The sequence below is a fragment of the Marinobacter sp. NFXS9 genome (assembly GCF_040148665.1).
In the GTDB taxonomy this organism is placed as follows: domain Bacteria; phylum Pseudomonadota; class Gammaproteobacteria; order Pseudomonadales; family Oleiphilaceae; genus Marinobacter_A; species Marinobacter_A mangrovi.
Genome location: NZ_JAGDDW010000001.1, coordinates 1 through 115,343, shown reverse-complemented (window position 1 = coordinate 115,343; position 115,343 = coordinate 1). Strand labels below are relative to the sequence as shown.

The window sequence follows — 115,343 nt, the reverse complement described above, 5'->3', positions numbered from 1 at the left end:
CCATCGGTGCCTTTATGCATGCTCGCCTGATCGGGATTGACCAGCTTGAGTCGATCAATCTGGACCAACTGATCGGGCGGTCCGCCCGCCGGCACGATGGAAATGGTGCCGTCTTGGGCAATGGTGAGGCTGTCATACGGCGGCAATGCCACGGGTCCACCGTTGCCCAGCACCGGCTCCCCGGAAGCCGTGCGCAGCAGGCCATTGACGTCGACGCTCAGGCTGCCGGAGCGGGTATACACCTCTTCCCCGCTGTCTGACTGGACCGCCAACCAACCGTCGCCATTCACGGCAACGTCAAGATCCCGTCCGGTTTCCATCAGGGCGCCGGCAGACAGATCTGTGCCCGGCCTTTCGGTCATGGCGTAGGCCCGCGTCGGATAGGCTTCCCCGAAAACCGGCATACTCCGCGCCTGGGCGAAATCGCGCTTGAAACCGGTGGTGTTCACGTTCGCCAGGTTGTTGGCGTGGGCCTGCTGGCCCAGCATCGACTGCTTGGCGCCGGACATGCCGATATAGATGGATTTATCCATGGGAAAACTCCTGCCGGATTTTTGACTCTTGCCGAAGATACTGCAGAAGTCGTGCCAGAAGGAGCTAAAAGCCCGTCAGCCCTGGCCTGGAAGGCGCAGGACTGACGTCAGAGGGAGGTTTAGCGGAGGTTGATGATGGTCTGGGTGACCGCATCGGAGGTTTCAATGGTCTTGGCGTTCGCCTGATAGTTGCGCTGGGCAATGATCAGGTTCACCAATTCTTCCGACAGGTCCACGTTGGACTCCTCGACGGAACTGGCAGCAATCGACCCCAGCGTGCCGCTGCCGGGCGATCCGATAATCGGCTGACCGGATTCAAACGTTTCCACCCAGGTGGTGTCACCGACCGGCGACAGGCCTTCCGCGTTCTTGAAGGTCGCCAGTGACACCTGGCCCAGCGACTGAGATTGGCCGTTGGAGTAGCGGGCAAAGATCACCCCCGCATCCGAGACATCGAGCCCCGACAGCCGACCTGTGGTGTAGCCGTTTTGGCTCTGGTCGTTGACGGCAAACTCGCTGCCGAACTGCGTCGTATCACCCAGATCGATCACGAAGTTGGAGCTCACGGGGGGATCCGGGATCGGCGTGGTACCACCGCTGCTCACCAGACGCGGACCGTCCGCGCCGTTGGGCTGACCGTTCCCGTCCACCGGCGTCCAGTTGGAAATCAGCACCTCACCGTCGGGATCGCCATCAATACTCTGCAGATTGCCCTCTTCATCGAACACCAGATCGTACTGGGCCATGGTGGGCTCGCCGGACGAATTGGGCGGATCGCCCACGTTCTCGCCGTCGACCTGGACATACATGGTCCAGGCGTTGCCCTGACTGGCGGAGGTATTGGGCTCCTTGACGAAATATTGAGTCATCACATGCGGATTACCCAGGCTGTCGTAGATAGTGCTTGAGGTCGCGTGGTTGTAGGTACCTTGATCCGTAGGGTCGAAAGTATTACTGGTGAAAGCAGTCGGTGTAACACCGTTAAATATTGAATCCACCAGCGTCGGATTAGTGCCGTCACTTGAGACATTGGTCCCGCCTGAGAGTGATAATGAACCACTCCCCTGATACGTCAGTTTGATGGGGTCACCTGATGCAGAGCTCAGTTGTAAACCTGTCTCTCCTACAACCGATGCACTCACACCTGAGCCCAAACCGTTTATGGCATCGGCAAGAGCTTGAACCCTTTGAGCCACGTTTGCATCACTAGAGATCGTTAACGGGGTTCCATTCAGCGATAAAGCATCATTCGGCTGAATATTCGAAGCATCAAGGTCTGAACTGACTAATTGGACATCTCTATCCAGCGTGATACTGACTTGGCCGACTTGAGTAGTAGGAGCATTCCGATCGGAAGATATGTCATCCGCGGAAACTGTCGGATCATTCGTAGGGTTAAGATCATTAGAGCCATCTTCATCCGTATCTGCAAAGATCGACATCGAACCTGCTTGAGCAGCACCAGTGTCAGGATCACCACCGTAACTGAACCGCAACGTATCACCTCGGCTAGAAATCAGCCTTAGGTATCCGCCGCCGGTTATCGTCGCATTGATACTACTCAGCGAGGAGCTATTTATGTCGTCTGCCAGCTTTTGAAGCCTATCAGCGGCATCTACTCCTGATGGAATATCAAAATCCACATTTTCAAGACGAAAAACGTCTCCTTCAGCAATGCTGGAGTTGTTGCTGCCATCGAGTAGCAATTCCGTACGACCTGATGCGCTGACCCCTTCTTCCTGACTCAGAGCGTTCGCAATTTCACGTGCAGAGCTACCAGAGGGAATCTGGACGGAGCTAGTGGAACCATCAGGATAGCTCAACCTATAAGTTTGGCCCACAGTAGGCTCATTTGGAGCAAAGTAGCGCGTCTGAAGACGCGTACCGCTCGTCGCCAATACACCTTCACGAGAATCCAGATTCAACTGTGAATCAACGCTCGTAGTACGACGCGGGGCCAGATTGTCACTGTCGATCATCAGATCGCCGCGCACGCCGGACAGGTTGCCGTCGTTGTCCGCCTGAAAACCCTGCACACGCATGCCCTGGTTGTTCACGACAAATCCGTCTTTATTGATCGTGAACTGTCCGGCCCGGCTGTAGCGCACCTCGCCATCATTGTTGAGGATAAAGAAGCCATCCCCGTCAATCGCCATATCCAGCCCGTTGTCGGTAAAGCTGATGTTGCCTTGCCCGAACGTCTGGTTCACGGACTGGACCTTCACCCCGTCGCCAATCGCATTGGTCGCGCCGGACAGGAAACCGCTGGCATAGAGGTCGCCGAACTGGACCTCACTGCCCTTGAACCCGACCGTGCTGGCATTGGCAATGTTGTTGCCGGTGACATCCAGATCCACGGACGCGGCTCTCAGACCGCTAAGACCGGTGTTGAACGCCATACTTCACCCCTTGAAATACTGTTAGTTAATCTGCCGCACGTCGGACAGGCCCACAGAGCCCATGCCCGCCAGGTTCAGAGTAATGTCGCCACTGGTGCCCAGCGACACGCTGTCCACATTGGCACCGATCATGGTGCTGAGCTGCTCGGTACCGGAGGTATAGCTCGCGTTGGCCTTGAGCAGGTAAGTGCCTTCCGGCAGATCATTGCCGTCTCCGTCCTTGCCGTCCCAACTGAAGGACGACTGGCCGGCGGTTGCCGGTCCCAGATCCAGTTGCCGCACCAGCTCGCCGGAGCTGTTGAGGACATCCACACGCAGGCTGGACGTCGACGCCGGCACTTCAACCGCTCCGTTGACGTCACCGGAAGCGCCCAGGACAGCCGTCTGGGAGGGCACCATCACACTCCGGCCCACCATGGCAGAGGCCTGCAGCGCCTGGGTGGAGCGGAATTGCCCCGTGACATCCTGGACGCTGTCGGAAATCCCCTGCATCTCTTCCAGCGAGCTGAACTGAGCCAGCTGCGCCAGGAAATCACCGTTTTCCTGGGGCTTGAGCGGATTCTGGTTGTTGAGCTGGGCGATCATGAGCTCCATGAACTCGTTCTTGCCCATGTCGCTCGTCGATTTCGTACTGCTGCTGTCCTGCGTCTGCGCCCGGTATTGACTCAGTACGTCGGTTGCGGAGGTGCCATTGACCGTACTCATATTCTGCTCCTTACTGAGTCATTACTGACCGAGGGTCAGGATGCGCTGCATCATGGATTTCGCGGTATTCATGACATCCACATTCATCTCGAAGCTGCGCGATGACGACATCATGTCCGCCATTTCCTCGACCACGTTGACGTTCGGGTAGTACACGTAACCGTCTTCGTTCGCCTGCGGATTGTTCGGCTCGTAACGCATCTGCAGATCTTCGTCGCTCTCCACGACGCCCTGTACCTGTACACCGGCAGACGCGCCGCTCTCCGGCCCCCAGGTGCTGCCAAACGGGTTGTCGCCGTTCATGACGTCCTGCTGGACCGCGGCAAAGACCGGCTTGCGGGCGCGGTAGGTGCTGTCGGTGCTGGAACTTGCGGTTTCCGCGTTGGCAATGTTCGACGCCGTCGTATTCAGCCGCAGGGACTGGGCTGTCATACCGGAGCCGGCGATATCAAAAATGTTTCCTAGTGACACGACCTTTCTCCTCTACCCTGCGGTCTCGTTATTCGCCCTTGATGGCCTTGGTCAGGCCGGCAAACTTGCTGTTGAGAAACTGGAAGCTGGCCTGGTAATCCATGGCATTACGCATGAACCGGGCCTCTTCCTGCTGTGCGTCGACGGTGTTGCCATCCAGCGACGGTTGGTATGGATTGCGATACATCAGCAATGCGCGGTCGCTCATGGCCGCATTCGGATCAATATGACCCGGCTCAGTCCGGGTCATGGCCAGTTCGCCGGATTGGCCTTGCGCCTCTCCCAGAGCCGACTTGAAGTCGATGTCCCGGGCCTTGAAACCCGGGGTGTCGGCGTTGGCCAGATTGTTGGCCAGGATCTCTGCACGCTGGACACGCATGTTCAGTGCCTTTTCGTGAATCCCCAGCGCATTGTCGAAACTGATTGCCATTGAGCTTCTCCACGGCATTGCCGCAAAACGATTTTGGAAGAGTCAAAGCAACAGCAGTGCCAATTTTGAGAAGAGCCCGTAATTACTGGGCTGGCAACGAGGCAGGATGATCGGGAGGAGACGATTCAGGGGGAAAGCGGCAAGAGCTTTCCCCCTGGTCCGGACAGGTGTGGCGCGTGACCCGTCAGTCGGGCCAACGGGACACAAAACGGGCCGGCTCGGGACGTTCCAGTGCCGGTTTTTCGGCGGCAGGTGTGCCAACGTAGAGGAACCCGGTGATGGTTTCGTTCGCTTCCAGCCCCAGGCCTTCGCGGACTGCCGGATGATAGGCCACGGCGCCGGTCCGCCACATGCCGGCAAAGCCTCGTGCCTGCAACGCCAGCAGCATGTACGCCATGCCACAACCGGTCGAGATGGACTCCTCCACCTCAGGCACCTTGGGATGCGACTGGTGCCGGGTAATACCAACGATGACCATGGGCGCGCGTAATGGCATTTGACGCAGCTTATCAGCGTTCGGCATCAGCGGGTCTTCCGGATCGGCAATACGGGCAAATACCTCGCCCAGCGCCGTCAGCCCCTCGCCTTCGACGACCAGATAGCGCCACGGACGCAGCAGTGCGTGATCGGGGGCTCGCGCTGCACAGGCGAAAACGTCCTCAAGGACGTCCCGGTCCGGCGCGGGCGTCGTCAGGCGTGGCTCGGAACTGCGCCCAAGAATCGAATCGATGGTTTTGTTCATGCAAATTCCCGGTTCCATTAAGACAGGCCGTGGGTCGCCCCCTGTTAATAGTGCGTTACCTTTGTGGGCCCTTTTATGCTTCACATGGCGTCAAATCGGCGACGTTCCACGAGTAATTGTGGCAGTTCAGCAATACTGCTAATCTTTACATAACGCTTTACAAAGCAGAGGTCGCCGTGAGCGACCCACGACGACACCCTGACCACAACGGACCGAAGTGCAGGTCCGGGGGCCAATCTGGCTCCAAACACTATAACAACAAGCAGCCGGCGGAAAGCGATGACAGAACACAGTCGTTTTAACAGTTTTGCGGAGTTCTACCCGTATTACCTGGAAGAACACAGCGACGTGACATGCCGTCGCCTGCACTACCTGGGTAGTGTCCTGGTGCTTGCGATTCTGCTGTATGCCGCTACCACGTCGCAGTGGCTCTACCTGCTGCTGCTTCCACTGGTGGGCTACGGTTTCGCCTGGCTGGGCCACTTCCTGTTCGAGAAAAACCGACCGGCCACGTTCAAATACCCGTTGTACAGTCTGATGGGCGATTGGGTCATGCTCAAGGACATGCTGACGGGTCGGATTCGGTTCTAGATGATGAATGCTCCCCTGGCCAGCGGCAAATCACTGCTGCTCGAAGCACAAAGCAAACCGGTCGTTATTCCCCCGATGCCGGATTATAACGGGCGGGTGCTGGCTTACGTCGGCGCCGCTGTTGTTATTTTTACCGGCTTGCTCAGCCACACCTTTTCGGACTGGCTCATCTGGCTGGTGCCCGGCGCCCTGCTCTGGCCGCATATTGTCCACTTCCTGACGCGCCAGACCCTGCTCAGACGTTACAGCCGCGTCCGCCACAAGATGCTATTGGTGGATTGCGCCCTCGGCGGTGCCTTCGCCGGCACCATCGGTCTGGTGGCCACGCCATCCCTGTCGATCATGATGATGCTGATGTTCAGCTGCATGCTGCTCGGCGGCCTACGCCAGTGGTTGTTCGGCATTTTCTGGTTTGCCCTGACGGCGCTCGCCGGACTGGCCCTGAATGGCATGGCCGTCTCCCTGCAGGCGCCCCTGTCGCTCAGCATCGTAGCCATTCTGGCAACGGCGGCGTTCATCTGTATCACCGCGTTCTATGCGCACCAGCAAGCACGGGCACTGATGTCTGCCAAGACCCAGATCCAGTATCAGCGCGAGCAGTCGATCGCCCTCTCCCACAAGTTGTCCAAGTACCTGTCACCGCAGGTCTGGCAGTCCATCTTTACCGGCGAGCGGGACGTGCGCCTGGAAACCCAGCGCAAGAAGCTGTCCATCTTCTTTTCCGACATCAAGGGCTTTACCGAACTGTCCGAGGAGATGGAACCGGAGGCCCTGACCGAACTGCTCAACCACTATTTCAATGAAATGTCCCAGGTGGCCCTCAAGTACGGCGGCACCATCGACAAGTTCGTGGGCGATTCGATCATGATTTTCTTCGGTGACCCTACCAGTCGTGGCCCTCGGGAAGACGCGCTGGCCTGCGTCTCCATGGCCATCGACATGCGCAAGCACATGAAGATCATGCGCCAGAAATGGCGTAGCCAGGGCATCAAGACACCGCTGGAAATCCGCATGGGGATCAGCGCCGGTTATGCCACGGTGGGCAATTTCGGCGCCGAGAACCGGATGGACTACACCATCATCGGCAAGGAAGTGAACCTGGCCAGCCGTCTTGAATCGCTGGCCGATCCCGGTGAGATCCTGGTCTCCTACGAGACATTCTCGCTGATCAAGGACAAGATCATGTGCCGGGACAAGGGCGAAATTACGGTGAAGGGCTTCGGTCGACCAGTACCCATCTATGAAGTCATCGACTTCCGCCGCGACCTGGGCACCGAGCGCAGCTTCCTCGAGCATGAGAAGGCCGGCTTTGCCATGTACCTGGACTCCGAGAAAGTCCGCGGTAACGAGCGCGAAGCGATCCTGCAGGCTCTGGAAGATGCCGCAGAACGCCTGCGCCAGGGCGACGAATAGTCACCCGTCGGCAAGGGCTTCGTGCGTCGGTTATTGACGGATCAGACGCACCATCGCCGGAGCGCTCGCCTCGGTGCTGCGCCAGGGGTTGATGTCCAGACCACCACGCCGGGTGTAATGGGCACTGACCGTCAGTGACTCCGGCTTGCAATAAGCCATCAGGTCCGTAAACACCGTTTCCACACAGTGTTCGTGGAAATCCTGCTTCTGCCGGAATCCCACCACATAGTGCAGCAAGGACGCCCGATCGATTTTCGGCCCGGTGTAGTGAATCAGCAGCGTCCCCCAGTCCGGCTGCCCGGTGACCGGGCAATTGCTCTTGAGCAGGTGCGAACACAGGGATTCAGTCACGACCTCCCCTTCCGCGATGAGCTTCCCGGGACAGGGCTCGTAGCCCACCACCTCAATCGGCTCGTCGTCGATCAGCTCGTAGCCGGACGGTCGTGGCGCAATGTGAGCCGTCTCGTCCACGGAATAGAGCTCGCAGGTCACGGCGGCACCCGAGGCGCTGGACAGATCCCGCTCGACAAGCTCGATCACTTGCGACGGATCGGAGAAGGTGGCCTGGTTCAGGGAGTTCAGGTACAGCTTGAATGACTTGGATTCAATGAGGAACGGCGAGGCCGCGGGAATCCGGAAAATACCCCAGGCCACTGCCGGAACGCCATTGGGACGCAACCAGGACAGCTCCCAGGCCTGCCAGACATCCCCGCCGAACCAGGGCCAGCGCCCGTCTTCCAGACCGATACGCTGACGGTTATCCAGCCGGGGCACCGGGAACAGCAGTTCCGGCGCATAGTGCTGGGGGTATTCACTGGATTTGCCCAGCGGTGCGTTCTGCAGAGCCATATTCGGTTTCCGTCAGTGGCGGATGCCGCGACCGCGCGCAAGCATTCGCAGACAAAGTACGACCAGTATGATGATGAACAACACGATCATGGACAGCGAGACGCCCACGTTGACGTCCGAAATTCCCAGGATGCCGTAGCGGAAGGCGTTGACCATATACAGAATCGGATTGGCCATCGACACGGCCCGCCAGAAATCCGGCAACAGCTGGATAGAGTAGAACACGCCGCCGAGATACGTCAGCGGCGTGAGCACAAACGTCGGGACGATGGAAATATCATCAAATTTGGTGGCCAGCATCGCGTTGATGAAGCCCCCCAGCGAGAACAGCATCGACGTCAGCGCAACCGTAAGCACCGTGGCCGCCGGGTGATGCAGACTGAGGTTCGTAAAGCCCAGGGACAACACGGTCACAATCAGGCCCACGCCCAACCCACGTGCCATACCGCCGGCGACGTAGCCGGCCAGGATGATGTAATTCGGCACCGGCGAAACCAGCAGTTCCTCGATGCTGCGCTGGAATTTCATGCTGAAGAACGACGACACCACGTTGGCGTAGGAGCTGGTGATGACGGACATCATGATCAGACCCGGCACGATGAAGGCCATGTAGTCGTGCCCGTCCATCTGCCCGATACGGGAGCCGATCAGGTTGCCGAAGATCACGAAATAGAGTGTCATGGTGACCGCCGGCGGCAGCAGCGTCTGCGGCCAGATCCGGGTGAATCGGCGCACTTCCCGGACGACGATCGTCGAAAGCGCGGTCAGTTTGGCGTCCGGACTCATGCCTTGTCTCCTTTCCGGCTGTTCTCCTGAACCATGCGGAGGAACAGCTCCTCCAGTCGGTTGGCCTTGGTACGCATGCTCACCACGCGCAGACCCTTGGCGTCCAGCTGGCTGAACGCGGCATTAAGGTTCTGCCCCTGACGCACATCGATTTCCAGCTGCCCTTCGTTGACCAGGCGCGTGTCGAAATCGGGCAGCTCGGGTGCCTCACTGACCGGCTCCGAAAGATCCAGCAGGAAGGTCTCCACACTCAACTGCTTGAGCAGGTCCCGCGTGCTGGTGTTCTGCAGAATGCTGCCGTGGTCGATGATGGCGATGTTGCGGCAAAGCGCTTCCGCCTCTTCCAGGTAATGGGTGGTCAGGATGATCGTCGTGCCCCGCCGATTCATTTCCTGCAGGAAGGTCCACATGGAGCGACGCAGCTCGATATCGACACCGGCTGTGGGCTCGTCAAGGATCAGCAGTTTGGGTTCATGCACCAGGGCCCGGGCGATCATCAGCCGCCGCTTCATGCCCCCGGACAGCATCCGGGCCGGCTCGTTGCGTTTGTCCCAGAGCCCCAACTCTTTCAGGTAATACTCTGCCGACACCCGGGCCCTTTTGGCCGGAATGCCGTAGTAGCCGGCTTGGGTGACGACGATATCGATCACCTTTTCGAACTGGTTGAAGTTCATCTCCTGGGGCACCACGCCCAGGTTCATCTTCGCACCGGACAAGTCACGATCGATATCATGACCGAACACGGATACCTTGCCGGAGGTCTTGTTGACCAGCGAACACACAATGCCCAGGGTCGTGGACTTGCCCGCGCCGTTGGGTCCGAGCAGCGCGAAGAAATCACCTTCCCTGACCGTCAGATCGATCCCTTTCAGTGCCTCGAAGCCCGAATCGTAGGTTTTGCGGAGATTTTCAATCTTCAGTGCATCCGTCATGGGTGCCCAGCCTGCCTGTTCTGATGAGGGGTTGCGCGTTGAGATCGTGTGTAAATTGTGCCGGGGCCTGAAATTTCAACCCCTTCGGTTGCATCAGGCCAGTTGGCGCCCGCCGCTTCATGACTTTGGCAAACTGCGACAGGTGTCCAACATGCCCGTCGCCCTCGCTCCTATAATCAGGCCCATAACAACGAAACCCGGTATCAACCGGTCTTCCATGGAAAGATAGACGAGCCTATGAACCTCAAGCCCTTTCTGCTGCTCACCCCGCTGCTCCTGTTACAAGGCTGTGGTGGCGGTGATGGCGGCGACGACACGGCCACCGGACAGCTCACCCTCAGCGGCATGCAGGGGCTGTCCTACCAGACCCAGAGTCAGACGGGAAAAACCGACGCTCAAGGCCATTTCCAATACTATGCCGGTGAAACCCTGACCCTGAGTGTCGGCGACCTGCAACTGGTGTCGGGCGTTCCCGCCGATAACGTGGTAACGCCCCTGGAGTTCCTGTCGGATACGCGCGCCTTGCTGGATAATGCCACCGTCGACGAGCTGGGCCTGCTCAGCCATCGGCCGGCTGAACAACAGGCCATCGAGAACACCACGCTGCGTAACCTAACGCGCTTCCTGCTGGCACTGGACGAAGACGGCTCCACATCCGACAGCAACCGACTGGTGTTCACCGACCGGGTCATTAGCCAACTGAACGCTGCCTTACCCACGCTGGACAAGCCCATCGACTTCACCGTGCCGGAAAGCCAGTTCATTAATGAAGTGACCGAAGATGGTGAAACCACTGACGATGCGGATCTGACGCCGGCCAACCGATTGCTGAAAGCCATCTGCTTCTACCCGGAAGACGACGAACTCTGTGAGGACCCACCCACCCAGGCGGAAATCGACGCGGCTCCGGAGCCGCCCGAAAATGGCACGGCGCGGGATCCGGATGTGGTTTACAGCGACGAACTGGAGAGCAAGCGCAACCGTATCCTCAATGCGATCCGCAACGTCGAAGACATCGATTCCGACGACATCGACGAGTACCTCACCAGCGAGCTGGACAGCATCACCACCGACATCGCCAACGAATACTATCTCAGCCAGGTGACCCAGGAGCTGCCCGCGTCGGACACCTCTATCCATGAGGTGGTTGTACGCCGGGTGGGCAAGACGGTATCACTGGCGAAGATCGAAGCCATCAGCACCAACGACAACGCCCTGGTGGTGCACAGCTACAGCGCCCAGACTCATTCCGTGGAGTATTTCATTGATGGCGAAACGGGGAACGACGGGGAACTGATCGTTAACTTCAAGCCGGATGACGATTACCGCTGGCTACGCAAGCCCCTGCGGGTGATCATCCAGTAGTGGACCGCCTGCCGATCCGAACGGGCCGGCAGGTGGTTCAACCCAACAGGTGCTTCAGGCTCCAGCGCGATGCGGCGCCGGTGACTTCGAAGTGGCGCGGGTCCAGCCCCTTTGCCCCAAATGGCAGGCATCCGTTGACCGAAACCACCTTGTCCGGCTGACGCCCCTCATTAACCTCCGCCAGGTTCACGATCCTGGCGGCTTTCAACGGTCGACGCTCCGGATCCGTCATCACCATCACCCGCGGCCAAAGACGACGCCCCGGCGTGTGCGATACCACCGCACCCCGCTCTCCGGAGCTCAGCTCCACCAGCGTGCCGGTCGGATAGATGCCGATGGACTGAATGAAACGCTCCACCAGATCCTCCTGGAACTCGATGTTGCGCATTTCATACAGATGGGCGACCGCCTGCGCCGGTGTCATCGGCGTCTGGTCTTCCCGGGTTTCCACGAGGGATTCGTAATAATCCACCAGACCGGCGATCTTGGCCAACAGCGGGATGCGATCACCCCGGATGCGCGCCGGGAAGCCCGAGCCATTATGCCGCTCGCGGTGATATTGGACGATGCTGATTACCGCCCGCGACATACCGGCCGCCTGCAAACGGTTGACGCCTTTTTCCACATAGGTCCGGAACAGGGCGAAATCCTCGGCATCGAGCCGGTTTTCATTACGCAGCAGCGACGGAGGTAACTCCAGCTTACCGACGTGACACAGGAGCGTGCCCATCGCCAGGTTCTCCAGCGCGGCAGGCTCCAGCCCCATGTGGCGACCACAGACCAGCGCCCAGATGGCGGTATTCAGGGCGTGCCGGTAAGTCATGTTGTCATGCTGGCGCAAGCGGGCAACCCAGAGCATCGCGTCCGGATGCCGGACGACGCTGCCGGCCATGCCGCGTGCGACGCGATACACACTGTTGAATTCCGGCTCCTCGCCGGCGCGAATTCGGCGTTCAATGTCGCTCAGCGCCTTGTCCACATCCATCAGCAGCCGATTGCCCTGGCGGACTTCGCGCTTCAGGGTTGACGACACGGGATAGTCTTGCGGGTTGCGCACCTGGATCGGCGGCAGCTGGATGACTTCCTGGTTCGTACGCTTGGCGTTGCGGCGGGCGAAGATCGGGGCGTTGGACGCTTCATACTCGGACGTGTCACGCGCTTCGGCCACGTCGATCATCACCCACTTGCAGTAGGACGTGAGGGTCTGGATGTCTTCCTGGCGGCGAATATAGAACCCCTGGATGGGGAAAGGCGTTTCGTGCCACGGACGATCGAGGTCAGACACGAACGCGCCCAACGACAAATCATGCACCGCTACTTTCTTCTGGCGGACACCCACGGCAGACCTCTACTCCTGAAAACGACGTCGATGATTCCATTCTGACGCGATCGCGGCGAGCGACAATAACATTTGTGTACCGGACAGTAACCTTTCACCGACACAAGGTTACTGTTCGTTATCAGTCGGCAACAAAAGGTAGCAACGAGATGTGAATAACAGTCATAGCGAGACACGCGTCACAAAACCAGGGACACATCAATCGTCGCAAACATGGTCATCCAGCTCCGGCGGCCGGGCTGAAAGGCTGTTGCGCGGCGCCTCCCGGACGCGAATGCTGTAGGGAACCACCGAGGCCCGCAGGTAATCCCGGTTTTCCGTTTCACCGTTCACCTCAACGGTCGTCCGACCTGGACGACAGGACACCACCAACTCCAGTTGCCGATCCAGGTCGACAATGCGATGGGCGTTGCGCACTTCCAGGCAAGTGGAGGCCGGCTCAGCGGGCTGCCCGGATCGCGCCAGGACATCGTCTTCCGGCGAGCCACAAGCCTTGATACCGGCTCCGCACGCCTGCTCCCCACCCGTCTGGGCGGCGTCTCTCAGGATCCAGGTTCGAGTACTGCACTGGGTTTCCAGGCGGATGGGCGATGCCTGATCGTTCGCGAACCACCAACCGGGATAGTCCACCGTCTCCCAGGTCACACGGAACTGGCGCTCATCGCCGCTGGCATTGGACGCACTGAAAACACCGTAATGACTTTGATAAGAGGCGCAGCCGGACAAAGCCGACAACAAAAGCGCGCAGACGGGAAGTCGAATCATGTCGGACCTGGTTAACGGATAACGTGGTATGGCGAACGATAGCGTCGATGCGGCAATGTCCCACATCGCGGCAGGGGGGAACAGTTACTCGTTCACAAACTGGAGCCCGAAACCATCAACCGTCATGCGCACCACTTCCATATCCAGAATCGGCGCGGGCACTGGCAGGCCTTGGACCTGCACCTGGACGCGATCCCCGATATTCGGGCGCTCCCCGTCCTCGGACACGACAAAAACGCCGCCGTCAGAGATGTCCCGAGTATTGTAGACGCGCTCACCGAGAGTGGGATGGGTCACGCGGACTTTGGCGTTCAATGCGGTTCTTAAATAGGCGCGTCGATCACTGGACATCGCTGGGCTCGGTTACTGCTCTGTTGTCATGATACTGCCGGCCTGAGCAGAGGAGCGATTCAGGGGCCCCAACGCCAGACTTCCCTTTCTGATGATGAAGCATAGCACTAAATGTGGGGTGCAAGTGAATGCAGGTTCGACAGTTTTCCGTTTTTCTATTCCTAGAAATAATTCTTTTTCGCAACCATTCTAAAATTCAGGTTTAATACCGATTATCATTCCGATTACTCCGGATTTTCCTCCGGCGAACAAACCAGGACACAGTGAACGCCATGCGCCAACGTTTTTCCACCATCGCCCTGCTGGCGACCCTAATGCTGACGCCACTCGCCGCAACCGCCGCCGGGGAAGTCAACATCTATTCCTACCGCCAGCCCTATCTGCTCGAACCCTTGCTTGACGCGTTCACTCGCAAAACAGGCATCGAAGCCAATGTGGTCTTCGCCCGCAATGGCCTTGCCGAGCGCCTGCAGCGCGAGGGTCGCAACAGTCCCGCTGACCTGGTCATGACGGTCGATATCGCCCGCCTCAATGAACTGGTTGAGCGTGACCTCACCGAAGCCGTCACCACGGCGACCCTGGAACAGGATATCCCCGCCCACCTGCGCCACCCGGAGGGCAAGTGGTATGGCCTTACCAGCCGGGCTCGTCTGATTTTCACCGCCAAAGACCGTGTCGGACCCGGCGAGATCACCACGTACGAGGAACTGGCGGATCCCAAATGGCAGGGGCGGATCTGCACCCGCAGCGGCAAGCACCCTTATAACGTTGCCCTGTTTGCCTCGATGATTGCCCACCACGGCGAAGCCAAGGCCGAGCAATGGCTGCAGGGCCTGAAGGACAATCTGGCACGCCGTCCCCAGGGTGGCGACCGCGACCAGATCATGGCGATTGCCGAAGGCGTTTGCGACGTCGCACTCGGCAACAGCTATTACTACGGCAAGATGCTGGAAGACGAAAACCAGCGTGACGCGGCCCAGTCCGTGAACCTGGTGTTCCCCAATGCCGAGGGTCGCGGAACCCACATCAACATCAGTGGCATGGCCTTGACCCACAGCGCCCCCAACCGGGACAACGCCATCAAACTGATGGAGTACCTGACAACAGCGGAAGCCCAGACGATCTACGCTACCGTCAACTACGAATATCCCGCCAATCCGGCGGTGCCGCCGTCAGACGTGGTGGCCAGCTGGGGCACACTGCACCCGGACGATCTCGCCCTGAACACGATTGCGGCCCATCGCGAAGCCGCCGTGAAGATGGTCGACCGGGTCAATTACGACAACTGAGTCGCGCCGATTCATTCCAGGCAGGCTGCCCGCACTTTTCCCGGGCAGCGCTTACCGCCCCAAGGACAACCATGAGCCAGTCCGTCGACGCGCCATCGCCCCCGATTGAACAACAGCCCCTGAAGTCCGGCACCTCCCGGCGCTGGCTGCTTGCCGCGACTGTCACCACGCTGTTGGTGGCGCTTCCTGTCGGCGCCGTACTGGTGCTGGCGCTGTTTCCGGACGACAACATCTGGCCTCACCTGGTGGAGACAACGCTTCCCATCTACCTGTCGAATACTGTCCAGTTAATGCTCGGCGTGTCCGTGCTGACGCTGGTCATCGGCGTCGGTACCGCCTGGCTGGTCACCATGTGCCAGTTCCCCGGCCGGCGCTTTTTCGAGTGGGCCCTGCTACTGCCGTTTGCGGTGCCGGCTTATGTCATCGCCTACGTCTACACCGACCTGCTCGACTACGCCGGACCGGTTCAGGCGGCCCTGCGGAAGATGTTCGACTGGCAGGATGCCGGCGACTACTGGTTCCCGGCCATCCGCAGCCTGCCCGGCGCCATCCTGATGATCGGACTGGTGCTGTATCCCTACATATACCTGCTGGCCAGGGCTGCTTTCCTGGAACAGTCCCCTTCGCTGTTTGCGGTCAGCCGAAGCCTCGGCCAGTCCGCCCTGGGCACATTCTTTCGGGTGGTCCTGCCGATAGCCCGGCCCGCCATTGCGGTGGGCCTGTCACTGGTTCTGATGGAGACCCTGAACGATTTCGGCACCGTCGACTTCTTTGCCGTCAACACGCTGACCGCCGGCCTGTTCGACACCTGGATGAATCTGGGCAACCTGGGTGGCGCGGCCCAGATAGCAAGCATCATGCTCGCCTTCGTTCTCATCCTGGTGACCCTGGAGCGCTACTCTCGTCGCCGCCAGCAACAATACGCCGCCCGGGACATGCGCGATCCCCTGCATCGTTTCACCCTGTCCCGGAGTCGCCAGGCGGCCTGCATGATCGCCTGCGGATTGCCGTTATTGCTGGGTTTTATGGTGCCGGCAGCGGTTCTGGGCTACTACGCGGTGGAGTACTTTGCCGAGAGCTGGACGGACGATTTCCTGGAAAACGCCCTGAACAGCCTGTTCCTGTCCGGCGCGGCGGCCCTGACGACCCTGCTGATCGGCCTTTTACTGGCTTACAGTCGCCGACTGCACGACACGCCGGGCATGCGCGTGCTGATGCGACTTGCCAGTCTCGGATATGCGATGCTGGGAGCGGTACTGGCGGTCGGCGTGATTGTGCCGCTGGCCGCGTTCGATAACTGGCTCGACCTGCGCATGGAGCAGTGGCTGGGCTGGAATACCGGCCTGCTGTTGAGCGGCACCGCGTTCGCCATCATCTTTGCCTACACCGTGCGTTTTCTGGCGGTGTCGGCCGGCAGCCTGGAGAGCGCCCTACAAAAAATCACGCCCAGTATGGACATGGCCGCCCGATCCATGGGGGTGCCAGCCGGCAAGACCCTGCTTCGCGTGCACCTGCCGATGCTGAAAGGAACGCTGCTGACCGCAGCCCTCGTCGTGTTCGTGGATTGCATGAAGGAATTGCCGGCCACGCTGATCCTGCGGCCATTCAATTTCGAGACGCTGGCGACCTACGTGTACCAATACGCCTCGGATGAAATGCTGCGCCAGAGCGGATTACCGGCGCTGGTTATTGTGGCTGCGGGGATTATCCCGATCTTGCTGATGAGCCGCTCGATAGCCGCATCCCGGGAATTTCACTGACCGAAGCGCTTTACGCCCGGGTCACCACAAAGCGACCGCTGAACGTCGCGGCCGGAAAAGCCGTACCACCCTCCTCGACGAACACCGTTACCTCAAGCACCACCCGCCCCTTGCCTCGTCGCTCGATGCTGCGCTCAAACCGCTCCATGTCTTCGGCGGAGGGCAACCTACAGCGGGCGAAGAAGTCGCTGTTGACGGGCAAGCCGTAGTCGATGGCGCCGGACTGGATGACCACGTTCCCTTTCAACTGGCGGTCTTCCAGCCAGAGCTCCAGCAAAGACCAGGCCCCGACGACGGCCACGGCATAGACGCTGCCGCCAAACCCCGTGCCCTGGTGATTGTGATTGAGCGCCAGCGGCGCTTTCACGGTGATCTGATCGCCAGTGTAGTCGGCCACCGTCACGCCCAGTGCGCGCGTGAGGGGAATATGTTCGTTAATGCGGGCCTGCAGCCGGTCCAGCTGGGTCATAAGGCGCCTCCTTATACCGGCAGTCTATGCCGGACCAGCGCAAAGACCCAATTCGACCAAAGGATGCACAGGACGAGATTCAGGCAGGGATGCATTGTCGGGGCCCCGCCCGCGCGATGACACGCCGGGCGGGCCCACGCCAGCTATTGCCAGATAATGGGTTGCTTCTCGTTGTACCAGGTGTCCGCCATGTCCTTGTAGGCGTCCTCAACCACATTGCGTTTGAGCTTCAGTGTCGGGGTCAGGAAGTCGTTCTCAATACTCCACTCGTCCCGCACCACCGCCATGAACTTCAGTTGCTCATGGGGATCGACAGCCCCGTTGACCTCGGTCAGCAGCGTCTTGAAGCTCTGCTCCAGCTCCTTGCGGAAAGCATCATCCGCCGTCTTCCGCTGAGCGTCCTCGGACAGCATCACCAGGCAGTGCGGCTGCGGATGATTGGCCCCGGACACACAGACCATCTCGATATCGGGATGGCTCATGAGTCGGTTCTCGATGGGCGCCGGGGCGACGTATTTGCCCTTGCTGGTCTTGAAGATTTCCTTGATGCGGCCGGTCAGACGCAGGCGCCCGAGCACATCGACCTCGCCCTTGTCGCCGGTGCGCAGGTAGCCGTCTTCGGTGAAGGTTTCCCGGGTTTTCTCCTCGTCCCGGTAATACCCCATCATGGTGGCCGGGCTCTTGATCTGCACCTCCCCCTCGTCGCTGATCCGCACGTCGACACCCGGCAGTGGCTCACCGACGTAACCGGTCCGCGCCCGTCCCGGCTTGGTCATGTGAGAATAGGCAAAATTCTCGGACATACCGTAGCCTTCCAGCAGCTCGAGGCCCAGCCCCCGGTACCAATCCAGAATATCGTGGGAAAGGGGCGCCGAACCGCTACCGGCGAACTTCACGTGGTGGAGCCCCAGGTTGGTAAGCACCTTCCGCTTGATCAGGCGATTGAGCAGCGGAATCCGCAGCAGACGCGCCAGTTTCTCCTGGGGCATCTTCTGGAAAACGCCGTGCTGGAATTTGGTCCAGATCCGGGGCACCGCCAGGAAGAGCGTCGGCTGGGCCCGTTTGAGATCTTCGACGAAGGTATCCAGGGACTCGGCGAAATACAGATGGAACCCGCGGTACATCGACCCCAGCTCCACGACAAAACGCTCGAACACGTGCGACAGCGGTAAATAGGACAACATCCGCTCATTCGCCGTCACATCGAGCGCTTCCATTCCGCCCACCGAGGCGTAGCCCAGGTTCTCAAAGCTCAGCATGACCCCTTTGGGCCGTCCGGTGCTGCCGGAGGTGTAGACGATGGTCGCCAGCTCATGCGGATCGCGCTGGACATTTTCCTTCATGGGCGGGTACTTCGCGACAATATCGTCCCAGGTCTTGAAATCGTTGGGCGGGCTCAGCGGATAAGAGAGGCAGTGGACACTGTCCGGCACGCCGGACTTCATACTGTCCCAGTCGTCCAGCTTACCGACAAACAACACCTCACAGCCGCTATGCTCCAACACGTAGCGAACGGTGTCGGCGTTCAGGGTCGGATACAGCGGGACCGAAATATGGCCCGCCATCCAGATGGCCCAATCGGATAGAATCCAGTGGGCGCAGTTCTTGGAAAGGATACCGATGCGGCTATTCTCGGGCAGGTTGAGCGACTTGAGATACGACGCCATCCTCCGCGCCTCACCCACCGCACGACGCCAGGTGAAGTCGATGACAGTGCCACCGCCCATCGGCTGGGACATGTACACGTCTCCGGCACGCGCCGTTTCCCAGTGGTAGACCATATCAAGAGGAAGTTTATTCTTGGTGTCCATGGAGGTCCTTGTCTGCTGTCTGTTGTTATTGATCTTTGCGCAACCCCGCCAACACGGCTAGGATGCGCTGAAACCGGTTTAGCGGAGCACCACGTTGTGCCCGCCCACACCGCTGGCCTTCGGTGGCCGAATCCTGTTACAGGCTATTTCAGCACAGCGCTTTTCGCCAGAATGTGACAGGTATTCAACTAAATGACGATAGCCATACTGACCGCAAGGCTCAAGAGGCGAACGACGACACTGCGCCGTAAAACGTGACCCAGACCCGGCAACCCCCTGACAACTTGCTCATAATGCGATGACGACGAGAAACAGGAAGGACATCATGTACGTCTGCATTGACTGCCGAAAGGGGTTGATGGATCCGGTTTCGCGAATCGACGAGCCGGATGCCGCCGACCGTTACCAGTGCAGCTACTGCGGTCATCGGGCGACCATTCCGCCACTCATGATCAGCCTGACGCAGATCCTCTCCTGCGTGCTGGGGCTCGGCTTTACGCTGTTTCTGCTTTTCCGGCATATCGGCAATGCGCTGAAGGCGTTCCAGTTGGGCCTGCACGGCGACATGACCGCCGACATCCTGCTGACCGGCCTGGCGCTGCTCTTCGCCGCGGGCTTTACCTATACCATTCTGCGGGCCAGCCATAACCTGCGTATCCAGTTCCTGTACCGACACGTCCGCCCATCGGCCTGATACCGGCCACTGCGGCTACCCCGTAGAGAGTATCCCTTACGTTCTATGGTAGAATCCGCCACTTTTCGCGGCCCAGCATTTTTCCCGGGCAATGACATAATGAAGAGCCGCTGAACCGGCAGACGCCGTTCGATCGGTCGGCTGGCATGGGTGGGAACACCCGCTCAGACGGCTCACCAACCACCAGAGGATCGGGAGTATCACCGCATGAATCGTTCCACCCTGAGAGTTGTCTTTGCAGCGCTCGCACTGCTTGTGGCTGGCGTTCTCCAGGCCGACCCACGTGTCGTCGCCGTGACGCAGATCGTTGAACACCCGGCCCTCGACGCCGTCTACCAGGGCGTCAAGGATGAACTGACCGCTGAAGGCTATGCCGAGGGCACCGATGTCACCTACGAGCATGAGAGCGCCCAGGCGAATACCGCGGTTGCCGCCCAGATCGCCCGCAAGTTCGTGGGAGACCAGCCGGACGTGATCGTCGCCATTGCCACGCCGTCCGCCCAGACCGTTGCTGCTGCGGCCCGCGACATTCCCGTCGTCTTCTCGGCGGTGACCGATCCGGTGGGTGCAAAGCTGGTCAAAAGCCTGGAGCATCCCGGCAGCAACATCACCGGTGTCAGCGATATGCTGCCGCTGGACAAACATCTGGACATGGTCCAGCGCGTGGTGCCCGACGCCAAGACCATCGGTACCGTCTACAACCCGGGCGAAGCCAATGCGGTGGCCCTGGTCAATGATCTGGATGAGCGTCTGAAAGCCCGCGGTCTGAAACTGGTCAAGGCAGCAGCCACCAAGACGTCCGAAGTGCTCGGCGCTGCCCGCTCCCTGGTCGGCAAAGTCGACGCCATTTACCTGACCACCGACAACACCGTGATCTCCGCCGCCGAAGCCGTGATCTCCGTCGGTGAACGCGCCAAGATTCCCGTCTTCGCCGCCGATACCGCGACCGTCTCCCGCGGCGCCGTCGCCGCCCTGGGCTTCGACTACTACGACGTTGGCCGTCAGACCGGCAAACTTGTGGGACGCGTGCTCAAGGGTGAAAACCCCGGCGACATCCCGGTTGGCGGGGTGGAAACACTCTCCCTGTACGTGAACCCGGGCGCTGCCAAGCGCATGGGCATTGAGCTGAAACCGGACGTCATCGAGGACGCCGAAAAAGTCATCGAAAACTGATCCATCTTGCAGTAGGACCACCATGCTGAGCGAAATCGCCCTGTACGGGGCCTTTGAAACCGGGCTGATCTACGGCCTGGTTGCCTTCGGGATTTACCTGTCATTCCGGGTACTCGACTTTCCCGACCTGACAGTCGACGGCAGTTTCCCATTGGGCGCTGCCGTTTCAGCCGTCATGATCATCAACGGCTGGAATCCCTGGCTGGCTACCGGCGCGGCGATTCTGGCCGGCATGGCGGCCGGCGCCGTCACGGCAACGCTGAACGTACGCCTGAAGATCCTCAATCTGCTGGCGTCGATCCTGACCATGATCGCGCTCTATTCCGTCAACCTGCGCATCATGGGGCGCCCCAACATCGCCCTGCTCTCGGAAGACACCGTGCTGACCCCCTGGTACGACCTGGGGCTGGCCTTCCATCAGGTGCCGGTCGTGCTGTTCTTTATCGTCGCCGTGGTGGTGCTGATCCTGCTGTGGCGCTTTATGGAATCCGAAACCGGCCTGGCGATGCGGGCCACCGGCGCCAATCCCCGCATGGCGCGAGCCCAAGGCATTGCCACCGGCTGGATGATCATTCTCGGTGTGGCGCTGTCCAATGGTCTGGTGGCGCTGGCAGGTTCCCTGTTTGCCCAGAGCCAGGGGGCGGCGGACGTGACCATGGGTGTTGGCGTGATCGTCGTCGGCCTGGCCTCCCTGATCGGTGGTGAAGCCGTCCTGGCGCCGCGCAGCGTGATTCGGGCCCTGCTCGCGTGCATTATCGGGGCGATCCTCTATCGTCTGGCGATCGCCCTGGCACTGAACGCAGACTTCATCGGCCTGAAAACCCAGGACCTCAACCTGATCACCGCCGTTCTGGTCACTCTCGCCATTGTCCTGCCGAATGCACGGCATTCGGTGAAAGCCCTGTTTTCCCGGAGCTGAGCCATGATTACCGTAAAAGACCTCAGACTCACTTTCGGCAAGGGCACGCCCCTGGAAAATCCGGCACTGCGGGGCCTCAGCCTGACCGTGAATCAGGGCGAATTCGTCACGGTGATCGGCAGTAACGGCGCCGGCAAATCCACGCTCCTCAACGCCCTGTCCGGCGAGGTGCTGGTGGACAGCGGCCGCATCGAAGTGGATGGCGTGGATGTCACCCGCCTGTCCACCCACAAACGGGCCGGTCGCGTTTCCCGGGTGTTCCAGGATCCACTGGCCGGAACCTGCGAGAATCTCACCATCGAGGAAAACATGTCGCTGGCCATCAAGCGTGGTATGCGACGAGGCCTCGGTTCAGCGGTCAAGACCTGCTACCGGGATCGCTTCCGGGAAGGTCTGGCCACGTTGAACCTGGGGCTGGAGAACCGCCTGGGGGATAAGATGGGGCTGCTGTCCGGCGGCCAGCGCCAGGCGGTCAGTCTGCTGATGGCCAGCCTCAACCCTTCCAGCATCCTGCTGCTGGATGAGCACACTGCGGCCCTGGACCCCCGCACGGCGGAGTTCGTGCTGGATCTCACCAAGCGCATCATCCACGACCAGAAGAAGACAGCCCTGATGGTCACCCACAGCATGAAGCAGGCGCTGGAAGTGGGCGAACGTACCGTGATGCTGCACCAGGGCCAGGTGGTCTTCGATATTGCCGGCCAGGAACGCGAGGGGCTGACTGTCAGCGACCTGCTGAAACTGTTCGAGAAGCAGCGTGGCATCGAAGTCAGTGATGACAGTCTGCTGCTTGGCTGAACAGGCCTCAGCAGCAAGCTGTCTCAGGTTTATGTCGCCGAAACTGGCATTTCCTCTCCTTTGCGGTTAGTTTTCAGTGAGGACCGGTGTCGATAGCAAGCTATGGGCACCGGCCTCGAGACCGCATCCCCTCATCGACGTGAAAGGCAGGAATGGCATCGTGCTTCGCATGACCTCGGTTATGCTGTCCTGGTTCGGTCGGTTTTCGACCGCGGCCCTGGCACTGGCTTCCTCATTTTGCATCCAGCCCCTCCGGGCAGACGATGCCATTAGCCAACTCCAGTATGTCAGCGAGGATTTTCCACCCTACAACTTCCGGGACTCGTCCAGCCCGGACGGCCGCGAGATCGCCCGGGGCATCTTCATTGATGTCCTCGAAGCGCTGGATAAACCACTGGGCCTGAATTTCGATCCTGCCAATGTCCGCTTCTTTCCCTGGGCCCGAGCCTATGCCGACGCCCTGAACGGCACTCGTCAGGTGCTGTTCGCGACGGCACGCGTCCCATCCCGGGAAAAGCGGTTCAAGTGGGCGGGTCCGGTCATGCCCATCCAGATCGGATTGATTGCCCGCAGGGACGACGCGACGCCGGTCGACCCCACCTCCGCCATTGTCGGCGTCATTCGCAACGACATTGGCGAGGAACTCGCCCTGAAATCCGGCTTCTCCCGCGATCATCTCTATCGACAGAGCAACGGCAACAGCCTGGCCCTGATGCTGGCAGCAGGCCGCATTGACCTCTGGGCCTACAACGAGGCGGCGGCCCTCTGGTACATCAATCGGAACGATCTGAACACCGCCCGTTACGGCATGGTCAGGGAACTCCTGAAAACCCAGGCTTATTTCGCTTTCAGCCCGGATGTTCCGGATCACGTGGTGAAGGCGTTTCAGGAGGGCATTGACGCGTTGAAGCAAACGGTGGAGAAAAACGGCCGGACGAGGATGGAAAACATTATCCAGCGTTATTATCAGTAGTTTTCAGCAAGCCTGAAAGAAGAAAGATCGCGGCAATCCGCCGCGATCTTTCCGGCACCGCCTCAGTGCCCGTAGACCCGCAGGGACGTGTTGTTGATGGACAGATTGTCCAGGGCAATCGAGCCTATCGATGTACCCCCCACCAACACCCCGCCGATGGTGACATCGGAGCGGAATTCCTGGAGGTCAATCGCCAGTGCGCTTTGACCATCGGCCCGGGTACCGTGGTAGACATCCATCTCGACGTCGGCGAACAGATCCAGCGGCTGCGGCGCAACAGGGTCGTATTCGTCGCCGGTCAGACGCAGGTCCCTGACCCCCAGCGCCAGGAACGGCGCATCGAAGTCCATGTCATCGATGGCAATGTCCGTCTTGAAATTCAGGATATCGGTTGCCGTATCTACCCGAATGGTGGCTGAGCCGATCAGCGCATCCATATGGAAGTTGTCCAGGATGGTCGTACTGTCGGTGGCGCCACGCAGCTCCCACTGCCCTGTACTCATACGGAAGTCCACTGCACCGAATGTATTCGGCAGGATGTTGACCACCGCATCGCCGTCGCCCAGAACATCGATGTTGATCCTGATGTTATCCAGCAGATCGCTGGCTGGCTGACTGGTCAGGTTGGAACCGATTTCGGAAAACAGGTTGGTGCGGTTGGTACCGCCGATTTCAATATCGCTGATGGCCAGGGTTCCCTCATCGGTGTAACGGAACTCGTCGATATTGACCTTGGTTTCCAGCTCGATGGACACACCGGACTGGCCGGTCACATTACCCATTTCACTCTCGTCGAGCGCTTGAATCTCCGCGAAGCTGGTCACTGGCGCAAAAGCCAGGCACAGCGCTAACGGACTCAGTTTCAGGCCTTGCATTTTTATAGTCCCTTATTGCTTTTATTGGAGTTATGAAGCGATACAGCCTGTGGCCCTCAGGCGACTCACAGATTCCCTCCATGATCCCACTTTAGCGACACGTCTTTTTACTCGACGTGCAAGCCGTCACAATTCCAGCGTGACCGTCGCAAAAAGTGATCAAAAAACGCCCACGACGGACACTACATGTTGTGGCAGGGCTTCTGACCGCACCGACGCGCCGGATTCCCGTTCATCGCGATTTTGCAAGACCGCCAAGATTGAAAATTACCGACCATTCTTCAGCTATCGATAGTTTCCGCTTCCTTCACAGACCACAATATCCTGTTATACTTTTCGAAAATTGACCGATATATTGGGTTTATTTCATACAACCCAACCAACGACGACGGTTGATGCAGTGTATCCATCCACGGCCGGCAAGCCGCGACAATAGGCGGTAGCAGGCCGTTTTCGGTGTTTCAGCGTAACGCTCGCTTAAACACCAGATGTAGTGTTTCTTATTGAGTCGGGCCACAGGGTGCCTGGCATTGGGGTCGGGCTTGCAGGAGCCTGAATCTAGGAATCATCGGAGCTTTGAGGGCGGCAATGAACGCGAAAGTACAGGAACTCATGACAACCATTCCCATGCAGGATGCCTCGCTGGATATCTGGAACAGCAAATACCAGCTGAAAACCAAGAGCGGTGAGCCTGTTGACCAGACCATCGAGGACACCTACTCGCGCGTTGCCCGTGCCCTCGCCCAGGTGGAAACCAGCAAGGCGAAGCGTGAGAAGTACTTCAAGGAATTCGTCTGGGCCCTGCAGAACGGCGCCATCCCGGCTGGCCGGATCACGTCCAACGCCGGCGCTGAAGCGCACAAGCCAGCGACGTCGACCATCAACTGCACCGTCTCCGGCAGCATCAATGACTCCATGAACGATATTCTGGAGAAGAACCACGAAGCCGGCCTGACCCTCAAGGCCGGTTGCGGTATCGGCTACGAATTCTCCACGCTCCGCCCGAAAGGTGCCTACGTCGCCGGCGCCGGCGCTACTACATCCGGTCCGCTGTCCTTTATGGATATCTTCGATCGCATGTGCTTCACCGTGTCCTCCGCCGGTGGCCGTCGCGGCGCCCAGATGGCCACGTTCGACGTGCATCATCCGGATGTGATCGATTTCATCCAGGCCAAGCGTGAGGACGGTCGTCTGCGTCAGTTCAACCTGTCGCTGCTGATCACCGAGGATTTCATTGAAGCGGTGAAGAACGGTGAGGACTGGCATCTGTCTTTCCCGGTCACCGAACAGGAAGCCGAATCCGAAGGACTGGACCTGACCGACGCGGCCAGCTTCGTCTACCGCGACTTCCCGATCCAGGAAGGCTACGTCTGCAACGACGAAGGCAAGGTCGCCTGCCGCATCTACAAGACCGTGAAAGCCCAGTTCATCTGGGACAGCATCATGACGTCCACCTACGACTACGCCGAGCCGGGATTCATCCTGATCGACAAGGTCAACCAGATGAACAACAACTGGTTCTGCGAGGACATCCGCGCGACCAACCCCTGCGGCGAGCAACCCCTGCCGCCTTATGGCAGCTGCCTGCTGGGCTCGGTCAACCTGACCAAGTTCGTGGACTACCCGTTCACCGAGAAGGCCAGCTTCAACTACGAGAAGTACCGCCAGGTTGTGGGCGTATTCACCCGCATGCTGGACAACGTGGTGGAAATCAACGGCCTGCCGCTGGAAGAGCAGCGCCACGAGATCCGCTACAAGCGCCGCCACGGCATGGGCATCCTGGGCCTGGGCTCCACGCTGGCGATGCTGCGCATGCCGTATGGTTCTGAGGAATCCGTTGCCTTTACCGAAAACGTCGTGCGCGAGATGGCCGTCGAGGGCTGGCGCCAGTCCCTGTCCCTGGCCGAGGAAAAGGGCCCGGCCCCGATCATGAACGACGAATTCGAAGTCACCGGCAAGATGCTGGCCAAGTGCCCGCAGCTGCGGGAAGACGGCATCAAGGAAGGCGACAAGGTGCCTGGCCGTATCCTGCATGCCAAGTACAGTCGCTACATGCAGCGTATTGGCGAGGTCGAGCCGGAGCTGATTGCCAAGCTGGCCGAGAAAGGCGGTCGCTTCACGCACCACACCTCCATCGCGCCGACCGGAACCATCAGCCTGTCGCTGGCCAACAACGCCAGTAACGGCATCGAGCCGAGCTTCTCGCATCATTACGCGCGGAACGTGATCCGCGAAGGCCGCAAGACCAAAGAGAAAGTAGACGTCTTCTCTTACGAATTGCTGGCCTATCGCCATCTGGTCAACGCGAAGGCCATGCCTTTCTCTGACGAAGCCGAGGCGAAGCTGCCGGACTACTTCACCACCTCCGACGATGTAACACCGACGCAGCACGTGGATATCCAGGGTGCCGCCCAAAAGTGGGTTGACTCGTCCATCTCCAAGACGGCGAACGTTCCGACCGATTTCCCGTATCCGGACTTCAAGGACATCTACATGTACGCCTACGAGAAAGGACTCAAGGGTTGCACCACGTTCCGCTTCAACCCGGAGGCCTTCCAGGGCGTCCTGGTCAAACAGAAGGACCTGGAGAATACGCTGTATGAATTTACCCTGGACGACGGTTCCAAGGTGAGCCTCAAGGGCCATGAAGAGATTGAGTACGACGGCGAGATCCACACCGCCGCGAACCTCTTCGACGCCCTGAAAGAAGGCACCTACGGCAAGTACTGAACCGTCACCACAGCACACAGGACATAGAAAGATGACCGTCAAGATCGACAAGAAAATCGTTGGCTACCGGGTCACCAAAGCTGACGACGCGCCCAAAACCGACGTGCCGGAGAACAAGGAACCGGCACCGATCAAGATGAACGAAAACATCGAACGGCCGGATTTCCTGCTGGGAACCACCTACAAGATCAAGCCGCCGATCGCCGAGCATGCGATGTACATCACCATCAATGACATCCTGCTCAACGAAGGCACGGATCATGAGAGCCGTCAGCCCTATGAAGTGTTCATCAACTCCAAGTCGATGGAGCATTTCCAGTGGGTCATCGCCCTCACCCGCGTTATCTCCGCGGTCTTCCGTAAGGGGGGCGACGTGACGTTCCTGGTCGAAGAACTGCGTTCGGTGTATGACCCGAACGGTGGCTACTTCAAGAAAGGCGGCGTGTTCATGCCGTCACTGGTCGCCGAGATCGGTGCCGTCATTGAGCGTCACATGAAGGCCATCGGCCTGATTGAAAACGAAGAGATGGGCGAAGTTGCCAAGCGCGTCCTGGCCGAAAAGCGGGCCGAGTTCGAGTCTCGCCAGACCGAGTCCACGAATGACGAGGCCAGCAACGACTACCCGGCCAACGCCACGCTGTGCGGCAAGTGCAACACCAAGGCCGTGATCGTGATGGATGGCTGCGCCACCTGCCTGTCCTGCGGCGACAGCAAATGCGGCTGATCTGACCAGATCAGGCTCATGAAACGAAAAAGCCACCCGATCGGGTGGCTTTTTTGTGAGTGCCGGATTGATCCGGCCGGCCAGTCGAGCGCCTAACCGAAGTGAAACTCCTCACGCAGGGCGACCGGAAAGACACGCGGCTCCACTTCCAGGGCGACGCCAAAACGGTTCATCACATCGTCACGGATCCTGGCAGCGAGCGACAGCAATTCGGCGCCCCGTCCGTTACCATGATGGACCAGCACGAGCGCCTGATGGTTATGCACGCCCACGTGGGATTCCCGATACCCCTTCCAGCCGCATGTGTCGATCAGCCAGCCAGCCGCCAGCTTGGCGCTGTCCGCACCCACATAAGCCACCAGTTCCGGGAACCGCGCCTTCAGTGATTCATACTGGCTCAGCGGCACCACCGGGTTCTTGAAGAAACTGCCGGCATTGGGCAGAAAATCCGGGTCCGGCAGCTTCCGGCAACGTACCTTGATGACGGCGCGCGCCACATCGTCGGCGGTCAGCTCGGCGACTTCCTCATCGGCAAAATAGTCCTGGAGATCGCGATAACCCAGGTTGAGAGGCGCGGTCCGGGACAGCCGGAGGCGAATGCGCAGGATGACGTAGCGCTCAGGATGACGCTTGAAGACGCTGTCCCGGTAGTCAAATTCACAGGCCTCAGCCGACAAACGGCGCACCTCGCCCGCATCGCGGTCCCAGACTTCCACGTCGAGCAACGTTGCCGACAGCTCTACGCCATAGGCACCAATGTTCTGGATGGGCGCCGCTCCCACGGTGCCGGGGATCAGCGCCAGGTTTTCCAGTCCACGATAACCCGCCCTGACGGTATACATCACCGTTTCGTGCCAGTTTTCGCCGGCGCCCACCTCGAGTTCTGCGGTGTCACCGTTGGCATCGCTCCAGCAACGGCCGGTGATACCGACACGAATGACCAGCCCATCGAAGTCGCCGGCCAGGATGACGTTGCTACCGCCGCCGAGAACCAATACCGACAAACCTCGTTGATCCGCCCAGTCCAGCGCCGCCCGCAGGGAATCAACGTCCGTTACCCGGACAAACCAGGCCGCGCGAGCCGGAAGCCGCAGCGTGTTGAGTCCCTGCAGCGATACATCGGCAGTCGGCTCGACCCCCCGGGCGTTCAAAGCCGGTGCTCCCGGATATGCTCCAGCAGACCGTCGCAAGCCGATTCAATCAGGTCCAGGACCTGCTCGAAGCGATCACCGTCGCCATAATAGGGATCCGGCACCTCGTCCACCGGACTGTCCGACGCGTAGGTCAGGAACAACTCCGGCTGTGTCCGGCCATCCGGATTCAGCTCGGACGATCGCGCCAGATTGTCCCGGTCCATCACCAGCACGTAGTCAAAGGCATCCATGTCGCCGGGCCGGATAAGCCGGGCCCGCAACGGAGACAGATCATAACCTCGACGGGCACCCGCCTCGGTGGCCCGCGGGTCCGGCGGATCGCCAATGTGCCAGCCGCCGGTACCACAGGAATCGACGACAATGCGATCGCCCAGCCCCGCTTCCTCGATCCGCTTCAGGAAAATGGCATGGGCCGTCGGTGACCGACAGATATTACCCATGCACACAAACAGCACACGAACCGGCTCAGGCATCCTGCTCAACCTCCAGCAGGCCGTCAGCAAATACCTTGCGCATGCGCTCCAGATCTTCCGGCGTATCGACACCGCCGGCCGGCCGCTCACTGGCAATATCCACGTGGATACGCGCGCCGTTTTCAAGGGCCCGCAACTGCTCCAGGGACTCCGCCTGTTCCAGCGGCGAGGCCGGCCAGCTGACGAAATCGTGCAGCAGCTTCACCCGATAGCCATAGATGCCGATGTGCCGCAGGTATTGAATGCCCTCGGGCACCCCTTCACCCGCGACTGAAGACAGATGTTGCCAGGCCTCACGGGCCCAGGGAATGGGCGCCCGGCTGAAATAGAGTGCAAAACGGTCATGCCCACGGACGACCTTCACCACGTTCGGGTTCAGTACCTGCTCGGTTCTCTCAATGGGTTCGCACAAGGTGGCTATGGAGGCATCGGGATGGCTGTCCAGGTTGGCGGCTACCTGATTGATCAGGGCCGGCGGGATCAGGGGTTCGTCGCCCTGGACGTTGACCACGCGCTCTTCGGGCCCAAGCCCCAGTTTACGCGCCACCTCTTCGAGGCGGTCGGTTCCGGAAGCGTGATCGGCGGCGGTCATCGCTACCTCCGCGCCGAACGTTTCAGCAGCGGAAGCGATTCGTTCGTCGTCCGTCGCCACGATGACGCGAGCCGCCCCGCTTTCGCAAGCGCGGTTATAGACGTGTTCGATCATGGTCTGCCCGCCGATTTCCAGGAGCGGCTTGCCCGGCAGACGGGTGGATGCATAGCGTGCGGGAATCACTACGGTGAATGACATGGTCGTACCTGACTCTTCGCTGTATCCGGAATGGCATGCCGGGCGCCCGGCCCGACGGAAATTCAGACGACGATCAGCGCTTGTCCAGCCGCTCGTCGGTTGTCAGGGTGCGCGCCTCGCTGGCCAACATAACGGGTATGCCTTCGCGCACCGGAAACGCCATACCGTCGGGACGGCAGATTAATTCGTCCCGGGCCTCGTTGAGCGCCAGCTCACCCTTGCAAACGGGGCATGCCAGCATGGCAATCAGCTTCTTGTCCATGGCTTTATCTCTCAAGGTTTCAGACTGGCTTCCTGGTGAGTTCAGCCAGCCGCCTGTCCAGCATAGTCCAGAATGTCTCTGGCAGACTGGCACGAATCTCCAATGCCCAGCAATTATCGTCCACCAGGGATCGGCATTTCACCGCATCCTTGGCCGTCATGATCAGGGGGCAACCGACCGGGCGCTCCAGATCACCCTGCCGGATCTCGTGATGATCAGGCAAGGCCCGGCCCGACACGTCGGCACCCAGTCGCCGCAGCGCGCGGAAGAACCGCTCGGGATTGCCGATGCCGGCGATGGCGGTGACAGTGCGCCCGGAAAGCCAGGCAGCCGGCTGCCGCTCTCCGGAAGCGACATTGACCAACCCGACGGGCTCCAGTTGCATGACCGCTGAGTGCGGATGCTCGATGTTCGCAACACCCTGACCGTTGAAGATCACGGCGTCGACATCGCTCACTCGAGCAACTTCCTCGCGCAAAGGCCCCACCGGAATCGGGGCCCCGTTACCAAGCCCACGCTCTCCGTCAAAGACCGCAAGCTCGATATCCCGGCCCAGGGCGTAATGCTGAAGGCCATCGTCACACACGAGCACATCGGCCAGACCCTCATCGTACGCCCACACGGCGCCCCTGGCACGCACCGGATCGACAATTACGGGCACCTGCCCCTGATCGGCCAGCATGCGGGGTTCATCGCCGCAGGCTGAAGCCGGGGTATCGGATTGAACCAGCAAGGGATGACGATCCGCCTTGCCACCGTAGCCGCGACTGACGATAGCCGGGCACCAGCCGTTTGCCTTGAGATGCTCGACGATGGCCAGGGTTAATGGGGACTTACCGGTGCCACCGGCTGTGATGTTGCCCACCACGATGACGGGCACCGGCGGCCGTGTGGCCGTGCGCCGGCCACGCCGATAGGCTTCGCGACGCCGGCGTGTGATCCACCGGAACAGCCACGCCAACGGCCACAATGGCCATAATGGCCGGCCGGAACCGTACCAGAGGCGATCCACCATTCCGATTAACCCGCTTCGCTGAAGTTGGTCTGGTGCAACTGGGCGTAGATACCGCCCTGCCCCAACAACTCCTCGTGGCGGCCAGCTTCGACGATCTGGCCGCCGTCCATCACGAGGATGCGATCAGCCTTCTCGATGGTCGACAGGCGGTGGGCGATCACCAGCGTGGTACGGCCTTTCATGACCAGATCCAACGCTTCCTGGATGTGCCGCTCGGACTCGGTATCCAGCGCCGAGGTAGCCTCATCCAGGATCAGGATGGGTGCGTCCTTGAGCAGCGCCCGGGCAATGGCCAAGCGCTGCCGCTGGCCACCCGAGAGCATCACCCCGTTGTCGCCAATCAGGGTGTCCATGCCTTCCGGCATTCGGTCGATGAACTCAAGAGCATGCGCCTTGGCGGCCGCCTCGCGAATATCCTCGCGGGAATAGTCACGCAACGCACCGTAAGCGATATTGGCGGCGATCGTGTCGTTAAAGAGCACAACGTTCTGGGTCACCAGCGCTATCTGCCGACGCAGCGCAGCCAGGGTGTATTCCGGCAAGGCCACGCCATCGATCTGCACTTCGCCGTCGGTGTAGTCGTAGAAGCGGGGTAACAGGCTGACCAGCGTCGACTTGCCACTACCGGAGCGTCCCACCAGCGCCACGCTCTGACCCTGAGGAATGTCCAGATCAATACCCTTCAGAACATCATCCAGTTGATCACGGTAATGGAAACGCACCTGCTTGAAGCTGATGTCGCCCTTTACTCGCTCCGGAGCAAACGTACCGGAATCTTCTTCCGGTGTTTCATCAATAGTTTCAAAGACATCGTGGGCCGCCGCAACCCCTTTCTGGATCTTGGCATGGACCGACGTCACTTGGCGGATAGGCTTGGCCATGGTGGTCGCTGCAGTGATAAACGCCACCAGCTGTCCGGTGGTCATGCCGCCCCGGATTTCCGGTGCCAGCATCACCCAGACCAGCGCCGCGATGGAAAAGGCCACCAGAATCTGGATCACCGGCACGCTGATCGCCTGGGTGGACGCCATTTTCAGGCTCTGATTCAGGTTGCGCCCGCTGACCGAATGAAAACGATCACGCTCATATTCCTCGCCACCGAAGATGCGCACCACCCGATAGCCACTGATCGTTTCCGACGAGACATGGGTGATGTCGCCCATGGAACCCTGGATGCGGCGACTGAGCTTGCGGAAACGCTTGCTGGCGTAGCTCACCACAAAACCGATCACCGGCCCGAGGGCCACGAAAATCAGGGTGAGCTTCCAGTTGGTGTAGAGCATGAAGCCCATCAGACCGACGATCGTGAGCCCTTCGCGCAGGGTGATGGTCACTGCGTTGGTAGTGGCATCGGCCACCTGCTCCACGTTGAAGGTCAGCTTGGAAACCAGATGACCGCTAGAGTGATCGTCGTAGAAGCGTGATGGCAGGCGCAAGAGCCGGTCAAACACCTGGTTACGCAGGGCGTTGACCACGTGGCGTCCGACATAGTTGATGAAATACTGGCCGAGGAACGTACCCAGCCCCCGCAGGGCAAACACGCCGACAATCATGCCGGTGAGCATCAACCGGTTCTCGTCGGTGGGGTTTTCGATCGCCTTGATGACGTATTCCATCGCGGCCGCCATGCCCGTGGACGCACCGGCATAGATGACGTTGCCCAGCACGGCCAACAGGAAAGCCGCCCAGAAGGGTTTAACGTAAGACAGCAGACGCTTGTAGGTCTGCCAGTTGGTTGCGGACTCCGCACTCATAATTCCGTTCCGGTCGATAGTCGGTCGGTTACTGCGTCGGCCCCGGGCCAGCCGGGGCCGCAGCGGTCAGTCACCCTCAGACTCGCTCTGGGTGGTGATGCTGAGCTTGACGAAACCCAGCCGGCCGGCAACATCCATCGCCCGAACCACATATTCGTGCGGTGTCTGCGCATCCGCGGTAATGATGAACGGCAACTGGGTGTCACCACCGGACACATCCTGCACGGCTTTCTGCAGCGTCTTCCGCTGATTATTGACCAACGGCCGGTCGTTTACCGCATACTGACCTTCCGCGGTAATCACCACGTCGACCTGCTTTGCCTGGGCTTCGGACACTTCGCCGTTGGCTTCCGGCAGATCCACCTTCAGATGGCTTTCCCGGGTGAACGTGGTCGATACCATGAAGAAAATCAACAGCAGGAAAACCACATCGATCAGTGGGGTCAGATCGACACCGACTTCCTGACTTCTCTGGCGCTTGAACTTCACGGCGCTCAAGCTCCCTCTACGTCGATTTCACGGTCGCCGTGAACCACTTCGACGAGCTTGATGGCTTCCTGCTCCATGTTGACGACGAGCTCGTCCACACGGCGGATGAAATAGCGGTGACAGATCAGCGCGGGGATCGCGACGCTCAGGCCGGCAGCCGTGGTCATAAGAGCCTCGGAGATACCGCCCGCCAGATTACCGGCATCGCCGACACCGGCCAGCTGGATTTCGGCAAAGACCTTGATCATGCCGATCACGGTACCTAACAGCCCAAGCAGCGGCGTGATGGTGGCCACTGTTCCCAGCGGATTCAGGAAGCGCTCGAGCTCATGGATGACCTGACTGGCCTCCTGCTCAATGCTTTCCTTCATGATTTCGCGGCCATGCTTGGCGTTCATCAGGCCACCGGCCAACACCCGTCCCAACGGCGAGGACGTTTGCAGAGCCTTGATCTTGCGGGCGTTCAGTTCCTTCTTTTTGATCCAGCGCCACAGCTCATTGATGGTGCTTTCCGGTGCCACTCGCGAGACGCGCAGTGACCAGAAACGTTCGAGAATGATAGCCAGGGCGAGAATCGAACACGCAATGATCGGCACCATGATGATGCCACCCGCCTTTAGAAGCTCTAACACGCTTTGTCTCCCTGATAATGAACAGCCGCGCGCTACTTTAGCACAGCCGGCCCTGCTCGCCACACCCTGCAACCGGCCCCAGGACATTGATCCGGCGGCGGTTCGATCCAGAATGGCGCATCGGCCCGCTCGACATGGACGCTCGGAGCGTCATTTTCCAGACGTATACGGATCGCACCAGACGTCGCCGTATTGACAGTCCGGGCACCGCCGGCCCGATAACGTTGCCGAATTTCCGGAGCAGGATGACCGTAGGGATGCCGATAGCCGGCCGAGAATACAACCAACTCCGGCGCCAATTGCTGAACCCATTCCAGGCTGGACGACGTCTTGCTGCCGTGGTGCGGAGCCACCACGATTCGATCGCGCCCGGGCCTCGGGGGATGGCCCTGCAACCAGTCCTGTTCCTGCTCGGCGGTGATGTCTCCGGGGAGGATGATCGAATAGCCGTCCCGTGTAATCCGCACTACACAGGATGCCGCATTGCCGGACACTTCGCCGCCATCCTGCCAGACATCAATGCGAGACCGTCCCACCCGGCCGCCTTTCAGGCAGCCCTCAAAGGTACCAGCCGCACCCGGCCCCGCCCGCTTTTCCACCCGGGCCGGCTCGCCGCTGGATCGTCGATCCACCCGGATGTGACCGAACAGGTCATCCAGACCGCTGGCGTGATCAGCATCCCCGTGACTGACCATCAGCCAATTCAAATCACGGATTCCGGCATGCCGAAATCCGGGCAGCAGTGCATCCTTAACCGCGGTAAAGCCGGCCGGTGACCCCGGCCCGGTGTCATACTGCAGAACCTGATTGCCATCGCGATACGTCACCGCCAAACCCTGACCAACATCCCAGACCCAGAGTTCCGGCACTGCGACGGATTCGTTCGCCTCGATGCCCGATTCGGTGAGCGCCATCACCTGACCAGCCAGCAATCCCGACATTGCGACCAGGAGCCACCCCCGCGTGCCCCACCGCATCGGAAATAGCATGACCAGCACCAGGCTACCCACCAACCCAGCCGTCGCCGCCGGCAACACCACCCCCTCTGGAGACTGATTCGCCACATAGCTCAGACCGGACATGAAACCGCCCAACCCCATGTCCAACACCCGGCCGATCAAAGGCTGGCAAAACGGGACAATCAACCCCAGGGGCACCAGCAAAAACAGACCCGGCAACAACAGGAACGACATCAAGGGAATCGCGACCAGATTGACCAGCCAGCCACTGACGGAGAGCGGCAAACCCAGCACCATCAGGATCGGCAGAAGCCCGGCCATGACACCCAACTGGGCCACCAACAATGTGGCGATTCGCCCCGGCGGCCTGATACGCGAGGCAAACATGACAATCAGCCCGGCGACTGCGCCGAATGACAACCAAAACCCGCCATCCAGCGGTGCAAAGGGGTCCATCAACAGAACCAGGGCCATCGCAACCAGCCACGCGGTCCAGTAGCCGGACTGACGGCCGCGCAGGTAAACCAGCCCCGTGACCGCCACCATCACCAGCGCCCTTTGCGTCGGCACGGTAAAGCCGGCAAGCAAGGCGTATGTCGCACAGGCACAGAGACTGGCGCCGAATACCAGGCGACGCCGCCCGCGCGCACTCGGCTCACCGGGCCATCGTTTCAGCAAGCCGGCAACCAGACTGCCGACAAACAACCCCACCAGACCAATGTGCAGGCCGGAAATGGCAATCAGGTGGGACGTGCCGGTTTTACGGAACACCGACCAGTCCTCCGCATCCAGCAGACGCCGCTCCCCCAGCAGCAGAGCTTCGATCAGCGGATAGCTTTCCAGCCCGCCGTAGGCGTCGCCCAAGCCGCCCGCCACCCGCTCACGCCAGACATGATAGTGACAATTGATACCACAGGACACCGACTGTTCTGACCAATCCCGGACGCTGCCTGTTGCATCGAAACCATGCCGAAACAGCCAGGTCTCATAGCGGAATCCCGCCGGATTGACTGAGCCGTGAGGCACTTTGAGGCGTACTTTGAGTTGAAGCTGGCGCGGCAAGACAAGCGATGGCTCGGCGCCATACAGGGCCAGACGCAAACGCTTGGCTGCAATGGGATGATCCGGCGTTGCTTCCGGCCAGTGGGTAACACAGAACTCAAAACGAAGACTGTGGTAGGCGCCAGGCGATACCAGGCTGCAACGGTATCCTTCGACAAGATGCGTGCCCGATTCGAGGGCATGAGGCAAGCGGGTGGCGAGACGTTCACTGGACATCCAGCCGGCCCAGATCAATCCTGTAGACAGCCCGATCACCATAAACGCCACAGGCCGGAGGGCGATCGATCGAAATCGGGCGAGCAGGCAACCCATGATCAGGGCAATTACGGGTAAGGGCCACGGTGGTATTTCGCCGACACAATACAGTAAGATGACGCCGCCCGCGAACGCAGCGATCCCTGCTCGCACAGTCTAACTCCCGGGCAATCCTTGCCCCTTTATCCATAATTACGGCACAGTCGGCATTCAACGCCTTGACGCCGAACAGGACGGACAACCAAGCGGAACGCTATGCCCAAAAGGTTCATCAAGCGTCACATGCCGACACCAGAGAAAATCAGGGAAATGAAGGCCCTGCATTTCCTCGGCGACGTCCTGCATGAACCCAACCTCTGGCATATCAACCGTCATGCGGTGTGTCGGGCGTTCCTTATTGGCGTTTTCTTCTGCTTTATACCGATGCCGTTCCAGATGGTCGCCGCCGGCTTTTTTGCGATCTGGTTCAATGCCAATCTGCCCGTTTCCGTCGCCCTGGTCTGGATCAGCAATCCGCTGACCATGCCGCCGATTTTCTACTTCAACTACAAGGTCGGCGCCTGGCTGTTGGGCCGACCAGTGCTGGATTTCGAATTTCACCTGTCCTGGCATTGGCTCAGCGAACAGCTGATCGATATCGGTGTGCCACTCTACTTCGGTTCTGTGGTCGTCGGTGTGATCGGCGCCTGCATCAGCTACCTGGTGATCCAGTTTCTCTGGCGCCGCAAGGTCCGCAGTGACTGGCGCAAGCGGCGGGTCCTGCGCCACCATTCTGCATAGCTGATACGACGGGCAGAGCGGCGACATCCGCCGCCCTCTTCAAGCCAATCAGCGATCCTCGAAGAGCTGGCCTTCCTCCAGATGCATCACCCGTCCCAGACGGCGCGCCATACCCATATCGTGAGTCACCACCACAAAGGCGGTACCCAACTCGTCGCGCAACGATTCGATCAGTCCCTGCACCTCGCGCCCGGTGTGCTCATCCAGGTTGCCGGTCGGCTCGTCCATCAACACACACTCGGGCTCGTTGACCAGGGCGCGGGCGATCGCCACCCGCTGGCGCTCACCGCCGGACAATTCACCCGGCTTGTGGTTCAGGCGCTTGCCCAGGCGGACCTTGTCCAGAATCAGGCGCGACTTTTCCCTGGCCTCCGCCATCGACAGGCCGCCCAGAGCGCCGGGCATCATCACGTTTTCCAGTGCCGTGAATTCCGGCAGGAGATGATGGAACTGATAGACGAAACCCAGCTGCCGGTTGCGGAAGCGGGCACGTCCCTTTTCGTTCAGGCCGTGAATGTCCACGCCACAGATCTCGATGTGACCACTGGACGGCTTATCCAGGCCGCCGAGCAAATTAAGCAACGTCGTCTTGCCGGCCCCACTGCTGCCCACGATGGCCACGGTTTCTCCAGCGCCAACGGCCAGGGAGATATCGGAGAAAATCGTCAGTTCGGTCGGTCCCTGCTTGTAAGTGCGAGCCAGGGAGCGACAATCGATGGTCAGCGGACGATCTTCCGTACGTTGAATGTTTTCAGCTGCTTCACTCATACCGCAAGGCCTCCGCCGGATCGACACGGGACGCACGCCATGCCGGATAGATTGTTGCCAGCAGAGCCATGGCCAGGCCGGCACCACTGATGATAAACACGTCTTCCCACTGCAGTTCCGACGGCAGGTAGCTGATGAAATACACGTCCGGGCTGAGGAACTGGTGTCCGGTGACGTGTTCCAGCCAGGAAATCACGGCACTGACATTTTCTGCCCCGAGAATCCCCAGCAGCGTTCCTACCAGCACACCAATCACTCCGATGATGGCACCCTGCACGATGAAGATCCGCATGATCCGCCCGGGGGTTGCGCCCATGGTGCGCAGGATGGCGATGTCGGCCGTCTTGTCGGTGACCACCATAACCAGCGTGGACACCACGTTGAACGCCGCCACTGCGACGATGAACATCAGCAGCAGGCCAATCATGGTTTTTTCCATACGAATGGCCTGGAACAGGTTGCCGTGGGTGCGGGTCCAGTCGGACACGTAATAACGGCCACCCAGCCCGCGGGCCACCCGCTCCGCCACGCTCGGCGCCTTGAACAGATCCTTCACCAACAGCCGGACACCCTGCGCCTTGCCGTTGGTCCGCATCAGCTTGGCGGCATCGTCCATATGGATCAGCGTGTAGTTGGCGTCCAGCTCGGCGCCCACCTTGAAGATGCCCTTGACGGTAAAGCGCTTGAGCCGCGGCAATACCCCGGCCGGCGTTATCGAAGCCTCCGGCATCACCACCGTGACCTTGTCGCCCACCTGCACCCGCAGACTGGCCGCCAGCAGTCGCCCGATAATGATCCCGAACTCGCCGGACTTGAGATCGTCCAGCGAGCCCTGAACCATATGCTTGTCGATAATGGAAACTTCCCGCTCCTGATCCGGCAGGATGCCATTGAGCAGGATGCCGTGGACGTTACCCCGACCGGTCATCATGCCCTGCCCCTGAATGTAAGGCGCAGCGGCAATCACTTCCGGATCCCGAGTGGCTTGGCGATCAATGCGCTGCCAGTCGTCTATCGTGCTCTGCCCCTGAATGGTGGCATGGGGCACCATGCCCAGAATGCGCGTCTGCAGTTCCCGGTCGAACCCGTTCATGACGGACAGCACAATAATAAGCAGTGCCACACCCAGCATCAGGCCGAGCATCGACATCAACGAAATGAACGAAATAAAGTGGTTGCGTCGCTTGGCGGCGGTGTACCGCATGCCAATCGAGAAAGATAAGGGTTTGAACATGTAGAGGGCCTACCGCTTCCCTGAAGTCAGTGTCGCCGGCTGCCACACAAGGCCCGCCGAGCTGTTAAACTTGAATGGTACCGGGCAATCACCCGCACCTTTTCCTTTCATGGTGTCGCAGGCGGTGATGCCGGAACGCCGGATACCGGCGAAAACCCAGAACAACACCAACCAGGACAAGGCGCTCAGCGAGGCTATCTATGGTTCCACCTCTTGACGAGGACCGGCGTGACTATTTCAGGATCCACGATCATGTCGGTCTCGAGATAAAGCGCCTGAATTCCGGGACCGACGGGGACCCGGGCCATCCTTTCGGCGACGACGTGCTTGAACCCCTGCACGACGAACTGCGTCGTATCGACCTGGATATCCGCAATCAGCTCGCCGGACTGGCCGAAAAGGACCGCCTGTTGGCCAACCTGATGAAATCGTTTAATTCCAAGGTCGACACGTTGGCGCGCATTATGGCCTTTGAGCAAAATCCGTTGCAACCGGAGCGCTGGTCCGAGGTAACCCTCAGCGAAGGGGGCGTCGCGTTTCCCAGTGACGATCCTCACTTTACCGTGGGCGACCGCCTTGCAATCCGTCTCACCCTGCCACCGGAACTCTTCATGCCGCGGGGCGAGGGAACGATCGTCTCCTTCAGTGAAGACGACAACGGGCGCCGCTGGGTGCATGCCGAATTCACCGCGCTGGACGACGCCGACCGCCAGCAGATAGCCCGCCACGTCATGCGCTGGCAGATCCGCCAGCGCCAGCGCGATCAGGCGTAACGTCACCACGAGTCGTCACGCGTTCCGCGTAGCCACCAAAAAGTTTCTCTGGACCATAACCTGTAGTACTGTTGGACTGATAATAAATTTACGTAATTCAGGGAACTGCCGGCCATATCCGGACTGTCAATGAGGAACGACACGCCCCTTCGCCGTGGTCACAATGCCCCTCAAGACAGACCCGACACCCATCAGTTCCCGGGCGTCCTGCGCGTGATGAGGGACGGCCTTTCATGCAGTAACCATAAGGTAATCCGACCCATGAACACCGTTACTTCCCGCACCCCATGGCGCAAGCTGGCAAGCCGCACCCTGCTCGGCCTGGCGGCAGGCAGCCTGCTGATGACCGCATCCCTGACCGCCGGCGCCGAACAACTCAAGACGCCTGTCATGCAGCAGGGCTCCGATCGCAGCACCGCAAGCATGCCGCAGCACGGCCAATTGCAGGATCAGGTGCGCCAACGCTACGGGCAGCCCCAGTCCGTCAAGGGGCCGGTGGGTGATCCTCCCATCACTCAATGGGTTTATGACGACTTCATCGTCTATTTCGAATACAACCATGTCATCCATTCCGTCAGAAAGCCGGAGTCAAACTGAGGCCTTCTGTCAGTAGTATCCGAATCCGGATACGGTGCGCTGGCGTAAAGGTTCTTAGCCGTTAGAATAGCGACTTTTCAGGTGGCCCGACGCCGGGCTTCGCCCCGACCGGACAGAGTGAGTTGAATCTTGAGTATGTCCCGCCGCATGCCCGCCGAATGGGCACCCCAAAGTGCTGTCATGCTGACCTGGCCTCACGCCGGTACCGACTGGCAGGATCGACTGGATGTGGTTGAGCCGGTCTTCGAAGCCATCGCCAGAGCGGTGCTGCGCTTCGAACACCTGGTGCTGAGCTGCGAAGACCGCCCGACACTCGATCGCCTCACGGCGTCATTGGACGACTGGGCTCGCAGACAATCGCTGCCCGGCCGAGTGCTTAGCAGCGCCGCACCGGCCAACGACACCTGGGCCCGTGATCACGGGCCGATTGCGGTCACCAACGGCGACCTCAAGCTGCTGGACTTCCGCTTCAACGCCTGGGGCGACAAATTCGCCTGGGACAAGGACGACGCGCTCAACCGTGCGCTGTGCGAAGCCGGCCTGTTTGGTCAAACGCCGCTGGAACCGGTGGACTTCGTCCTGGAGGGCGGCTCGATTGAATCCGACGGCGAGGGCACCCTGCTCACGACCAGCGAATGCCTGCTGTCGACCAGCCGCAACCCGGACTACGACCGCAGCCAGATCGAGGGCCGGTTGCGCGACACCCTCGGCGCCGAACGGGTTCTGTGGCTGAATCACGGCTACCTCGCCGGCGACGATACCGACAGCCACATCGACACGCTGGCCCGCTTCGTGGCAGTCGACCACATCGCTTACGTGCGCTGTGACGACAAGCAGGATGAACACTACGCTGCACTCACCGCGATGGAAGACGAACTCAAGCAGTTCCGCACGGCGGATGGCACCCCCTACACGCTGACCGCCCTGCCCTGGCCGCAGGCCTGTTATGGCGATGAAGGCGAGCGGTTGCCGGCCACCTACGCCAACTTCCTGATTATCAACGGCGCCGTGCTGCTGCCGGTCTATGGCGTGCCGCAGGACGAAGAGGCCATCCGTGTGATGCAGGGCCTGTTTCCGGATCGGGAAATCATCGCCATCGACTGCCAGCCCCTGATCCATCAGCATGGCAGTCTGCACTGCGTCACCATGCAACTGCCCGAAGGAATCGTCAGACCATGAGTGCACAACGCCCATTAAAGGTCGCCGCCATCCAGCAGACCTGCAGCCCGGACAAAAACGTGAGCTTGGCCACTTCGGAAAAGCAGATACGCAAGGCTGCCGCTGATGGTGCTCGGTTGATAGTCCTGCAGGAACTGCACGCCACGCTCTATTTCTGCCAGAACGAGGACACAGATACCTTCAACCTGGCCGAACCCATCCCGGGCCCCACATCAGAGAGGCTGGCCGGGCTGGCCAAAGAGCTGGGTATCGTGCTGGTGGGCTCGATTTTCGAGCGGCGCATGAATGGCGTCTACCACAACACGGCCGTGGTCTTCGACACGGACGGCAGTCTGGCCGGCCTTTACCGCAAGATGCACATTCCCGACGACCCGGGATTTCACGAGAAGTTCTACTTCACGCCCGGCGATGCGACTTTCAACAGCGGCCAGAGCGGCTTTACCCCGATCCAGACGTCCGTGGGCAAACTGGGCGTTCTCGTCTGCTGGGACCAGTGGTACCCGGAGGCAGCGCGACTGATGGCCCTGGCCGGCGCCGAAATCCTGATCTATCCCACCGCCATCGGCTGGGATGTGACCGATGAACCGGCCGAGCAACAGCGACAGCTGGACGCCTGGGTAACCGTGCAACGCGGCCATGCTGTCGCCAATAACCTGCCGGTGATCGCACCCAACCGTGTCGGAACCGAGCCTCATCCCGAAGGCATCGGCGATGGCATCCGTTTCTGGGGCAACAGCTTTATTTGCGGGCCGCAGGGTGAATTCCTCGCCCGGGCCAACGACACCGACGAAAGCATCCTGCACGCCACCATCGACCGCGACCGCAGCGAATCCATTCGCCGGATCTGGCCTTACCTGCGCGATCGCCGCATCGATGCCTACGGCGAGATCTTGCAACGCGTGCGGGACTGAGGCGGTCATGAAGAAACTGATCGACGCCGCGGTTGAGCAGCTCAACGGCATCCTGCTGGGCAAGGATCATCAGGTTCGCCTGTCGGTGTGCTGCCTGCTTGCCCGCGGGCATCTGCTGATCGAGGACATTCCCGGCATGGGCAAGACGACCCTGTCCCATGCCATGGCCCGGGCGATGGACCTCAGCTACACCCGCATCCAGTTCACCAACGATCTGCTGCCGGCAGACGTGCTGGGCTTTTCCATGTACGACAAAGAGGCCGGCAGCCTCGTCTTCCATCCAGGGCCGATCTTTACGCAGGTGGTTCTTGCCGATGAGATCAACCGGGCATCACCGCGCACCCAGAGCGCCCTGCTGGAAGCCATGGAAGAACGCCAGGTCTCCATCGAGGGCGAGACGCGGCCACTGCCCGAACCGTTCTTCGTCATCGCGACCCAGAACCCTCTGGAACAGGGCGGCACGTTTCCGCTGCCGGAATCTCAGCTGGACCGCTTCCTGATGCGTCTCGAACTGGGCTATCCCGACCCCCGGGCCGAACGTGCACTGCTGGAAGGGTCGGATCGCCGGCTACTGACCGGGCAGCTTCAGCCCATTATTGGCCACGACGACCTACAGGTGCTGCAACAGGCGGTGGACCGGGTCAAAACCAGCGGCCCGCTGCTGGATTATGTCCAGCGCATCCTGCAACAGAGCCGGCAGATGCCGGGCGTACTCTATGGCCTGTCGCCGCGCGCTGGCCTGGGCCTGATTCGCGCGGCCCGGGCCTGGGCACTAATGGACGGACGTCACCACGTACTCCCGGACGACGTCCAGGCCGTCTTCCCCGCCGTGGCTCGCCACCGGCTGGAACAGGGCGACCCGGCGCAGAGCCGCCAGCGGGTGCGGCAACTGCTGGAGCAGGTGCCGGTTCTCGCTTGACGGCTTGAAATCCACACCGAGGACGTCATATCAATCAAATCAGTGACGGCATCATCATAGCCCGGTGCAATAATCCGGATTGGGGTAATCAATTCTGGCGAGCCTGGCTTTCATGCTATTCTCGCCCCCATTTACTGAACGGGACCCGGCGGACGTCGCAGGAAGAGCGCTTCGCAACCGGGCCCGAGAGACATGTTTCAAGAGAGAAGGCATCATGAGCGACGTTAAGCACTCCCGACTGATCATCCTGGGCTCGGGCCCGGCAGGCTACACCGCCGCGGTCTATGCCGCTCGCGCCAACCTGAATCCGACCCTGATCACCGGTATTGAAGTGGGTGGCCAGCTCACCACCACCACAGACGTGGACAACTGGCCGGGCGATAACGACGGGGTCCAGGGTCCGGAGCTAATGCAGCGGATGCTGAAACACGCTGAGCGCTTCGAAACCAGTGTGGTGTACGACACCATCAACGAAGCCGACCTGAACCAACGTCCTTTCCGTCTCAAGGGCGACAGTGGCGAATACACCTGCGACGCCCTGATCATTGCGACGGGTGCCTCCGCAATGTACCTGGGCCTGGACTCCGAAGAGAAGTTCAAGGGACAGGGCGTCTCGGCCTGCGCCACCTGTGACGGTTTCTTCTATCGCAAGCAGAAAGTGGCCGTCATCGGCGGTGGCAACACCGCGGTCGAGGAAGCGCTTTACCTCTCCAATATCGCCGACGAAGTCACCCTGGTCCATCGTCGTGACAAACTGCGCGCCGAAAAAATCCTGCAGGACAAGCTGTTCGAGAAAGAGAAGAACGGCAACGTTCGCATTGTCTGGGATCACACCCTGGATGAAGTTCTGGGCGATGCCACCGGCGTGACCGGCATGCGGATCCGGAACACCAAGACCGGCGACACCCAAGATATGGAACTGGCGGGCGTGTTTATCGCCATCGGCCACAAGCCCAACACCGACCTGTTCCAGGGCCAGCTGGACATGGAAAACGGTTATCTCCGCATCCGCTCCGGCCTGGAAGGCATGGCCACGCAGACGAGCGTACCAGGCGTGTTTGCCGCAGGTGATGTGGCGGATCACGTCTACCGCCAGGCGGTCACCTCCGCCGGCTTCGGCTGCATGGCAGCACTCGACGCCGAGCGTTTCCTGGATCAACTGGGCGACTGATCCCGATGGGTAATGGGGCGTACCGACCAGGTGTGCCCCGCTCTTTCCCGAGCCTGCCGTTTTACCGTGTCGCCGCAACAAGGCCATGCTACGCTTGAATCAAGGCGCCACCGGCATCCTCTGGAGCAGCTGATCTCACGATGACTTCATTGCCCTGGCTTGATCCCGACGAACTCTGGTTTCCCGCCCCGGACGATGCGCTGGACGAACCGGATGGCCTGCTTGCCATCGGTGGCGACCTCGCCCCGGAGCGGCTGGAGCTGGCCTATCGCAATGGTATTTTCCCCTGGTTCAGCGACGAGCAACCCATCCTCTGGTGGTCTCCCAACCCGCGCTGCGTCCTGTTTCCCGATGAAGTGCACATCGCCCGGCGATTGCGGCGAACCCTGAACCAGGAACGCTACCGGATCACCATCGACCGCAATTTTTCCGGGGTCATACGCAGCTGCGCCGAAGTGAGGGATGAAGGCACCTGGATTACCGAAGAGATGGAGCTGGCCTACAAGCGTTTGTTCCGCCGGGGCCTGGCACACTCCTTCGAAGCCTGGAACGATCATGGCGAACTGGTGGCCGGACTCTACGGCGTGGCCATGGGACGCTGCTTCTTCGGCGAATCCATGTTCACCCGCGAGACCGACGCGTCGAAGGTGGTGTTCGTCCATGTCGCCCGCCAGCTCGAGCAATGGGGCTACGCCATGATGGACTGTCAGGTGGAAAACAGTCACTTGATCAGCCTCGGGGCACGGTGTATCCCGCGCTCCCGATTTTTATCTATACTGGGGGAAAACATCGATCAACCGCCCGGCCATCGCCAGTGGAATCTGGAATGGCACTGGGCCCGCAACGATCGGTAGCAGGAGGTGTGATGAGCAGCCTCAAGACACTGGTATTCTTTGCAACGCCCCCCCATGACTGCAGCTACCTGGCTGACCGAGAGGCGACGACCATGTTCGTCGATCCCCGGGCGCGCGTCGACAAGCGCCTGTACAGTCAGCTGACGGCTCTCGGGTTCCGGCGTAGCGGCTCTCACTATTACCGGCCACATTGCGAGACCTGCAATGCCTGCATCCCGGTGCGCCTCAATACAAAGGCATTCGAGCCCAACCGGTCCCAGCGCCGGGTGTGGAAACGCAACGAGGACATCACGTTCCGGCTGGCTCCGGCGCGCTTCCAGGAAAACTACTATCGACTCTATGCACGCTACATAGAACAACGACACTACGATGGCGACATGTACCCGCCGTCCCGGGAGCAGTTCACCTCCTTCCTGGTTGAAGGGGCCAACCAGAGCGAATTCCTGGAAATGTGGCGCGATGAGGCCCTGATCGGTCTGGCCGTCGTGGATGCGCTCGACGATGGACTGTCGGCCATCTACACCCTGTTCGAGCCGCAGGAAGAGGACCGCAGCCTCGGCACCCTGGCCATTCTCTGGCAAGTGGAGGAGGCCCAACGCCGGCGCTTGCCTTTCCTGTATCTGGGGTACTGGATTCGCGAGTGCCGCAAGATGAATTACAAGGCTCGATTCAAACCGCTGGAAGCCCTGATTGGCGGCCACTGGCAAGAACTGATTGCCACCGGATAATCCTGCCGCCGGGCCATTCCGGCCAATCAAAGACGGGTCGACCCGTGGTCTTCCCGCAACAGGCGCGTGATCTTTGCCATACGTTCATAATTCAGGCAGAATTGCGCACATTTATTGCGAGGGGCGTCGGTGTACCCTTGATTTTTTCCGTCTCGACCCGACGTTACAGGCTCGTACCCAATACGCTAATGATCGTGAGGTTTCTACTGAATGGCAAAATCTGATGTCATTGAAATGGAAGGCGTCATCATCGACACCCTTCCCAACACCATGTTCCGTGTCGAGTTAACCAACGGCCACGTTGTGACCGCACACATTTCCGGCAAAATGCGGAAGAACTACATCCGCATCCTGACCGGCGACAAGGTCAAGGTTGAGCTGACTCCCTATGACCTGAGCAAGGGCCGCATCGTCTACCGCGCCCGCTAAGACGCTCCGACGCCGAACGCTAAAGGTCGTTCGTGCGCCAATAAAAAACCCCGTATAAGCACGGGGTTTTTTATTTCTGATTGTCAGGGTTCCTCTCACTCCCTGTCCGGCGATGAGCACTCCTGCCCACCGGGATTGGTGTAGCAGCGCACCTTCCGCAGGATCGTCATCATATCGTCGTCGTAGACCTGCGCAGCCAGCTGCCCCAATTTGCTCTGGTTATTATCCAGATCAATCCGGACCTCGCGCAGCATCTCCTGGTAGCCTTGCCTGGCCGACGCGGGGATCTCCACCCAGCGCTCCCGGGGGACCGTGTCCTCGTATTGCCGAATCATTCGCATCGCCTCACTGTATAATCGGGACACCGCCTTGCGTGAATGGGCGACGAACTCATCGTCAAATGTGCCCTTTTTCGCCACCAACTGGACGGTAACCTGGCCGACGGGAAAGCGGACGATGCCGCCGGTCTCGCCCATTCCCCGAAACATTTCCAGGACCTCGTAAGCCGCCGCCGGCGCATAGGCCATATCGACCTCACCGCTATTGAACAGCTGTGCGAAGTTACTGATTTTGGCACGAACCGGCCGCGCACCGACGTACTCCACCATATGGCGGGCGTCGTAGTGGCCCTCGAACACGGCGATTCGTTTTCCCCGCAGATCTTCCACGGTATCGATCGACCGATCGTTGACGAACAGGTAGGCGGCGCCCATCGGTGCGACGCCCAACACGGTGTGATCGCCCTGCTCCAGTTTGTCGGCCACCCGCCGGCTGGAGAGAATGTGCAGCAACACCTGCAGGTCTTCATAGCGTGGCACCGCGCCAATGGCACTGATGGAGCCGGTAAAGCGGTTGTAATGGCGCACGCCCATGTCCGTAACGGCAATCAGGTCGCAACGACCGGCGTCGAAATCCGCCCGGACCCTGTCCTCATCGGTGTAGGGCATCATGGTCAGATCCTCCCCATACTGCAGCGCCTTGCGGCGATAGTTCTTGAGAAGGTTGTAAACGTAGCCACTGGCACCGGCCACATCGAACACACAGAATCGCTTGCTGTCCCGGGCCTGCGCTGTCGTCGGCAGCGAGGCGGCTATCGCCAGGCCGGCCAGGATAAGAAACAGCCGTTTCATGGATGACTCCCATTTCTCATTATTATCGGGAGCTATATCGCCACAATCCTGCCTGGAGAGCCATGTCCGATGGCGCCGTTCTCGGGTGTGATGGGGACAAAGGATCAGGTTGGCATCAAAAGCCGCCTCATCATTCTCGATTGAAACCGCACGCAGGCATAAAAAAACCCGCTTCCGTGGAAGCGGGTTTTCAGGGTTGGGAGACCTAGACGGCTTCGGCCGGCTCGTTCTCGTACTCGAACACCAGCTCGTCGTCCTTGAGGTGAACGTGAACCTCACCGCCACTCTCGGCGAGAGCCCCGAACAGGATCTGCTCGGCCAGCGGCCGCTTGATCTTGTCCTGGATCAGGCGTGACATCGGGCGGGCGCCCATGGTCACGTCGTAGCCCTTCTCGGCAAGCCAGAGCTTGGCTTCATCGTCCACATGCAACACAACTCGCTTCTCGTCCAGTTGGGCCTGCAATTCCGTGAGGAACTTGTCGACCACGTGGGTGATCGTATCGCGCTGCAGGTCGGCGAACTGGATGATGCCGTCCAGACGGTTGCGGAATTCCGGCGTGAAGGTCTTGGTAATAACCTCCATACCGTCCGTGCTGTGATCCTGCTCGCTGAAGCCGATGGACCGACGGGTCATGGTTTCCGCACCCGCGTTGGTGGTCATCACCAGAATCACATGGCGGAAGTCCGCCTTGCGGCCGTTGTTATCGGTCAGCGTACCGTGGTCCATCACCTGCAGCAGCAGGTTGAACACTTCCGGGTGCGCCTTCTCGATTTCATCCAGCAGCAGGACACAGTGCGGCTGTTTGTTGACCGCTTCGGTCAGCAAACCGCCCTGATCGAACCCGACGTAGCCCGGAGGTGCACCGATCAGACGGGAGACCGTATGACGCTCCATGTACTCGGACATGTCGAAACGCACCAGTTCAATACCCAGGATCTTGGCCAGTTGCCGGGTCACCTCGGTCTTGCCCACACCGGTCGGACCAGCAAACAGGAAGGCCCCTTCGGGCTTCTCCGGTGCCTTCAGGCCGGCACGGGCCAGCTTGATCGCCGTGGACAGACTCTCGATCGCACGATCCTGACCAAAGACCACCATCTTGAGATCCCGCTCCAGATTGCGCAGCAGGTCCTTGTCGCTGGTGGACACGTTCTTCGGCGGAATCCGCGCAATGGTAGCTACCACATCCTCGATGGAGGACACGCCAATCACCTTGCGGCGCTTGTTGGCCGGCAGCAGGCGCTGGCGGGCACCGGCCTCGTCGATCACGTCAATCGCCTTGTCCGGCAGGTGTCGGTCGGTGATGTACCGATCGGCCAGTTCTGCGGCCACCCGCAGGGCTTTGTCGGTGTACTTGAGATCGTGGTGCTTCTCGAAGTGCGTCTTCAGGCCGCGCAGGATCTGGTAGGTATCGTCCACACTCGGCTCATTGACGTCGATTTTCTGGAAACGACGGGCCAGCGCACTGTCCTTCTCGAAAATGCCGCGGAACTCGGAGAAGGTCGTGGAACCGATGCAGCGGATCTCGCCGGAGCTCAGCAGTGGCTTGAGCAGGTTGGACGCATCCATTACGCCACCCGAGGCCGAACCCGCACCGATGATGGTGTGGATTTCATCAATAAACAGGATCGCGTGATCCTCTTTCTTGAGTTCCGCCAGCAGCCCCTTGAAGCGCTTCTCGAAGTCGCCCCGATACTTGGTGCCGGCCAGCAGCGCGCCCAGATCGAGCGAATAGACCACCGCATCGGAAATGACATCCGGCACCTGACCGTCGACGATGCGCTTGGCCAGACCTTCGGCAATGGCCGTTTTGCCGACGCCGGCCTCGCCCACCAGAAGCGGGTTGTTCTTGCGGCGACGCACGAGGATCTGCACGACACGCTCAACCTCGTGCTCGCGACCGATCAGCGGGTCGATACGGCCCATCCGGGCCTGCTCATTCAGGTTCGTGGCGTAGCTTTCCAGCGGTTTGGAAGAGCTACCGTCCTCGCCCACTTCTTCCTGGGCGTGATCGCCGCCTTCCTGATCCTCGCTGCCCTGCACGCGGGAAATGCCGTGAGAGACGTAGTTGACCACATCAATACGGGCAATGTTCTGTTTTTTCAGGACATAGACCGCCTGACTTTCCTGCTCGCTGAAGATCGCAACCAGGACGTTGGCTCCGGTCACTTCCTTCTTGCCGGAGGACTGGACATGGAAGACGGCCCGCTGCAACACACGCTGGAAGCCCAGTGTCGGCTGGGTCTCGCGCTCGCTGTCGTTGTGGGGAATCAGGGGCGTGGTTGAATCCACGAACTCCAGGAGTTCTTCCTGGAGCCGCTGAAGATCTGCGCCACAGGCCTTCAGGACACCTACGGCCGAGTCATTATCCAGCAGAGCCAACAGCAGGTGCTCTACGGTCATGAACTCATGACGCTTGTCCCGGGCATTCTTGAACGCAGTGTTCAGCGTGATTTCGAGATCTTTACTAAGCATGGGCCACCCCAAGGTCTATCAGTCCGCACGTTCAATCTCGCAAAGCAGCGGGTGTTCGCACTCCGAGGAATACTGATTCACCTGCGCTGCCTTGGTTTCCGCGATGTCACGGGTGTATACCCCACATACGGCTTTTCCCTGCGTATGGACGAGCAGCATCACCTGCGTCGCCTTCTCTTCGTTCATGGCGAAGAACTTCATCAGGACATCAACGACAAAGTCCATCGGTGTGTAATCGTCGTTGAGAAGCACCACTCGATACCGCGCGGGGCGTTTGAGGGCGGGCTTCTCAGGGGAAACCAGCAGACCGTCATCATGATCCGGGTCCTGATCACTGTCCCCCTGATTCAATATTAGTAGAGAATTTTCGATGTTCCGCATGGTTCTTTACCGGATTTTAGATACTCGGGTCTTTGCCGAGTTCCTCTCCTTCACTCAAAGTGGATGCTGACCCGCGGGTTTTCAAGACGCTCCGGCCATTCAGCCAGGTCTTTTGGAGTATCCCGCATTGAATTTGCAGTTTCCCGCATGAAATGGGGAGCGATACGCCCCGGTATCGCCGCCGCAGGAAATACAGTACCGGATTCGGTGACTGACGGATATGCGGGCTTTCGGGTGATGATTTCAACCCGGCCGCCTCTTTCCATTCGGCCACCGGCGCACTGCGCGTCGTCGCCGCGCCCTTCCGATGACGCAAAAGCGCCCCGGGTGCTCATCAGACGATTCATAGTAACGCCTCGGCGGCCCGGTCAACCAGCACTTTGCCTATTGACTCTGTGCGAATATTGGTCAACAGTAGAATTGCCATTGTAAAATTATGTAAAGCCAGGATCGACGCCTGGTCTGGAGCCGTTACCGGGACTGTATTGTTCTGGATCGGAATTTGTAAGTTAATGAATATCAATAATAAGACGAGCAGGAAAACAAGGGAGTGAATCATGCCTCAAGGCAAAGTGAAGTGGTTCAATAATGCCAAGGGTTACGGCTTTATCATAGAAGACGGGGGCAGCGAAGACCTGTTCGCTCACTTCTCAGCTGTACAAATGGATGGCTACAAAACACTGAAGGCCGGCCAAACCGTCAGCTTCGAGAAGAAACCAAGCGACAAGGGAACGCACGCCGTAAACATCGTGCCTCTGGATCGCCTCGAAAAACGGGATGAGCCACCGAAAAAGGCGGCCAATGCCGAACACGACGAGGCCGGCTCGGATTCTTCCGAAGCCACCCAGGACAACCCGCTCCGAACCGCCCACGCCTGACGGAGCGCGACATAACCACACTTACCCTGAACGTGAGGTGGTTTTAAAGATCTGTCACAAACAGATCACTGTGGCTTTTTGTGCCACGCCCCGACACACACTGGGGATCATGCAACGCTCATAATTCCATGGAAGCCGAGGTCTGGGGGCCTCGGCTTTTTTATGCCTGTCCGTTCCAGCGCCCTTCCCGGCGTCCGATCGCTGACGAATCGGTCATAGTGGTGATCGCACCGCTGCTGTAAGATTCCAGGCATGCATCGATATTCGCTCCGAGAAAGCCTTCACGCCGGGCACGATTGACATGGCCGATCTGATCCTGCTCAACAAGCCCTTTAACGTGCTTTGCCAATTCACCGACAATGAAGGTCGGTCAACGTTGGCGGACTTCGTCAGGCAATCCGGCGTGTATCCGGCCGGACGTCTGGATTACGACTCCGAAGGCCTGGTGCTTTTGACCAATGACGGCCAGCTGCAACACCGGATTGCCTCGCCGCGCCTGAAAATGCCAAAAACCTACTGGGTACAGGTCGATGGCGAGATCGACGATGCCGCCCTGGCGCAATTGGAACAGGGCGTTCAATTGAAGGACGGGCCCACACGACCGGCCAAGGCCCGACACTTGGGCGAACCGGACATCTGGCCGCGCCAGCCCCCGGTCCGCTACCGGGCCAATGTGCCGACCAGCTGGATCGAACTGACCATTACCGAGGGCCGCAACCGGCAAGTCAGACGGATGACCGCCGCTGTCGGTTTCCCGACGCTGCGGCTGATTCGCCGCGCCGTCGGCGACTGGAGCATCGACAACCTGGCCCCCGGAGAAAGTCGCTCACTCAGCATTCACTTGCCTGCCTCGGCAGCAAAAACATCTCACGGCCAGGGCAGGCCCAGAGCCAAGAAAAGGAACCGTTGAATGACCTGGAAACCGCACGCAACCGTCGCCGTCATCACCGAAAAGGATGGCCGCTTCCTGATGGTGGAAGAACGCAGCAACGGCCGAATTGTCTTCAACCAGCCTGCCGGCCACGTCGAGGAGCATGAAACCATCCTCGACGCCGCTCGCCGGGAAGCGCTGGAAGAGACCGGCTGGGCCGTGGAGCCCCGGCATTTCCTGGGGCTGTACACCTATCTCGCGCCGGCAAACGGCCGCACCTACTACCGCATGTGCTTTGTCGCCGAAGCGTTGCAGCATGAAACCGAACAACTGGACGACGATATCATTGCAGCCCACTGGCTCACCTACGACGAACTGCGCGAACGCCAGGAATCCCTGCGCAGCCCACTGGTCCTTCGCTGCGTCGAGGACTACCTGGCCGGCCGTCGATTCCCTTTGTCGGTGATCGTCGATCCAGCGGCCTGAATCCGGCATCGCCTTCCGGGATCTACGGATCACGCTGGCGCGGCAAACCTGTTAGAATGCGCGACATTAGGGGCCTGCAGGGTCCAACACATGTTTAACGAAACACGGTTTGTCAGCGCCATGACCGAGTCCACGACCAGAGACAACCAGAACACCCGCGTGATCGTCGGCATGTCCGGCGGTGTCGATTCGTCCGTTGCCGCCCTCCTGCTTCAGGAACAGGGCTACGCGGTCGAAGGCCTGTTCATGAAAAACTGGGACGAGGACGACGGCACGGAATACTGCACCGCGATGACCGATCTCGCGGATGCGCAGATGGTGGCCGATAAGATCGGCATCAAGCTTCACACGGCCAGCTTTGCGGCTGAATACTGGGACCGTGTGTTCGAGCATTTCCTGTCGGAGTACAAGGCCGGTCGTACACCGAATCCGGACATTCTGTGCAACAAGGAAGTGAAATTCCGCGCCTTTCTGGACTACGCCATCACCCTGGGCGCCGACTACATCGCCACCGGCCACTATGCCCGGCGACGGGTCGACGACAACGGCATTGCGCAACTGATCAAGGGCCTGGACGACAACAAGGACCAGAGCTACTTCCTCCACGCCGTGTCAGGTGAGCGTATTGCGCGCACCCTGTTTCCGGTCGGCGAGATTGAAAAGCCGGAGGTCCGCCGGATCGCCGAGAAGGCCGGACTGGTGACGCACGACAAGAAGGATTCCACCGGTATCTGCTTCATTGGCGAGCGCAAGTTCCGCGACTTCCTCAAGCAGTACATTCCAGCGCAACCGGGCGAAATCGAAACCCCGGACGGCGATGTCATTGGCCGTCATCAGGGATTGATGTACCACACCATCGGACAGCGCCAGGGGCTGGGTATCGGCGGCTTGAGTCACTACAGCGACGACCCCTGGTATGTGGCTGAAAAAGACCTCAGCCGTAACGTGCTGATTGCGGTACAGGGCAAACAGCATCCCCTGCTGTTCGCCCGCGGGTTGACCAGCGGCCCCATCGACTGGGTCGCAGGCCATCCGCCGGCCAGCGAATTCCGCTGCCACGCCAAGACGCGCTACCGCCAGCCCGACCAGGCCTGCACGGTCACCGTGACCGGCGACGGTTGCCGGGTCGTGTTTGATGACGCCCAGCGTGCTGTAACCCCTGGTCAGTCCGTGGTTTTCTATGACGGCGACATCTGCCTGGGTGGCGGCGTGATCGAAACCACCTGGCGGGACGACTCCCCGGCCCTGGCCCGCACGGCATCCTGACCCAGCATGACGAACCCATCCATTTGATGACGCTCCAACGTCATAACGGCCATCAGACAACGCTGTGAGGTAACCTTGAGCCGATCCCTGGAAGAACAGACACTGGCCCTGGCAGGCGTATTCCAGGCTGCCGAACTGGTGCAGCAGATTGCCCATCGTGGCCAGTGCGCGCCATCCACCTTTGAGACCTGCATTCACTCGCTGTTTGTCACTAACCCGCCAAACACATTGAGCGTCTACGGCGAATTGCGGGATTTGCGAGAAGGCCTGGCCGTACTCTGCGGCCTGCTGAAGAAACAGGACGGCCAGCAGGATGTGGAAATCCTGCGTTACGCGCTCAACCTCGTGCATCTGGAAGCCCGGCTGCGCAAACGTCCGGAGATGATGGACATCATCGGCAGCCGCATCGACCAGGCCCGCCACACGGCCGACCATTTCGGCTACAGCCACGCCAATCTGGTCAACAACCTCGCCTCCATTTATACCGACACCATCAGCACCTTCCGCCTGCGCATCCAGGTCACCGGCGACCCCAACCAGCTGCAGGTTCCCGAGAACGCCGCACGGGTTCGCGCACTGCTGCTGGCCGGCATCCGCTCTGCGGTGCTCTGGCGGCAGCTGGGCGGGCGCCGCTGGCATCTGGTGGTGTTCCGCAAACGGGTGGTGGAAGTGGCCCAGCGGCTTTCGGAGCAGGCCAACCAGGCCGTTTTCCACTGATTCCCGGCGCCGGGTGGTGTATCATAGGCGCCATTTTCCCGCGCGGCGATTTGACCAGCCCGGCACAAGCCGCAGACCGTATTTGATTGAGTTGAGAGGTTTCTGATGGAATTGACTGCCCTGACCGCTATTTCACCGGTTGACGGCCGGTATGGCGAAAAAGTCCGTGTCTTTCGCGAGATTTTCAGCGAATACGGTCTGATCAGAAACCGCGTCACCGTGGAGATCCGCTGGCTGCAGCAACTGGCAGCCCATCCGGACATCACCGAAGTCCCGGCCCTGTCTGACAACGCAAACGCCGTGCTGGACAAACTGGTCAGCGAATTCAGCCTGGCCGATGCCGAGAGCATCAAGGCCATCGAGCGCACCACGAACCACGATGTGAAAGCCGTTGAGTACTTCATCAAGGACAAGATCGCGGACACGCCGGAACTCCAGGCCATTACCGAGTTCGTGCACTTTGCCTGCACCTCCGAGGACATCAACAACCTGTCACACGGTCTGATGCTGCGCGAAGGGCTGGACCTGGGCCTGGTTCCGGTCATGCAGAAAGTGATCGACCGTCTGACCGAGTTGTCCCGTGAACACGCGGACCAGCCGATGCTGTCCCGCACCCATGGCCAGACCGCATCGCCATCCACCGTCGGCAAGGAACTGGCAAACGTGGTCTACCGCCTGCGTCGCCAACTGAAACAGGTTCAGGCCGTGGAAATACTCGGCAAGATCAATGGCGCCGTCGGCAACTACAACGCGCACCTGTCCGCTTACCCGAGTATCGACTGGGCAGCCAACGCCGAATCGTTCGTGACCTCCCTGGGCCTCAACTGGAACCCGTACACCACCCAGATCGAACCCCACGACTACATTGCCGAACTGTACGACGCGATCGCCCGTTTCAACACCATCCTGATCGATCTCGACCGGGACATCTGGGGTTACATTTCCCTGGGCTATTTCAAGCAGAAGACCGTGGCCGGCGAAGTGGGATCCTCCACCATGCCACACAAGGTCAACCCGATCGATTTCGAGAACTCCGAGGGCAACCTGGGCATCGCCAACGCGCTGTTCGGTCACCTGTCCGCCAAGCTTCCGATTTCCCGCTGGCAGCGGGACCTGACCGATTCCACCGTGCTGCGTAACCTGGGCGTCGGCTTCGCCCACAGCCTGATCGCCTATGAGGCAACACTGAAAGGCCTGGGCAAACTGGAAGTGAATCCCGGCCGCCTGGATACCGACCTCGACAACGCCTGGGAAGTGCTGGCCGAACCGATCCAGACCGTCATGCGTCGCTACAACATCGAGAAGCCGTACGAAAAGCTCAAAGAGCTGACCCGCGGCAAGGCGATGACGCCGGAACTGATCCAGGAGTTCGTGCGCAATCTCGACATCCCTGAGGTGGCGAAGGAAGAACTGCTGACCCTGACTCCGGCCAACTACATCGGCAACGCAGCCGACCAGGCCAAGGCCATCTGATGCAGATTCCCGGTGGGCTCGACGCCGACGTTTTCCTGCGCGACTACTGGCAGAAAAAGCCACTGGTGATTCGCCAGGCCTTTCCCGGCCTGGCCTCGCCCGTTTCCGCGGATGAACTGGCCGGTCTGGCCTGTGAAGAAGCCGTTGAATCGCGCATCGTGATCGAAAACGACAACGGGCGGCCCTGGCAGCTGGAAAACGGCCCGTTTGCGCCGGAGCGCTTCGAATCGCTGCCGGCCACGCACTGGACCCTGCTGGTCCAGGGGCTGGATCACTGGGTGCCGGAGCTGGCTCCCCTGCTGGACCGGTTCCGCTTCGTGCCCAACTGGCGGCTGGACGACATTATGGCCAGCTATGCGCCGGAAGGCGGCAGCGTAGGACCGCATTACGATCAGTACGACGTCTTCCTGCTGCAGGCCGAAGGCACCCGCGAATGGGAGTTCGGCGGCCACTGTGACGAAACCTCCCCCCGGGTCGACGGCACGCCACTGCGCATACTGAGCGACTGGAACGGCGAAGAGGCCGTCGTGCTGGAGCCGGGGGACATGCTCTACCTGCCGCCGGGCGTGGGCCATCACGGTGTCGCCCGGGGGGATTGCATCACCCTCTCCATCGGGTTCCGGGCCCCCAGTTACGACGACATCCTGACCGGCTTCAGCGATTTCCTGTGCAACCAGCCCGGCGCCGAGCAACTGCTGCGCGACCCGGATCTGCAAACCCAGGACAATCCGGGTGAAATCACCCCGGCCGCTGTGGACGGCGTCGGCCGCATCGTTGCGTCAGCGCTGGAGCGCCGTGATCTCCTGGCACTCTGGCTGGGCCAATACACCACAGCCCCCAAGAACACGCACATTGTCGTGCCGCCGGAAGAACCGGTGGACGCCGACAGCTTGCGCAGCGCCCTGACCGAGGGTGCATGGCTGCGCTGGAACGAAGGCTCCCGTTTTGCCTATCATGAACTCGGCGAGCAGACGGCCCTTTTCGTCGACGGCGAACGCTACATGCTGAGCGGCGATGCCCGGATCATGGCACCACTGCTCTGCGCCGGCCATCAGCCCGATCCGGAGCGCATGACGAAACTGGCCCGGGATGAGGCACTAGGCGGCCTGCTCACCACACTGATCAACCAGGGCAGTCTTTATCTCGAATGGAACTGAAGATCCGCAAATACAGCTGGCAACTGGCGCCCTCGGCGATTCGGGAGATTCGCCAGACTGTCTTCATTGACGAACAGGGCGTACCCGCAGAACTGGAATGGGACGACACGGACGAGATTTCGGACCATTACATCGGTGTGCTGCCGGACAACACACCGGTCGCCGTCGCGCGGCTGGTGCCGTCGGTCACGGACCTGGGCCGAATCGGGCGCATGGCGATTCTCAAAGAGCACCGTGGTCAGGGATTTGGTGAGCAGATGCTGCGGCATGTCATGCAGGAAGCGTCGGACCAGTTCGACCAGTTGCACCTGAGCGCGCAGGAGTACGCCGTCCCCTTCTATGAGAAGCTGGGGTTTCATGTCTGCTCCACGCCCTATGACGACGCCGGAATCCCCCACCTCGACATGCGCTGCCTGGCCACTCCGCAGATTCTGGCCGATAACCGTGCCCCGGTCTTCCCGACCGTGCTCGGCAAGGACGACACCACCTGGCATTTCAACAGCGAACAGGACAACCTCAACCTGATGGATACGGTTGCCGGCCAGGCCAGCCATCGCATCTGGCTCTATGATCGGCTGCTGGATCACGAGATCTACGACCGGGAACGACTGCGCGACATCTTCTCGGACATGGCCCGCCGTCATCGGATCTGCGAGATCCGTTTATTGGTCCACGACGACAAGCCCCTGGTCCAGCGCCGACACCAGCTCATCCAGTTGATGAAGCGTCTGCCCAGCAAAATCGAGCTTCGGCTGGTCAACCCGGACTACCCCAGCGAAGAGCAGGCTTTCCTGATCGCTGACCGGGAAGGCATTGCCTACCGGCACCGCTTCGACAGCCTCGAGGGTTGGGCCCGTTTCGCCGATCCCGGCCGGGTGAAGCTGCAGGCCGAGGCCTTCCAGCGCATGTGGGAAACGGCACGCCCGTCACTGGAACTGCGCGAGCTACCGCTCTGACTGCAAACTGGGCTTGACGACCTGATCCTCGAATGACCGGCCAAAGTCGGCAAACTCCACATCCACCTCAGCCGCCACATCGGCAATCAGCCGGCGCAGCCACTGGTGATCCGGATTGTGCTGGAGCAGCGGGCTCCACGCCATTTTCAGCTCGAACGGGGGAATGGTGAACGGCGGCACCTTGACCACCAGATTAGCATTTTCCCGCTGCAGCCAGGCCGCCCGGCTGGGCAGCGTCGCAATCAGGTCATGCTGCTCGGCGAGCAACATCGCCACCTGGTAGTGCCGGGTAAACACCGAAATTCGGCGCTTGCGCCCCATCAGGGACAGCGCCTCGTCGACCCAGCCCAGGCGCTGTACGTCCTGGGGATTGACTCCGACCCCCACACCGAAACCCGTCTTGCTCACCCAGATATGGCTGGCATCCAGATAGGTATCCAGCGTGAACGGCTCCCGCAGGATCGGATTCTGCGCGCTCATCAGACAGGCGAAGTATTCGGTCCAGAGGGTTTTCTGGTGAAACGACTGGGGCAGCTTGTCGAAACGGTTGATGGCCATGTCCAGACGTCCCTGCTCCACATCCGGGAAGCTGACGTCACTGGGCGTCAGCACATCCAGCGTCACGTTGGGCGCCTCCTGACGGATGCGACGCAGCACCCGGGGAATCAGACAAGATTCGGCGTAATCACTGGCCATGATCCGGAAAACCCGGTTACTCTGGGCCGCGTCGAATTCCGACTTGGCCTGGACCGCCCGCTCGATGTCCGCCAGCACGTTGCGCACCAACGGCTTGAGCTCGCGGGCCCGCTCGGTCGCGGTCATGCCCTCGCTGGTCCGCACCAGCAGCGGGTCACCAAACAGGTCCCGCAGGCGGCGAAGGCCGTTACTCATGGCCGGCTGGGTGATCCCGAGATGATTGGCAGCCTTGGTGACGTTCTTTTCCCGCAGCAACACGTCCAGGTAAACCAGCAGGTTGAGGTCAACGCGTGAGATATCCATGCCATGATCCGTCTGTCAGTGTGAGTCAGAGGCTACCATTCATACCAAAAATACAAAACCAGAAAACCATTTATCGAATAAATTTTATCGCTTGGACCAAGAGCCATCAGGCTTCACGCACACATAACTTAACCCATTGAAAGTGCGTATTGCGCTATACTCCAAGACGGCTTATCCGGAGCGCATCCAGAACAATGAGAGAGACGGCAGTCTGAACATGGATACAACCACCATCGTCATCTTCTTCGCGGTTATCGTTCTTCTTTCCATCGCCGTTATTGTCTTCGTGCAGATCCGGGAAAAAGCCAGGATTGAGCGGGCACGACGCGCCAAGACACTGGAAGACGCCTTTCGCCTGACACAGCGTTTGCAGGATGATTTACCCCCGCAGTACCTGACCCGGGATCTGAAATCGATCATGTTGATGCGGGCCGATGAAATCTGTCGTTCACTGGTCGACATGAAATCCGACCTGCCGGTGAAGCAGTGGGCGGACGAAGTCAAAACCCGCCGCCAAAAGATGGAAGACGGCGCCGACGAGCGATCGCCCCAACGGATCGACACCCCCGCCCGGGCCGCCGAGGTGAAGAACCTGCTGCAGTCCCTGTTTCGCCTGATTGAAGGCATGCAGAAGCGGAATCGGATCGATTCGAAAATCGCCCGCAAAAACCTGAAGCTGGTGCTTTTCCTGGTGCACAAGACCCAGGCTGACTACCACGTCTCACAAGCCCGTGAGATGATCCGGCAGAATCAGATCCGTAAAGCGATTCACGCCTACCACCTGGCCTCCACCGAACTGGGTAAGGCCAAGGATAACCCGATGGCCGTCAAAGCCATCAAGAGCTTCCGCACCCGCATCAAGGAGCTGGAAGCCATGGCCAACGCCGAAGAAGGTGGCGAGACCCGGCAACAGGAAAAACACCGGCTCGATAAGGAATGGGATTCTTTCCTGCACGAAGAGGAAGAATGGAAGAAAAAGGCAGACTACGACGATTAGCGTCTGGTTCCAGTGAAACAGGGATTGTTTAGACTGTGAGTACGCCGTTCACCAAACGCCTGTCCTTCCGGCTGACCCGTAACACGGTGCTGCTGGCCATGGCGCTGGGCATTCTGCTCAACATGGTCCAGGTGACCCTGGATTATTTCAGCGCCCGCGAAAGCATGGACGAGGAAATCCGGGCGTTGATGGACATCAGCTTCAGCCCCGCCTCACAGATCGCCTACAACATCGACACCCGACTGGCCAAGGAACTGCTCGACGGCCTGCTGCGCCACCCGGCCATCGTGGACGCCCGCATTGTCGATCCCGATGGTCGCATCCTGGCTGCGTCGACCCGGCCCTCGACGGATTCCGCCTACCGTTTCCTGAGCGACTTCCTGTTCGGCCCCAATCGGGAATACAGCGAGAACCTGCGCGTACCCCAGCTGGAGGAAATCCCGCTGGGCCAACTGGAAGTGCGCATCGACACCTACCATTACGGCACGGCGTTCCTGAGCCGGGCGGCCTACACGCTGGTAAGCGGGTTCCTGAAGAGCCTGATTCTCAGCGTTATCCTGCTGTTCATCTTCTATTTCATCCTGACCAAGCCGCTGATGCGGGTCATCCAGGCCCTGCACGAAGTGGACCCCAGGGCACCGGAAAAGATTCGCCTGCCGGTACCCCGCAATCATGAGTCCGATGAGATCGGCCAGATGGTGGGCATCATTAACCAGCATCTGGACACCATTGACAGCAGCCTCGACCAGGTTCGCCTGGCCGAAAGCAAGATGAAGCACTATTCCTCCAAGCTGGAACGGGAAGTCGAGGACCGCACCCGGGAGATTTCGGAGAAGAACGAAGCACTGCAGCGGGGCAATCGTGCCCTGATCCGAGCCAAGGAAGATGCCGTACACCGGGCCCGCAGCCGGGCCAACTTCCTGGCCAGCATGAGTCACGAGATCCGCACCCCGCTCAACGGGGTGCTGGGCATGCTCAGCCTGTCCCTGGAAAGCGAACTGTCGCCGAGCCAGCGCAATCGCCTTGAGATTGCCTATAACGCCGGCCAGAGCCTGCTCGGTCTGCTCAACGACATCCTCGATATTTCCAAAGTGGAAGCGGGCAAACTGAATCTCGAAGCCATCGAATTCAACCTGCGGGAAGTCATCGAGGAGTGCGCCACGCTGCTGAGCCAGCAGGCCCTCAGCCGGAATGTGGAAATGGTCATCGATATCGACCCGGACCTGCCCGAAACGCTCCAGGGCGATCCAACCCGGGTTCGCCAGATCATCAACAACCTGCTGGGCAACGGCATCAAGTTCACGGAATCCGGCGAAGTCCGCATCCGTGCCGTCACCCGCAATGGCGAAACCCGCATCGACGTGATCGATACCGGCATTGGCATGAACGACGAAACGCTGCGCCGGATTTTCTCTCCGTTTTCACAGGGCAAGGCCGACACGACCCGCCGCTTCGGCGGCACCGGCCTGGGCCTGACGCTCTGCCGCCAATTGGTGGAACGCATGCACGGGCACATCACCGTGGAGTCCCGGGAAAACCAGGGCACCCACTTCACGGTGATCCTGCCGTTGCCGGTTCGGGCATCGGCCAGTAAAGACGCGTTCGCCCAATCGCATCTGCGTGAGCAGGGCGTCATTCTCGATATTCCCCACGACAACCCGCACCGCCTGCCCCTCGAACGCCAACTCCAGGCCTGGCAGATTCCAGTCCGGGCAAAAGGAGACGGTCAGGCCGCGGCCTACCTGTGCGACAGCAAGACACTGACGCGCGGCTCCCTGGCCGACCGCACCCTGGACTGCCCGCTGGTGCTGATCGGTGAGCCGGAACAGGCCATCCATACGGTCTCCGGCCAGAAAGTTCGCGCCATCGCCCTGCCTCTTCGGCGGAACCAGTTGGAGCAGACGCTGCTCGAGGCCACCGGCGACACGGCCACCAGCTCTCAGGCCGAGGCCGCGGCGGAATCCCGCCCCAGCCCGGATCTCAGCATACTTTTGGTGGAAGACAATCGCGTCAACCAGATCGTGGCCAGCAGTATGCTGCGCAAACTGGGTTATCGCGTGGACCTGGCGGAGAACGGCGAGCGCGCCCTGACGGCGCTGAGCAACCAGCATTACGACATCGTGCTGATGGACTGCCAGATGCCGGTCATGGACGGCTATGCCGCCACCGAGCGCATCCGCAAACATCCGGAATGGCGCGACCTGCCCGTCATTGCCGTCACCGCCAATGTGATGCAGGGCGACAAGGACGACTGCCTCGCCGCCGGCATGAACGACTACGTCACCAAGCCTTACAACAAGGACGAACTACGCCAGGTAATCGAGCGCTGGGCCGGCCAGGCCGTCAATCAGGGCAGCTGATCCAGCAGCGATTGCAAACTGCGACGGAGATCCTGCGCCTGCTCCAGATCCAGGCCGCTGCGACAGAGCAGTTCACCCGGTACCTCCAGGGCCTGCTTGCGCAGTGCCCGCCCTTCTTCCGTCAACGCCAGGGTGACCACGCGCTCGTCTTCGGGATGGCGCCGGCGCAGCACCAGATTGCGGGCTTCCAGGCGCTTGAGCAACGGCGTCAGCGTGCCGGAGTCCAGCTTCAGACGCCGGCCCACGAACGACACGCTGACCGGCTCACCGTCCGACCCTTTCCCGACGCCGACGGCGTCCGTTTCCCAGAGCACCAGCATCACGAGATACTGCGGGTAGGTCAGCCCCACCCCCTCCAGCAACGGACGATAGAGCCCGGTGACGGCGCGATTGGCGGCATAGAGCGCAAAGCAAACCTGGTTATCCAGCGCCAGTGGATCGTGATGGTCCGCCATCAGAGCAGCTTTTCGATATCCTTGCGGATGTCTTGCGGCTTGGCCGTGGGCGGATAGCGCTTGACCACGTCACCGTTGCGGTTGACCAGGAACTTGGTGAAGTTCCACTTGATCTTCTCCGAGCCCATCAGGCCCTTGGCCTCGTGCTTGAGGAAGCGATACAGCGGATGGGTGTTGTCGCCATTAACCTCGATCTTGGCGAACATGGGGAAGTCCACGCCATAGTTCAGGCTGCAGAACTGTTCGATCTCGTTATTGTCGCCCGGATCCTGGTTCATGAACTGGTTGCAGGGAAAGCCGAGCACGTCGAAGCCTTCGCCACCCAGTTCCTGGTGCAGCGCCTGCAGGCCTTCAAACTGTGGCGTGAAGCCGCACTTGCTCGCCGTGTTTACGATCAGCAACACCTGACCGCGGTAGTCGGCCATGGACCTGGTGTTGCCCTTGATGTCCTGGACTTCAATGTCGTAAAGGCTGTCAGCTGTCATTCCGTCGTCTCCTGTGGTGCCGGCTGAGCCGGATTGTCGTTATCTATATTGCCAGCAATTAAATTGTGCACAACAAGAATACCGCAAACCGATCGCCCTGTCTGGTCCCAAGAGGTCAATCGACGGTCATTGAGAGCATTCTGCTGATGTGGGCGAACGGCCGTCCGGATTGTGCGCGCCAGGCGACGAAAGCGTCGTTGACAGCCTGCTTGTCCGCCTTGCGGGTGGGTTTGCTGTCGATGACATCGGAGGCCTGCAGCGCGGCAATCACGTCATCGGTCAACAGGAAGGTATCGCGACCTACCAGACGCAGGAAGCGCGCACCGGAATGCCCGCCCATCCGCTGGAAGCGCTTGCCCAACCAGGCCCACAGGCCAAACAGGTCCTCGTCGGGCCAGTCCGCCAGGAACCGGCCAAAACCGCCTTCCAACTGGCTCACCCGCTGCATCTCACCGGCATTGAAGGGAATGGTGCGCAGCTTGCCCCAGTGACGGATCAGGTCCGGGTTCTGCATCGCCGCTTCCAGTTGCTCTTCCGACAAGAGCATCAGTTTTTCCGGCTCGAAGCCCCAGAACCAGGTCTCGAAAGCCGGCCAGCGATCGTTGATGACGCTGTGCTTCATGCCAGCCTGAAAAATCCGACGAGTCATCGTGGACAGGTAATAGGAATCCGGTAGCGCCGCCAGCTCATTGCTCGAACGCACCGCCGGCAGACGCTCGGCAAGGGCCTCAGGGCCACCTGCCCGGGCAGTGGCCCGATCCTCTATCACCTGGAATGACAGCATGCAGAACTCCTTTCGATGGGGTTTCGAACTGTACCGGACTGACAATTCGGTACTGTGTCGATCAAAATCCGGGCCATTGTGCCACTATTCATCACAATTCAGGAGTGTTCCGGCCTTTCTACCGTCCCGGCGGTTTGGCTAGAATAAGGAACTTCCGGGCGACGGCCCCTCGCTTCTCTGGCACCCTCTCCAGACGGTCAGCACAAGGTTCATGGCGAACCGGTACTCACCAGGCGGTTTGCAGGGCCCAACTGTGGGATTGTCAGGGTCCGGAACATCTTTTGCCAACGAATAATCAGGAAACGAGCAACATGCAGAACCTCAAGAAGTCCTCGAAGCTGGATAACGTGTGTTATGAAATCCGCGGTCCGGTTCTGCGTGAAGCCCGTCGCCTCGAAGAAGAAGGCCACCGCGTCCTCAAACTGAATATCGGCAACCCGGCGGCGTTCGAGCTGGACGTGCCGGAAGAAATCCAGCAGGACGTCATCTACAACATGCATTCCGCCCAGGGATACGTAGAATCCAAAGGCCTCTTCTCGGCCCGCAAGGCGGTCATGCACTACTGCCAGCAACGCGGCATCGACAAGGTCGACATCGACGACATCTACCTGGGCAACGGTGTCAGCGAGCTGATTGTCATGTCCATGCAGGCGCTGCTCAACACCGGCGATGAAGTGCTCGTCCCGGCCCCCGATTACCCGCTGTGGACCGCGGCCGTCACCCTGTCCAGCGGCAAGCCGGTGCACTACCACTGCGACGAAGCCCAGGACTGGTTCCCGGATATTGACGACATCAAGAGCAAGATCACGTCCCGGACCCGGGCAATTGTGGTAATCAACCCGAACAACCCCACCGGCGCCGTCTACCCGCCGGAGTTGTTGGAACAGATTGTGGAGCTGGCCCGCCAGCACAACCTGATCGTGCTGTCCGACGAGATCTACGACAAGATTCTCTACGACGGCGCCACCCATGTTTCTACCGCCTCCCTGGCCGACGACGTCCTGTTCTTCACCTATAACGGCCTGTCCAAGAACTACCGTGCCGCCGGCTACCGCTCCGGCTGGATGATCATCAGCGGCGCCAAGCACAAAGCCATCGATCTGATCGAAGGCATCGAGATGCTGGCCTCCATGCGCCTGTGTTCCAACGTGCCCGCGCAGCTGGCGATCCAGACCGCCCTGGGTGGGTATCAGTCCATCAACGACCTGGTGGCTCCGGGCGGCCGGCTCTACGAGCAGCGCGAGACCGCCTGGTCCCTGCTGAACGACATTCCCGGGGTCAGCTGTGTGAAGCCCCAGGGGGCGCTCTACATGTTCCCGCGCCTGGATCCCAAGCGCTACCCGATCCATAACGACGAAAAGCTGGTGCTCGACCTGCTGCTGCAGGAGCGCATCCTGCTGGTCCAGGGATCGGCGTTCAACATCGACGACAAACAGCACCTGCGGGTCGTTTTCCTGCCTCGCGTGGATACGCTGGAAGACGCCATGAAACGTCTGGCACACTTCCTGGCGACGTATCAGCAGTAATTCACCGGCGAAGCGGAAAGCGGTCATGGCAGACATTCACATCGAGGAGTTCTATCGGGACACGGCCATCATCCTGGTGCAGCTGTACAACGCCTTCCCACGTAAGGTCAGCCTGTACGTGGAAGACATCGCCGGGCCGGATTCCCCCGATGAATTCGGCCTGCACAGCCGCCGCCATCGCGCCTGCTTCTCGACCATGCTCTGGCTGGCCGACGAGGGCCACATCCGCTATGACGACACCATTCACCAGGACGCCGTCGACCAGGTCGTGCTGACCCAACCCACTTTCACACGCCTGAACGCGGCAGTCCGAACCGACTGCCTGCCCGACTCCCTGTCGGGCACCTACCCGGAAGATACCGATGGCCTGCCGCCTGCTGTTCAGGCTGACCTGGCGACTAACATCCACCTGATTCGGGTGGCCCTCAAGAACGGCAATTCTTCGCTGATTGCCGACACCATCCAGACGGTGCTGTTTTCTGCAGGCTGATGCTTCGCTTTTCGCATCCTTAAGAAAACTATTTACGCGCCAACCGGTCAAACGGGAAAATTTGGGTCTGACCGAGTGGAGGTTAATTCTCTGTCATTCTATTGAAGGCCAGTCAGCCTGACCCGATATACTCCAAACCGGGGGCTTGTGGAGACAACCGCGCCGGCGGTGCTCTCCGGAATCCCTCGCCCCACAACACCCGGGACAGCCCGGGCTATTGATTGGGGGCAAGGAGCCTCTGATGAGCTCCTCAACACTGGAGAATGGAGAACGATGAGAATCCTCTTGTTCCTGGCCACCAACCTGGCCGTGATCTTTGTTGCCAGCATTACGCTGAAGCTGCTCGGCGTGGACTCGTACCTGGCGCAGAATGGTATCGCCTACGGCAACCTGCTGATTTTTGCGGCGGTCTTTGGCTTTGCCGGCTCCATCATTTCATTGCTGATCTCCAAGCGCATGGCGCTGTGGAGTACTCGGGCCCAGATCATCGAGCAGCCCCGCACCCCGGCAGAACGCTGGCTGGTGGACACGGTGGCCGAACTGGCCCAACAGGCCGGCATCAAGATGCCGGATGTGGCGATTTTCCCGGCCCAGCAATCCAACGCCTTTGCCACCGGCTGGAACAAGAACGACGCGCTGGTCGCGGTCAGTCAGGGGTTGCTGCAACGCTTCGACAAAGATCAGATTCGCGCGGTGCTGGGCCACGAGATCGGCCACGTTGCGAATGGCGATATGGTGACCCTGGCGCTGATTCAGGGCGTGGTGAACACCTTTGTGATCTTTGCCGCGCGAGTCATCGGGTCCATCGTTGACCGGGTCGTCCTGCGGAATGAGAACGGCCACGGCATCGGCTTCTTTGTGGTCAGCATGATCGCCGAAGTGATCCTGGGCATCCTGGCCAGCACCATTGTGTTCTGGTTCTCACGCCGCCGTGAGTTCCGGGCGGATATTGCCGGCGCCCAACTGGCCGGGACCGGCGCCATGATCAGTGCCCTCAATCATCTGCGCCGGGAAAGCGAGATGCCGGATCAGATGCCGGATTCCCTCCAGGCGTTTGGCATCAATCGCGGCGCCCGGGGTGGCCTGGCGGCCTTGTTCATGACCCACCCGCCGCTGGAAGAGCGGATTGCTGCACTGCAAAAACTCGGCTTCTGAGCACCCCTGACCCAGCCTGACATGCGGGGCATCTGCAGATGCCCCCATGCCCCACCTTCGTACTATGGCCGACCGGCCGGATCGCTGTCACACTGAATGAAAAGTGCAGGTAATGGGCACGGCATATCGGGAACAGGTTCACGCATCGACTGTCATCTTCACGACATAATCGATCGGTAGCCTGAAATCGACACGCAAGCCAGAGGGCATGGAATCGCCCGGGACTGACGCACTGTTCCCATCGGGAAACAGCAGACGTCCATAATCGCCTAACCAAAGCCAAAGAGAGAGGCCGGAATCGTGACAGAGCAGCAACCGACCGCAGAAAGCTGGATGAATGGCGCAGCAATCATTCTTTCCGATGGCCGGGAAATCCCCATCACCGACACCATGGTGCGGGATTCACTGGAAAAACTGGCTCACGATAATGAATCGGCGGAACAGAACGCCCGCGAAATGAAAAAAGCCGCCGGCTAAGGCAGCCTCAGCCTCGTCGCTCCCTGGACAACACCAGGGGTGACGAACGAACAGATTAAACCTTTAGCTTGAACTCCAGCGCTTTGAAAACCTGCTGGAGTTCTTTCGCTCCACCCTTCAGCTGTATCTTTGTACTCGAGAATTCCCGCCTTACCGGATAATCCCGCCGCATGACATCGAACGCCGCAGCGCGCTCCGCTTCCGGCAGCCTCAGCACCCGACGATAGCGAGCCGCATCACGACGGACGTCATAGCACGCGCGAACAGCCAGGTAGGCTGCTTCCAGAGCCGTGGCCGACGACGTAAACGACAGCTTGCTCAGTGCCGGATCCGCCATAAACTGCCCGGCCTGCTTGCGAGCCGGCAATCCCAGGAAATGGCACAGGGAACGATAGATCATTTCCGTCCCCCCCACTTTGCCTTCCAGACTGTATCCGGCAATGTGGGGCGTCATCAGCCAAACCGCCCGGGCCAGATCCGGGTTTACGTCCGGCTCGCCTTCCCAGACATCCAGAACCACCTGGGGCGCATCCTCGGCCTGAAGCCGTGACAACAACGCCTGTGAGTCCACCACACCGCCCCGGCTGGTGTTGATCAGCAATTGTCGACCGGTCAATGCCCGCAGTCGTTCCGTGCTCAGCAAATGATGCGTCGGATGATCGCCATCATGGGTCAATGGCGTGTGCAGTGTGACGACATCACAGGCCAGCACCTCAGCCAGATCGCTAAAGCCTTCATCGCCCTCGGCAGTCTGACGTGGCGGGTCGCTGATTTTTACGGTAAAGCCCAGCCGGGTCAGGCGGCGGGCCAGGGCCTGGCCAACATTGCCAGCCCCAATCAGACCCACAGACAGGTTGGACCAGTCGTCCTCCCCGATCTCCTCGGCATACACCGACAGGACACTGAGCACGTACTCAGCCACGCTCGCCGCATTGCAACCGGGGGCGCTGGCAAAGGCAATCCGCTGCTCCGCCAGCCAGTCGACATCCACATGATCGGTGCCGATGGTGGCCGTGCCGACGAACTTGACCCGACTGCCTTCCAGCAGCTTGCGCTCCACCCGGGTGACGGAGCGAACCAGCAGGATGTCGGCATCGGCGACGTCCTCCGGTCCCATGTCCCGGCCGGATACCCGGCGAATGGACCCGATGTCCTCGAAGAACCGGTCCAGAAGGGGGATGTTCTCATCGGCGACGATTAGCATGGTTTTTCCTTACTTCAGGCCCGACGCTGACGGCGTCCCTGGGGACGCCGCCCCCCACCGCCACCGCCGCTACGACGACGACGCGGCTGCACCGGCTGGGATAACGCAGCCATCAGGCTCTCTTCCGGGATCACGCATTCCAGTTTTTGACCAATATAGCTTTCTATGGCCGGCAGCGAGAAGGCGTCGTCCTCGCTGGCGAAGCTGACCGAAACGCCGTGTTCGCCGGCACGCCCGGTACGGCCGATACGGTGGACGTAATCCTCCGCATTTTCCGGCAGGTTGAAGTTGAACACGTGGGTGACGCCGCTGACGTGAATACCCCGGCCAGCCACATCCGTGGCCACCAGCGCCTTGATCGAGCCTTCCTTGAACTTGTCGAGGGTCCGCAGGCGCTTGTTCTGGGCGATCTCGCCGGAGAGCAGCGCCGTGCTGATGCCCTGGTGTCGCAGATCGGATTCGAGATCCCGGCACTGATCCCGGCGATTGGCAAAGATAATCGCCTTGCTGACTTCCGGTCGCTGGAGGTAGTTGGCCAGAACCTTGAGCTTGTCGTCTTCCCCGACCATGTAAACCGTCTGCTCAACCCGCTCGGCCGTTTTCTGCTCCGGCTCGATTTCCACGAACTCGGCGGACTGGGTCCACATGGACGCGAGGTTCAGGACGTCCTGGTTGAAGGTGGCACTGAACAGCAGCGTCTGACGTTCTTCCTTGGGCGTGCATTTGCGGATGATCCGCTTCACGTCCGGGATGAAGCCCATGTCCAGCATGCGGTCGGCTTCGTCGATGATCAGCATGTCCAGTTGATCGAGGAACACGTCCTGGGAGCCCAGGAAATCGATCAGACGTCCGGGCGTCGCCACCAGGATATCGACCACGTCGTTACGCAACTGATCCCGCTGCTTGTCGTAGTTCATGCCACCCAGCACCGTGACCACATTGTGGCCGGTGTGGGCGCAGAGCTCTTCGGCGTCCTTGGCGATCTGCAGGGCCAGCTCCCGGGTCGGCGCCAGCGCCAGGATCCGGGGTTCGGAGGCGTAACGCTCCTCGAACGGGATCGGCGACTGCAACAACCGCTGGATGGCCGTGATCAGGAACGCGGCGGTTTTACCGGTCCCGGTCTGGGCCTGGCCAATCAGGTCGTGGCCGGCCAGCGTCAGCGGCAGGGTTTCCGCCTGGATCGGCGTACAGTATTCGAAACCGATACCGGCGATCGCCTTTTGCAGGGTCTTGTCCAGCTCGAAATCGGTAAAGCGGGTGTTTCGCTCATCGACGGGTACTTCAGGTGTATTCAACGGGTCCTCCCGAACTATCGGATGGCCAGACGATTCACGCCGGACCGAAAATGCATTATACCGCCGACCGCTTCCGGTCCGACGTAAAAAGGTGCGCTCCAAAAACCGCTTGCCGGTTGTAGAAAGTCAGCAGCGCATCCAGGAACAGCCGGCCGCGGGGCGGCAGGCTGTCCGTTTCCAGATAACGACGGGCCTGGCGAGCCACGTTATCGCGAAACGCCGCCTCATCGCTGGCGCCACCGCCGGACAGGTTGTCGACGCTGATGTTGAACGGCGCGCCGGTTGCTTCAGAAAATAGCCATTCCAATGCCTGGGGTTTGATTTCCACCGACTCGAATGCGGCCTGCTGTTCCCCGGTGCGGCCGTCCGGACAATACCAGTAGCCATAATCATAAAGCTGACGGCGCCGCTCACCGGCGATACACCAGTGACTGATCTCATGCAGGGCGCTGGCGAAATAGCCGTGGGCAAAAACGACACGGTGGCAACCTGCTTCATCACTGGCCGGGATATACTCCGGTTCGTCGTCTCCACGCACGAGGATGGTCCGCCACCGCTCCCGGAAGAGATCGTTGAACAGCATTATCAGGTCATCTGGATGGTGTTTCATGCGTGCGCTATTGTGCGTGTTTCGTCCACTTAATACCAGCATCCCGGACGCTCCGGGCACAATGGACGCGGCCTGCCGAACTTTCTGGTAACATCCCGCTCCAAGAAAGCGTTCCGTAAGAGCCCGATCAGCCGCCTTGCCCGGCGGCATTCCGACTGCGAAGGATCACTCTTTGTCGTACCTGTTCGGCCATCGTTCATCCCTATCCATCGCCGGTGCCCTGCGTCGCCTGGGGCTAACGCTCGCCTTCTGCCTGGGGCTCGCGGGATATGCCGGCCACGCACTGGCCTTCAATATCGAATCGGCCGCGAGTGGGAGCGGCCAGGCCCTTGGCGAGTTCCTGCCAGTGGACGAGGCGCTGCCATTCAGCTCGGGGCTGACCGACAACGGCGTCGAACTGACCTGGAACATTGCCCCTGAACATTACCTCTATCGCGACCGGATCAAGATCGTTGCCACCGATGCCGACGTCCAGGTGGGCACTCCGCAATTTTCCCAGGGCGGCCATACCAAGGACGATCCCTATTTCGGCAAGGTGACGGTCTTTACCGAACCGGTGAATGCCACCGTACCGGTGACGTTGCCCGACGGTCTGGACGAAACCACCCTCAAGGTCACCTACCAGGGCTGCGCCGATGCAGGCCTGTGCTATCCACCGCAAACTCGCGACGTTCTGTTCATGGCATCGGCCGGCGGCGGCACCGTATCCATCAACACGGCAGACCGCACACCGGCACCGCCCGCGGCAAACACCGAGACCGCCGCCGGCATCGCTGCGCTGTTGCAACAGCAATCCCTGCTGACGATTACCGGCCTTTTCCTGCTGCTGGGACTGGGGCTGACGTTCACGCCCTGCGTCCTGCCAATGATCCCCATTATCTCGGCGCTGGTCGCCAACAGCCAGACCCGGACACCGCAGGCCCTGGCGCTCGCCATCAGCTATGTCCTGGGTATGGCGCTGACCTACGCCGCAGCCGGTGTCCTGACCGGGCTGCTCGGCGCCAGTTTTAACCTGCAGGCCCAGCTGCAATCGCCGGTCGTCCTGATCACGTTCGCCACTCTGTTCACGCTGTTCGCCCTGTCCATGTTCGGGCTGTTCGAGCTGCGCCTCCCGCAGGCGCTGACCGACCGGCTCACGGCCACCTCCAGCCGACTCAGTGGCGGCCACCTGATCTCGGTATTCGGTATTGGCGCCCTGTCCGCACTGATTGTGTCACCCTGCGTTTCAGCGCCACTGGCGGGCAGCCTGCTCTATATCAGCACCACCCAGGACGCCGTGCTAGGCGGTTTGGCCCTGCTGGCGCTGGGCCTGGGCATGGGCATCCCGCTGATCATCGTGGCGGTCGGCGGGCGTAAACTGCTGCCCAGCACCGGCGCCTGGATGAACACGGTAAAGGCCTTCTATGGCGTGCTCCTTTTGGCGGTGGCCATCTGGCTCATGGAGCGCCTGTTACCGGGCTGGATCACATTGATCCTGTGGGGCCTGCTGGCCGCCGTGACCGGCGTCCAACTGGGCGCGTTCGAGCGGGCCGAGGCGGGCTGGCAACGCACCTGGAAAGGACTGGGGCTGGTTCTGTTCGCCTATGCGATTGTCCTGCTTGGCGGCGGCCTGGCCGGCGCCAGCGACCCACTACGCCCGCTTGCGCCCTTCACCACCAACCAGCCGGTTGCTGTCGCCAACGCCTCCCACGCCGACGCGTCCGAATCGCCTTTCCAACGCACCCGCTCCACCCGGGACCTCAAGGCCGCCCTGGCCTCCGCGGCGCAGGCGGGCAAGCCGGTCATGCTCGATTTCTATGCCGACTGGTGCATCAGCTGCAAGGTGATGGAGCGCAACGTGTTCAATGACCCACAGGTCCGGGCCGCTATGGCGCCGATGACCCTGCTGCAAATCGACGTCACCGACAATACGCCGGAACAGCAGGCCCTGCTCGACGAACTGAACCTGTTCGGCCCCCCGGCCATCCTGTTTTTCGACCCCAGCGGTGAGGAAATGACGGGCGCCCGCGTCATGGGCGAGATGGATCGTGCCGAGTTCCTGGCCCACCTGGAGAAAACCCGCAAGGGACAAGCCCGGCTGTGACGTCCCTGCAACGGGGCGCCGCCTGCGTCATGGCCGGCGAGATGCTGCTTGCCATCATGGGCGCCATCATCAAGCACCTGGCACCGGAACTGCCCAACGAGGAACTGGTTTTCCTGCGCAACGTCCTGGGTCTGGCGGTGATTACGCCGGTCATGCTCTATCGGGAGGGTGTCGGCGGGTTACGGACGCGCCACCTTCGCTTTCATTTCATGCGCGCGGTGATCGGCATCAGCGCGATGTACTGCTACTTCTTCAGCCTGCAGAAACTGGCCCTGACCGAAGCCGTGCTGCTGAAACTGACGGCGCCGTTTTTCATCCCGGTCATTGCCCTGCTCTGGCTTCGGGAAAGCACCTCCCGCACGATCTGGCTCACCATCGCTGTCGGCTTTGCCGGCGTGCTGGTCATCCTCAACCCGGCCGCCGCCCACCTTCAGGATTACCTCTTTGTCGCCGCGGGACTGACCGGCGCCCTGCTCGGCGCCACGGCCAAAGTCACTATCCGACGCATGGGCGTGGCGGAACCCAGCGGCCGCATCGTGTTCTATTTTGCCTTCTTCGGGTCGCTGGTGACGGCGCCGGCGGCCATGGCTGTCTGGCAGCCGCCCAGCACCGCCATCTGGCTCTGGATGGCGGCACTGGCATTGTGTGCCACGCTCGCCCAGATGCTGATTACCACGGCCTACCGCATCGCGCCGGCGGGCCAGATCGGTCAGTTCACCTATTCGTCGGTCCTGTTTGCGGCACTACTGGGGTGGGTTTTCTTTCTGGAGCCGGTTACTGAATCACAGCTTTTGGGGTGCGTGCTGATTGTCGGCGCAGGGCTGTTCAACCTGCGCCAACGCCGACCCATCGGTTAATCATTCGCCGCGTCGAATGTAGTACACGAATTCGGTCTCGGTGTGATGTTCCTGCACTAGCGTGTGATTGAGGAACTGGCAGAAACGCGGCACGTCCCGGGTGGTTGACGGATCCGTCGCGACCACCCGCAGGATACCGTCGATGGGCACTTCCGCCATCCGGTTGTGCAGCATCATCACCGGCTCGGGGCACATCAGTCCCGTGGCATCGAGTTCGAGGTCATAGGCCATATCCACCACAACAGCTTCTCCCAGCGCCGGTCAGAGGCGCTCTTATCGGTTCAGTGCTAGATTGAATTATAAGAACAACGCGTTGCGGAGGCTATGATGATCCGGGTGCTGATCGAGCGGCATATCGCCACCACGCTGGAAAGTACCTATGAGAGGGAGTCCCGGCTGCTGTTGCAGCATGCCGTGAGCGTACCGGGGTTCATTTCCGGCGAGACGCTGGTGGACGCCAACGACATCCACCACCGCATGACGCTGTGCAACTGGCGCTCCATCACCGACTGGGACAACTGGTACCACTCGGACCAGCGCAAGGAAATGATGAACGAGCTGAACCTGATGATGGATCAGGAAGAGAAAGTCACCATTCTGCAGCAGTGCTGACCGCCCATACGCCGCTTCAGCTGAACCGCTCCACAAAGCAGGTGATCTCTTCCCGGTCGTGATACAGATGCCGGGCCTTCAGCCGGACGTCTACGCCCGTCGCGTCCAGCTTCTCCAGCAACCGCTCGCGACACACCAGCCATTCATCGTAGCGTTTCTTCATCGGCAACTTCAGGTTAAAGACACTGTACTTGCACAGACGGTGCCCCAGCCAATCCACCACCAATTCCGTAGTCCGGCGCGGTTTGTCGACGATGTCGCACACCATCCAGTCCACTGCTCGCTGCGGCCGCCACAAGTAGCCGTCTGCGCGGACGTGTTCGACGTGGCCGCTGGCCATCAAGGCGTCGTCCATCGGGCCGTTGTCCACCGCAGTCACCAGCATACCCTGGCGCACCAGTTGCCAGGTCCAGCCTCCGGGCGCCGCGCCCAGATCCACCGCTTTCTTGCCGCCACCCAGATAGTCCAGCCATTGCGACGGCGGGATGAAGACTTTCCAGGCTTCCTCCAGCTTCAACGCCGAACGGCTTGGCGCCGAGGCCGGCAGCCGCAGCCGCGGGATGCCACTGAGATGAACCGCCCGGTTATCAGCATGGCTGACGCCAATCATCACCCGGTCAAACGATGGCAGGAAAATTTCCAGCCTTCTGGGGTTGGCCTCATCCTCCACCAGGAATCCCGTCTCCCGTAATGCCCGGGACAGCGGCGAGGCCCACTTGCGACTGAACGCGCCCAGGTCGCGCTCGACATCGTCCGGTACGCGAATTTCCACGCGGGCCGACGGCGGCATGTGCGGCTGCTCACGCAGCGCCTCGAGGACCGCTCCCACGCGATCCGAAGATGGCAATGGCCGATCATCAATGACCTCAAACCAGTCTCGGGTAAACACCAGCGAGGTCATACCCACCTGCTGCATCAGCGACTGTGCGTCACCACCATCCGCCACCACAAACAACACCTGGCCGGCGTTGGCTTCCGGCTGGAAATAGCCATAACGCCCGTGTTCGGCCGCCAGGTCGGTCAGTTCGCGGCCGGCTTCCGTTTCAAAACCGGGGCGGCAAAACAGCAGTACTTGCGCCATCGTACTCAGATCTCCTTCGACGTCGCCGGGCCGTCCATCCACGTGACGGTCTGCCGGGCGGCCTGTTCAATCAGCTCAGCTTGCGTGGTTCCGGTGGACTTTCGCGGCCGGAAGTCGTGTTCGCCGTCGTCCAGCCAGTGAAGCGTAACCGGCACTTCACCCGCCAGATGCGCCTGAACTTCGTCCTGGCGGCCGAAAGGATCCCGGGTACCCTGGTTGATCAGCACCGGTACGGTAAAGTCGGTGAAGTGGTCCGTACGCCAGCGATCGGGCTTGCCCGGCGGGTGAAACGGATAGCCAAAGCAGGCGCAGCCGGCAATGCGGTCGTCTGCCCGGCTGGCCAGGACACTCGCGATCCGCCCGCCCATGGATTTGCCGCCGATATAGAGCGGTCCGGACTCACTTGCATAGCGGTCGATCATGGCGCTGAACTTGTCTTCCAGCTTGTCGGCTTTGGGCGGCGGACGCTTCTTGCCGTCTTCCCGACGTTTCTGCATGTAACCGAATTCAAAGCGGACAACCCGGATTCTCCGCTCCGCCAGCGCCATGGCCAGCTGATCCATAAAGGGCGAATCCATCGGGGCGCCGGCGCCATGGGCCAGCAGCAGGGTTCGGGCACCCTCGCCATCAATCATCACTTCCGCCATTGTCGATGTCCTGCCGTTAATGGGATGCGGCCCGACCGGGCCAGTGCTGGCGCGCATAGTAGCAGTCGCCGTAAGCAAACCCCAGTCAGCTGACTCATCGCGCCCCATGACCAGTCCGTCGCCCGCGGTCGACTGACAATCAGGGTGCTACCAGAAGCAATACGGAAGGACGACCTTGCGACGATCGACCCCATCCTCCCAAATGCCCACTCATGCCCGCCTTTTGGCTTGACCCAGGTCATTGAAAAGCCACCATCCATTGACCATACTTGCATCGCCTAATTTTATTACTCGACATCCTCTGGTAGGGACACTATGAGTACAGCGACGCCTAACCTGACGTATAACTATAAGGTCGTGCGCCAATTCGCCATCATGACGGTGGTCTGGGGCATCATCGGCATGGGGATGGGCGTGCTCATTGCCTCTCAGCTGCGCTTTCCCTTCATGAACTTCGATCTGCCGTGGACCCACTTCGGCAGATTGCGCCCGCTCCATACCAACCTGGTGATTTTCGGTTTCGGCGGCAGCGCGCTGTTTGCGACGTCCTACTATGTGGTCCAGCGGACCTGCCAGGCCCGACTGTTTTCCGACGGGTTGGCTGCATTCACGTTCTGGGGCTGGCAGGCCATCCTGGTCGCCGCCTGCATTACCCTGCCCATGGGCCTCACCACCACCAAGGAATACGCCGAACTGGAATGGCCCATCGATATCCTGATTGCCGTGGTCTGGGTGGCGTACGCCATTGTGTTTTTCGGCACCATTACCAAACGCCAGACCAAGCACATCTATGTGGCCAACTGGTTCTATGGCGCATTCATCATCACCGTGGCGGTGCTGCACATCGGCAACAACCTGGAACTGCCGGTCAGCGCATTCAAATCCTATTCCATATACAGCGGCGTCACCGATGCCATGATGCAGTGGTGGTGGGGCCACAATGCGGTGGGCTTTTTCCTGACAGCCGGCTTCCTGGGGATGATGTACTACTTCGTGCCCAAGCAGGCGGAGCGGCCAGTGTATTCCTATCGCCTGTCCATCGTTCACTTCTGGGCCCTGATCGCCACCTACGTCTGGGCCGGCGGCCATCACCTGCATTACAGCGCCCTGCCGGACTGGGCCCAGACCGCGGGCATGATCATGTCCCTGATCCTGCTGGCCCCGAGCTGGGGCGGCATGATCAACGGGATGATGACCTTGTCGGGTGCCTGGCACAAACTGCGCACCGATCCGATCCTGCGGTTCCTGGTGGTGTCCCTGTCGTTCTACGGCATGTCCACGTTTGAAGGCCCGATGATGGCCATCAAGACGGTCAACGCCCTCTCCCACGACACCGACTGGACCATCGGTCACGTGCATTCCGGCGCCCTGGGCTGGGTGGCCATGATCAGTATCGGCGCGGTCTATCACCTGATTCCCCGGCTGTGGGGCATGACTCAGATGTACAGTGTGGGCCTGATCAACCTGCATTTCTGGCTGGCAACCATCGGCACGGTGCTCTACATCGTGGCCATGTGGGTCAACGGCATCATGCAGGGTCTGATGTGGCGCGCGGTCAATGCCGACGGCACCCTCACCTACAGTTTTGTGGAAGGCCTTGAAAACTCCAAACCCGGTTACCTGATTCGCCTGATCGGAGGAGGCATCTTCCTGATCGGCATGCTGGTCATGGCCTATAACGTGCGCATGACGATCCGGCAGAAGGATGCCGTCGCACTCGACAACAGCGCCGTCCAGGCCGCCTGAGGGAGAGAGGGATCACGATGAAGCACGAAGTTGTCGAGAAGAATATCGGCCTGATGGGACTGCTGATCGTCTTGGTGATCAGCGGGGGCTTCCTGGTGGAAATCGTGCCGCTGTTCTTCCTCAAGGAAGTCAACGAGCCGGTGGCCGGACTGGAGCCGCTAACGCCGCTGGAAATGGAAGGCCGCGACATCTACATCCGCGAAGGTTGCCACGTCTGCCACACCCAGATGATCCGCCCATTCCGGGCCGAAACCGAGCGCTATGGCCATTACTCGGTGGCTGGCGAGTTTGTCTATGAGCACCCGTTCCTGTGGGGCTCCAAACGCACCGGCCCGGATCTGGCACGCGTCGGCGGCCGCTATTCAGACGCCTGGCACCGGGTCCACCTGAACAACCCCCGGGATGTGGTGCCGGAATCCAACATGCCCGCCTTCCCCTGGCTGTTTGAGCGCAAGCTGGATCCGGATGGTATCACGGCCAAGCTCAAGGCGTTCCAGACGTTCGGTGTTCCCTACAGTGACGAGGACATTGCGGCAGCGCCGGACCAGATTCGCGGCAAGTATGAAATCGAGGCGCTGGTGGCCTATCTCCAGCAGCTGGGCACGGTGATCTCAACCAAACGGTGATGGCGATGGATATCAACGATCTGCGCGGCATACACACGCTGCTGGTCCTGGTCGCCTTCATCGGGATCGTCTGGTGGGCTTACAGCGCACACCGCAGGAAATCCAACGATGAAGCGGCCAATCTCCCCTTCGCGGACGACGACATCGACCAGCGCACTCGGGAAAGGGAAAAGCGGACGGAGAATAAAAAATGAGCACCTTCTGGAGCCTATGGATCAGTGTGATCGTGCTCGCCACGGTTATTGGCTGCTGGTGGCTGTTGTGGGCGACCCGCAAGAGTCAGCCAACCGACAAGGAGACCGACCGCACCACCGGACATTCGTTCGACGGCATCGAGGAATACGACAACCCGCTGCCGAAATGGTGGTTCCACCTGTTCACCGCCACCTGCGTGTTCTCTCTCATTTACCTGGCGTTGTACCCGGGCCTCGGCAATTTCGAAGGTCTGCTGGGCTGGACCCAGGAGAAGCAATGGCAGGAAGAGGTGCAACAGGCTGAGGCCCGCTATGGCGAACTTTACGCCAGGTATGGTGACGTCCCGATCCCCGAGTTGGCCAGGAACGACGACGCCCGCAAGATGGGGCAACGCCTGTTTTCGAACAATTGCGCGGTATGCCATGGTTCGGCAGCGCGGGGTGCCGTGGGCTTCCCCAACCTGACGGACGACGCCTGGATCTGGGGTGGCGATCCGGACCGGATCGTCGAAACCATCCACCAGGGCCGCGTGAACCAGATGCCGGCCAAGGGCCTGATGCCCAATATGAGCAACGATCAGGTGGAAGCCGTGGTCAACTATGTGCTCAGCTTCAGCGGCCGCGAGCATGACCCGGCCCTGGCCAAGGAAGGCAAGCAGGTCTTCGCGCAGGCCTGCGCCGGGTGCCACGGCCAGGATGCCAAGGGGAATCCGATGGTCGGCGCCCCCAACCTGACCGACGACGACTGGCTCTACGGCAGCACTTACGACTGGATCAAGGAAACCGTCACCTACGGTCGCCAGAACCGGATGCCACCTCAGGAAGGCCGGCTGAGCGACGACCAGATCCACATTCTTGCGGCCTATGTCTATGGCCTGTCGCACCGGGGCGAATGATGCCCCGCAGACGATCTGTTGAACCCTGGGCCGAAATCCGGTCCAGGTGTGAAGAGAGAGCATCACATGAGAGGACTTGATGAGCAGTCAAATACCGGTCAAACAGGTTGACCCCGCGACTGACGCCTCCACCAAAAAGAAAAAACCGGAAAACGTCGAGCTCTACGCCAGCCGCAAAAAGATCTACGTCAAAGCCGTCACAGGCCTCTACCAGCGGATACGCTTTTTCAGCCTGTGGGGGCTGATGGGCATGTATTTCCTGTTCTGCTGGGTCCAGATCGGCGGAGAGCCCCTGATTTACTTCAACCTGCCGGCCCGGGAATTCCACCTCTTCGGCACCACGTTCTTTCCCAAAGACTTCATCATGCTGTCAGGCATGCTGATCATCGCCGCCTTCGGCCTGTTTTTCATTACGACCCTGTTCGGTCGGGTCTGGTGCGGGTACACCTGCCCGCAAACCGTGTGGACGTTCATTTTCATGTGGGTGGAGGAGAAGGTCGAGGGATCGCGCAACAAGCGCATCAAGCTGGACCAGACCCCTGGCGGCACGTCGAAGTCCGTCAAGAAAGTCGTCAAACACGCCCTGTGGTTGTTGATCGCCTTTGCCACTGGCCTCACGTTCGTCGGCTACTTCTATCCGGTGCGGGAGCTGAGCATTGACCTGTTCACTCTGCAGGCCAACGGCTGGGCCTATTTCTGGGTGTTTTTCTTTACCGTCGCCACCTACACCAATGCCGGCTGGCTGCGGGAGCAGGTCTGTCTCTATATGTGCCCCTATGCCCGCTTCCAGTCTGTGATGTTCGATGAGGACACCCGGGTGGTCTCCTACGACTACAACCGGGGCGAGCCGCGCGGCGGCCGTCGCAAGGACGCCAGCAAGACGGAACTTGGCCTCGGCGACTGCATTGACTGCGGCCAGTGCGTGCAGGTCTGCCCCACCGGCATCGATATCCGGGACGGCCTGCAGTACGAGTGCATCAACTGCGCCCTGTGCATCGACGCCTGCGACGAGATCATGGACAAGATGAACTACCCGCGCGGGCTGATCCGCTACACCACCGAACACGAGCTGGAAGGCAAGCCGTCGAAAATCCTTCGCCCCCGCACCTTCGGCTATGGCGCCGCGTTACTGCTGATGATCGGGGCGCTGATCTTCACCCTGTTAACCCGGGTGCCGGTCCAGCTGGAAGTGATCCGCGACCGGGGCGCCCTGTTCAAGATGAACAACCGGGGCATGATCGAAAATTCCTACACCGTCAAAGTCCAGAACATGACGGAAGTACCGCAGGTCTTTATCCTGTCGGTATCCGGCCTGAGTACCGCGCAAATCATCGGTGACACTCAGCTGCGGGTGGCCGCCGGCGAGAACCTGTCACTGCCCACCGTTGTGGAAGTCAGCCCGGAGGCGCTGACGGACACCCACAACGACATCACCTTCAACATTCGTGCTGAAGGCGACGCGACGCTCGGCGCCCGCACCGAAAGCCGCTTCCTGGGCGCCCGGCGCTGACCTCCAACCGAGAGTGAGATCTGCCACCATGTCCGACGATGCGCTCAAGACACCCGGCCCCTGGTACAAGCAATTCTGGCTGTGGTTCGTGCTGGCGATTCCCGCCTTCACCATTGTCTTCTGCCTGTTCATGATTACCGTTGCGGTGCGAACCCAGGGCTCCATGGTCAGCGACGACTATTACAAGGACGGACTGGCCATCAATATGGCATTGGCCAAGGACCACAAGGCCGCCGATATGGGCCTGGAAGGACACGTGACCTTCACCGACAAGGGCGCACGTCTAACGCTGACTCAAGACGGCCAACCCGCCGGTTTCGACTTCCTGATCCTCAACCTGTCCCATCCGACCCTGGCCGAACGGGATCGGCGCCTGCAGTTCCAGCCTACGGGAGACGGCCACTACGAGGTTCGCCTGCCGCAATCACTCGAAGGCCGCTGGTACCTGGATCTGCGCGGCCCGGACAACAGCTGGCGCCTGAAAGGCGAAGCCGCTCTGCCCAGTGAGGTCGCTCTGCCGCTCGAACCGGCGCCCCAGGGGTAACCGGTGTCAGCGGATCCTTGCTACCACTGCGGTGAGCCGGTCTCCGGCCAGGCGCCACTGACACTGGACACTGACGGCACAACGAAAGCCTTCTGTTGCCATGGTTGTCGGGCCGTCTTCCAACTGATCCGGGACGAGGGCCTGACCGGTTTCTACCGCCATCGAACGGCAACACCGGCAACGCCGGGCACGCTGACCGACCGTGACCGGGAACGACTCGCGGTCTTTGACCACCCGGCCGTCCAGTCGGATTTTGTCAGCGATACCGCCGGCACCGACCAGGCGCCCTTGCGCGAAGCCCAGCTGCTGATCGGAGGGCTCTCCTGTGCCGCCTGCATCTGGCTTCTGGAGCACCATCTCGCGCAGCAACCCGGCGTGCGCCAATTCTCGATCAACTACAGCACCCAACGGGCCAGACTGCTTTGGGATCCGGCCGAAACGGCCCTCAGCCCGCTACTGCTGGCCATTCACGAACTTGGCTATGACGCCCGCCCCTATCGGGCGGACCAGGCCGAGGCCCGGCTGCAACGGGAAAAGCGCAGCGCTCTGATCCGACTGTGTGTGGCCGGTGCCGGCACCATGCAAAGCATGATGTTGGCCGTACCGCTTTACTTCGGGCTGATCAGCGGCGTTTCCGATGACATGCAGCAGTTTTTCCGCTGGGTGAGCCTGCTGGTGGCCACGCCGGTGGTGTTCTACAGCGCCCGTCCGTTCTTCCGCAACGCGCGCCGGGACCTGATTGCACGCCACCTGACCATGGATGTCCCGGTCGCCCTGGCGATCGGACTGGCTTACTCGGCCAGCGCCTGGGTCACCGTGATGGGCGGCGAGGAGGTGTATTTCGAGTCGGTCTGCATGTTCACCTTTTTCCTGTCCCTGGGGCGTTTTATCGAGATGCAGGCACGCTATCGGGCCGGACTCAGCGGTGGTTCGCTCCACAACCTGACGCCCGCCATTGCCACCCGACGCCGGGGTGACACGCTGGAAACCGTGCCCGTCCATGCCCTGCGGCCGGGTGATACGGTGGACATCAAACCCGGCGACGTGATCCCGGCTGACGGCGTGATTATCACCGGCAGCTCCACCCTGGACGAAGCCGCCCTGACCGGCGAGTACCTGCCCGAGGAACGGGGACCGGGGAGCCCGGCCCATGCGGGCGCCATCAACGGCGAAAACCCGATTGCCCTGCGCGTTGAACGCACCGGCCAGCAGACGCGACTCTCCAGCATCCTGCGCATCCTCGACCGGGTCCAGTCGGAGAAGCCGCCGGTGGGCCAGCTCGCCGATCGCTTGGCCGGGCGCTTCGTCAGCCGCATCCTGATCATCGCCCCGTTGGTGGGGCTGGGCTGGTGGGTCGCCGGCTCGGAGCGGGCCTTTGATATCGCCCTGGCCGTCCTGGTGGTGACCTGCCCCTGTGCCTTGTCACTGGCGACGCCGACAGCACTGACCATGGCCACCGTCTCACTGCGACGCGCCGGCTTCCTGCCGACGCGGGGCCACACCCTGGAATCGCTCGATCGGATCGACACCGTGGTCTTCGACAAGACCGGCACGCTGACCGAAGGACGGCTGACACTGCGCAGCACACGGCTTTTCGGCGATCTGGATACTGCCGTATGCCTGGCTCTGGCCGCAGGACTCGAACGGTACTCGGAGCATCCCATTGCAGCTGCGTTCCCGGGGCATGTTGACCGGCGATATGCGGTTACCGACGTCACTAATCACCTGAGCGGCGGGTTGTCTGGCCAGTACCTGGGACAGGCCCTGGTGATCGGCCACGCTGATTTCGTCACGGCGCAGACCGGCATTGAGCATCTACCGGAGCCGGACGAAGGCCTGGGCCTCTTCCTCGCGCTGGGCGATCAACTGCTGGCCCGCTTCACACTGGACGACCAGCTGCGCGAGGAGGCCAGCGATACGCTGCGCCAACTCAAGCATCTGGGACTTCAGACGATCCTGCTCAGTGGTGACCGGTCTTCCCATGTGCAGCGCGTGGCCGGACAGCTGCCACTGGATGCCTGCAAGGGCCAGGCTTCGCCGGAGGACAAGCTGGCGTACCTGAAAACGCTGAAAGCAAAGGGGCGTCACATCATGATGGTGGGCGACGGACTCAATGACCTGCCGGTCATGGCTGGGGCTGACGTGTCGGTTGCCATGGGCAGTGCCGCCGACCTGACTCAGCTGAAAGCCGATGCGGTGCTGCTCAACGGGCAGCTGAGTCGACTGGTGAACGCCCTCAGAACAGCCCGGCACCTACGGCGGATCATCCGCCAGAACATGACCTGGGCTGTAACCTATAATCTTTGCGCACTGCCACTCGCCGCAGCCGGGCTGGTGCCGCCGTGGCTGGCCGCTTTGGGCATGTCCCTGAGCTCGCTGGTCGTCGTGATCAACGCCACCCGGCTGGGCCGGATAAAACCGGTCGTTTCAGAACCGCCGGTCGAGAGGGCATTGGCCCATCACGTGCAGCCTGATACGGTGAATTGATCGACCGTTGTGAATGACGCAAAAGGATATCGTCGTGGAAATCGTCTATCTGCTCGTGCCTGTCACACTGCTGCTGGTCGGAGTCGGCGTCGCCATTTTCGCCTGGGCGGTCAAAAGCGGTCAGTATGACGATCTGGAAGGCCCCGCCCATCGCATCCTGTACGACGATGACCAGGACATGATCCCTGAAGACGCCCGCGTCGACGAGCGGACCGCTAAAACGGAATCGAGCGCCGGTAAAGCCGACTCTGTGGAGCGGCATGACCGGTGAACTCCTGCTGGGCTATTCCAGCGCCTTCATGATCGGCCTTCTTGGCGGCGTCCATTGCCTGGGCATGTGCGGTGGTATCAGCGCGTCCCTGTCCATGGCGGTACCGATCGGGGCCGGTTTTCGCGTGCGCCAGTCCGTCCTCATCATGGGCTTCAATCTCGGGCGAATCGCCAGCTACACCCTGCTCGGCGCCTTGCTGGGAATCCTGACCACGCAGGCCGTGGGCGCCTGGACGGCGCTGGGCCCTATACTCCGGACGATCGCCGGCCTGCTGTTGATTCTGATGGGATTATCGCTGGGCCAGTGGTGGCAGGGCATCCAGGTGGTGGAGCGGGTTGGAGCGCCCGTATGGCGCCGGCTGTCACCGCTGACCCGACGTTTGATGCCGGTGCGTTACCCCAGCCAATCGCTGGCGCTGGGTCTGCTCTGGGGCTGGCTGCCGTGTGGACTGGTCTACAGCACCCTGGGCTGGGCCGCGCTGCAGCCCACCGTCACCAGCGCGGCACTGACCATGCTCTGCTTCGGACTGGGCACCCTGCCATCCATGCTGGCCACCGGCTATGCCGCCACAAGCCTGCAGCACTGGCGCCAGCACCCCGGATTCCGGCGTTTGATGGGCGCCTGCCTGATTGTTTTTGGCGTCTGGACGCTCCCCGTCACCGCACGGCTACTGTCTCAATTCGGCTGAGCCACATTGAGTCCACTTTGTGGCTGAAAATTTCACACCATTTTAATGTTCAATTATTGACCACAACCCGAGCCTGGACTATTGTCGTCAGAAAGTTAGGCAGTATTGCTAAAGTGACTTTCACAGATGAGTTGCTAACTCATTGTGTAGCTTGCAAGCAGCGTGAGGGCTTTGCTCATGTCACAGGCGATTGCGCTTCTCGATCACGTCATCCGTCCCGTCTCCCGGGCACTCGGCGACGCCCACCCCGTTATCGAGGAAATTTTGCTCAGCGCAGCCACCCTGCGTGACTTTGATCCCTTTTCACAGGACAGCAACGCGGGACTCGGTGTTTTCGGGATCTCCCCTGCCCTGCACTGGCGAGTGTGGGACGAATACCTGGCGTTCCAGCCGGACCGGGCGAGCCAGGTGCGGGGCTTTGCCAGCCAGCACGAATTCCTGATCAATCCGGATGCCGAACTGGTCACCAACACGCGCTATGCGGCGGCGATTGGCATCAGCGCGCTGGAATGGGTAAAGCCGTCCTGGCCCATGCCGGAGGACGCGGATGGCCTGACGCGCCTGTGGTCAGAACTGACCCGGGTGGAAGAAGAGCACTACCTGACACGACTTCACCACACCCTGGAACGACTGTGCCAGGGTGCCGGCCAACCGCATTACGCCCTGTGATGGACTATCCGGTCAGAGATTGAGGACGTCCAGCCGCTCGTAAGCCGGTGTTTCCGACGTGGCGCCGTTGTCCGCACGCCAGTCCACTTCCAGGCTGTTGAAATCGTGAATGGACGGATCCGCCAGATGCGACGGCGACACGTTGCAGATGGCCCGGAACATGGACTCGATCCGCCCCGGATGCTCCCGATCCCAGCTCTTCAGCATGTCCTTCACCACCTGGCGTTGCAGGTTTTCCTGGGAGCCACACAGGTTACACGGAATGATGGGGAACTGGCGCAGGGACGAATAGCGCTCGATGTCCTTCTCGCGGGCGTAGACCAGCGGCCGGATGACCACGTTGCGCCCGTCATCGCTCTTGAGCTTGGGGGGCATGGTCTTCAGGCGGCCACCGTAGAACATGTTGAGGAACAGGGTTTCCAGCAGATCGTCACGATGATGGCCCAGCGCGATCTTGGTGACCCCGTGCTCCTCCGCAAAGTTGTAGAGAATGCCCCGGCGCAGACGGGAGCACAGACCGCAGGTGGTTTTCCCTTCCGGCACTTTCTCCTTGACGATACTGTAGGTGTCTTTCTCGATGATGTGGTACTCGACACCCAACTCGGAGAGATAGTTCGGCAACACGTGTTCCGGAAAGCCCGGCTGCTTCTGGTCCAGGTTAACAGCGATCACCTGAAAATCCACCGGCGCACTGCGCTGCAGGTTCAGCAGGATATCCAGCATGGTGTAGGAATCCTTGCCACCACTCAGACAACACATCACCTTGTCACCGGCCTCAATCATGCCGAAATCGGCGATCGCCTGGCCGACATCACGCCGCAGACGCTTCTGCAGTTTGTTGAGTTCCAGCGTTGTCTTGCGATCGTCTTTGAGCTGCTCTGCCATAACCTTGCCGGGCGTTGGGAAAATGGGGGCCGAGTATACCGGATCACCCGCCGTTTCGTCAGTGGGTATGGCCCTATTCCGGGTTTCACGTATACCGGCCCGGTGGCGACTTCGGCGAGTCTATGGGAGAGGATGACAAACAGTTCATAAAAACCAGAACACCCATGCACCCAAGGAAAGGGGAATTGCCATGCTGGACACGGCCTCGCTCGGCAAACGTGAACGCAATCGCTTGAATAATCGGAAAGCCATTCTGGACGCGGCCCGGGATTGTTTCCGGGAAACCGGTTACGAACAGACCACCATCCGCGACATTATCCGGCGCACGCCGCTCGCCTCAGGCACCTTCTACAACTACTTCTCCGACAAGCGCGATATTTTCATCGCGCTGTTCCGGGATTTCCTCGAAGCCCTGCGCACTCTTATCCGCAGCGCCCACGACACCGCCTCAGACGAACACGACCTGATCCACCGCATGTACTCTTCCCTGTTCCTGGCGGCGGCCAAGGATCCGGTCACCTATGAGCTTGCCCATCGCAACAGCCAGGCGGTTCGGGAATTGTTCGGTTCCGATATCCTGGATCTGGCGATGGCGTCGATGGACACGCACATCCGCAGCCTGGCTGCCAACGACCGCCTGCCGGGCCAGGATTCGGATTACATTTCCGCTGCCTGCCGTGGCGTGGCCTATGAGGTCAGCCTGCGGGTCGCCGAGCGAGCCCGGCAACGACCGCAGATGGCGGACGAAGAAGCCCGGCGCGCCACCGAATTTGTCGTGGGCTTTCTCTACAGCAACCCCTTTGACGGTTCGAAACACCAGCGGCGTCGCGCCTGAAGCGCGGCCCGCCCGGAAAGGCACCCGGTGCCAGGAGCCCGGACTTTTTAAACGGTTCTCTTGGACTTCCGGGCGGGCTCCAGTAGGCTTCTGGAGTATGAATAAGCGACAGTCCCGGTTCCTCGCCGATCGAGAACACGACAGCGCAGCGCGTCAGGCTGCCCTGCATCAGAAAATTGCCGCCCTGCTGGTTGCGATTGAGGCGATCCTGCGCGAGGAAAGTGAGGGCCTGAGCGAACTGGCCCTGATCCGGCGACTGCAGGGCGAACCGTGGCAGCTGCTCGAGCGCGTCGATTTCTCCGAACCCTCAGCCATCTACCCCGCCCATTTCCTCGTCTTTCACTGTCTTTACCGGCTCCGGGACGACCTTGCTCCAGCCGGCGAAAAGCTGCATATATCGCCCCTGAACATTCAGCTGTCGCCGGGCCACGTTGCCTCGAACGAAGCCTTGCCGGGAGAGGAAGACCGACTGCGCCTGTTCTACCTGGACCTGTCCCAGTACGACCTGTCGGAGTTCGCCGTGCAGCGGATGCTGGATGATTTCTGGGCCGGTCGCACACCGTCCACCGACGCCAGTGCGCTGGATGACGCGGCACGGGTGCTGGGCTTTGAAGCCCTGCCGGACGATTTCGGATGCATTCGCCAGGCGTACCGGCGACGGGCCATGCAGGCTCACCCGGACCGTGGCGGCAGCAAGGAAGAGGTCCAGACACTCAACGCCGCCTTCCACACCCTGCGCCACCATTTTCTTTCCGCTGTAGGAGCCGGTCGCTGAGATCAACGCTCCGTAAAAGAAGGATGTCCCGTGAAAAATCTGTACAGGAATGCACTGGCCTTCGTTGCCGCGACGCTGTTGGCGGCCACCAGCCTGCCGGCTGCCGCCGATCTGGTGGTGCTTCAATACCACCACATCAGTAGCCAGACTCCGGCTTCCACCAGCACCACGCCCGATCTTTTTCGTAGCCAGCTGGCGATGCTGGAAAAGCTCGATATCCCGGTTAAGCCTCTGCAAGCGGCCACCGAGCAGGCGCTGAGCGGCAAAACCGGCAGCACACCGGTGGCCGCGCTGACCTTCGATGACGCCTACAGCTCGGTCTACGACACCGCCGCCCCCATTCTCCTTGAAGCCGGCATCCCCTTTACGGTGTTCGTCAATTCACAGGCCATCACCGAAAAGCGACACGGTTATATGACCTGGGATCAGCTCAAGGACCTGGCCAGCCATCCGGAAGTCACCATCGGTAATCACAGTGCCGATCACGCCCATCTCGTACGCCGCCCCGATGAAACCGAGGACACCTGGCGCAGACGGGTCACTGCAAGCCTGGACGATGCACAGGAAACGATCGAAGGCAAACTCGGTACGGACGCGCCGCTGTTCGCCTATCCCTACGGTGAGTTTGATGCGGACGTCGAAACCCTGGTGAAGAAACGCGGCTGGTATGGCTACGGCCAGCATTCCGGGCCGATTGGCCCATCATCCGGCGACACCCGCCTGCCCCGCTTCCCCATGGCCAACGCCTACGGCGGCACGGATGGCCTGAAGGACAAGCTGCTGAGTGAAACGCTGCCGGTGGATGCCAACAAGCTGCCGGACGGTACCCTGGAGCAGAACCCGCCCGTGCTGCGCCTGACCCTGCCGGACGGCATGAAACCAGGCCCATTGACCTGCTATGGGTCACAGGTGGGCAAGCTGTCCGTGACGCCAACGGGCGACGGTCAGACCGTGGAGATCGTCGCAGACCGGCCGTTCAACAGCCGCCGGTTCCGCTACAACTGCACCTATCCGGCCGGTAACGGGCGCTTCTACTGGCAATCCGTGCAGTGGCTGGACCTGTCGCAAGCGGAAGACTGAAACCGGGCGGGACAGTGCCCGGGCTCTTATCCACCCATCTGCGCCAGGCTGACCATGCCCTGGGCCGTATGGTGGATAACCTGCGGCGCGCCGTCCGCTTCGAGGACGGTCTGGCCGGCCTGGTCGCTCCCGCGACTCATGATCAGCAGCCAGCGGTCACCGTGGTCTGGAAACACCGGCACTCGGGCCTCAATATAGCCCTGACGGTGCCAGTTCTCGGGTCGGTAATCGAAAACCAGGTCCGTCACCATTCGCCGGGTCTGCATCCCCTCGTCCAGGAAGACCAGGGTTGGCACAAACACGCCGTGGTTTTCGTAGGAACGAACCTGCATCACAAAGGCGCCGGATTCCGAGGCGGCAGGTAGCTTTACCAACCGATAGACGCTGGAGCCGGTGGAAAACGGGTATTCAGGGGCCATATCGTCGAGATCCACCTGGAACTCGCGGGAGTCATCCCACTCCGCCAGGTCCTTCACCGGCAGATCGTCACAGCAATTGTCCTGCCACGACTGCAGAAGCGTTTCCGTCTGATCGATGCCCAGCACCGCCAGCGTCTCGGGATTGGCCTTTTGCGAGGCTGCAGGGCTGCGGCCATCGATCACCATCGCTTCCGATAACCGGGGCGCCTCACGACCCTGGTTTTTCTTCTCAAACCCGGGCTCGGGGCGATAGTAGTCCACCCGCACATTGCCGTTGGCATCGCGCCAGGTGTAATACGGCAGCGGATCGCCCTCACGGATAAACCCCTTCTTGGCCAGCTCATCGCCATCCGGATAGTTTTCGAGATTGTATTCGGAGTCCGCCCTCGGCGGCGCGGACGGCTCTTCTGCGGCGGTTGCCGCGGCTTCTGGGCCGGAATTCGGTTTGGGTTCCCTGGCAACCCGCTCCGGCTTGCTCTGCTCTGCCGGTGATGTCGACGTCGTATTTGCAGCAGGTACGTCAGATTCTGCACCCGGCTGGGAGGCATCGGCGTTGCGCTTGATCTCCACTGTCGGTGCGGCCTCAGGGGCCGCCGGCTCCGGATCTTTGACGGTGGCCGCCGGATGTTCCGAGGCTGTCGTTGTCGACGCGGATTCCGACGCTGTTGCCCCGGCCTTTTTCCCGGACTCGACCGCCTTGACCCGCTTCTCGACCGGGTTTTCCTCTTCCTTGATGAGACTGGAGTGAACCCGCCCCTGTTCGTCGACCCAGGTGAAATACCGATCATCGCCGTGACTGAATGAGGCCATCGCACTCAGGCCAATGCCGATGAAAAGGCCGAGCCGATGTTGAATGCCTGCCATGAGATGCCCTCCAGGAGTTTGCCGAACGCGGCAAGCCCTAAAACTTCGTACGGAACGTCAGGCCGGCCATCACCACCCGCAGCCGTGTCTTGACGTCAAGTCCGGCATACGGGTTGTAGATGATGTTGGTGATGCCGGTGCAGTTGAGGTTACAGCTGCTGTCCGCCGGGATCTTTTCGATGGACTCGAGATAGCTCAGGTTCATGTCGATCTGGGTATCCCGATCCCAGCGATAGCCCATCCCGACACTATACAGGTTGGCCCCGCCAAAGGGCGCCATGACCTGGCGCTGATCGTCCGGGATAACGGAGTCCCGGATTTCCACCCCGGCGCGCAGATCCAGTCGAGACGAGGCGTGGAATTCCGCACCGAAGCCCCAGTTCCACTGGTCCTTGAAACCCAGCGGCAGACTCAGGGAATTCGGGGTGGCGTTCTCCGGGGACAGGATCCGGGCAGCGTTAAGGAATTCCAGGTTGCGATCGAACTTGAATTTGAACGCGTCCCACTCGGAATAGTCGGTCCAGCCCACGTCGACATTCAGCGTCAGCTTGGGATGGACCTTGATGCTGATTCCCGTCTGGAAATGCTGCGGATAAGTCAGGTTGAGGCTGACGTTGCCGGACTCGCGCGGCGCGCCAGACGGCAGGCTCAGGATGGCTGAACCGACCGCCCCCAGAATGGAGCTGTTGACGCTCTGCCAGAAGCCGGACCAGTCGTCGGTATACTCGATCGAGAACTGGCCGTGCATGTTCATGTCGGCTTCGGAGCTGTAGCTGGCGCCCCAGGAGAACCACTCCGTCGGCTCCCACATCACACCCAGGTTGTAAGTGGGCGACACGCTCTGTTGCACGTCCACGCTCAACGCACCAATGTCATCCCAGGGGCCCACGTTACCGCCGCACAACGCGAGCCACGGAGCCAGCGGCTCATCGCCGGATTCGCAGTTGAACGCATCCTGCAGGACTTCGGCCACGCCCAGCAGCATGTTGGGTGCGCGCATGTACTGGTCTGCTGCCACCGCCATGTGGGAAAGGTGAATACCGGCGCCGACGGACCACTCGTCGTTGACCTTGTAGGCTACTGTCGGAGAGAGGTAAGTCGTCCGCTGCAAGGCCGTCGCCTTGGGCTGATAGCGCCCCGGGTCGTCATTGTCGCGATAGAAGCCGGCCGCCATCGGCAGGTAGAAGGCGTTGCCGAAGGTCAGCTTGGAGCCAGGCGCGTTGTAGCTGAAGCCCGCCGACGGCGCCAAAGCCGGGCCGGGCGGCATTTTCTGGATACCGAACCCGGGAACGTACAGAGCCACCGTGTTGGTATGGCTGTGGGAATTGGCCACCGGATCTTTCTGCTTCCCGGTCAGCGGATCGGTAGCCAGCCCGTCAATGCCGAAAATTTCATACCCTTCGGGCGCATTGAAGTCGGCGTCGACATCCAGATAGACACCCAGCAGCGTGCCTTCCACCTGACGTCCGTCCAGCTTGGTCAGCCCCGCCGGGTTGTAGTGAATCGCCATAATCCCGGGGGGATCCGCCGTCACCGCATTCCCCAGGGCCAGCGCCTTGGGGGAAATCGTCAGGTTCTGCGCCAGCTGGGCCTGGGCCCCGCAGGACAGCGAACCCGCCAGCAGCGCCCCTAGAATTCGCCTTGTATTGTTCTCACATCGCATGAAACTGATCATCCCTTGCCGTATGCACGCCCAAGACCCCGGTTACTCCCGGAGGCCCGCGATGTTGATTGGCAGGGAGACACCAATGGAGAAATCCGGAGCATCTTCGGTCAGGCCAATGCCCAGGCTGGTGTTCACGATCGTGGTATCGCTAACCCGGGTTCCAAGCGAGAAACTCAGGAAACCGGTCATCTGGTCCTGGGCCACGGCTTCGGACCCGTCACTGAAGGTCAACTGGGTTTCATCGCTGTAGCTGATCTGACCGGACACGCTCAGGGAAATGTCGTAGGACAGGGAGTAGGCAAAGCCCATGGACGCGGACAGGCCGAATCCCGGTTCCACCTTGGTCAGCAGGCGGGCCCCCCGCACCTGCTCCAGCCCGTCTTCCGGCATGTTGTAGCTGGCGCTGGCGGAGCCGTAGAGCACCACCGGATCCAGCACCTTGGAGACACTGGCCCCGCCCGATGCGGTGTAATAGCCGCTGCCGGTGGAGAGCTGGCGATTGATGTCGATTTCATAGGGGCTGACGCCGGTCTTGGACGTCAACGAGGCAAACAGCGTGGTCGACATCTTGCCCGGCACATAAGCCGCCGGCTGCCAGCGGGCGGTGAAGGAAATGTCGCCGAAGTCGTAGACGTTCAGCTCATCCTGGGTGTCGTACTTCACCACCAGCGGGATGCGCGTACCGATGGTCAGGTTGTCGAGCAGGCCGTAGTCGTAGGAAAAGGCGTTGGTGAAACTGTGAGTCGCCGATGGGACGATATCCAGATTACGGACCGAACCATCGGTGATCTCCAGATCCAGCCTCTGATCCCCGGTGTAGGAGTAATCGAAGGAGTACGTCAGCGAGTGCGTCCCCTCCTTCTGAAGCGAATAGTTTTTCTCCGCGGACTGGAACACTTCCTCCAACTGCTTGGCGGAATCTTCGTCCCCCTCTTTTTTGGACAAGGCTTCACGCGCCTTGTCGACGCTCTCGTCCTGAGCCCATACCAGGGCCGGCTGGCCGGCAATGGAACAGATGATCAAACCTCGCACTACCCAACGATTCATCCCAGCTCCCTTATTATTCGGTCTTGTTTTCCTGACGTGCGTCCGGCGCCCGGGTCAAAGGGCAATCAGTTACGCCGATAGAACAGCTGCTTACGGGTGTTCTCAACAGTGCCGTCAGGATTGTTCTTTTGTCTTTCCAAGAGGTTGTTGATGCGACGACTGGTCGCCTCGTGAAATTCCGGAATCGTATCCAGCGCAAACAGGGTCATGGTCTGGTCGTCCACGAACCGCATGTCCTCTTCCTTGAGCTCCAGGGCATCCAGCGGTTTTTCACCGCCCGGGAAAACGATAAACAGGACGTTCCCGTCCCACTTTTCCTTGAAGTTGGAGAGCGTGAAGGAGATGTTGCCGACCGACGGATCCGCGATGAACACGCGGTCGTCGCGAATGGCGCGCAGGACGACGAAGTGCTTGAAGCCGGCATGGTGGATCGGCACGATGGCCGGGTGATCCAGCTCCTTGAGATCGGCGATGGTGGCGCGGAAGCCACCGGACGGGTATCCCAGCGCCGTGACCAGCCGCTTCATGTCCAGCATGGAAAACGCCCGACGCTGAACGATCCGCTCGCTTTCGCCATAGTGCAGCAGCCCCTCCATCACCTGACGCTCGTTCAGGTTGCGCCCCAGGTAATATTTAAGGACGGTGGTCAGCGCCGCCGAACCGCAGCTGTAGTCGTAGGCCTGACGCACGATGTTGCGATAACGCTGCTCCACGAGCGGGGCCACGGTGTAGTGATTCCGTAGCTCCTGCGGATTCTTGTCCATCCGCTGCTCCACCACGATCTCGCCCTTGTCGAAAGGCTCAAGAACCGTGGCCGTTTCAATCATCGCAAACGTCATGATCGACCCCGCCAGCACGAGAATCATGGCTAATGTCGCTTCCTGTTCTGAGGATTGGATCCGGTTCCGGTTTGCTGAATAGGGCTCTGGGCGGCTTTCGTTATCATTGTTTTGGCGCATGCCTGCCGTTACATCCTGTAACGCTAAGATACCGGATTGATATCACCCTTAAAGATAACTGTGCCTCAAATCTCTCCGGCCACGGGAGGCCATCTGACGCGGTTTTGCGAGCCAGTTCACGTCATCGGCAATCGAGGAAATGGACGTATTGAATCCGTTACGGCGGGCGCCGGGAGCGTCAAATCATGCAGGGAATGAGCAGGGGGAAACGGGATATAACAGCAGAAGGGACAGAAAAGGGAGAAGACCGATGGCTCACCCCGAGGAGGTGAGCCATCGGAAAGCCGGGATCAGAGAAGCAGCTGACGCAGATCTTCCAGTCCGGCACGGAGGGTGTTGGTGAAGCGGGCTGCATCGGCGCCGTTGATCGCACGGTGATCGTACGACAGCGACAGCGGCAGCATCAGCCGTGGCTGGAAGGCCGCGCCATCCCAGACCGGTGCCATCTTCGAGCGCGATACGCCCAGGATAGCCACTTCCGGCGTGTTCACAATCGGGGTGAACGCAGTGCCGCCAATACCGCCGAGGCTGGTAATGGTGAAGCAGGCGCCCTGCATGTCTTTCGGGCTCAGCTTCTTGTCACGGGCTTTCTGGGCCAGCACCTGACACTCTTCCGCCAGCTCCCAGAGGCCTTTCTGGTCCACATTGCGGATCACCGGCACCACCAGACCATCCGGCGTATCCACGGCAATACCGATGTGGATGTAGCGCTTCTGGATAATCTCCTTGTTCTCCATGTCCAGGGACACGTTGAAGTTCGGATGGGCCTCCAGCGCCTTGGCGCAGATCTTCAGCAGGAAGGCCATCGGCGTCAGCTTCACGCCGCGTTTCTCGCCTTCGGCCTTCATTGACTTGCGGAAGTCCTCCATCTCGCTGATGTCGGCTTCCTCGAACTGGGTCACGTGCGGAACGTTGAGCCAGCTGCGCTGCATGCTGTCGGCGGTCAGCTTCATCAGGCGACTCATGCCGACCCGCTCAACCTCACCAAACTGGCTGAAGTCCGGCAGTTTCACCGCCGGTAAACCGGCACCGCCAGCCGCCGGAGCGCCGCCTTCCTGAACCTGGCTCAAGGCACGCTTGACGTAAGCTTCCACGTCCTCTTTGAGAATCCGGTTCTTGGGGCCGCTGCCCTGCACCCGTCCCAGATCGGCGCCCAGTTCACGAGCCAGTCGACGCACGGCCGGGCCGGCATGCACCCGCTTGCTCGGCTGAGCCGCCGGCTCGCCACTGGGCTTCGGCGCCGCGCTGGCCGCCGGTTTGGCAGGCTCGGACGACTTGGGCTGCGAAGACGGTTGCGGTGCCGGCTCCGAAGACGCAGGCGCCCCGCCGGACACTTCCATCTGACCCACCACATCGCCTTCGCTGATGCTGTCGCCCACTTTCACGGAAATCGACTTGATGGTGCCCGCGGACGGCGACGGCAACTCAACGGTGGCCTTGTCGGATTCCACCACCAGAATCGGGTCTTCCTCAGCGACCTGATCGCCTGCGGATACGCTGATCTCGATGACCTCGACCGATGCCGAACCACCCAGATCCGGCACGGTGATGTCTTCGACACCGCCGGAAGCGGCCGGCGCCGACGCCGGCTGAGACGCTTGCGCCGGTTTCTCGGCTTCAGCGGCCGGTGCGGATTCCGCAGGCGCACCACCCGTCACTTCCATCTGGCCGACCACATCGCCTTCGCTGATGCTGTCACCCACCTTCACCGAGATGGATTTAATCGTGCCTGCGGCCGGTGCCGGCAGCTCGACGGTGGCCTTGTCGGATTCCACCACCAGAATGGCGGCTTCCTCTTCCACGGAGTCGCCCTCGGAGACGCTGATTTCGATCACTTCGACCGAATCTGCGCCGCCCAGATCCGGCACCGTGATGTCCTGGACACCACCCGATGCCGCTTGCTCTTTGGCCGGAGCGGCCGCTTCCGGCTCTTTTTCCTCAGCCGGGGCTTCGGCGGCGTCAGACGCGTCGTCCGCGTCACTGCCCTCACCCGCTTCCAGCTGACCGACGACGTCGCCTTCGCTGATCTTGTCCCCCACGCTGACGTTCAGCGCAGTGATCTTGCCGGCCTTGGGCGCCGGCAGTTCCACAGTGGCTTTGTCGGATTCGAGGACCAGGATCGGATCCTCTTCGGCCACGCTGTCGCCAACGCTCACACTGATTTCGATGACCTCAACCGAATCCGAACCGCCAAGGTCAGGCACACGAATATCTTCTGCCATGATGCTGTGTCTCCTTAACGGTTTTAGTGGGTTGCCGGGGCCGGTTTGTCGGCATCGATACCAAACTCGCGGATGGCCTCTTCAACCACTTCTGGCTTGATCTTGCCCTGACGTGCCAGGGAGCCCAGTGCAGCCACGACCACATGCTGCCGGTCGACTTCGAAGTGACGACGCAGCTTCTCGCGGGTGTCACTGCGACCGAAACCGTCGGTACCCAGCACGGTGTAGTCCGCCGGTACCCAGCCACGGACCTGCTCGGCGAACAGGCGCATGTAGTCGGTGGACGCAATCACCGGCGTATCGGAGTCACCCAGAACCTCCTGGATGTATGCCGTACGCGGACGCGATGCCGGATGCAGTCGGTTCCAGCGCTCGGCGTGCTGCCCGTCACGGGCCAGCTCGGTGAAGCTGGTCACACTGTAGACATCGGAGCCTACTTCGTACTTCTCAGCCAGGATCTTCGCGGCTTCACGCACCTCGTTGAGGATCACGCCGCTGCCCAGCAGACGGACGTTGTGCTTGGCCTTCTTGGCACCTTTCTTCGCGCCGTGGGACTCCAGCTTGTAGATACCGCGGATGATGCCGTCCTCGACGCCTTTCGGCATCGCCGGATGGGCGTAGTTTTCGTTCATCAGCGTCAGGTAGAAGTAGACGTTCTCGTTGTCGCCGTACATGCGCTGCAGACCGTGACGAACAATGACGGCGACTTCGTAGGCGAAGGTCGGGTCATAGGACACACAGTTGGGCACGGTGGCGGACAGCACGTGGCTGTGGCCATCCTGGTGCTGCAGGCCTTCGCCGTTCAGCGTGGTCCGGCCGGCGGTACCGCCCAGCAGGAAGCCGCGGGCGCGCATGTCGCCAGCCGCCCAGCACAGGTCGCCGACGCGCTGGAAACCAAACATCGAGTAGAAGATGTAGAACGGGATCAGCGGGTAGTCGTTGGTGCTGTAGGAGGTGGCCGCCGCGATCCAGGCGGACATGGCACCGGCTTCGTTGATGCCTTCCTGCAGGATCTGGCCCTTGCGGTCCTCACGGTAGTACATGATCTGGTTGCGGTCGTTGGGCGTGTACTTCTGCCCTTCGGCCGTGTAGATGCCCATCTGGCGGAACATGCCGTCCATGCCGAAGGTCCGGGCTTCGTCCGGCACGATCGGAACAACGCGGGAGCCGATCTGCTTGTCCTTGATCAGCGTGCCCAGCATGCGCACGAACGCCATGGTGGTGGAGAATTCCCGGTCGCCACTGTCGTCCAGCTGCTGCTTGAAGGTTTCCAGCGGCGGGATGGTCAGCGGCTGGCTGTCGCGACGGCGACGAGGCAGAGAGCCGCCCAACTTGCTGCGCATCTTCTGCAGGTACTTCATCTCCGGCGAATCGTCGGCCGGCTTGTAGTACGGCATACTTTCGATCTCGTCGTCCGAGATCGGCACACCGAAGCGGTCACGGAATGCCTTGATGGTGTCCATGCTCAGCTTCTTCTGCTGGTGCGCGGTGTTCTGCGCCTGCCCCTGCTCACCAAAGCCGTAACCTTTAATGGTGTGGGCCAGGATCACGGTCGGGCCACCCTTGTGGTTCACCGCCTCGTGATACGCCGCATAGACCTTGTACGGGTCATGGCCACCACGGTTCAGAGCGTAGATGTCCTCGTCGGACATATGCTCGACACGCTTGAGCAGTTCCGGATCGCGCCCGAAGAAGTTCTGGCGCACGTAGCCACCGCCGTTGGACTTGAAGTTCTGCATCTCGCCATCGACGGCTTCGTCCATGACTTTCTGCATGCGGCCATCCTCGTCCTGCTCGAACAGCGGATCCCACAGACGCCCCCAGACGACCTTGAGCACGTTCCAGTTGGCGCCACGGAAGATGCCTTCCAGCTCCTGGATGATCTTGCCGTTACCGCGGACCGGTCCGTCCAGACGCTGCAGGTTACAGTTGACCACGAAAATCAGGTTGTCGAGCTTTTCACGACCCGCCAGGCCAATAGCACCCAGGGTCTCAGGCTCGTCGCACTCACCGTCACCGATGAAACACCAGACCTTGCGATCCGGCCCTTCGGTCAGTTCACGGTTGTGCAGGTACTTCATGACGTGCGCCTGGTAGATCGCCTGGATCGGCCCCAGGCCCATGGACACGGTCGGGAACTGCCAGTAATCCGGCATCAGCCACGGGTGTGGGTATGACGACAGACCATCGCCGTCCACCTCGTTACGGAACTTGTCCAGGTGATCTTCGGTCAGACGCCCTTCCAGGAAGGAACGGGCGTAGAGGCCCGGTGAAGAGTGGCCCTGGAAGTAGATCAGGTCGCCTTCGCGGTTTTCATCGCCGGCGTGGAAGAAGTAGTTAAAGCCGACGTCCAGCAGCGTGGCGATGGATGAGAACGAGTGAATGTGACCACCCAGCTCGCCCGGACGCTTGTTGGCCCGGATCACCATGGCCAGCGCATTCCAGCGGATCAGTGAGCGAATGCGGCGTTCCATGAACAGGTCGCCCGGCATACGCGCTTCACGGCTGGCAGGAATGGTATTGCGATACGGTGTGTTGACGCTGTAGGGCAACGCGGCCCCGTCCCTGCTGGCGCGTTCGCCCAGCCGCTCGAGCAGAAATGCTGCCCGTTCAAGCCCTTCCTCACTCAGAACGGAGTCAAGGGCATCCATCCACTCCCCGGTTTCCGTCGGATCTTCATCATGCAACATTCAATATCTCCTCGTGCGGAAGCTGGGCTCGACCGGTTCTGGATCGCCACTGGCTCTTGCGGGGCAGACCTGTCCATAATGGCATGCGGCCGGGACGGGTCGAGGGTGAGAGACCAGGCGATCGGCTACCAGAAGCAGCCCGGTGAAGTCATACGACTTTTGTAGTAATAAATAAATCAAGGTAACTTAATAGCGCTCTATAATAGAGTTTTTTTGCTATTATTTACAACAAATGGGCATGACCGGCGATGGTAATGACAACAACAATCGTGCCAGGTGAGCGCACTTTTATCAGCGCAAAAACCTTACCACCACAGGCGTCCGCGGCACTGATTGCCCGGGAAAAATTCAATGACACGTTGCATGAAACGAATAGTGTCGGTCTCATGCTGGTCCAGGCACCGGCAGGCTACGGCAAGACCACCACAACCGCCGAACGCCTGAAGGCGCTGGAGGCGGACGTCGCCTGGTACCGACTGGACGCCCCGGACAATCAGCCCGGCCAGTTTGCGGCTTACCTGGCTCACACGCTGGAAAGCAACCGGCCAGGCACGTGCCCTGATACGTTACGACGGTTAACGACATCCGGCTTTGATAACCTGCAGGAATTTCTGACGCACCTGCTGGCTGAAATGCCGGTAGAGGCCGAACCGCTCTACGTCGTCCTGGACGACTACCACCTGATCACTGATCCCGAAATCCACGAAGCCATGCGCTTCCTGCTGCGCCACCAACCGGCCTATCTGACGATGATCATCCTGACACGCACGGTGCCGCCGATCGGCGTCGCACAGTTGCGCATGCAGGGTCATATGCTGGAGATCAGTGCCCGGGAACTCGGCTTCGATGCCGACGAGGCACAGCACTATTTCGAACAGCGCCTTCCTTACGAAGTCTCGCGGGAAAGCATCGAGCGGGCGGTGCGGCGTGTTGAAGGCTGGGTATCGGCCCTGCAACTCGTCGCCACCAGCGCCGCAACCAGTGTTGCGTTTAACGAAATGGTGGAGCAATTCGAAGACGGGAACCAGTACATTTTCGATTACTTCGACGAATTGCTAGGTCGCCAACTGGACGACGAAGCGCTCGGTTTTCTCCTACGTACCTCCCTGCTCGACCGCTTCAATGCCTTTCTCGCCATGCGCGTAGCGGGTCATCGGGACGGTCAGGCTCTACTCAACCAGCTGATCAGCAAAGGATTTTTCATCATGCCCCTGGACAGCAGCGGGTTATGGTTCCGATACCACCCCCTGTTCAGCGCCTACCTGCGCCATCTCCTCGCCTGTTCCGCCCAGGAGGACGTCACAGCCCTGCACCAGCAAGCCAGCGACGCCTGGCGCGAACTGGATCGCCCGGAAGAGGCGGCCCGCCACGCGGTCAAGGCGCAGGACCAGCAGCGCATCACCCGCATCCTGCTGGACCACGGCCGCGCCTTCTTTACCGAAGGCCAGTTTGCCCTGCTGCAACAGTGTCTGGATGCGCTGGACCCAACCAGCATCGCCGACGAACCGCTGCTGACGCTGCTGCGCGCCTGGGTGGCCCAGAGCCAGTACAAGTTTGACGAGGCGGAACAATGGCTGGCCGCTGCCGAAGCGAAACTCAAGGAACACCTCAGCGAAGACGATTTACGCTCCGTGCGCTGCGAATTCAGCGCCGTTCGCGCCCAGGTGGCCATGAATTTCGGGGATTCCCATACTGCCCTGGGTCAGGCCACAGACGCCATGGAACAGGAAGCCCGATTCCTGCCCACGTCCAAGGTCGCCGCGGCCTCAGTGATGGGCGAAGCCCTGTTTGTGGAAGGTCACCTCAAGGAAGCCCTCGCCCGCATGCAGGACACCGAAACCCTCGCCCGGGCCCACGGCGCCCACCAGAACGTACTCTGGGCACTGTGCCAGCAGTCGGAAATCAACGTGGCCATGGGACTGCTGCAGAAGGCCTATAACGTGCAGGAGCGGGCGTTCCAGTATGCCGAGGAATACCACCTCGACCACCTGCCGATCCTGGAATTCCTGTACCGCATCCGCAGCCAGGTCATGTGGGAATGGCACCATCTGGAAAACGCCGAGCGCTGTGCACTGCAGGGTATCGAGATACTTGAAGCCCAGGGTGAGCGCTGGTACCTGCAAAGCTACACGTCCCTGGCCAAAGTGGCCCAGGCCCGCGGCCGGCAAACGCTGTGCGCCGACTATATCCAGAAGATCCAGAAAATGCTGGCCTCGGGTGAATACCATATCGACTGGGTCGCCAATTCCCACGCCACCATGTTGTCGTTCTGGGACGCCGTCCGTGACCGCGAAGCCATCCAGCGCTGGCTGACGGCCGCGCCGGACTACGCCATCGAGGACGCCACCAACCACTTCCTGCAGTGCAATGCCCGCAACTGGGCTCGGGCCTATTTGAGTCTCGAACAGCCGGAAAAAGCCAGACCCATCCTCGAAGGATTGCAGGCGGTGGCCGAACGCATCGGGCTGCAAATGGACCTGAACCGCAACCACATTGCGCTGGCCCACATGCACTGGCAGTTGGAGGATCGCGAGCAGGCCCTGTTTCATATGCGCGAGGCGCTGCAACTGGCCAGCACGACCGGTGCGGTCGGTAGCTTCCTGCGTCTGGGCAAGGTGCTGATCGTGATCCTGAAAGCCCTGATCAACGACCAACTGATCGATGGCATGGAGCTGCAGCGGGCGGAGCGTCTGATCCAGCTCTCCCAGCAGCAACGGGACTTCAGCCGCGCGATCCGGATCTCGCTGGACGAGGCGATCATCCAGGACATCATCGACCGGCCGGACGTGCCGGAGTTGATCCGCACCTCGCCGCTGACCCGTCGCGAATGGCAGATCCTCAGTCTTATCCACGCGGGGCTGTCCAACGACCAGATTGCCGAGCACCTGAAGGTGGCGGCGACGACCGTCAAGACGCACATCCGCAGCCTGTACCAGAAGCAGAACATTGCGCATCGTTCCGAGGCGATCGAGCTGGCCCGGGATCTGCTGAGCAAGATCCAGGGGGAGTAGAAAACCACCAGGGACGAGGCCCGCATGAGCGGACCTACGCCCCCTCCTCCCCCCGTCTACGCCAGCAAAAAGCGTGTCAGGAGGATGCCCGCCACGCCCCGCACGAGCACCATAGTGTCATCACAACAACAAGGGCGCCGCGGGACCGGTCGGCTGTGTGATCCACGCCACCACAACGTTCACGGACGCCAAAACCGACTTTGTTCTGAGTGAGGCATGATGCAAAAGAATCCCGACTGGTGGCGCGGTGCTGTCATCTACCAGGTATATCCCCGCAGCTTCTTCGACTCCAACGGTGACGGCATCGGCGACCTGCCGGGCGTGACCGCCAAGCTGGACTACATTGCCAGCCTGAACGTCGATGCCATCTGGCTGTCGCCCTTCTTTACCTCACCCATGAAGGATTTCGGTTACGACGTGTCCGACTACCGGGGCGTGGACCCGATCTTCGGCACCCTCGAGGATTTCGACGTGCTGATCGCCGAGGCGCACAAGCGCGACCTCAGGATCATGATCGACCAGGTACTCAGCCACACCTCGGAAGAACACGAGTGGTTCAAGGAAAGCCGGGTCAGCCGCGACAACCCCAAGGCGGACTGGTACGTCTGGGCCGACGCCCAGGCCGACGGCACACCGCCCAACAACTGGCTGTCGGTCTTCGGCGGTTCTGCGTGGGCCTGGGACAGCCGTCGCCGGCAGTATTACCTGCACAACTTCCTGGCCAGCCAGCCGGACCTGAACTTCCATAATCCAGAGCTTCAGGATCAGATTCTCGACGAGGTCCGGTTCTGGCTGGACCGCGGCGTCGACGGTTTCCGTCTGGATGCCATCAATTTCTGCTTCCACGACACGAAGCTGCGCAACAATCCGCCCAGCCAGGCGGTCCAGGAAGCATCGATTGGTGTGCGCAAAGAAAATCCCTACGCCTACCAGTACCACAAGTACGACAAGACCCGGCCGGAGAACCTGGCGTTCCTCAAGCGCCTGCGCGCCCTGCTGGATGAATACCCGGGGACCACGACCGTCGGCGAAATCGGCGACGACAATTCCCTGCAGACCATGGCGGACTACACCAGCAACGGCGATAAGCTGCACATGGCCTACTCGTTCGACCTGCTGACCGAGCAACGCGGCGCGGACTTCATCAAGCATACGGTCGAAGGCATCGAATCCAAGCTGGAAGACGGCTGGCCCTGCTGGGCGATCGGCAACCACGATGTGGCGCGGGTCGCCAGCCGCTGGCAGGCCGAGGGTCCGGAACAGATCAAGCTGTTCATGATCATGATGCTGAGCCTGCGCGGCAGCGCTTGCATCTATCAGGGCGAAGAGCTGGGCATGACCGAAGCCGAGCTGGCCTTTGAGGATCTTGTGGATCCTTACGGCATCAGCTTCTGGCCGGAATACAAGGGCCGCGACGGCTGCCGAACGCCCATGGTCTGGGATGCGATGGCCCACAACGCCGGTTTCAGCGAGGCCAAGCCGTGGTTGCCGGTTTACGAAGAACACCTGAACGCGGCGGTCTCCGAACAGGAGAACGAGCGGCATTCGGTCCTGCAGGCCTATCGGGAATTCCTCGGCTGGCGACGCCAGCAACCCGCGCTGCTTACCGGCAGCATCCGGTTTATGGAAAGCCCGGAAGACACCCTGCTGTTCAGTCGCGAAACCGACGGGCAGCGTCTGCTGGTCGCCCTGAACTTCAGCGACCAGAAAGTGTCACTGTCGTTGCCGCACCCGGCTTCCGCCCTGTCGGATACACCGGCATCGCTGACGGCGGACTGGCGCGGCAGTGCCGTCACCCTGCCACCCCACAGCGCGGGCATCGCCAAGGGTTAAACAGGATCCGGCCCCAAGGCCGGACCGCCATACACTGACAACAAAGACTGAAGACTATGGCAAGCGTCACTCTCAGAAACGTCTACAAGCGCTTCGGCGATGCCGAAGTCACACGCAACGTGAACCTGGACATCCAGGACGGCGAATTTGTGGTCTTCGTGGGTCCCTCCGGCTGCGGCAAGTCGACCCTGCTGCGGATGATCGCCGGACTGGAGGACATCTCCGAAGGCGACCTCTACATCGGCCAGGAACGCGTCAATGACAAGCCGCCCAAGGACCGGGAAGTGGGCATGGTTTTCCAGTCCTATGCGCTCTATCCGCATATGGACGTGGCTGAAAACATGGCGTTCGGCCTGAAGCTGGCCAGCGTCAAGAAAGGCGAGATCGACCGTCGGGTGAACGACGCGGCACGCCTGCTTCAGCTCGACAACCTGCTGCAGCGCAAGCCCAAGGACCTGTCCGGCGGGCAGCGTCAACGGGTGGCGATCGGCCGGACCATCGTCCGTGAGCCAGCGGTGTTCCTGTTCGACGAACCGCTTTCGAATCTGGATGCGTCCCTGCGGGTGCAGATGCGGATCGAGATATCCGGCCTGCACAAGCGCCTGGGCGCGACCATGATTTACGTGACCCACGACCAGGTGGAAGCCATGACCATGGCCGACAAGATCGTCGCCCTGGACAACGGCGCCATCGCCCAGGTGGGCAAACCGCTGGAGCTGTATCACTACCCGGCCACCCGTTTCGTGGCGGGCTTCATCGGCTCACCGAAGATGAACTTTATCGACGGCGACGTGGTGGCAGCCAGCAACCAGGAGGTCACGGTCAACCTGCCCGGCGCCATGCAGATGACCCTGCCGATCAATGGCGGTGCGCTGTCTGAAGGCGAGCGGGTCACCCTGGGGATCCGACCCGAGCATTTTTCGACTCATGACGAGGGCACCGTGGCGATCCAGGGCGCGGTCAATGTTGTGGAACGCCTGGGCTACCAGACGCTGGTCCACCTTGATATAGAAGGCATCGACGGCATCATCACCATGCGGACCGAGGGCACCAATCCGGTACAGGAAGGCGATGCGGTCGCACTGGGCATCAAGCCGGAGATGTGCCACCTGTTCCGTCAGGACGGCACGGCTTGTCCACGGCTCTTCAAGGAGCCGTGCGTCGACCTCTAGTGTCCCGTCTGGATAATTCGTTGACCTACTGCGTACCGCTGACGTCTCTGGTCAAGGCGCCAGCCCGCCGGTGTGGTGGTTCCACATCAAGGGTTGGCAACGCAGGCCCAGAGGCGTCAGCGGTGCGCCCTTCGGGAGCGCCTGAACACTTTGATAGCGGTGTTGCGGCAGCTCGATTTGGAACCACCAAACCTTCGCTACCGCGCCTTGCTCTCAAAGCGTTCAGGCGCTCAGTAGATCAGCGAATTAACCAGACGGGACACTTGGGTTCGACAACCATCTCCTCACACTCTCATCAACGTTTGTCACGTTATTGCCCGCCCCGTGCGGGCCTTTTTTTGTCTGGCGAATGGGTATTGACGGGAACATGACATGGGCAGGTAAGCGGATCTGGGGGGCTGAAACCAATGAACGCCACCGCTTCCGTCGCCTAAGAGGGCCGTCCATGGCCGCTTATGCGACGAGGACATCCTGTCCTCTGCTCCAGCGATGGCATTCATTGGTTTCGAGCGCGCCTCGTGCAAGACGCTCGCAGGGAACAGTATCTCGATACACAACGCCTATGGCCTGTAGGTTGGGCTGACGCAGGAAGCCCAACAAGGAGTTATCCAACGGGCAATGAGATTCACCTAGCGAAGAGCTGCGCAGGAGCCTGAGATTGTTGGGCTTCCTGCGTCAGCCCAACCTACGAAACCGTGCAAACTGGCAACTTAGGTAACCCATCAACCCTGCAAAAAACGCGACGCCCCGGAAACCGCCAACAACAGCCCCGCCAACACCAGAAACGCCATCCCCAGCCCCATCAGCTCGGACAGGAACCCGATGGTTGCCGGCCCCATCAGCACGCCGATATAGCCTAGTGTCGCGACGGCCGGCACAGCCAGGTGCTCGTGCATGGCCGTCTGCTGGCCGGCCCGTGTGAACATCACCGGAACGATGTTGGAACACCCTGCACCCACCAGGGCGCAGCCCAACAAACCGTACAGCCAGGTCGGTGCGAAGGTCAGCAACACAATGCCGCAGGCTGCTACAAAGCCCCCAACCGCCACCACCCGTCCACCACCGAACCGGGCGACAAAACGATCGCCGGTCAGTCGCCCCAGGGTCATGGTGACCGAGAAAGCCGCAAAGCCCAGTCCGGCCCGGGTGACGTCCACATCAAGGTGATCGACAAAAAAGATCGCGGTCCAGTCGAGCATGGCCCCTTCACTCAGGAAGGACACGAAACACACCAGACCGATCACCAACACAATCCCGTGAGGAACAGCGAAGACCGGCCCGCCAGGCTGGCCGGAGTCCGAAAGCAGGCCCGGCGCCGCCAGGAACAGCCCAATCAGCACGAGGCCCACCACACAACTGGCTGCCAATAACGGTGTCGCCCCCAGACCCAGCAAACCGGCCATGCTGGCCGCCCCGATAATGGCGCCCAGACTGAACAACCCGTGAAAGCCCGACATCAACGACCGCCCACTGGCCCGCTCCACCACGATCGCCTGCATGTTCATCGCCACATCCAGCGCGCCAATGCCGCCGCCGAACAGGAACAAGGCAAGAATCAACAGAGGCAGGCTCGACACACTCGCCAGTAACGGCAACATGGCAAACCCGAGCAACGCAGCGGGAATGATCACCCGTCGATAGCCGGCGCGGCTGACCATGGGTCCGGCCAACGGCATGGAGAGGATCGAGCCCGCGCCCAGACACAGCAGGAGCAGGCCAAACACGCCGTCGCCCACCTCCAGGCGGTCCTTGGCATAAGGCACCAACGGCGCCCAGGCCGCCAGGGCAATGCCGGAAATCAGGAAGGTAATGCGCGTCGCCGTCTGGTGCGGTCGACCGGGTGCCTGTTCCATCTCTGCGGAGAGTGAGGACATGGAAAACGTCCCTGTTAGCGATGAGTCAATACGTCGAGCATACCGTGAGTGAGCCACCTCCCCCAGTCCCGCTACCGGCGACACGCGGGCCTGCACCCGACCACAAAAAAGCCCCGGAGCAGCCAGCGGTTTCAGGCGGGTCCGGGGTCGCGGAATCACTCAGTCAGGAAGACGCAACCTTTTTCGCGCAATCGGATGAGCCCGGCTCCGCCGGACTCGCCCAAAATTTTTATTCAGGGCGTATCACTTACCCCTTCACGCCACCGGCGGTCAGCCCGCCGACAATCCATCGCTGGCAATACAGGAACACAGCAGTAATGGGCAGTCCGGACAGCACGGCCGCGGCGGCAAAATCGCCCCACAAATAATTCTGCTCATAGAGATACTGCTGGGCGCCGACGGCCAGGGTCAGCTTGTCCGTATCCACCAGCAGGATCGACGCCATCGGGTATTCCATGATCGTCATGATGAACGCCAGGATGAACACCACCATCAGGATCGGCACCGACAACGGCAACAGGATGTAGCGGAACGCTTGCCAGGTGGTGGCACCATCGACAATAGCCGCTTCTTCCAGGGACCGGTCGATGGAATCGAAGTAGCCCTTGATGGTCCAGATGTGCAGTGCCATCCCGCCCAAAGAGGCGACGATCACCGCGCCGTGGGTATTCAGGCCCAACCAACTGATGTGCTTGCCGATCTCGTTGAACAGCGCGTAAAGCGCCACCAGTGACAGAACCGGCGGGAACATCTGGAAGATCAGCATGGATTTCAGCACAAAGCCCTTGCCGGCAAATCGCATCCGCGCGAAGGCGTAGGCCGCCGTGGTGGACAGCGCCAGGATCAGCAGCGAGGAAATCACCGCGATCTTGATGGAATTCCACAGCCACAGCAGCACCGGGAATGGCGGCTGGACCACATTGCCGGCATCGTCCGTGTAGGGAATGCCGAGCGCCAGGGACCAGTGCTCCAGCGAGGGCACCTCCGGCAGCAGGCTGCCGGTGGCGAAATTACCGCTGCGGAAGGAGATGGAAATCACCATCAGCAGCGGGAACAGGATCAGCGCGATGAAGCACAGCATTCCCAGGTGGGAGGCCAGCACGCGGTATTTCGTTGAACGCGGTTCTACCATTGCCATAGCCGCCTCCTACACCTTGATCTTGGACAGTTTGAGGTTGATCAGTGACAGCGCACCCACCACCAGGAAGATCACCGTGGCGATTGCCGCCGCCAGACCGAAGTTCTGGCCGGAATCCTGGAAGGCAATCCGGTAGGTGTAACTGACCAGCAGATCCGTGGTGCCCGCCGGCGTACTGGCGCCGATGATATCCGGCGCACCGCCGGTCAACAGCGCAATCAGCACGAAGTTGTTGAAGTTGAACGCGAAGCTCGCGATCAGCAGAGGCGCCAGGGGTTTCAGGATCAAGGGGAAAGTAATGTTCATCAGGTTATTGATCGGCCCGGCCCCGTCCATCGCGGAGGCTTCGTACAAATCCCGGGGAATGGACTGCAACAGCCCCATGCACAGCAACATCATGTACGGATAGCCCAGCCAGGTGTTGACGATCAGGATCATCGACCGTGCCATGGTCGGGTCGCTGAACCAGTCCGGGCGGATGCCGAACAGGTTTTCCAGCACCAGGTTGATTTCACCGAAGTTCTGGTTGAACAGACCCTTGAACACCAGGATCGAAATGAACGCCGGCACCGCGTACGGCAGGATCAGCATCGTGCGGTAAAAGCCCTTGCCGCGAATCTGGTCCCACTGCAGCAGGTTGGCCAACAACAGGCCCAGGACAAGCGTGAACACCACCGTGCCCACGGAGAACAGCAGCGTCCAGACGAAAATCTGCATGAACGGCCCGCTGATGCTCGGATCCGTGATCACGCGCTTGTAGTTGTCGAACCCGGCATTGACGGTCCAGCCCGGCACCAGCTTATCGCCATCGGCGCTTTCGTAGAAACCGGTGTCCTGATTGGGGAAATAGGTCACCCCGGTACGGGTATTGGTCAGGGTGTCGTTGCCGGATTTTTCATACAGCGGCTTGATGGTGGCGAACGCCCGCAGGCTGGCCATGGACAGCTCGCGGCCATCCGGCGTCTGCAGCCGCAGTTCGCCCAGCGCGTTGCGCTGCTTGATGATGTCGCGGAAAGCCAACGGCTCACCGGCCGGGGCCGTCGCCGTCGGGCTGACCTCAATCGGCGGCACCTGGCCGTCTTTCAGTTCGAAAGGCGCTGAAACCAGATCGCCCGCGTCGCTCTTGAGGAAAACCACATAGCCGGCATCGGTCTGATACAGGTCATAGTTGTAGCGGGCCGATTCCGACTGATAGGTGCGCGAGAGCAGGTTGTCCTGCACCCGCTCGAAACTCAACAGGTTGCTGGCGCTGTAGTTGGTGAAGCCGATTCCCACGGTGTACATCAGCGGGAAGATCACGAACAGGCCCATCCCGGCCACCGCCGGATAGATGTAGCGATGCGCGTAGAGTCGTTTGCTCACGAAAACGGCCACCGCCGATGCCGTCAGCACCAGGAACAGCATGGCGAATACGAATTCACGCTGGGCATACAGCGCGACGATCAGGTAGAGCGCCATGCCGACCAGTACGGCCAGGACGCCCCACTTCAGGATAGCTCGGGTCATGAAAGGTCTGCTTGCTGTACGCGGATAGGACAGCGTCTCGGTTAACATTGTAGTCAGCCCCGTCAGTTGTTGCCTGGACACCGGCCAGGTCGCCGGCGGCCGGTGGCAGCCATTGCCACCACCGGCCCGAGGCCTTTATCGGGTAATGCGGGTCGCGGCCGTATCCAGTGCTTCCTTGACGGACTGGCGACCGGCCGTGATGTTCTGCAGCGCCGGCGCCATGGAGGACCAGAAGGCGCCCATTGCAGGCACGTTCGGCATCGGTTCACCCAGTTCGGCGTTCTTGAACGTGGCCTTGATGTACGGGTTGTCAGCCGACAGCTCGTCCATCAGCTCCTTGTTGGCCACGGCACCCAGCGGCACGTCGTCGTTGACCATTTTCAGGCCCTTGACCGACAGCGCGTAGTTTTCCAGGAATTCCACGGCCAGGTCCTTGTTCGGGCTTGCGGTATTCAGCGTGGCCGCCATGACGCCCACCATCGGCTTGGGCTTCTGACCGTTGATGGTCGGCAGCGTGGTGACGCCGAAGTTGATGCCGCTCTTCTTCAGGTTCGCCCAGGCCCAGGGACCGTTGATCATCATCGCCAGTTCACCCTTGTTGAACTGGGAGTCCATGGCGCCGTAGTCCGCGCCGCGGGGCATGACGCCCTCGTCGATCAGGGACTTGAGCACTTTGCCGCCCGCGATGGCGCCCTCGGTGTTCACACCGGTATCGGAAACGTCATAACCGCTGTCGGTCTTTTTGAAGATGTAACCGCCATCGGCGGCCAGCAGCGGCCAGGTGAAATAAGTGTTGTTGTAGTCCCACAGGATGGCTTTCTTGCCCTGCTCCGCCAGCTTCTTGTCCAGCGCCGGGATTTCCTCGAAGGACTTGGGCGGGTTGGGGACCAGATCCTTGTTGTAGATCAGGCCGACGGATTCCACCGCCATTGGGTAGCCGTAAACCTTGCCGTCCACGGTAACCGCATCCCAGGTAAAGTCGTAGTTGGCGTCGCGAATGGACTGGGACGGGTTGATTTCAGAGATCAGGCCACTCTGTGCCCACTCGCCCAGGCGATCGTGCGCCCAGATGAAGATGTCGGGACCATTACCGGTCGCAGCAGCCTGCTGGAATTTGTCGGTTGCACTGTCAGGGTGAGCCACTTCCACGGGAATACCGGTTTCCTTGGTAAACCAGTCACCGACTTCCTGCAGTCCGTTGTAGCCCTTGTCACCGTTGATCCAGACAACCAGCTTGCCCTCCTCGATGTCGGCCTGGGCCGGTGCAACGGCACCCATGGTGGTTGCCAGGATGGAGACGGCGAGCGTGCTGCGGATGAAATTGCGGCGATTCATTGTCAGTACCTCTCTGTTCTCTGCCTTATTGTTTTTGTCCCGAGGGCGTCACCCAGGGGGAAGGTCGCTTTTGTCGTTATCGCGATGATCAACATCGTCAGTGAAAACCGCAATGCTGGCATCAGCCCTGTTTTTAATACCCGAGGCGTAGAACGGGGGAGTAGGGGGCGTAGGCGATTTCCGTCTACCCACGGGCACGTCCCTCTGGTTATATCAACCCACAATAAACGGCCGCCTCCACGCCTCGAAACCTTCGCCAAAGCTGCGGGGCGCCGGACAATAACACGCTTCAGGAGAATTGCGATGCGTCTCACTCCTCTCTCCCGTCTGGTGGCCACCTGCGCCCTGCTGGCCGGTTGTGCCGCTCCCGGCACCCAAAGCACCTTCGACAGCGCTGCACAGCCTACCGACAACCGGGCCGGCCAGACCCACCTGTGCGCCACATCGACGGAACAGACCCGCATCCCGGTCGGCGATGTCTTCAGGGACGGCGAGTGGGTCCGGGATGCCTTCTCCGGCAAACGAGCCCAGGTTGAGGACGCCCATGTTTCACTGGCCCCGGCCAAAGACGCCGAGGGACTGGTCATGCTGGAATCCGCCCAGCCGGTGCAACACAGTTTCCAATGGGCCGGAGCCACCGTCTACTTTGTCATTACAGACCGGTTTGCCAACGGACGCACGGATAACGACCACGCCTACGGCCGGAAATCCGATGGCGATCAGGAAATCGGCACCTTCCACGGCGGCGACTTTGCCGGCCTGACCGAGCGTCTCGATTACCTGGAAAAACTCGGCGTGAACGCCATCTGGGTGTCTCCGCCCGTGGAACAGATCCACGGCTGGGTCGGCGGCGGCGACCAGGGCGACTTCCGCCACTATGGCTATCATGGCTATTACGCTCTCGACTTCACCCGACCCGATGCCGCCTACGGCACGGAAGAAGAATTCCAGACGCTTGTGGACCAGGCCCACCAACGGGGCATCCGCGTAGTCATGGACATCGTCATGAACCACCCGGGCTACAGCTCACTGCAGGACATGCAGGATTTCCACTTCGGCGGCCTGTTCGGCGGCTTCGAGAAATACCTGCCGGAGCGCTGGGGCGACTGGCAGCCGGAGTCCTGGGAGAATTTCCACGCCTATCATGCGCTGATCGACTACGACAGCCCCGGCTGGTCCCATTGGTGGGGCAAGGACTGGGTGCGCGCCGGCATCGCCGATTATCCCGACGCGCCCAGCGCCGGCATCGATCCCATCAAAGGGTCGCTCGCCTATCTGCCGGATTTCCAGACCGAGTCAACAAAGGCTGTGGATCTCCCCGACTTCCTGGCCAACAAGGCGGACACCCATGCCCGGAACCTGCCCAACGCGACGGTGCGCGACTACCTGATCCAGTGGCATACGAGCTGGATTCGCCGCTTCGGCATCGATGGCTTCCGCGCGGATACCGTCAAGCACGTCGAGCCGGAAGCCTGGGCCGAGCTGAAAGTGGCGGCGCAGAAAGCACTGGATGACTACCGGGCGAACCATCCGGACAAAGCCCTGCCTGCCCGGAAATTCTGGATGGTGGGCGAAGTCTTCCCGCACTCCGTCACCCGCGATCACTACTACGACGACGGCTTCGACGCGGTGATCAACTTCGACCTGCAGGACAATGCCCTGGCCGGCGCCGAGCGCCTGCCGGACATGGACAAGGTCTACGCCGACTACAGCCAGTCCATGCACGGCGACCAACCGTTCAATGTGATGAGCTACATATCCTCCCACGACACGCGCCTGTTCAGCAGCGAAGCCCACAACGATCCCGAATTGCAGAAACGGGTCGCCGCCGCCCTGCTCTTCACACCGGGCACCGTGCAGGTATTCTATGGCGACGAGTCCGGTCGCCGCGACGGCCCCAACGGCTCCGATCCGCAGCAGGGCACCCGCTCGGACATGAACTGGGATGCCCTCGATGATCCGAAAACCGCCAGCACCCTGGCCTATTGGCGTAAACTGGGCCAATTCAGGGAGGCTCATCCGGCGATCGGTGCCGGACGGCACGAGCGTCTGTCGTCCTCGCCCTACACATTCTCCCGGCAGACGGACGATGACCGCGTGGTCATCAGCTTTGTCCGCCAATAAGACGGAAAAACCAACACAATGTCTGATCTTTACCCTGACCTGATCCTCGGCTTCATGCGCCTGCAGGACTACCCCGAACTGGCCAGACCCGAAGATCTGGCCCGCTGGATCGAAACGCAGATCGATCAGGGCTGTGACACCTTTGACCACGCCGACATCTACGGTCACGGCGAATGCGAGAAAGCCTTCGGCGAAGCGTTGCGCGCCAACCCGGCGCTGCGCAAAAGGCTGCGGGTCATCACCAAGACCGACATCGTCCACGCCAGCGGCGATACCGTGAAGCACTATCGGGCCGAGGCGGACTATGTCAGCGCTGCGATCGACAAGGCTCTGGTGAATCTCAACGTTGAACAGATCGACACCTTCCTCATCCACCGCCCCGATCCCCTGATGGACGCGCCGTCTGTCGGCCAGGCTCTGGAGAACGCAGTGAAAGCCGGCAAAGTTGCCCGCGTTGGCGTCTCCAATTTCCTGCCAGAGCAGTGGCGCTGGTTGCAGGCCAACCTGGATATCCCGCTGGTCTGTAACCAGAGCGAACTGTCCCTGCGCGCCAACAACGCCTTGTCGGACGGCACGATGGAAGCGCACCTGCGGGATAACCTGCACTGGATGGCCTGGTCGCCGTTGGGTGGCGGTGCGCTTGGGAAAGGTGCATTGACAAAAGAGCTCGAGCGATTAACCCGAGAAACCGGCCTGACGGCCACGGCGCTGGCGATTGCCTGGCTGCGGATGATTCCCGGCCAGCCGACGCCGGTGCTGGGCTCCATGCGACAGGAACGGATCGATCAGGCGCGGGCCGGGTTGGCGGTGACGCTACCGCGGACGGACTGGTTTGCGTTGCTGGAGGCGGCTCGGGGTGTTGAGGTGCCGTGAGGCACAACGATCACATGTAACCCCTGTTCCCGGTTTGCGGTGTTACCTATGTTGCCGGTTTGCACCATCCTGCTCCCTCTCCCCTCGCGGGAGAGGGCTGGGGAGAGGGGGAAGCCAACCAATCCACGGACACTATCCAGCGAGGCTTTCGCCTCGTCCCCCTCTCTCCAAACCTCTCTCCCTCCAGGGGAGAGAGGCTTATAACTGCAAGCCTAGAGCTGCCCTGTCAATGTCGTAGATTCCCCCATCTAAAGCAATTTATCGGCAGGCTGAACGCCTGCTCGGAAGCTGAAGCGTCTATATGGTCCCCTCCCTGTTGGTCACTCCCCCAGGTCAGTGAAGAACGGTTGCATTCGCATATCCGGCCTCTTCGTGGAAGCGTTCTGGCTTCCGGGCCCTCATGGGTTCCGCTCATCCTCAACTCC

Annotated in this window: 108 protein-coding genes (1 of these 108 running past the window's edge); 57 read left to right on the top strand and 51 right to left on the bottom strand. The window is 60.7% G+C overall.

Going from position 1 to position 115,343, the window contains the following annotated elements:
* From flgF to J3364_RS00515, 6 genes are all read right to left on the bottom strand, one after another.
* A protein-coding gene (flgF, locus tag J3364_RS00540) for a flagellar basal-body rod protein FlgF (RefSeq protein WP_123633450.1) crosses the window boundary here: on the bottom strand, positions 1 to 533 show its 5' portion. Its footprint begins 223 nt before the window's first position; 533 of the gene's 756 nt are visible here — the first part of the coding sequence; its start codon is at positions 531 to 533; its stop codon lies off the left edge, out of view.
* A 119-nt stretch (positions 534 to 652) separates the two neighbouring features.
* On the bottom strand, positions 653 to 2,932 hold the full coding sequence (locus J3364_RS00535; RefSeq protein ID WP_349555834.1) for a flagellar hook-basal body complex protein: 2,280 nt from the start codon (positions 2,930 to 2,932) through the stop codon (positions 653 to 655).
* Between the two features lie 21 nt (positions 2,933 to 2,953).
* On the bottom strand, positions 2,954 to 3,637 hold the full coding sequence (locus J3364_RS00530) for a flagellar hook assembly protein FlgD (RefSeq protein WP_349555832.1): 684 nt from the start codon (positions 3,635 to 3,637) through the stop codon (positions 2,954 to 2,956).
* A 21-nt stretch (positions 3,638 to 3,658) separates the two neighbouring features.
* The gene (gene flgC / locus J3364_RS00525; RefSeq protein ID WP_349555830.1) at positions 3,659 to 4,108 is read right to left on the bottom strand and encodes a flagellar basal body rod protein FlgC; all 450 of its coding nucleotides are present in this window, start codon (positions 4,106 to 4,108) and stop codon (positions 3,659 to 3,661) included.
* Between the two features lie 28 nt (positions 4,109 to 4,136).
* On the bottom strand, positions 4,137 to 4,487 hold the full coding sequence (gene flgB, locus J3364_RS00520; protein ID WP_407944041.1) for a flagellar basal body rod protein FlgB: 351 nt from the start codon (positions 4,485 to 4,487) through the stop codon (positions 4,137 to 4,139).
* 235 nt (positions 4,488 to 4,722) lie between these two features.
* Positions 4,723 to 5,280: a nitroreductase family protein gene (locus J3364_RS00515; RefSeq protein ID WP_349555828.1), complete on the bottom strand. Its 558-nt coding sequence runs from the start codon at positions 5,278 to 5,280 to the stop codon at positions 4,723 to 4,725.
* A 279-nt stretch (positions 5,281 to 5,559) separates the two neighbouring features.
* Between J3364_RS00515 and J3364_RS00510 the strand changes: the two genes are divergently transcribed.
* Together J3364_RS00510 and J3364_RS00505 are read left to right on the top strand one after the other, a co-directional pair.
* Positions 5,560 to 5,871 carry an Mpo1-like protein gene (locus tag J3364_RS00510; protein ID WP_123633456.1) on the top strand — a complete coding sequence of 104 codons (312 nt, stop codon included), beginning with the start codon at positions 5,560 to 5,562 and terminating at the stop codon, positions 5,869 to 5,871.
* A gap of 3 nt (positions 5,872 to 5,874) precedes the next feature.
* On the top strand, positions 5,875 to 7,284 hold the full coding sequence (locus J3364_RS00505) for an adenylate/guanylate cyclase domain-containing protein (RefSeq protein WP_123633557.1): 1,410 nt from the start codon (positions 5,875 to 5,877) through the stop codon (positions 7,282 to 7,284).
* Positions 7,285 to 7,314: 30 nt separating this feature from the next.
* On the opposite strand, the gene queF is transcribed toward J3364_RS00505, so the two are convergent.
* From queF to J3364_RS00490, 3 genes are read right to left on the bottom strand one after another with little or no spacing between them, the layout of a single operon-like run.
* Positions 7,315 to 8,133 carry an NADPH-dependent 7-cyano-7-deazaguanine reductase QueF gene (gene queF, locus J3364_RS00500; RefSeq protein ID WP_349555826.1) on the bottom strand — a complete coding sequence of 273 codons (819 nt, stop codon included), beginning with the start codon at positions 8,131 to 8,133 and terminating at the stop codon, positions 7,315 to 7,317.
* Positions 8,134 to 8,145: 12 nt separating this feature from the next.
* Complete coding sequence (locus J3364_RS00495; RefSeq protein WP_349555824.1) at positions 8,146 to 8,919, bottom strand: ABC transporter permease; 774 nt, start codon at positions 8,917 to 8,919, stop codon at positions 8,146 to 8,148.
* Positions 8,916 to 9,851 (bottom strand): ABC transporter ATP-binding protein, encoded by a 936-nt coding sequence (locus J3364_RS00490; RefSeq protein WP_203140795.1) that lies wholly within the window; start codon positions 9,849 to 9,851, stop codon positions 8,916 to 8,918. Before J3364_RS00490 ends, J3364_RS00495 begins: the two co-directional genes overlap by 4 nt.
* 237 nt (positions 9,852 to 10,088) lie before the next feature.
* Here J3364_RS00490 and J3364_RS00485 point away from each other — a divergent pair, with 237 nt between their 5' ends.
* Positions 10,089 to 11,216, top strand: coding sequence for an organic solvent ABC transporter permease (locus tag J3364_RS00485; protein WP_349555822.1), 1,128 nt, complete (start codon positions 10,089 to 10,091; stop codon positions 11,214 to 11,216).
* A 37-nt stretch (positions 11,217 to 11,253) separates the two neighbouring features.
* Here J3364_RS00485 and J3364_RS00480 read toward each other — a convergent pair whose 3' ends face one another.
* The 3 genes from J3364_RS00480 to J3364_RS00470 form a co-directional block, all read right to left on the bottom strand.
* Entirely contained in the window at positions 11,254 to 12,555 is a 1,302-nt protein-coding gene (locus tag J3364_RS00480) for a cyclic di-GMP phosphodiesterase (protein WP_349555820.1), read from the bottom strand.
* Positions 12,556 to 12,753: 198 nt separating this feature from the next.
* Positions 12,754 to 13,320: a hypothetical protein gene (locus J3364_RS00475; RefSeq protein WP_349555818.1), complete on the bottom strand. Its 567-nt coding sequence runs from the start codon at positions 13,318 to 13,320 to the stop codon at positions 12,754 to 12,756.
* Positions 13,321 to 13,404: 84 nt separating this feature from the next.
* A complete protein-coding gene (locus J3364_RS00470) occupies positions 13,405 to 13,671 on the bottom strand; it encodes a PilZ domain-containing protein (protein WP_349555816.1) in 267 nt (88 codons plus the stop codon).
* A 272-nt stretch (positions 13,672 to 13,943) separates the two neighbouring features.
* Here J3364_RS00470 and J3364_RS00465 point away from each other — a divergent pair, with 272 nt between their 5' ends.
* Both J3364_RS00465 and J3364_RS00460 read left to right on the top strand, forming a co-directional pair.
* Positions 13,944 to 14,960, top strand: a complete 1,017-nt coding sequence (locus J3364_RS00465) for a Fe(3+) ABC transporter substrate-binding protein (RefSeq protein ID WP_349555814.1) — start codon at positions 13,944 to 13,946, stop codon at positions 14,958 to 14,960.
* 71 nt (positions 14,961 to 15,031) lie between these two features.
* Entirely contained in the window at positions 15,032 to 16,720 is a 1,689-nt protein-coding gene (locus J3364_RS00460) for an ABC transporter permease (RefSeq protein WP_349555813.1), read from the top strand.
* A gap of 10 nt (positions 16,721 to 16,730) precedes the next feature.
* On the opposite strand, the gene J3364_RS00455 is transcribed toward J3364_RS00460, so the two are convergent.
* Positions 16,731 to 17,189 (bottom strand): thioesterase domain-containing protein, encoded by a 459-nt coding sequence (locus J3364_RS00455; RefSeq protein WP_349555812.1) that lies wholly within the window; start codon positions 17,187 to 17,189, stop codon positions 16,731 to 16,733.
* Between the two features lie 143 nt (positions 17,190 to 17,332).
* Positions 17,333 to 19,000: an AMP-binding protein gene (locus tag J3364_RS00450; protein ID WP_349555811.1), complete on the bottom strand. Its 1,668-nt coding sequence runs from the start codon at positions 18,998 to 19,000 to the stop codon at positions 17,333 to 17,335.
* Positions 19,001 to 19,325: 325 nt separating this feature from the next.
* On the opposite strand from J3364_RS00450, the gene J3364_RS00445 reads away from it, so the two are divergent.
* The 5 genes from J3364_RS00445 to J3364_RS00425 all read left to right on the top strand — a co-directional run bounded on the left by J3364_RS00445 (position 19,326) and on the right by J3364_RS00425 (position 23,557).
* Positions 19,326 to 19,694, top strand: a complete 369-nt coding sequence (locus J3364_RS00445) for a hypothetical protein (RefSeq protein ID WP_349555810.1) — start codon at positions 19,326 to 19,328, stop codon at positions 19,692 to 19,694.
* Between the two features lie 207 nt (positions 19,695 to 19,901).
* Positions 19,902 to 20,867 (top strand): ABC transporter substrate-binding protein, encoded by a 966-nt coding sequence (locus J3364_RS00440; RefSeq protein ID WP_123633468.1) that lies wholly within the window; start codon positions 19,902 to 19,904, stop codon positions 20,865 to 20,867.
* Between the two features lie 22 nt (positions 20,868 to 20,889).
* A complete protein-coding gene (locus J3364_RS00435) occupies positions 20,890 to 21,786 on the top strand; it encodes an ABC transporter permease (protein ID WP_123633469.1) in 897 nt (298 codons plus the stop codon).
* A gap of 3 nt (positions 21,787 to 21,789) precedes the next feature.
* On the top strand, positions 21,790 to 22,584 hold the full coding sequence (locus J3364_RS00430; RefSeq protein WP_349555809.1) for an ABC transporter ATP-binding protein: 795 nt from the start codon (positions 21,790 to 21,792) through the stop codon (positions 22,582 to 22,584).
* 160 nt (positions 22,585 to 22,744) lie between these two features.
* A complete protein-coding gene (locus J3364_RS00425) occupies positions 22,745 to 23,557 on the top strand; it encodes a substrate-binding periplasmic protein (protein WP_502882454.1) in 813 nt (270 codons plus the stop codon).
* Positions 23,558 to 23,619: 62 nt separating this feature from the next.
* Here the strand turns inward: J3364_RS00425 and J3364_RS00420 are convergent, their stop codons facing one another.
* Positions 23,620 to 24,432, bottom strand: a complete 813-nt coding sequence (locus J3364_RS00420) for a DUF6160 family protein (protein WP_349555807.1) — start codon at positions 24,430 to 24,432, stop codon at positions 23,620 to 23,622.
* A 588-nt stretch (positions 24,433 to 25,020) separates the two neighbouring features.
* Here J3364_RS00420 and J3364_RS00415 point away from each other — a divergent pair.
* Together J3364_RS00415 and J3364_RS00410 are read left to right on the top strand one after the other, a co-directional pair.
* Entirely contained in the window at positions 25,021 to 27,162 is a 2,142-nt protein-coding gene (locus J3364_RS00415) for an adenosylcobalamin-dependent ribonucleoside-diphosphate reductase (RefSeq protein ID WP_203140787.1), read from the top strand.
* 31 nt (positions 27,163 to 27,193) lie between these two features.
* A complete protein-coding gene (locus J3364_RS00410) occupies positions 27,194 to 27,886 on the top strand; it encodes a TSCPD domain-containing protein (RefSeq protein ID WP_123633474.1) in 693 nt (230 codons plus the stop codon).
* Positions 27,887 to 27,978: 92 nt separating this feature from the next.
* Here the strand turns inward: J3364_RS00410 and murB are convergent, their stop codons facing one another.
* The 9 genes from murB to J3364_RS00365 all read right to left on the bottom strand — a co-directional run bounded on the left by murB (position 27,979) and on the right by J3364_RS00365 (position 36,884).
* Positions 27,979 to 29,037, bottom strand: a complete 1,059-nt coding sequence (gene murB / locus J3364_RS00405; protein WP_349555804.1) for a UDP-N-acetylmuramate dehydrogenase — start codon at positions 29,035 to 29,037, stop codon at positions 27,979 to 27,981.
* A complete protein-coding gene (locus J3364_RS00400) occupies positions 29,034 to 29,513 on the bottom strand; it encodes a low molecular weight protein-tyrosine-phosphatase (RefSeq protein WP_349555802.1) in 480 nt (159 codons plus the stop codon). The genes murB and J3364_RS00400 overlap by 4 nt, the downstream gene beginning before the upstream one ends.
* Positions 29,506 to 30,303, bottom strand: a complete 798-nt coding sequence (gene kdsB, locus J3364_RS00395; RefSeq protein WP_349555800.1) for a 3-deoxy-manno-octulosonate cytidylyltransferase — start codon at positions 30,301 to 30,303, stop codon at positions 29,506 to 29,508. Before kdsB ends, J3364_RS00400 begins: the two co-directional genes overlap by 8 nt.
* 73 nt (positions 30,304 to 30,376) lie before the next feature.
* Entirely contained in the window at positions 30,377 to 30,565 is a 189-nt protein-coding gene (locus J3364_RS00390; RefSeq protein ID WP_123633478.1) for a Trm112 family protein, read from the bottom strand.
* Between the two features lie 19 nt (positions 30,566 to 30,584).
* On the bottom strand, positions 30,585 to 31,580 hold the full coding sequence (gene lpxK / locus J3364_RS00385; protein WP_349555798.1) for a tetraacyldisaccharide 4'-kinase: 996 nt from the start codon (positions 31,578 to 31,580) through the stop codon (positions 30,585 to 30,587).
* A gap of 5 nt (positions 31,581 to 31,585) precedes the next feature.
* Positions 31,586 to 33,334 carry a lipid A export permease/ATP-binding protein MsbA gene (msbA, locus tag J3364_RS00380; protein ID WP_349555796.1) on the bottom strand — a complete coding sequence of 583 codons (1,749 nt, stop codon included), beginning with the start codon at positions 33,332 to 33,334 and terminating at the stop codon, positions 31,586 to 31,588.
* Between the two features lie 66 nt (positions 33,335 to 33,400).
* Complete coding sequence (locus tag J3364_RS00375; protein WP_123633481.1) at positions 33,401 to 33,823, bottom strand: ExbD/TolR family protein; 423 nt, start codon at positions 33,821 to 33,823, stop codon at positions 33,401 to 33,403.
* 5 nt (positions 33,824 to 33,828) lie between these two features.
* Positions 33,829 to 34,455 (bottom strand): flagellar polar localization protein PocA, encoded by a 627-nt coding sequence (gene pocA, locus J3364_RS00370; RefSeq protein ID WP_123633482.1) that lies wholly within the window; start codon positions 34,453 to 34,455, stop codon positions 33,829 to 33,831.
* Positions 34,456 to 34,487: 32 nt separating this feature from the next.
* Positions 34,488 to 36,884, bottom strand: a complete 2,397-nt coding sequence (locus J3364_RS00365; RefSeq protein ID WP_349555793.1) for a DNA internalization-related competence protein ComEC/Rec2 — start codon at positions 36,882 to 36,884, stop codon at positions 34,488 to 34,490.
* A gap of 102 nt (positions 36,885 to 36,986) precedes the next feature.
* Between J3364_RS00365 and J3364_RS00360 the strand changes: the two genes are divergently transcribed.
* Positions 36,987 to 37,511 (top strand): DUF2062 domain-containing protein, encoded by a 525-nt coding sequence (locus J3364_RS00360; protein WP_123633484.1) that lies wholly within the window; start codon positions 36,987 to 36,989, stop codon positions 37,509 to 37,511.
* Between the two features lie 48 nt (positions 37,512 to 37,559).
* On the opposite strand, the gene J3364_RS00355 is transcribed toward J3364_RS00360, so the two are convergent.
* Together J3364_RS00355 and J3364_RS00350 are read right to left on the bottom strand one after the other, a co-directional pair.
* Positions 37,560 to 38,279 carry an ABC transporter ATP-binding protein gene (locus tag J3364_RS00355; RefSeq protein ID WP_349555791.1) on the bottom strand — a complete coding sequence of 240 codons (720 nt, stop codon included), beginning with the start codon at positions 38,277 to 38,279 and terminating at the stop codon, positions 37,560 to 37,562.
* Positions 38,272 to 39,513: a lipoprotein-releasing ABC transporter permease subunit gene (locus J3364_RS00350; RefSeq protein WP_203140783.1), complete on the bottom strand. Its 1,242-nt coding sequence runs from the start codon at positions 39,511 to 39,513 to the stop codon at positions 38,272 to 38,274. The genes J3364_RS00355 and J3364_RS00350 overlap by 8 nt, the downstream gene beginning before the upstream one ends.
* 200 nt (positions 39,514 to 39,713) lie before the next feature.
* On the opposite strand from J3364_RS00350, the gene J3364_RS00345 reads away from it, so the two are divergent.
* The 9 genes from J3364_RS00345 (at position 39,714) to infA (ending at position 47,074) form a co-directional block, all read left to right on the top strand.
* Positions 39,714 to 40,286: a PilZ domain-containing protein gene (locus J3364_RS00345; protein WP_349555790.1), complete on the top strand. Its 573-nt coding sequence runs from the start codon at positions 39,714 to 39,716 to the stop codon at positions 40,284 to 40,286.
* Positions 40,287 to 40,547: 261 nt separating this feature from the next.
* Complete coding sequence (locus J3364_RS00340; protein ID WP_349555788.1) at positions 40,548 to 40,883, top strand: hypothetical protein; 336 nt, start codon at positions 40,548 to 40,550, stop codon at positions 40,881 to 40,883.
* A 180-nt stretch (positions 40,884 to 41,063) separates the two neighbouring features.
* On the top strand, positions 41,064 to 42,062 hold the full coding sequence (locus J3364_RS00335; protein ID WP_349555786.1) for an agmatine deiminase family protein: 999 nt from the start codon (positions 41,064 to 41,066) through the stop codon (positions 42,060 to 42,062).
* Positions 42,059 to 42,973 carry a carbon-nitrogen hydrolase gene (locus J3364_RS00330; protein WP_349555784.1) on the top strand — a complete coding sequence of 305 codons (915 nt, stop codon included), beginning with the start codon at positions 42,059 to 42,061 and terminating at the stop codon, positions 42,971 to 42,973. The genes J3364_RS00335 and J3364_RS00330 overlap by 4 nt, the downstream gene beginning before the upstream one ends.
* Positions 42,974 to 42,980: 7 nt before the next feature.
* Positions 42,981 to 43,892 carry an AAA family ATPase gene (locus J3364_RS00325; protein ID WP_349555782.1) on the top strand — a complete coding sequence of 304 codons (912 nt, stop codon included), beginning with the start codon at positions 42,981 to 42,983 and terminating at the stop codon, positions 43,890 to 43,892.
* A gap of 214 nt (positions 43,893 to 44,106) precedes the next feature.
* Entirely contained in the window at positions 44,107 to 45,063 is a 957-nt protein-coding gene (gene trxB / locus J3364_RS00320) for a thioredoxin-disulfide reductase (RefSeq protein ID WP_349555781.1), read from the top strand.
* Between the two features lie 140 nt (positions 45,064 to 45,203).
* A complete protein-coding gene (aat, locus tag J3364_RS00315) occupies positions 45,204 to 45,917 on the top strand; it encodes a leucyl/phenylalanyl-tRNA--protein transferase (protein ID WP_349555779.1) in 714 nt (237 codons plus the stop codon).
* Positions 45,918 to 45,928: 11 nt separating this feature from the next.
* Complete coding sequence (locus J3364_RS00310; protein ID WP_349555777.1) at positions 45,929 to 46,645, top strand: arginyltransferase; 717 nt, start codon at positions 45,929 to 45,931, stop codon at positions 46,643 to 46,645.
* A gap of 210 nt (positions 46,646 to 46,855) precedes the next feature.
* Complete coding sequence (infA, locus tag J3364_RS00305; protein ID WP_123633493.1) at positions 46,856 to 47,074, top strand: translation initiation factor IF-1; 219 nt, start codon at positions 46,856 to 46,858, stop codon at positions 47,072 to 47,074.
* A 95-nt stretch (positions 47,075 to 47,169) separates the two neighbouring features.
* Here infA and J3364_RS00300 read toward each other — a convergent pair whose 3' ends face one another.
* From J3364_RS00300 to J3364_RS00285, 4 genes are all read right to left on the bottom strand, one after another.
* Positions 47,170 to 48,204: a putative solute-binding protein gene (locus J3364_RS00300; RefSeq protein WP_349555774.1), complete on the bottom strand. Its 1,035-nt coding sequence runs from the start codon at positions 48,202 to 48,204 to the stop codon at positions 47,170 to 47,172.
* A 205-nt stretch (positions 48,205 to 48,409) separates the two neighbouring features.
* A complete protein-coding gene (gene clpA, locus J3364_RS00295) occupies positions 48,410 to 50,677 on the bottom strand; it encodes an ATP-dependent Clp protease ATP-binding subunit ClpA (RefSeq protein WP_203140777.1) in 2,268 nt (755 codons plus the stop codon).
* An 18-nt stretch (positions 50,678 to 50,695) separates the two neighbouring features.
* Positions 50,696 to 51,058, bottom strand: a complete 363-nt coding sequence (gene clpS / locus J3364_RS00290; protein ID WP_123633496.1) for an ATP-dependent Clp protease adapter ClpS — start codon at positions 51,056 to 51,058, stop codon at positions 50,696 to 50,698.
* A 50-nt stretch (positions 51,059 to 51,108) separates the two neighbouring features.
* The gene (locus J3364_RS00285) at positions 51,109 to 51,405 is read right to left on the bottom strand and encodes a hypothetical protein (protein ID WP_349555772.1); all 297 of its coding nucleotides are present in this window, start codon (positions 51,403 to 51,405) and stop codon (positions 51,109 to 51,111) included.
* 210 nt (positions 51,406 to 51,615) lie between these two features.
* On the opposite strand from J3364_RS00285, the gene cspD reads away from it, so the two are divergent.
* The 8 genes from cspD (at position 51,616) to J3364_RS00245 (ending at position 58,862) form a co-directional block, all read left to right on the top strand.
* Positions 51,616 to 51,936: a cold shock domain-containing protein CspD gene (cspD, locus tag J3364_RS00280; RefSeq protein WP_349555770.1), complete on the top strand. Its 321-nt coding sequence runs from the start codon at positions 51,616 to 51,618 to the stop codon at positions 51,934 to 51,936.
* A gap of 301 nt (positions 51,937 to 52,237) precedes the next feature.
* On the top strand, positions 52,238 to 52,846 hold the full coding sequence (locus J3364_RS00275; protein WP_349555768.1) for a pseudouridine synthase: 609 nt from the start codon (positions 52,238 to 52,240) through the stop codon (positions 52,844 to 52,846).
* Positions 52,847 to 53,293, top strand: coding sequence for an NUDIX hydrolase (locus J3364_RS00270; protein ID WP_349555766.1), 447 nt, complete (start codon positions 52,847 to 52,849; stop codon positions 53,291 to 53,293).
* A 120-nt stretch (positions 53,294 to 53,413) separates the two neighbouring features.
* On the top strand, positions 53,414 to 54,559 hold the full coding sequence (gene mnmA, locus J3364_RS00265; protein ID WP_349556755.1) for a tRNA 2-thiouridine(34) synthase MnmA: 1,146 nt from the start codon (positions 53,414 to 53,416) through the stop codon (positions 54,557 to 54,559).
* Between the two features lie 75 nt (positions 54,560 to 54,634).
* A complete protein-coding gene (hflD, locus tag J3364_RS00260; RefSeq protein WP_203140774.1) occupies positions 54,635 to 55,276 on the top strand; it encodes a high frequency lysogenization protein HflD in 642 nt (213 codons plus the stop codon).
* Between the two features lie 105 nt (positions 55,277 to 55,381).
* Positions 55,382 to 56,749 (top strand): adenylosuccinate lyase, encoded by a 1,368-nt coding sequence (purB, locus tag J3364_RS00255; protein WP_349555764.1) that lies wholly within the window; start codon positions 55,382 to 55,384, stop codon positions 56,747 to 56,749.
* Positions 56,749 to 57,906 carry a ribosomal protein uL16 3-hydroxylase gene (locus J3364_RS00250; RefSeq protein ID WP_349555762.1) on the top strand — a complete coding sequence of 386 codons (1,158 nt, stop codon included), beginning with the start codon at positions 56,749 to 56,751 and terminating at the stop codon, positions 57,904 to 57,906. Before purB ends, J3364_RS00250 begins: the two co-directional genes overlap by 1 nt.
* The gene (locus J3364_RS00245) at positions 57,897 to 58,862 is read left to right on the top strand and encodes a GNAT family N-acetyltransferase (RefSeq protein WP_349555760.1); all 966 of its coding nucleotides are present in this window, start codon (positions 57,897 to 57,899) and stop codon (positions 58,860 to 58,862) included. The genes J3364_RS00250 and J3364_RS00245 overlap by 10 nt, the downstream gene beginning before the upstream one ends.
* On the opposite strand, the gene J3364_RS00240 is transcribed toward J3364_RS00245, so the two are convergent.
* The gene (locus J3364_RS00240) at positions 58,851 to 59,861 is read right to left on the bottom strand and encodes a LysR family transcriptional regulator (protein ID WP_349555758.1); all 1,011 of its coding nucleotides are present in this window, start codon (positions 59,859 to 59,861) and stop codon (positions 58,851 to 58,853) included. The two genes, J3364_RS00245 and J3364_RS00240, sit on opposite strands and share 12 nt — an antisense overlap.
* A 217-nt stretch (positions 59,862 to 60,078) precedes the next feature.
* Here J3364_RS00240 and J3364_RS00235 point away from each other — a divergent pair, with 217 nt between their 5' ends.
* A complete protein-coding gene (locus J3364_RS00235) occupies positions 60,079 to 60,858 on the top strand; it encodes a hypothetical protein (protein WP_349555756.1) in 780 nt (259 codons plus the stop codon).
* A gap of 98 nt (positions 60,859 to 60,956) precedes the next feature.
* Positions 60,957 to 63,218 carry a hybrid sensor histidine kinase/response regulator gene (locus J3364_RS00230; protein ID WP_502882464.1) on the top strand — a complete coding sequence of 754 codons (2,262 nt, stop codon included), beginning with the start codon at positions 60,957 to 60,959 and terminating at the stop codon, positions 63,216 to 63,218.
* On the opposite strand, the gene J3364_RS00225 is transcribed toward J3364_RS00230, so the two are convergent.
* From J3364_RS00225 to J3364_RS00215, 3 genes are all read right to left on the bottom strand, one after another.
* Entirely contained in the window at positions 63,206 to 63,673 is a 468-nt protein-coding gene (locus J3364_RS00225) for a MarR family winged helix-turn-helix transcriptional regulator (RefSeq protein ID WP_349555752.1), read from the bottom strand. The two genes, J3364_RS00230 and J3364_RS00225, sit on opposite strands and share 13 nt — an antisense overlap.
* A complete protein-coding gene (locus tag J3364_RS00220) occupies positions 63,673 to 64,158 on the bottom strand; it encodes a glutathione peroxidase (RefSeq protein WP_349555750.1) in 486 nt (161 codons plus the stop codon). The genes J3364_RS00225 and J3364_RS00220 overlap by 1 nt, the downstream gene beginning before the upstream one ends.
* 115 nt (positions 64,159 to 64,273) lie before the next feature.
* The gene (locus tag J3364_RS00215) at positions 64,274 to 64,942 is read right to left on the bottom strand and encodes a DNA-3-methyladenine glycosylase I (protein WP_349555748.1); all 669 of its coding nucleotides are present in this window, start codon (positions 64,940 to 64,942) and stop codon (positions 64,274 to 64,276) included.
* Between the two features lie 311 nt (positions 64,943 to 65,253).
* Here J3364_RS00215 and J3364_RS00210 point away from each other — a divergent pair, with 311 nt between their 5' ends.
* The 4 genes from J3364_RS00210 to J3364_RS00195 all read left to right on the top strand — a co-directional run bounded on the left by J3364_RS00210 (position 65,254) and on the right by J3364_RS00195 (position 68,590).
* Positions 65,254 to 66,468, top strand: a complete 1,215-nt coding sequence (locus J3364_RS00210) for a pyridoxal phosphate-dependent aminotransferase (RefSeq protein ID WP_123633509.1) — start codon at positions 65,254 to 65,256, stop codon at positions 66,466 to 66,468.
* Positions 66,469 to 66,493: 25 nt separating this feature from the next.
* Positions 66,494 to 66,958, top strand: a complete 465-nt coding sequence (locus J3364_RS00205; RefSeq protein ID WP_349555746.1) for a hypothetical protein — start codon at positions 66,494 to 66,496, stop codon at positions 66,956 to 66,958.
* A 273-nt stretch (positions 66,959 to 67,231) separates the two neighbouring features.
* Positions 67,232 to 68,113 (top strand): protease HtpX, encoded by an 882-nt coding sequence (gene htpX, locus J3364_RS00200; protein WP_349555744.1) that lies wholly within the window; start codon positions 67,232 to 67,234, stop codon positions 68,111 to 68,113.
* A 300-nt stretch (positions 68,114 to 68,413) separates the two neighbouring features.
* Positions 68,414 to 68,590: a PA1571 family protein gene (locus J3364_RS00195; protein WP_203140765.1), complete on the top strand. Its 177-nt coding sequence runs from the start codon at positions 68,414 to 68,416 to the stop codon at positions 68,588 to 68,590.
* Positions 68,591 to 68,645: 55 nt separating this feature from the next.
* On the opposite strand, the gene pdxB is transcribed toward J3364_RS00195, so the two are convergent.
* Genes pdxB through J3364_RS00180 form a run of 3 tightly spaced genes read right to left on the bottom strand, consistent with a single transcriptional unit; the run spans position 68,646 to position 71,672 of the window.
* Complete coding sequence (pdxB, locus tag J3364_RS00190; protein WP_349555742.1) at positions 68,646 to 69,794, bottom strand: 4-phosphoerythronate dehydrogenase PdxB; 1,149 nt, start codon at positions 69,792 to 69,794, stop codon at positions 68,646 to 68,648.
* A gap of 14 nt (positions 69,795 to 69,808) precedes the next feature.
* Positions 69,809 to 71,089, bottom strand: a complete 1,281-nt coding sequence (locus tag J3364_RS00185) for a DEAD/DEAH box helicase (protein WP_349555740.1) — start codon at positions 71,087 to 71,089, stop codon at positions 69,809 to 69,811.
* A gap of 55 nt (positions 71,090 to 71,144) precedes the next feature.
* Positions 71,145 to 71,672: an elongation factor P hydroxylase gene (locus tag J3364_RS00180; protein WP_349555738.1), complete on the bottom strand. Its 528-nt coding sequence runs from the start codon at positions 71,670 to 71,672 to the stop codon at positions 71,145 to 71,147.
* Between the two features lie 208 nt (positions 71,673 to 71,880).
* Here J3364_RS00180 and dsbD point away from each other — a divergent pair, with 208 nt between their 5' ends.
* Positions 71,881 to 73,782 carry a protein-disulfide reductase DsbD gene (dsbD, locus tag J3364_RS00175; protein ID WP_502882463.1) on the top strand — a complete coding sequence of 634 codons (1,902 nt, stop codon included), beginning with the start codon at positions 71,881 to 71,883 and terminating at the stop codon, positions 73,780 to 73,782.
* Positions 73,779 to 74,639 carry a DMT family transporter gene (locus J3364_RS00170; RefSeq protein WP_349555736.1) on the top strand — a complete coding sequence of 287 codons (861 nt, stop codon included), beginning with the start codon at positions 73,779 to 73,781 and terminating at the stop codon, positions 74,637 to 74,639. The genes dsbD and J3364_RS00170 overlap by 4 nt, the downstream gene beginning before the upstream one ends.
* Here J3364_RS00170 and tusA read toward each other — a convergent pair whose 3' ends face one another.
* Positions 74,640 to 74,870, bottom strand: coding sequence for a sulfurtransferase TusA (gene tusA, locus J3364_RS00165; RefSeq protein WP_349556751.1), 231 nt, complete (start codon positions 74,868 to 74,870; stop codon positions 74,640 to 74,642). It abuts the gene before it with no gap.
* Between the two features lie 96 nt (positions 74,871 to 74,966).
* On the opposite strand from tusA, the gene J3364_RS00160 reads away from it, so the two are divergent.
* Positions 74,967 to 75,251, top strand: a complete 285-nt coding sequence (locus tag J3364_RS00160) for an antibiotic biosynthesis monooxygenase family protein (RefSeq protein ID WP_349555734.1) — start codon at positions 74,967 to 74,969, stop codon at positions 75,249 to 75,251.
* A gap of 16 nt (positions 75,252 to 75,267) precedes the next feature.
* On the opposite strand, the gene rlmM is transcribed toward J3364_RS00160, so the two are convergent.
* Positions 75,268 to 76,332 (bottom strand): 23S rRNA (cytidine(2498)-2'-O)-methyltransferase RlmM, encoded by a 1,065-nt coding sequence (gene rlmM, locus J3364_RS00155; protein WP_349555732.1) that lies wholly within the window; start codon positions 76,330 to 76,332, stop codon positions 75,268 to 75,270.
* Between the two features lie 5 nt (positions 76,333 to 76,337).
* Positions 76,338 to 76,979, bottom strand: coding sequence for an alpha/beta family hydrolase (locus tag J3364_RS00150; protein ID WP_349555729.1), 642 nt, complete (start codon positions 76,977 to 76,979; stop codon positions 76,338 to 76,340).
* A 315-nt stretch (positions 76,980 to 77,294) separates the two neighbouring features.
* Here J3364_RS00150 and ccoN point away from each other — a divergent pair, with 315 nt between their 5' ends.
* The 10 genes from ccoN to J3364_RS00100 all read left to right on the top strand — a co-directional run bounded on the left by ccoN (position 77,295) and on the right by J3364_RS00100 (position 86,610).
* Positions 77,295 to 78,725, top strand: a complete 1,431-nt coding sequence (ccoN, locus tag J3364_RS00145) for a cytochrome-c oxidase, cbb3-type subunit I (RefSeq protein WP_349555727.1) — start codon at positions 77,295 to 77,297, stop codon at positions 78,723 to 78,725.
* A gap of 17 nt (positions 78,726 to 78,742) precedes the next feature.
* A complete protein-coding gene (gene ccoO, locus J3364_RS00140; protein WP_123633520.1) occupies positions 78,743 to 79,351 on the top strand; it encodes a cytochrome-c oxidase, cbb3-type subunit II in 609 nt (202 codons plus the stop codon).
* Positions 79,352 to 79,356: 5 nt separating this feature from the next.
* Entirely contained in the window at positions 79,357 to 79,545 is a 189-nt protein-coding gene (locus J3364_RS00135; protein WP_123633521.1) for a cbb3-type cytochrome oxidase subunit 3, read from the top strand.
* Positions 79,542 to 80,441 (top strand): cytochrome-c oxidase, cbb3-type subunit III, encoded by a 900-nt coding sequence (gene ccoP, locus J3364_RS00130; RefSeq protein ID WP_349555724.1) that lies wholly within the window; start codon positions 79,542 to 79,544, stop codon positions 80,439 to 80,441. The genes J3364_RS00135 and ccoP overlap by 4 nt, the downstream gene beginning before the upstream one ends.
* A 79-nt stretch (positions 80,442 to 80,520) precedes the next feature.
* Positions 80,521 to 81,951 carry a cytochrome c oxidase accessory protein CcoG gene (gene ccoG / locus J3364_RS00125; RefSeq protein ID WP_349555722.1) on the top strand — a complete coding sequence of 477 codons (1,431 nt, stop codon included), beginning with the start codon at positions 80,521 to 80,523 and terminating at the stop codon, positions 81,949 to 81,951.
* A 28-nt stretch (positions 81,952 to 81,979) separates the two neighbouring features.
* On the top strand, positions 81,980 to 82,495 hold the full coding sequence (locus tag J3364_RS00120) for a FixH family protein (RefSeq protein ID WP_349555720.1): 516 nt from the start codon (positions 81,980 to 81,982) through the stop codon (positions 82,493 to 82,495).
* A gap of 3 nt (positions 82,496 to 82,498) precedes the next feature.
* Positions 82,499 to 84,982, top strand: a complete 2,484-nt coding sequence (locus J3364_RS00115; protein WP_349555718.1) for a heavy metal translocating P-type ATPase — start codon at positions 82,499 to 82,501, stop codon at positions 84,980 to 84,982.
* Positions 84,983 to 85,016: 34 nt separating this feature from the next.
* Positions 85,017 to 85,253, top strand: coding sequence for a cbb3-type cytochrome oxidase assembly protein CcoS (gene ccoS / locus J3364_RS00110; RefSeq protein ID WP_349555716.1), 237 nt, complete (start codon positions 85,017 to 85,019; stop codon positions 85,251 to 85,253).
* A complete protein-coding gene (locus tag J3364_RS00105) occupies positions 85,243 to 85,941 on the top strand; it encodes a sulfite exporter TauE/SafE family protein (protein ID WP_349555715.1) in 699 nt (232 codons plus the stop codon). Before ccoS ends, J3364_RS00105 begins: the two co-directional genes overlap by 11 nt.
* 177 nt (positions 85,942 to 86,118) lie before the next feature.
* The gene (locus J3364_RS00100; protein WP_349555713.1) at positions 86,119 to 86,610 is read left to right on the top strand and encodes a hypothetical protein; all 492 of its coding nucleotides are present in this window, start codon (positions 86,119 to 86,121) and stop codon (positions 86,608 to 86,610) included.
* A gap of 12 nt (positions 86,611 to 86,622) precedes the next feature.
* On the opposite strand, the gene ttcA is transcribed toward J3364_RS00100, so the two are convergent.
* Positions 86,623 to 87,495: a tRNA 2-thiocytidine(32) synthetase TtcA gene (gene ttcA / locus J3364_RS00095; protein WP_349555712.1), complete on the bottom strand. Its 873-nt coding sequence runs from the start codon at positions 87,493 to 87,495 to the stop codon at positions 86,623 to 86,625.
* 190 nt (positions 87,496 to 87,685) lie between these two features.
* On the opposite strand from ttcA, the gene J3364_RS00090 reads away from it, so the two are divergent.
* From J3364_RS00090 to J3364_RS00080, 3 genes are all read left to right on the top strand, one after another.
* The gene (locus J3364_RS00090) at positions 87,686 to 88,330 is read left to right on the top strand and encodes a TetR/AcrR family transcriptional regulator (protein ID WP_349555711.1); all 645 of its coding nucleotides are present in this window, start codon (positions 87,686 to 87,688) and stop codon (positions 88,328 to 88,330) included.
* Positions 88,331 to 88,427: 97 nt separating this feature from the next.
* The gene (locus tag J3364_RS00085) at positions 88,428 to 89,105 is read left to right on the top strand and encodes a DNA-J related domain-containing protein (protein ID WP_349555709.1); all 678 of its coding nucleotides are present in this window, start codon (positions 88,428 to 88,430) and stop codon (positions 89,103 to 89,105) included.
* Positions 89,106 to 89,135: 30 nt separating this feature from the next.
* Positions 89,136 to 90,185: a polysaccharide deacetylase family protein gene (locus tag J3364_RS00080; RefSeq protein WP_349555707.1), complete on the top strand. Its 1,050-nt coding sequence runs from the start codon at positions 89,136 to 89,138 to the stop codon at positions 90,183 to 90,185.
* 26 nt (positions 90,186 to 90,211) lie between these two features.
* On the opposite strand, the gene J3364_RS00075 is transcribed toward J3364_RS00080, so the two are convergent.
* The 6 genes from J3364_RS00075 to aceE form a co-directional block, all read right to left on the bottom strand.
* Complete coding sequence (locus J3364_RS00075; protein WP_349555705.1) at positions 90,212 to 91,468, bottom strand: MalM family protein; 1,257 nt, start codon at positions 91,466 to 91,468, stop codon at positions 90,212 to 90,214.
* Between the two features lie 37 nt (positions 91,469 to 91,505).
* Positions 91,506 to 93,131, bottom strand: a complete 1,626-nt coding sequence (locus J3364_RS00070) for an OmpP1/FadL family transporter (protein WP_349555703.1) — start codon at positions 93,129 to 93,131, stop codon at positions 91,506 to 91,508.
* Between the two features lie 42 nt (positions 93,132 to 93,173).
* Positions 93,174 to 94,181, bottom strand: a complete 1,008-nt coding sequence (locus tag J3364_RS00065) for a transporter (RefSeq protein WP_123633534.1) — start codon at positions 94,179 to 94,181, stop codon at positions 93,174 to 93,176.
* 65 nt (positions 94,182 to 94,246) lie between these two features.
* The gene (locus tag J3364_RS00060) at positions 94,247 to 95,047 is read right to left on the bottom strand and encodes a C39 family peptidase (RefSeq protein WP_349555701.1); all 801 of its coding nucleotides are present in this window, start codon (positions 95,045 to 95,047) and stop codon (positions 94,247 to 94,249) included.
* Between the two features lie 383 nt (positions 95,048 to 95,430).
* Complete coding sequence (gene aceF, locus J3364_RS00055) at positions 95,431 to 97,362, bottom strand: dihydrolipoyllysine-residue acetyltransferase (RefSeq protein WP_349555699.1); 1,932 nt, start codon at positions 97,360 to 97,362, stop codon at positions 95,431 to 95,433.
* Between the two features lie 23 nt (positions 97,363 to 97,385).
* The gene (gene aceE / locus J3364_RS00050; RefSeq protein ID WP_203141283.1) at positions 97,386 to 100,049 is read right to left on the bottom strand and encodes a pyruvate dehydrogenase (acetyl-transferring), homodimeric type; all 2,664 of its coding nucleotides are present in this window, start codon (positions 100,047 to 100,049) and stop codon (positions 97,386 to 97,388) included.
* Positions 100,050 to 100,306: 257 nt separating this feature from the next.
* Here aceE and malT point away from each other — a divergent pair, with 257 nt between their 5' ends.
* The 3 genes from malT to malK all read left to right on the top strand — a co-directional run bounded on the left by malT (position 100,307) and on the right by malK (position 106,068).
* Entirely contained in the window at positions 100,307 to 103,063 is a 2,757-nt protein-coding gene (gene malT / locus J3364_RS00045) for an HTH-type transcriptional regulator MalT (protein ID WP_349555698.1), read from the top strand.
* Positions 103,064 to 103,279: 216 nt separating this feature from the next.
* Entirely contained in the window at positions 103,280 to 104,896 is a 1,617-nt protein-coding gene (locus J3364_RS00040) for an alpha-glucosidase family protein (RefSeq protein WP_349555696.1), read from the top strand.
* A gap of 56 nt (positions 104,897 to 104,952) precedes the next feature.
* A complete protein-coding gene (gene malK / locus J3364_RS00035; RefSeq protein WP_349555695.1) occupies positions 104,953 to 106,068 on the top strand; it encodes a maltose/maltodextrin ABC transporter ATP-binding protein MalK in 1,116 nt (371 codons plus the stop codon).
* Positions 106,069 to 106,790: 722 nt separating this feature from the next.
* Here the strand turns inward: malK and J3364_RS00030 are convergent.
* The 4 genes from J3364_RS00030 to malE all read right to left on the bottom strand — a co-directional run bounded on the left by J3364_RS00030 (position 106,791) and on the right by malE (position 111,921).
* Positions 106,791 to 107,942 carry an MFS transporter gene (locus J3364_RS00030; protein WP_349555693.1) on the bottom strand — a complete coding sequence of 384 codons (1,152 nt, stop codon included), beginning with the start codon at positions 107,940 to 107,942 and terminating at the stop codon, positions 106,791 to 106,793.
* 247 nt (positions 107,943 to 108,189) lie between these two features.
* Complete coding sequence (malG, locus tag J3364_RS00025) at positions 108,190 to 109,080, bottom strand: maltose ABC transporter permease MalG (RefSeq protein ID WP_123633542.1); 891 nt, start codon at positions 109,078 to 109,080, stop codon at positions 108,190 to 108,192.
* 9 nt (positions 109,081 to 109,089) lie between these two features.
* The gene (gene malF / locus J3364_RS00020; RefSeq protein ID WP_123633543.1) at positions 109,090 to 110,586 is read right to left on the bottom strand and encodes a maltose ABC transporter permease MalF; all 1,497 of its coding nucleotides are present in this window, start codon (positions 110,584 to 110,586) and stop codon (positions 109,090 to 109,092) included.
* A gap of 135 nt (positions 110,587 to 110,721) precedes the next feature.
* Positions 110,722 to 111,921, bottom strand: a complete 1,200-nt coding sequence (gene malE, locus J3364_RS00015) for a maltose/maltodextrin ABC transporter substrate-binding protein MalE (protein WP_203140742.1) — start codon at positions 111,919 to 111,921, stop codon at positions 110,722 to 110,724.
* Between the two features lie 303 nt (positions 111,922 to 112,224).
* Between malE and J3364_RS00010 the strand changes: the two genes are divergently transcribed.
* Together J3364_RS00010 and J3364_RS00005 are read left to right on the top strand one after the other, a co-directional pair.
* Positions 112,225 to 114,045 (top strand): alpha-amylase, encoded by a 1,821-nt coding sequence (locus tag J3364_RS00010; protein WP_349555687.1) that lies wholly within the window; start codon positions 112,225 to 112,227, stop codon positions 114,043 to 114,045.
* A gap of 18 nt (positions 114,046 to 114,063) precedes the next feature.
* Positions 114,064 to 114,918 carry an aldo/keto reductase gene (locus tag J3364_RS00005; protein ID WP_349555686.1) on the top strand — a complete coding sequence of 285 codons (855 nt, stop codon included), beginning with the start codon at positions 114,064 to 114,066 and terminating at the stop codon, positions 114,916 to 114,918.
* Positions 114,919 to 115,343: the final 425 nt, after the last annotated feature.

Bases quoted from the DNA above. Each gene is read 5' to 3' on its own strand.
- J3364_RS00535 (WP_349555834.1), bottom strand. From the start codon at position 2,932: ATGGCGTTCAACACCGGTCTTAGCGGTCTGAGAGCCGCGTCCGTGGAT.
- J3364_RS00530 (WP_349555832.1), bottom strand. From the start codon at position 3,637: ATGAGTACGGTCAATGGCACCTCCGCAACCGACGTACTGAGTCAATAC.
- flgB (WP_407944041.1), bottom strand. From the start codon at position 4,487: ATGCGTGTCCAGCGTGCAGAGATCCTGGCCAACAATCTGGCCAACGCC.
- J3364_RS00515 (WP_349555828.1), bottom strand. From the start codon at position 5,280: ATGAACAAAACCATCGATTCGATTCTTGGGCGCAGTTCCGAGCCACGC.
- J3364_RS00510 (WP_123633456.1), top strand. From the start codon at position 5,560: ATGACAGAACACAGTCGTTTTAACAGTTTTGCGGAGTTCTACCCGTAT.
- J3364_RS00505 (WP_123633557.1), top strand. From the start codon at position 5,875: ATGAATGCTCCCCTGGCCAGCGGCAAATCACTGCTGCTCGAAGCACAA.
- queF (WP_349555826.1), bottom strand. From the start codon at position 8,133: ATGGCTCTGCAGAACGCACCGCTGGGCAAATCCAGTGAATACCCCCAG.
- J3364_RS00495 (WP_349555824.1), bottom strand. From the start codon at position 8,919: ATGAGTCCGGACGCCAAACTGACCGCGCTTTCGACGATCGTCGTCCGG.
- J3364_RS00490 (WP_203140795.1), bottom strand. From the start codon at position 9,851: ATGACGGATGCACTGAAGATTGAAAATCTCCGCAAAACCTACGATTCG.
- J3364_RS00485 (WP_349555822.1), top strand. From the start codon at position 10,089: ATGAACCTCAAGCCCTTTCTGCTGCTCACCCCGCTGCTCCTGTTACAA.
- J3364_RS00475 (WP_349555818.1), bottom strand. From the start codon at position 13,320: ATGATTCGACTTCCCGTCTGCGCGCTTTTGTTGTCGGCTTTGTCCGGC.
- J3364_RS00470 (WP_349555816.1), bottom strand. From the start codon at position 13,671: ATGTCCAGTGATCGACGCGCCTATTTAAGAACCGCATTGAACGCCAAA.
- J3364_RS00465 (WP_349555814.1), top strand. From the start codon at position 13,944: ATGCGCCAACGTTTTTCCACCATCGCCCTGCTGGCGACCCTAATGCTG.
- J3364_RS00460 (WP_349555813.1), top strand. From the start codon at position 15,032: ATGAGCCAGTCCGTCGACGCGCCATCGCCCCCGATTGAACAACAGCCC.
- J3364_RS00455 (WP_349555812.1), bottom strand. From the start codon at position 17,189: ATGACCCAGCTGGACCGGCTGCAGGCCCGCATTAACGAACATATTCCC.
- J3364_RS00450 (WP_349555811.1), bottom strand. From the start codon at position 19,000: ATGGACACCAAGAATAAACTTCCTCTTGATATGGTCTACCACTGGGAA.
- J3364_RS00445 (WP_349555810.1), top strand. From the start codon at position 19,326: ATGTACGTCTGCATTGACTGCCGAAAGGGGTTGATGGATCCGGTTTCG.
- J3364_RS00440 (WP_123633468.1), top strand. From the start codon at position 19,902: ATGAATCGTTCCACCCTGAGAGTTGTCTTTGCAGCGCTCGCACTGCTT.
- J3364_RS00435 (WP_123633469.1), top strand. From the start codon at position 20,890: ATGCTGAGCGAAATCGCCCTGTACGGGGCCTTTGAAACCGGGCTGATC.
- J3364_RS00430 (WP_349555809.1), top strand. From the start codon at position 21,790: ATGATTACCGTAAAAGACCTCAGACTCACTTTCGGCAAGGGCACGCCC.
- J3364_RS00420 (WP_349555807.1), bottom strand. From the start codon at position 24,432: ATGCAAGGCCTGAAACTGAGTCCGTTAGCGCTGTGCCTGGCTTTTGCG.
- J3364_RS00415 (WP_203140787.1), top strand. From the start codon at position 25,021: ATGAACGCGAAAGTACAGGAACTCATGACAACCATTCCCATGCAGGAT.
- J3364_RS00410 (WP_123633474.1), top strand. From the start codon at position 27,194: ATGACCGTCAAGATCGACAAGAAAATCGTTGGCTACCGGGTCACCAAA.
- J3364_RS00400 (WP_349555802.1), bottom strand. From the start codon at position 29,513: ATGCCTGAGCCGGTTCGTGTGCTGTTTGTGTGCATGGGTAATATCTGT.
- kdsB (WP_349555800.1), bottom strand. From the start codon at position 30,303: ATGTCATTCACCGTAGTGATTCCCGCACGCTATGCATCCACCCGTCTG.
- J3364_RS00390 (WP_123633478.1), bottom strand. From the start codon at position 30,565: ATGGACAAGAAGCTGATTGCCATGCTGGCATGCCCCGTTTGCAAGGGT.
- lpxK (WP_349555798.1), bottom strand. From the start codon at position 31,580: ATGGTGGATCGCCTCTGGTACGGTTCCGGCCGGCCATTATGGCCATTG.
- msbA (WP_349555796.1), bottom strand. From the start codon at position 33,334: ATGAGTGCGGAGTCCGCAACCAACTGGCAGACCTACAAGCGTCTGCTG.
- J3364_RS00360 (WP_123633484.1), top strand. From the start codon at position 36,987: ATGCCCAAAAGGTTCATCAAGCGTCACATGCCGACACCAGAGAAAATC.
- J3364_RS00355 (WP_349555791.1), bottom strand. From the start codon at position 38,279: ATGAGTGAAGCAGCTGAAAACATTCAACGTACGGAAGATCGTCCGCTG.
- J3364_RS00350 (WP_203140783.1), bottom strand. From the start codon at position 39,513: ATGTTCAAACCCTTATCTTTCTCGATTGGCATGCGGTACACCGCCGCC.
- J3364_RS00345 (WP_349555790.1), top strand. From the start codon at position 39,714: ATGGTTCCACCTCTTGACGAGGACCGGCGTGACTATTTCAGGATCCAC.
- J3364_RS00340 (WP_349555788.1), top strand. From the start codon at position 40,548: ATGAACACCGTTACTTCCCGCACCCCATGGCGCAAGCTGGCAAGCCGC.
- J3364_RS00335 (WP_349555786.1), top strand. From the start codon at position 41,064: ATGCTGACCTGGCCTCACGCCGGTACCGACTGGCAGGATCGACTGGAT.
- J3364_RS00330 (WP_349555784.1), top strand. From the start codon at position 42,059: ATGAGTGCACAACGCCCATTAAAGGTCGCCGCCATCCAGCAGACCTGC.
- J3364_RS00325 (WP_349555782.1), top strand. From the start codon at position 42,981: ATGAAGAAACTGATCGACGCCGCGGTTGAGCAGCTCAACGGCATCCTG.
- trxB (WP_349555781.1), top strand. From the start codon at position 44,107: ATGAGCGACGTTAAGCACTCCCGACTGATCATCCTGGGCTCGGGCCCG.
- aat (WP_349555779.1), top strand. From the start codon at position 45,204: ATGACTTCATTGCCCTGGCTTGATCCCGACGAACTCTGGTTTCCCGCC.
- J3364_RS00310 (WP_349555777.1), top strand. From the start codon at position 45,929: ATGAGCAGCCTCAAGACACTGGTATTCTTTGCAACGCCCCCCCATGAC.
- infA (WP_123633493.1), top strand. From the start codon at position 46,856: ATGGCAAAATCTGATGTCATTGAAATGGAAGGCGTCATCATCGACACC.
- J3364_RS00300 (WP_349555774.1), bottom strand. From the start codon at position 48,204: ATGAAACGGCTGTTTCTTATCCTGGCCGGCCTGGCGATAGCCGCCTCG.
- clpA (WP_203140777.1), bottom strand. From the start codon at position 50,677: ATGCTTAGTAAAGATCTCGAAATCACGCTGAACACTGCGTTCAAGAAT.
- clpS (WP_123633496.1), bottom strand. From the start codon at position 51,058: ATGCGGAACATCGAAAATTCTCTACTAATATTGAATCAGGGGGACAGT.
- J3364_RS00285 (WP_349555772.1), bottom strand. From the start codon at position 51,405: ATGAATCGTCTGATGAGCACCCGGGGCGCTTTTGCGTCATCGGAAGGG.
- cspD (WP_349555770.1), top strand. From the start codon at position 51,616: ATGCCTCAAGGCAAAGTGAAGTGGTTCAATAATGCCAAGGGTTACGGC.
- J3364_RS00275 (WP_349555768.1), top strand. From the start codon at position 52,238: ATGGCCGATCTGATCCTGCTCAACAAGCCCTTTAACGTGCTTTGCCAA.
- J3364_RS00270 (WP_349555766.1), top strand. From the start codon at position 52,847: ATGACCTGGAAACCGCACGCAACCGTCGCCGTCATCACCGAAAAGGAT.
- mnmA (WP_349556755.1), top strand. From the start codon at position 53,414: ATGACCGAGTCCACGACCAGAGACAACCAGAACACCCGCGTGATCGTC.
- purB (WP_349555764.1), top strand. From the start codon at position 55,382: ATGGAATTGACTGCCCTGACCGCTATTTCACCGGTTGACGGCCGGTAT.
- J3364_RS00250 (WP_349555762.1), top strand. From the start codon at position 56,749: ATGCAGATTCCCGGTGGGCTCGACGCCGACGTTTTCCTGCGCGACTAC.
- J3364_RS00245 (WP_349555760.1), top strand. From the start codon at position 57,897: ATGGAACTGAAGATCCGCAAATACAGCTGGCAACTGGCGCCCTCGGCG.
- J3364_RS00240 (WP_349555758.1), bottom strand. From the start codon at position 59,861: ATGGATATCTCACGCGTTGACCTCAACCTGCTGGTTTACCTGGACGTG.
- J3364_RS00235 (WP_349555756.1), top strand. From the start codon at position 60,079: ATGGATACAACCACCATCGTCATCTTCTTCGCGGTTATCGTTCTTCTT.
- J3364_RS00230 (WP_502882464.1), top strand. From the start codon at position 60,957: ATGGCGCTGGGCATTCTGCTCAACATGGTCCAGGTGACCCTGGATTAT.
- J3364_RS00225 (WP_349555752.1), bottom strand. From the start codon at position 63,673: ATGGCGGACCATCACGATCCACTGGCGCTGGATAACCAGGTTTGCTTT.
- J3364_RS00220 (WP_349555750.1), bottom strand. From the start codon at position 64,158: ATGACAGCTGACAGCCTTTACGACATTGAAGTCCAGGACATCAAGGGC.
- J3364_RS00215 (WP_349555748.1), bottom strand. From the start codon at position 64,942: ATGCTGTCATTCCAGGTGATAGAGGATCGGGCCACTGCCCGGGCAGGT.
- J3364_RS00210 (WP_123633509.1), top strand. From the start codon at position 65,254: ATGCAGAACCTCAAGAAGTCCTCGAAGCTGGATAACGTGTGTTATGAA.
- J3364_RS00205 (WP_349555746.1), top strand. From the start codon at position 66,494: ATGGCAGACATTCACATCGAGGAGTTCTATCGGGACACGGCCATCATC.
- htpX (WP_349555744.1), top strand. From the start codon at position 67,232: ATGAGAATCCTCTTGTTCCTGGCCACCAACCTGGCCGTGATCTTTGTT.
- pdxB (WP_349555742.1), bottom strand. From the start codon at position 69,794: ATGCTAATCGTCGCCGATGAGAACATCCCCCTTCTGGACCGGTTCTTC.
- J3364_RS00180 (WP_349555738.1), bottom strand. From the start codon at position 71,672: ATGCTGTTCAACGATCTCTTCCGGGAGCGGTGGCGGACCATCCTCGTG.
- tusA (WP_349556751.1), bottom strand. From the start codon at position 74,870: ATGGCCTATGACCTCGAACTCGATGCCACGGGACTGATGTGCCCCGAG.
- J3364_RS00160 (WP_349555734.1), top strand. From the start codon at position 74,967: ATGATCCGGGTGCTGATCGAGCGGCATATCGCCACCACGCTGGAAAGT.
- rlmM (WP_349555732.1), bottom strand. From the start codon at position 76,332: ATGGCGCAAGTACTGCTGTTTTGCCGCCCCGGTTTTGAAACGGAAGCC.
- J3364_RS00150 (WP_349555729.1), bottom strand. From the start codon at position 76,979: ATGGCGGAAGTGATGATTGATGGCGAGGGTGCCCGAACCCTGCTGCTG.
- ccoN (WP_349555727.1), top strand. From the start codon at position 77,295: ATGAGTACAGCGACGCCTAACCTGACGTATAACTATAAGGTCGTGCGC.
- ccoO (WP_123633520.1), top strand. From the start codon at position 78,743: ATGAAGCACGAAGTTGTCGAGAAGAATATCGGCCTGATGGGACTGCTG.
- J3364_RS00135 (WP_123633521.1), top strand. From the start codon at position 79,357: ATGGATATCAACGATCTGCGCGGCATACACACGCTGCTGGTCCTGGTC.
- ccoP (WP_349555724.1), top strand. From the start codon at position 79,542: ATGAGCACCTTCTGGAGCCTATGGATCAGTGTGATCGTGCTCGCCACG.
- ccoG (WP_349555722.1), top strand. From the start codon at position 80,521: ATGAGCAGTCAAATACCGGTCAAACAGGTTGACCCCGCGACTGACGCC.
- J3364_RS00120 (WP_349555720.1), top strand. From the start codon at position 81,980: ATGTCCGACGATGCGCTCAAGACACCCGGCCCCTGGTACAAGCAATTC.
- J3364_RS00105 (WP_349555715.1), top strand. From the start codon at position 85,243: ATGACCGGTGAACTCCTGCTGGGCTATTCCAGCGCCTTCATGATCGGC.
- J3364_RS00100 (WP_349555713.1), top strand. From the start codon at position 86,119: ATGTCACAGGCGATTGCGCTTCTCGATCACGTCATCCGTCCCGTCTCC.
- ttcA (WP_349555712.1), bottom strand. From the start codon at position 87,495: ATGGCAGAGCAGCTCAAAGACGATCGCAAGACAACGCTGGAACTCAAC.
- J3364_RS00090 (WP_349555711.1), top strand. From the start codon at position 87,686: ATGCTGGACACGGCCTCGCTCGGCAAACGTGAACGCAATCGCTTGAAT.
- J3364_RS00085 (WP_349555709.1), top strand. From the start codon at position 88,428: ATGAATAAGCGACAGTCCCGGTTCCTCGCCGATCGAGAACACGACAGC.
- J3364_RS00075 (WP_349555705.1), bottom strand. From the start codon at position 91,468: ATGGCAGGCATTCAACATCGGCTCGGCCTTTTCATCGGCATTGGCCTG.
- J3364_RS00070 (WP_349555703.1), bottom strand. From the start codon at position 93,131: ATGCGATGTGAGAACAATACAAGGCGAATTCTAGGGGCGCTGCTGGCG.
- J3364_RS00065 (WP_123633534.1), bottom strand. From the start codon at position 94,181: ATGAATCGTTGGGTAGTGCGAGGTTTGATCATCTGTTCCATTGCCGGC.
- J3364_RS00060 (WP_349555701.1), bottom strand. From the start codon at position 95,047: ATGATTCTCGTGCTGGCGGGGTCGATCATGACGTTTGCGATGATTGAA.
- aceF (WP_349555699.1), bottom strand. From the start codon at position 97,362: ATGGCAGAAGATATTCGTGTGCCTGACCTTGGCGGTTCGGATTCGGTT.
- malT (WP_349555698.1), top strand. From the start codon at position 100,307: ATGACAACAACAATCGTGCCAGGTGAGCGCACTTTTATCAGCGCAAAA.
- J3364_RS00040 (WP_349555696.1), top strand. From the start codon at position 103,280: ATGATGCAAAAGAATCCCGACTGGTGGCGCGGTGCTGTCATCTACCAG.
- malK (WP_349555695.1), top strand. From the start codon at position 104,953: ATGGCAAGCGTCACTCTCAGAAACGTCTACAAGCGCTTCGGCGATGCC.
- J3364_RS00030 (WP_349555693.1), bottom strand. From the start codon at position 107,942: ATGTCCTCACTCTCCGCAGAGATGGAACAGGCACCCGGTCGACCGCAC.
- malG (WP_123633542.1), bottom strand. From the start codon at position 109,080: ATGGCAATGGTAGAACCGCGTTCAACGAAATACCGCGTGCTGGCCTCC.
- malF (WP_123633543.1), bottom strand. From the start codon at position 110,586: ATGACCCGAGCTATCCTGAAGTGGGGCGTCCTGGCCGTACTGGTCGGC.
- malE (WP_203140742.1), bottom strand. From the start codon at position 111,921: ATGAATCGCCGCAATTTCATCCGCAGCACGCTCGCCGTCTCCATCCTG.
- J3364_RS00010 (WP_349555687.1), top strand. From the start codon at position 112,225: ATGCGTCTCACTCCTCTCTCCCGTCTGGTGGCCACCTGCGCCCTGCTG.
- J3364_RS00005 (WP_349555686.1), top strand. From the start codon at position 114,064: ATGTCTGATCTTTACCCTGACCTGATCCTCGGCTTCATGCGCCTGCAG.